The 87,829-nt window shown below is 52.1% G+C and carries 97 protein-coding genes, 5 tRNA genes and 1 pseudogene; 93 read left to right on the top strand and 10 right to left on the bottom strand.

What is annotated here, in order from left to right:
• From OR1_RS22870 to OR1_RS16135, 29 genes and pseudogenes are all read left to right on the top strand, one after another.
• A partial coding sequence (locus OR1_RS22870) for a hypothetical protein (protein WP_237754324.1) occupies positions 1 to 286 on the top strand: 286 nt, incomplete at its 5' end.
• Between the two features lie 62 nt (positions 287 to 348).
• The gene (locus OR1_RS16260) at positions 349 to 1,203 is read left to right on the top strand and encodes a glycosyltransferase family 2 protein (protein WP_272946201.1); all 855 of its coding nucleotides are present in this window, start codon (positions 349 to 351) and stop codon (positions 1,201 to 1,203) included.
• The gene (locus OR1_RS16255; RefSeq protein ID WP_052440550.1) at positions 1,200 to 2,264 is read left to right on the top strand and encodes a glycosyltransferase; all 1,065 of its coding nucleotides are present in this window, start codon (positions 1,200 to 1,202) and stop codon (positions 2,262 to 2,264) included. The genes OR1_RS16260 and OR1_RS16255 overlap by 4 nt, the downstream gene beginning before the upstream one ends.
• Positions 2,265 to 2,279: 15 nt before the next feature.
• Positions 2,280 to 3,071 carry a glycosyltransferase family A protein gene (locus OR1_RS16250; protein ID WP_041973033.1) on the top strand — a complete coding sequence of 264 codons (792 nt, stop codon included), beginning with the start codon at positions 2,280 to 2,282 and terminating at the stop codon, positions 3,069 to 3,071.
• Between the two features lie 162 nt (positions 3,072 to 3,233).
• Positions 3,234 to 4,355, top strand: coding sequence for a non-hydrolyzing UDP-N-acetylglucosamine 2-epimerase (gene wecB, locus OR1_RS16245; RefSeq protein ID WP_041973030.1), 1,122 nt, complete (start codon positions 3,234 to 3,236; stop codon positions 4,353 to 4,355).
• A gap of 257 nt (positions 4,356 to 4,612) precedes the next feature.
• Complete coding sequence (locus OR1_RS16240; RefSeq protein WP_041973027.1) at positions 4,613 to 5,467, top strand: glycosyltransferase; 855 nt, start codon at positions 4,613 to 4,615, stop codon at positions 5,465 to 5,467.
• Positions 5,468 to 5,571: 104 nt separating this feature from the next.
• A complete protein-coding gene (locus OR1_RS16235) occupies positions 5,572 to 6,306 on the top strand; it encodes a glycosyltransferase family 2 protein (RefSeq protein ID WP_041973024.1) in 735 nt (244 codons plus the stop codon).
• Positions 6,303 to 7,331, top strand: coding sequence for a glycosyltransferase family 2 protein (locus OR1_RS16230; protein ID WP_041973021.1), 1,029 nt, complete (start codon positions 6,303 to 6,305; stop codon positions 7,329 to 7,331). Before OR1_RS16235 ends, OR1_RS16230 begins: the two co-directional genes overlap by 4 nt.
• A 31-nt stretch (positions 7,332 to 7,362) precedes the next feature.
• Positions 7,363 to 8,427: a DUF2304 family protein gene (locus OR1_RS16225; RefSeq protein ID WP_082002997.1), complete on the top strand. Its 1,065-nt coding sequence runs from the start codon at positions 7,363 to 7,365 to the stop codon at positions 8,425 to 8,427.
• An 89-nt stretch (positions 8,428 to 8,516) separates the two neighbouring features.
• A complete protein-coding gene (gene rfbF, locus OR1_RS16220) occupies positions 8,517 to 9,290 on the top strand; it encodes a glucose-1-phosphate cytidylyltransferase (RefSeq protein WP_041973018.1) in 774 nt (257 codons plus the stop codon).
• Positions 9,291 to 9,328: 38 nt separating this feature from the next.
• A complete protein-coding gene (gene rfbG / locus OR1_RS16215; protein WP_041973056.1) occupies positions 9,329 to 10,408 on the top strand; it encodes a CDP-glucose 4,6-dehydratase in 1,080 nt (359 codons plus the stop codon).
• Positions 10,401 to 11,747, top strand: coding sequence for a lipopolysaccharide biosynthesis protein RfbH (gene rfbH / locus OR1_RS16210; RefSeq protein ID WP_202812062.1), 1,347 nt, complete (start codon positions 10,401 to 10,403; stop codon positions 11,745 to 11,747). Before rfbG ends, rfbH begins: the two co-directional genes overlap by 8 nt.
• Positions 11,748 to 11,832: 85 nt before the next feature.
• Positions 11,833 to 12,585 (top strand): transketolase, encoded by a 753-nt coding sequence (locus OR1_RS16205; protein ID WP_041973052.1) that lies wholly within the window; start codon positions 11,833 to 11,835, stop codon positions 12,583 to 12,585.
• A complete protein-coding gene (locus OR1_RS16200; RefSeq protein WP_041973013.1) occupies positions 12,582 to 13,499 on the top strand; it encodes a transketolase family protein in 918 nt (305 codons plus the stop codon). Before OR1_RS16205 ends, OR1_RS16200 begins: the two co-directional genes overlap by 4 nt.
• A complete protein-coding gene (locus tag OR1_RS16195) occupies positions 13,496 to 14,425 on the top strand; it encodes an NAD(P)-dependent oxidoreductase (RefSeq protein WP_041973011.1) in 930 nt (309 codons plus the stop codon). Before OR1_RS16200 ends, OR1_RS16195 begins: the two co-directional genes overlap by 4 nt.
• A gap of 71 nt (positions 14,426 to 14,496) precedes the next feature.
• Positions 14,497 to 15,390 carry a hypothetical protein gene (locus OR1_RS16190; RefSeq protein WP_041973008.1) on the top strand — a complete coding sequence of 298 codons (894 nt, stop codon included), beginning with the start codon at positions 14,497 to 14,499 and terminating at the stop codon, positions 15,388 to 15,390.
• Positions 15,391 to 15,635: 245 nt separating this feature from the next.
• On the top strand, positions 15,636 to 16,535 hold the full coding sequence (locus OR1_RS16185) for a hypothetical protein (RefSeq protein WP_152609938.1): 900 nt from the start codon (positions 15,636 to 15,638) through the stop codon (positions 16,533 to 16,535).
• A 47-nt stretch (positions 16,536 to 16,582) separates the two neighbouring features.
• Positions 16,583 to 17,149, top strand: a complete 567-nt coding sequence (gene rfbC, locus OR1_RS16180) for a dTDP-4-dehydrorhamnose 3,5-epimerase (RefSeq protein ID WP_041973001.1) — start codon at positions 16,583 to 16,585, stop codon at positions 17,147 to 17,149.
• Complete coding sequence (locus OR1_RS16175) at positions 17,139 to 18,068, top strand: NAD(P)-dependent oxidoreductase (RefSeq protein ID WP_041972998.1); 930 nt, start codon at positions 17,139 to 17,141, stop codon at positions 18,066 to 18,068. Before rfbC ends, OR1_RS16175 begins: the two co-directional genes overlap by 11 nt.
• Positions 18,069 to 18,074: 6 nt before the next feature.
• Complete coding sequence (locus OR1_RS16170; protein ID WP_041972995.1) at positions 18,075 to 19,658, top strand: hypothetical protein; 1,584 nt, start codon at positions 18,075 to 18,077, stop codon at positions 19,656 to 19,658.
• The gene (locus tag OR1_RS16165) at positions 19,651 to 20,610 is read left to right on the top strand and encodes a glycosyltransferase (RefSeq protein WP_041972993.1); all 960 of its coding nucleotides are present in this window, start codon (positions 19,651 to 19,653) and stop codon (positions 20,608 to 20,610) included. Before OR1_RS16170 ends, OR1_RS16165 begins: the two co-directional genes overlap by 8 nt.
• Positions 20,607 to 21,425, top strand: coding sequence for a glycosyltransferase family 2 protein (locus tag OR1_RS16160; RefSeq protein WP_041972990.1), 819 nt, complete (start codon positions 20,607 to 20,609; stop codon positions 21,423 to 21,425). Before OR1_RS16165 ends, OR1_RS16160 begins: the two co-directional genes overlap by 4 nt.
• Positions 21,426 to 21,450: 25 nt before the next feature.
• Entirely contained in the window at positions 21,451 to 22,266 is an 816-nt protein-coding gene (locus OR1_RS16155; RefSeq protein ID WP_052440541.1) for a glycosyltransferase family 2 protein, read from the top strand.
• Between the two features lie 7 nt (positions 22,267 to 22,273).
• Complete coding sequence (locus OR1_RS16150) at positions 22,274 to 23,350, top strand: glycosyltransferase family 4 protein (RefSeq protein ID WP_041972988.1); 1,077 nt, start codon at positions 22,274 to 22,276, stop codon at positions 23,348 to 23,350.
• A gap of 63 nt (positions 23,351 to 23,413) precedes the next feature.
• A pseudogene (locus OR1_RS22865) lies at positions 23,414 to 23,863 on the top strand (glycosyltransferase); the annotation flags it as partial.
• A gap of 52 nt (positions 23,864 to 23,915) precedes the next feature.
• Positions 23,916 to 24,545 (top strand): glycosyltransferase, encoded by a 630-nt coding sequence (locus OR1_RS22860; protein ID WP_370543367.1) that lies wholly within the window; start codon positions 23,916 to 23,918, stop codon positions 24,543 to 24,545.
• The gene (locus OR1_RS23105) at positions 24,546 to 25,046 is read left to right on the top strand and encodes a hypothetical protein (RefSeq protein ID WP_305047298.1); all 501 of its coding nucleotides are present in this window, start codon (positions 24,546 to 24,548) and stop codon (positions 25,044 to 25,046) included. It begins immediately after the preceding gene.
• Between the two features lie 58 nt (positions 25,047 to 25,104).
• Positions 25,105 to 26,976, top strand: coding sequence for a YfhO family protein (locus OR1_RS16140; protein ID WP_305047297.1), 1,872 nt, complete (start codon positions 25,105 to 25,107; stop codon positions 26,974 to 26,976).
• Complete coding sequence (locus OR1_RS16135) at positions 26,963 to 27,697, top strand: tRNA1(Val) (adenine(37)-N6)-methyltransferase (protein ID WP_041972986.1); 735 nt, start codon at positions 26,963 to 26,965, stop codon at positions 27,695 to 27,697. The genes OR1_RS16140 and OR1_RS16135 overlap by 14 nt, the downstream gene beginning before the upstream one ends.
• Here the strand turns inward: OR1_RS16135 and OR1_RS16130 are convergent.
• Together OR1_RS16130 and OR1_RS16125 are read right to left on the bottom strand one after the other, a co-directional pair.
• Positions 27,694 to 28,185 carry a DUF721 domain-containing protein gene (locus OR1_RS16130; protein ID WP_237754321.1) on the bottom strand — a complete coding sequence of 164 codons (492 nt, stop codon included), beginning with the start codon at positions 28,183 to 28,185 and terminating at the stop codon, positions 27,694 to 27,696. The genes OR1_RS16135 and OR1_RS16130 overlap by 4 nt on opposite strands.
• Positions 28,178 to 28,435: a hypothetical protein gene (locus OR1_RS16125; RefSeq protein ID WP_041972984.1), complete on the bottom strand. Its 258-nt coding sequence runs from the start codon at positions 28,433 to 28,435 to the stop codon at positions 28,178 to 28,180. The genes OR1_RS16130 and OR1_RS16125 overlap by 8 nt, the downstream gene beginning before the upstream one ends.
• 86 nt (positions 28,436 to 28,521) lie before the next feature.
• Between OR1_RS16125 and OR1_RS16120 the strand changes: the two genes are divergently transcribed.
• Positions 28,522 to 28,770, top strand: coding sequence for a DUF3343 domain-containing protein (locus OR1_RS16120; protein ID WP_041972982.1), 249 nt, complete (start codon positions 28,522 to 28,524; stop codon positions 28,768 to 28,770).
• Between the two features lie 181 nt (positions 28,771 to 28,951).
• Here OR1_RS16120 and OR1_RS16115 read toward each other — a convergent pair whose 3' ends face one another.
• The 3 genes from OR1_RS16115 to OR1_RS16105 are packed head-to-tail and all read right to left on the bottom strand — an operon-like array spanning position 28,952 to position 34,326.
• Positions 28,952 to 30,079 carry an ABC transporter permease gene (locus tag OR1_RS16115; RefSeq protein ID WP_041972980.1) on the bottom strand — a complete coding sequence of 376 codons (1,128 nt, stop codon included), beginning with the start codon at positions 30,077 to 30,079 and terminating at the stop codon, positions 28,952 to 28,954.
• Positions 30,079 to 31,212 (bottom strand): ABC transporter permease, encoded by a 1,134-nt coding sequence (locus OR1_RS16110; protein WP_041972978.1) that lies wholly within the window; start codon positions 31,210 to 31,212, stop codon positions 30,079 to 30,081. The genes OR1_RS16115 and OR1_RS16110 overlap by 1 nt, the downstream gene beginning before the upstream one ends.
• Positions 31,213 to 34,326 (bottom strand): DUF748 domain-containing protein, encoded by a 3,114-nt coding sequence (locus OR1_RS16105; RefSeq protein ID WP_237754326.1) that lies wholly within the window; start codon positions 34,324 to 34,326, stop codon positions 31,213 to 31,215.
• Between OR1_RS16105 and OR1_RS21040 the strand changes: the two genes are divergently transcribed.
• Complete coding sequence (locus OR1_RS21040) at positions 34,259 to 34,774, top strand: hypothetical protein (protein ID WP_152609937.1); 516 nt, start codon at positions 34,259 to 34,261, stop codon at positions 34,772 to 34,774. The genes OR1_RS16105 and OR1_RS21040 overlap by 68 nt on opposite strands.
• Positions 34,775 to 34,806: 32 nt before the next feature.
• Here OR1_RS21040 and OR1_RS23325 read toward each other — a convergent pair whose 3' ends face one another.
• The gene (locus OR1_RS23325; RefSeq protein ID WP_041972976.1) at positions 34,807 to 36,735 is read right to left on the bottom strand and encodes an ATP-binding cassette domain-containing protein; all 1,929 of its coding nucleotides are present in this window, start codon (positions 36,733 to 36,735) and stop codon (positions 34,807 to 34,809) included.
• Positions 36,732 to 37,724: an efflux RND transporter periplasmic adaptor subunit gene (locus OR1_RS16095; protein ID WP_041972974.1), complete on the bottom strand. Its 993-nt coding sequence runs from the start codon at positions 37,722 to 37,724 to the stop codon at positions 36,732 to 36,734. The genes OR1_RS23325 and OR1_RS16095 overlap by 4 nt, the downstream gene beginning before the upstream one ends.
• A 153-nt stretch (positions 37,725 to 37,877) precedes the next feature.
• On the opposite strand from OR1_RS16095, the gene leuB reads away from it, so the two are divergent.
• The 57 genes from leuB to rplQ all read left to right on the top strand — a co-directional run bounded on the left by leuB (position 37,878) and on the right by rplQ (position 79,358).
• On the top strand, positions 37,878 to 38,966 hold the full coding sequence (leuB, locus tag OR1_RS16090) for a 3-isopropylmalate dehydrogenase (protein WP_041972972.1): 1,089 nt from the start codon (positions 37,878 to 37,880) through the stop codon (positions 38,964 to 38,966).
• A gap of 41 nt (positions 38,967 to 39,007) precedes the next feature.
• Positions 39,008 to 40,111, top strand: a complete 1,104-nt coding sequence (gene asd / locus OR1_RS16085; protein ID WP_041972970.1) for an aspartate-semialdehyde dehydrogenase — start codon at positions 39,008 to 39,010, stop codon at positions 40,109 to 40,111.
• A gap of 90 nt (positions 40,112 to 40,201) precedes the next feature.
• Positions 40,202 to 41,221, top strand: coding sequence for an aspartate-semialdehyde dehydrogenase (locus OR1_RS16080; protein WP_041972968.1), 1,020 nt, complete (start codon positions 40,202 to 40,204; stop codon positions 41,219 to 41,221).
• Between the two features lie 7 nt (positions 41,222 to 41,228).
• Complete coding sequence (gene truA, locus OR1_RS16075; RefSeq protein WP_041972966.1) at positions 41,229 to 41,993, top strand: tRNA pseudouridine(38-40) synthase TruA; 765 nt, start codon at positions 41,229 to 41,231, stop codon at positions 41,991 to 41,993.
• 66 nt (positions 41,994 to 42,059) lie between these two features.
• Positions 42,060 to 42,488, top strand: coding sequence for a 50S ribosomal protein L13 (rplM, locus tag OR1_RS16070; RefSeq protein ID WP_041972965.1), 429 nt, complete (start codon positions 42,060 to 42,062; stop codon positions 42,486 to 42,488).
• Between the two features lie 28 nt (positions 42,489 to 42,516).
• Positions 42,517 to 42,909 carry a 30S ribosomal protein S9 gene (gene rpsI, locus OR1_RS16065; RefSeq protein ID WP_041973042.1) on the top strand — a complete coding sequence of 131 codons (393 nt, stop codon included), beginning with the start codon at positions 42,517 to 42,519 and terminating at the stop codon, positions 42,907 to 42,909.
• A gap of 90 nt (positions 42,910 to 42,999) precedes the next feature.
• Complete coding sequence (argC, locus tag OR1_RS16060) at positions 43,000 to 44,040, top strand: N-acetyl-gamma-glutamyl-phosphate reductase (RefSeq protein ID WP_041972963.1); 1,041 nt, start codon at positions 43,000 to 43,002, stop codon at positions 44,038 to 44,040.
• A 2-nt stretch (positions 44,041 to 44,042) separates the two neighbouring features.
• On the top strand, positions 44,043 to 45,890 hold the full coding sequence (locus OR1_RS16055) for a YgiQ family radical SAM protein (protein WP_082002995.1): 1,848 nt from the start codon (positions 44,043 to 44,045) through the stop codon (positions 45,888 to 45,890).
• An 85-nt stretch (positions 45,891 to 45,975) separates the two neighbouring features.
• A tRNA-Thr gene (locus OR1_RS16050) sits at positions 45,976 to 46,051 on the top strand.
• A gap of 35 nt (positions 46,052 to 46,086) precedes the next feature.
• A tRNA-Tyr gene (locus OR1_RS16045) sits at positions 46,087 to 46,172 on the top strand.
• A gap of 109 nt (positions 46,173 to 46,281) precedes the next feature.
• A tRNA-Gly gene (locus OR1_RS16040) sits at positions 46,282 to 46,358 on the top strand.
• Positions 46,359 to 46,370: 12 nt separating this feature from the next.
• Positions 46,371 to 46,446: transfer RNA gene (locus OR1_RS16035), tRNA-Thr, on the top strand.
• Positions 46,447 to 46,513: 67 nt separating this feature from the next.
• Entirely contained in the window at positions 46,514 to 47,704 is a 1,191-nt protein-coding gene (gene tuf / locus OR1_RS16030; RefSeq protein ID WP_041972962.1) for an elongation factor Tu, read from the top strand.
• Between the two features lie 62 nt (positions 47,705 to 47,766).
• Positions 47,767 to 47,916 carry a 50S ribosomal protein L33 gene (gene rpmG / locus OR1_RS16025; RefSeq protein WP_041972961.1) on the top strand — a complete coding sequence of 50 codons (150 nt, stop codon included), beginning with the start codon at positions 47,767 to 47,769 and terminating at the stop codon, positions 47,914 to 47,916.
• Between the two features lie 24 nt (positions 47,917 to 47,940).
• Positions 47,941 to 48,017, top strand: a tRNA-Trp gene (locus OR1_RS16020).
• 28 nt (positions 48,018 to 48,045) lie between these two features.
• Positions 48,046 to 48,231 (top strand): preprotein translocase subunit SecE, encoded by a 186-nt coding sequence (secE, locus tag OR1_RS16015; protein WP_041972959.1) that lies wholly within the window; start codon positions 48,046 to 48,048, stop codon positions 48,229 to 48,231.
• A gap of 15 nt (positions 48,232 to 48,246) precedes the next feature.
• Positions 48,247 to 48,774 carry a transcription termination/antitermination protein NusG gene (gene nusG, locus OR1_RS16010; protein WP_041972958.1) on the top strand — a complete coding sequence of 176 codons (528 nt, stop codon included), beginning with the start codon at positions 48,247 to 48,249 and terminating at the stop codon, positions 48,772 to 48,774.
• Positions 48,775 to 48,833: 59 nt separating this feature from the next.
• Positions 48,834 to 49,256 (top strand): 50S ribosomal protein L11, encoded by a 423-nt coding sequence (rplK, locus tag OR1_RS16005; RefSeq protein ID WP_041972957.1) that lies wholly within the window; start codon positions 48,834 to 48,836, stop codon positions 49,254 to 49,256.
• Positions 49,257 to 49,277: 21 nt separating this feature from the next.
• Positions 49,278 to 49,979, top strand: a complete 702-nt coding sequence (gene rplA, locus OR1_RS16000; RefSeq protein WP_041972956.1) for a 50S ribosomal protein L1 — start codon at positions 49,278 to 49,280, stop codon at positions 49,977 to 49,979.
• Positions 49,980 to 50,148: 169 nt separating this feature from the next.
• The gene (gene rplJ / locus OR1_RS15995; protein WP_041972955.1) at positions 50,149 to 50,673 is read left to right on the top strand and encodes a 50S ribosomal protein L10; all 525 of its coding nucleotides are present in this window, start codon (positions 50,149 to 50,151) and stop codon (positions 50,671 to 50,673) included.
• A 35-nt stretch (positions 50,674 to 50,708) separates the two neighbouring features.
• Positions 50,709 to 51,086 carry a 50S ribosomal protein L7/L12 gene (gene rplL / locus OR1_RS15990; RefSeq protein WP_041972954.1) on the top strand — a complete coding sequence of 126 codons (378 nt, stop codon included), beginning with the start codon at positions 50,709 to 50,711 and terminating at the stop codon, positions 51,084 to 51,086.
• Between the two features lie 172 nt (positions 51,087 to 51,258).
• Positions 51,259 to 55,371: a DNA-directed RNA polymerase subunit beta gene (rpoB, locus tag OR1_RS15985; RefSeq protein ID WP_041972953.1), complete on the top strand. Its 4,113-nt coding sequence runs from the start codon at positions 51,259 to 51,261 to the stop codon at positions 55,369 to 55,371.
• Between the two features lie 74 nt (positions 55,372 to 55,445).
• Positions 55,446 to 59,720: a DNA-directed RNA polymerase subunit beta' gene (gene rpoC, locus OR1_RS15980; RefSeq protein WP_041972952.1), complete on the top strand. Its 4,275-nt coding sequence runs from the start codon at positions 55,446 to 55,448 to the stop codon at positions 59,718 to 59,720.
• Between the two features lie 432 nt (positions 59,721 to 60,152).
• The gene (rpsL, locus tag OR1_RS15975; protein ID WP_041972951.1) at positions 60,153 to 60,524 is read left to right on the top strand and encodes a 30S ribosomal protein S12; all 372 of its coding nucleotides are present in this window, start codon (positions 60,153 to 60,155) and stop codon (positions 60,522 to 60,524) included.
• Between the two features lie 35 nt (positions 60,525 to 60,559).
• Positions 60,560 to 61,030 carry a 30S ribosomal protein S7 gene (rpsG, locus tag OR1_RS15970; RefSeq protein WP_041972950.1) on the top strand — a complete coding sequence of 157 codons (471 nt, stop codon included), beginning with the start codon at positions 60,560 to 60,562 and terminating at the stop codon, positions 61,028 to 61,030.
• 32 nt (positions 61,031 to 61,062) lie between these two features.
• Positions 61,063 to 63,141, top strand: coding sequence for an elongation factor G (fusA, locus tag OR1_RS15965; protein ID WP_041972949.1), 2,079 nt, complete (start codon positions 61,063 to 61,065; stop codon positions 63,139 to 63,141).
• A gap of 27 nt (positions 63,142 to 63,168) precedes the next feature.
• The gene (gene tuf / locus OR1_RS15960; protein ID WP_041972947.1) at positions 63,169 to 64,359 is read left to right on the top strand and encodes an elongation factor Tu; all 1,191 of its coding nucleotides are present in this window, start codon (positions 63,169 to 63,171) and stop codon (positions 64,357 to 64,359) included.
• A 16-nt stretch (positions 64,360 to 64,375) separates the two neighbouring features.
• Positions 64,376 to 64,684 (top strand): 30S ribosomal protein S10, encoded by a 309-nt coding sequence (gene rpsJ / locus OR1_RS15955; protein ID WP_041972945.1) that lies wholly within the window; start codon positions 64,376 to 64,378, stop codon positions 64,682 to 64,684.
• A 28-nt stretch (positions 64,685 to 64,712) separates the two neighbouring features.
• Entirely contained in the window at positions 64,713 to 65,342 is a 630-nt protein-coding gene (gene rplC / locus OR1_RS15950; RefSeq protein ID WP_041972943.1) for a 50S ribosomal protein L3, read from the top strand.
• 29 nt (positions 65,343 to 65,371) lie between these two features.
• On the top strand, positions 65,372 to 66,001 hold the full coding sequence (rplD, locus tag OR1_RS15945) for a 50S ribosomal protein L4 (protein WP_041972941.1): 630 nt from the start codon (positions 65,372 to 65,374) through the stop codon (positions 65,999 to 66,001).
• On the top strand, positions 65,998 to 66,282 hold the full coding sequence (locus tag OR1_RS15940; protein ID WP_041972939.1) for a 50S ribosomal protein L23: 285 nt from the start codon (positions 65,998 to 66,000) through the stop codon (positions 66,280 to 66,282). The genes rplD and OR1_RS15940 overlap by 4 nt, the downstream gene beginning before the upstream one ends.
• Before the next feature lie 24 nt (positions 66,283 to 66,306).
• Positions 66,307 to 67,131, top strand: coding sequence for a 50S ribosomal protein L2 (rplB, locus tag OR1_RS15935; RefSeq protein ID WP_041972938.1), 825 nt, complete (start codon positions 66,307 to 66,309; stop codon positions 67,129 to 67,131).
• Between the two features lie 21 nt (positions 67,132 to 67,152).
• Positions 67,153 to 67,434 (top strand): 30S ribosomal protein S19, encoded by a 282-nt coding sequence (gene rpsS / locus OR1_RS15930; RefSeq protein WP_041972937.1) that lies wholly within the window; start codon positions 67,153 to 67,155, stop codon positions 67,432 to 67,434.
• Positions 67,435 to 67,452: 18 nt separating this feature from the next.
• A complete protein-coding gene (gene rplV / locus OR1_RS15925; RefSeq protein WP_041972936.1) occupies positions 67,453 to 67,788 on the top strand; it encodes a 50S ribosomal protein L22 in 336 nt (111 codons plus the stop codon).
• 22 nt (positions 67,789 to 67,810) lie between these two features.
• Positions 67,811 to 68,440: a 30S ribosomal protein S3 gene (rpsC, locus tag OR1_RS15920; protein ID WP_041972934.1), complete on the top strand. Its 630-nt coding sequence runs from the start codon at positions 67,811 to 67,813 to the stop codon at positions 68,438 to 68,440.
• Positions 68,441 to 68,470: 30 nt separating this feature from the next.
• On the top strand, positions 68,471 to 68,893 hold the full coding sequence (gene rplP, locus OR1_RS15915) for a 50S ribosomal protein L16 (protein ID WP_041972932.1): 423 nt from the start codon (positions 68,471 to 68,473) through the stop codon (positions 68,891 to 68,893).
• Positions 68,883 to 69,080, top strand: a complete 198-nt coding sequence (gene rpmC / locus OR1_RS15910; RefSeq protein WP_041972930.1) for a 50S ribosomal protein L29 — start codon at positions 68,883 to 68,885, stop codon at positions 69,078 to 69,080. The genes rplP and rpmC overlap by 11 nt, the downstream gene beginning before the upstream one ends.
• A 2-nt stretch (positions 69,081 to 69,082) precedes the next feature.
• Positions 69,083 to 69,340 carry a 30S ribosomal protein S17 gene (rpsQ, locus tag OR1_RS15905; protein ID WP_041972928.1) on the top strand — a complete coding sequence of 86 codons (258 nt, stop codon included), beginning with the start codon at positions 69,083 to 69,085 and terminating at the stop codon, positions 69,338 to 69,340.
• A gap of 15 nt (positions 69,341 to 69,355) precedes the next feature.
• Positions 69,356 to 69,724: a 50S ribosomal protein L14 gene (gene rplN / locus OR1_RS15900; RefSeq protein WP_041972925.1), complete on the top strand. Its 369-nt coding sequence runs from the start codon at positions 69,356 to 69,358 to the stop codon at positions 69,722 to 69,724.
• Between the two features lie 11 nt (positions 69,725 to 69,735).
• Positions 69,736 to 70,062, top strand: coding sequence for a 50S ribosomal protein L24 (gene rplX, locus OR1_RS15895; RefSeq protein WP_041972924.1), 327 nt, complete (start codon positions 69,736 to 69,738; stop codon positions 70,060 to 70,062).
• Positions 70,063 to 70,076: 14 nt separating this feature from the next.
• Positions 70,077 to 70,616, top strand: coding sequence for a 50S ribosomal protein L5 (rplE, locus tag OR1_RS15890; RefSeq protein ID WP_041972922.1), 540 nt, complete (start codon positions 70,077 to 70,079; stop codon positions 70,614 to 70,616).
• A gap of 18 nt (positions 70,617 to 70,634) precedes the next feature.
• Entirely contained in the window at positions 70,635 to 70,820 is a 186-nt protein-coding gene (locus OR1_RS21760; RefSeq protein WP_082002994.1) for a type Z 30S ribosomal protein S14, read from the top strand.
• Between the two features lie 33 nt (positions 70,821 to 70,853).
• Positions 70,854 to 71,252 (top strand): 30S ribosomal protein S8, encoded by a 399-nt coding sequence (rpsH, locus tag OR1_RS15885; protein ID WP_041972921.1) that lies wholly within the window; start codon positions 70,854 to 70,856, stop codon positions 71,250 to 71,252.
• A 21-nt stretch (positions 71,253 to 71,273) separates the two neighbouring features.
• Positions 71,274 to 71,813, top strand: coding sequence for a 50S ribosomal protein L6 (gene rplF / locus OR1_RS15880; RefSeq protein ID WP_041972919.1), 540 nt, complete (start codon positions 71,274 to 71,276; stop codon positions 71,811 to 71,813).
• A gap of 17 nt (positions 71,814 to 71,830) precedes the next feature.
• Positions 71,831 to 72,199 (top strand): 50S ribosomal protein L18, encoded by a 369-nt coding sequence (gene rplR / locus OR1_RS15875; RefSeq protein ID WP_041972918.1) that lies wholly within the window; start codon positions 71,831 to 71,833, stop codon positions 72,197 to 72,199.
• 20 nt (positions 72,200 to 72,219) lie between these two features.
• Positions 72,220 to 72,708: a 30S ribosomal protein S5 gene (gene rpsE / locus OR1_RS15870; RefSeq protein WP_041972916.1), complete on the top strand. Its 489-nt coding sequence runs from the start codon at positions 72,220 to 72,222 to the stop codon at positions 72,706 to 72,708.
• Positions 72,709 to 72,733: 25 nt separating this feature from the next.
• Positions 72,734 to 72,913, top strand: a complete 180-nt coding sequence (rpmD, locus tag OR1_RS15865) for a 50S ribosomal protein L30 (protein WP_041972914.1) — start codon at positions 72,734 to 72,736, stop codon at positions 72,911 to 72,913.
• Positions 72,914 to 72,931: 18 nt separating this feature from the next.
• The gene (gene rplO, locus OR1_RS15860) at positions 72,932 to 73,378 is read left to right on the top strand and encodes a 50S ribosomal protein L15 (protein WP_041972912.1); all 447 of its coding nucleotides are present in this window, start codon (positions 72,932 to 72,934) and stop codon (positions 73,376 to 73,378) included.
• Positions 73,375 to 74,682 (top strand): preprotein translocase subunit SecY, encoded by a 1,308-nt coding sequence (gene secY / locus OR1_RS15855; RefSeq protein ID WP_041972911.1) that lies wholly within the window; start codon positions 73,375 to 73,377, stop codon positions 74,680 to 74,682. Before rplO ends, secY begins: the two co-directional genes overlap by 4 nt.
• 15 nt (positions 74,683 to 74,697) lie before the next feature.
• Positions 74,698 to 75,348, top strand: a complete 651-nt coding sequence (locus OR1_RS15850; RefSeq protein WP_041972910.1) for an adenylate kinase — start codon at positions 74,698 to 74,700, stop codon at positions 75,346 to 75,348.
• Positions 75,345 to 76,094 carry a type I methionyl aminopeptidase gene (gene map / locus OR1_RS15845; RefSeq protein ID WP_041972909.1) on the top strand — a complete coding sequence of 250 codons (750 nt, stop codon included), beginning with the start codon at positions 75,345 to 75,347 and terminating at the stop codon, positions 76,092 to 76,094. Before OR1_RS15850 ends, map begins: the two co-directional genes overlap by 4 nt.
• A gap of 25 nt (positions 76,095 to 76,119) precedes the next feature.
• Positions 76,120 to 76,233 (top strand): 50S ribosomal protein L36, encoded by a 114-nt coding sequence (gene rpmJ, locus OR1_RS21755; RefSeq protein WP_082002993.1) that lies wholly within the window; start codon positions 76,120 to 76,122, stop codon positions 76,231 to 76,233.
• A 32-nt stretch (positions 76,234 to 76,265) separates the two neighbouring features.
• The gene (rpsM, locus tag OR1_RS15840) at positions 76,266 to 76,634 is read left to right on the top strand and encodes a 30S ribosomal protein S13 (RefSeq protein WP_041972907.1); all 369 of its coding nucleotides are present in this window, start codon (positions 76,266 to 76,268) and stop codon (positions 76,632 to 76,634) included.
• A 24-nt stretch (positions 76,635 to 76,658) separates the two neighbouring features.
• Entirely contained in the window at positions 76,659 to 77,054 is a 396-nt protein-coding gene (gene rpsK, locus OR1_RS15835) for a 30S ribosomal protein S11 (protein WP_041972905.1), read from the top strand.
• 29 nt (positions 77,055 to 77,083) lie between these two features.
• Entirely contained in the window at positions 77,084 to 77,710 is a 627-nt protein-coding gene (gene rpsD, locus OR1_RS15830; RefSeq protein ID WP_041972903.1) for a 30S ribosomal protein S4, read from the top strand.
• 29 nt (positions 77,711 to 77,739) lie between these two features.
• Positions 77,740 to 78,762: a DNA-directed RNA polymerase subunit alpha gene (locus tag OR1_RS15825; RefSeq protein ID WP_041972901.1), complete on the top strand. Its 1,023-nt coding sequence runs from the start codon at positions 77,740 to 77,742 to the stop codon at positions 78,760 to 78,762.
• Between the two features lie 38 nt (positions 78,763 to 78,800).
• On the top strand, positions 78,801 to 79,358 hold the full coding sequence (gene rplQ, locus OR1_RS15820; RefSeq protein ID WP_041972898.1) for a 50S ribosomal protein L17: 558 nt from the start codon (positions 78,801 to 78,803) through the stop codon (positions 79,356 to 79,358).
• A 78-nt stretch (positions 79,359 to 79,436) separates the two neighbouring features.
• Here rplQ and mazG read toward each other — a convergent pair whose 3' ends face one another.
• Together mazG and tgt are read right to left on the bottom strand one after the other, a co-directional pair.
• Positions 79,437 to 80,228, bottom strand: a complete 792-nt coding sequence (mazG, locus tag OR1_RS15815) for a nucleoside triphosphate pyrophosphohydrolase (RefSeq protein ID WP_041972896.1) — start codon at positions 80,226 to 80,228, stop codon at positions 79,437 to 79,439.
• Positions 80,215 to 81,372 (bottom strand): tRNA guanosine(34) transglycosylase Tgt, encoded by a 1,158-nt coding sequence (tgt, locus tag OR1_RS15810; protein WP_041972894.1) that lies wholly within the window; start codon positions 81,370 to 81,372, stop codon positions 80,215 to 80,217. Before tgt ends, mazG begins: the two co-directional genes overlap by 14 nt.
• A gap of 354 nt (positions 81,373 to 81,726) precedes the next feature.
• On the opposite strand from tgt, the gene OR1_RS15805 reads away from it, so the two are divergent.
• The 4 genes from OR1_RS15805 (at position 81,727) to cas6 (ending at position 85,995) form a co-directional block, all read left to right on the top strand.
• Positions 81,727 to 82,392, top strand: a complete 666-nt coding sequence (locus OR1_RS15805; RefSeq protein ID WP_041972892.1) for a succinate dehydrogenase cytochrome b subunit — start codon at positions 81,727 to 81,729, stop codon at positions 82,390 to 82,392.
• Between the two features lie 13 nt (positions 82,393 to 82,405).
• Positions 82,406 to 84,322 (top strand): fumarate reductase/succinate dehydrogenase flavoprotein subunit, encoded by a 1,917-nt coding sequence (locus tag OR1_RS15800; protein WP_041972890.1) that lies wholly within the window; start codon positions 82,406 to 82,408, stop codon positions 84,320 to 84,322.
• Entirely contained in the window at positions 84,322 to 85,080 is a 759-nt protein-coding gene (locus tag OR1_RS15795; protein WP_041972888.1) for a succinate dehydrogenase/fumarate reductase iron-sulfur subunit, read from the top strand. The genes OR1_RS15800 and OR1_RS15795 overlap by 1 nt, the downstream gene beginning before the upstream one ends.
• Before the next feature lie 69 nt (positions 85,081 to 85,149).
• On the top strand, positions 85,150 to 85,995 hold the full coding sequence (gene cas6 / locus OR1_RS15790) for a CRISPR system precrRNA processing endoribonuclease RAMP protein Cas6 (protein WP_041972887.1): 846 nt from the start codon (positions 85,150 to 85,152) through the stop codon (positions 85,993 to 85,995).
• Between the two features lie 13 nt (positions 85,996 to 86,008).
• Here the strand turns inward: cas6 and OR1_RS22520 are convergent, their stop codons facing one another.
• Positions 86,009 to 86,167 carry a hypothetical protein gene (locus OR1_RS22520; RefSeq protein WP_152609936.1) on the bottom strand — a complete coding sequence of 53 codons (159 nt, stop codon included), beginning with the start codon at positions 86,165 to 86,167 and terminating at the stop codon, positions 86,009 to 86,011.
• A gap of 119 nt (positions 86,168 to 86,286) precedes the next feature.
• On the opposite strand from OR1_RS22520, the gene malQ reads away from it, so the two are divergent.
• Positions 86,287 to 87,774, top strand: coding sequence for a 4-alpha-glucanotransferase (gene malQ / locus OR1_RS15785; RefSeq protein WP_041972886.1), 1,488 nt, complete (start codon positions 86,287 to 86,289; stop codon positions 87,772 to 87,774).
• Positions 87,775 to 87,829: the final 55 nt, after the last annotated feature.

Genomic DNA, 87,829 nt, shown 5'->3' with positions numbered 1-87,829 from the left:
AGATGGATTGCGTGTCGCCAATTCGGCTCGTGAAACAATAGTATCGGCGATAGAATCAGGTAAATGCAATGGGAAATCAATATTCATAGTCGCTAAGGATCGATATGTAAAAGACTGGTATTTTCAAGGCAACAAATTTTTCAGGTTTTATACCGGCGAAAATGGGATAAATATTTCCTATGCGAACTCGTATTCCGATTTACCTGCAAATATTAAGTCTTATGGTGACTACGTCGTTTTTGTCTTAGACGAGTCAACAAGAAAATTTTCTACTTTGATTTTATAGGGCCTTATCTTTAGTTGTTGAAATCATCAAGGTCTAAAATATCACAAAAATGGTATCAAGTAGTGTCAATTTGCGTTTCAGTTATATATTTAACAAAAAATGGGGGTAACCTGTTTGAAGAATCTATGAAAACAGTGTTATCTCAACGAGTTTCTTTTGGATTTGAAGTGATTGCGGTGGATTCAGGATCTACTGACGGAACACTTGATTTATTGAGAAACCTTCCTGCCCGACTGTATCAAATCCCCTCTAACGAATTCAATTTCGGACTTACCCGCGACTATGGGTTCGAGTTGGCACAAGGCGAATTTGTAGTTGCGATTTCTCAAGATGCAGTACCCGTTGGGGATGATTGGCTGGAAAATCTGATCGAGCCGTTTGCCGATCCGTCAGTTGCTATTGTTCAGGGAGCCGATACTATGCCTCATGATCGCAGGCTGTTTTATTGGGATAAAATCAGCTTCTTTTACTATACCAGGGACTGTGCAAGGTGGAGACGCCAGTATGACAATATTGGGGTCTCATTTACTTCATGTGCAGTTCGCAAAAGCGTGTGGGAGCAGAACCGGCTTGGACGAGTTGAGATGAGCGAAGATAAGGTATTTCAGAAGAAGGTTGTTGAAAAAGGCTTCAAGGTGGTCTTTCAGCATAAAGCCAAGGACTACCATTCGCATTTATACACAGTGTCAAGCTTGGCAAAAAGATCAGAAAACGAAGGCATAGGATGGAGACAAGTGGGGATAAACTACTCTCTAATGGATATGATGCTTGATATGTTTAATGTTAAAGCGATATTACTTACTTTTATTGGTATTGCTACGTTTAATATTTTCAGTTTATCAGAGTTGCTGTTCCCAGTCATCAGGCCAATATTCTTGTTCAAAGGTAATAAATTCACTAGGTCGTATGTGCAGTGATTAAGCAGTTATTCAAAGATATAAAAATATCAGTTCTCATGCCAGTTTATAACGGCGCACAGTATCTTAAGTGCGCCATTGAAAGCATTCTGAACCAAACACTTACCGATTTAGAATTCATCATTATAAACGATGGTTCTACTGATGACAGCGTAAATATCATCAAGTCTTATACTGATCCTCGCATCAGACTTGTTCATAACGAAACCAACCTTGGTCTGATTGCATCACTTAATAAAGGTATTGAGCAGGCAAAGGGCGAATATATTGCTCGTATGGACTGTGACGATATCAGCTTGCCGGAACGTTTGTCGAAGCAGGCAGCCTTTTTGGATAGACACCCTGAAGTCGGTATCTGCGGTACATGGTTTAGGTCTATTGGTGATGAATCAGGCTTAGTCTGTAGATTCCCCACTGACCCGGATTTATTCAGATCCGAACTTCTGTTCGACTCAGTAATCGGCCATCCTTCGGTAATGTTTCGTAGAAAACTTTTCCAGGATGGCAACCTATATTACGATCCGGCATTCAGACATGCGGAAGATTTTGAGCTGTGGTCCAGAGCTGTTGATCATTGTGAAGTTTGCAGTCTTCCGGAAATGCTTGTGCTCTATAGATATCATTCCTCTCAGGTTTCTCAGCAACGGGCAGATGAGCAGAAAGCTACCGCGGGCAAGGTGCGATTGGCGCAGATTAGAAGGCTCGGGATTGAACCTTCAGAAGATGAGTTATTACTGCATCAGTCATTTGGTTCTTTAACACATCAAGATAATCCCTCTTTCTTTGTTGGTGCAGGTGCTTGGCTCAATAAGCTCAAGAAAGCAAATGATTCACAGAAAATTTACCCCGAACCGCAGTTTTCCTACGTTCTTTGTGAGCGATGGTTTCGTTTATGTTTAAGGTCAATAATACAGGGACAGTGGACTTGGCGGATATTTTCTCCCCCCAAAGCTGTCGTAAACGCCTGGACCGGTCTGAGTTATACGTTTAAATTTACTTATCAGCATCTGTTCGATTATGTGTCGAAAATGGTATATCAATGCAAAAGATCTCATTACTGAAGCTGTTGGGGTTTTATGCCTAAGGTGACTGTAGTCATACCCTGCTTTAATCAGGGAGCATATGTGGATGAAGCGGTAGATTCCGTTCTTAACCAAACGTTGCAGGATATTGAAATAATTATTGTCAATGATGGTTCGACTGACAAGTCAACCAATGCACTTCTCGACGCTTACAGCAAGCCGAATACTAAAGTGATATCAATCAAGAATCAGGGACCTGGCGTTGCTCGAAATATCGGCATAAGTGCGGCAGCAGGAGAATATATATTCCCTCTCGATGCTGACGATAAGATTGCCCCGACTTCACTTGAAAAAGCGGTCGTAATCCTTGATGAGAAGCCAGAAGTCGGGATAGTCTGCTCTCTTGTGGATTTTTTCGGAGCAAAGAGAGGCCGGTTTGTTGTTTCTGATTTTTCAGAAAGAGATTTGCTCTTGGCAAATCACATCTGTGCTTCGGCAATGTTCAGAAAAAGTGATTGGGAGCATACCGGTGGTTATAATGTAAATATGAAATTCGGTTGGGAGGATTGGGATTTTTGGCTCTCATTGATAGAGTTGGGGCGGTCCGTACACAGAATACCTGAAGTGCTTTTTTATTATCGGGTGAAAAATAGTTCAAGAACCACGAACCTTACTGACGAAAAACAACAGGCAATGTATCGGCAACTTTTTGAGAATCATCGACAGCTTTACTCCGAAAATATTGACCATTTGTTTGCTGCTGTCGAGAAATATCGAAGCAGTTGGGAATACCACTTGAAAACTCGGTTGAGATATTATTTTAGGTACCTGAAAAGCTGGATATAGTAAGAGCTTATCCTAAATAATGGCTACTTTTTCTGAAAGCTATTATGGCTGCTGCCGTCTGTAATAACGCTTCATAGGTTTCGGTGAGCTTTTCGTACCTCGCCAGTACTTTTGGCCCAAGTGGCGTGACCCTATTGATCATTTCTGAATATGAGGGAATAGATGAAAAAAGTTTTGATAACCTTCGGAACCCGGCCAGAGGCCATAAAAATGGCCCCGGTTGTTGCCGCACTCAAAGCAATTTCTTTATTTGAAACCAGCGTTTGTGTAACCGCTCAGCACCGCCAGATGCTTGATCATGTGTTGGAACTGTTTGGCATTGTACCTGATTTCGACTTGGATTTGATGAAACCGGGGCAGGATCTTACCGATATCACCAGCAATGTTCTTCTAGGTATGCGCCAGGTATTGCGACAGTGGCGTCCCGACTATGTTCTGGTGCATGGCGACACCACGACTACCTTTGCTGCTGCTCTTGCATCATATTATGAAAAGATTCCAGTCTGTCATGTCGAGGCAGGCTTGCGAACCGGTAATATCTATTCACCATGGCCGGAAGAGATGAACCGAAAACTCGCCGGTGCAATCACTACAATTCATTTTGCTCCTACGGAAAAGGCAAGACAAAACTTGCTGCATGAGAACGTTCCTTTAGAGCGAATCCATGTAACAGGCAACACTGTGATTGATGCGCTGCTTGAAGTAGCGAACCGTTTGAGGCTCGACAAGACCCTGACAACAAAGTTTGCTGATAAATTCTCGTTTCTGGATACTTCTCGTCGGCTGATTCTTGTTACCGGTCACAGAAGGGAAAATTTCGGTGAAGGTTTTGAACGGATATGTAGGGCTCTTACAACCATTGCCGAGCGCGAAGATGTAGAGATTGTCTACCCAGTCCATCTGAACCCCAACGTACAGGAGCCGGTCAAGCGTATTCTTGGCAACAATCAGCGGATTCATCTTATTGAACCTCTTGATTATCTTCCTTTTGTCTACCTTATGGACCGTTCGTACATAATAATCACAGATTCCGGCGGTGTGCAGGAAGAGGCGCCCTCGCTGGGCAAGCCTGTACTGGTAATGCGAGACACCACTGAGCGGCCAGAGGCGGTTGATGCCGGGACGGTCAAGCTTGTCGGAACGAATGAAGATGCAATTGTTCGCGAGGCTTTGCTGCTGCTCGATGATCCCAATGAGTATCAAGGCATGTCTCGCGCCCACAACCCATACGGTGACGGCCATGCATGCAGCCGCATCGCTGCATTTCTCCTTCAACGTTGCTGAAAACAGCGGAGTTGATTGAATGCCTGCAACTACAGACCAGCGCATTTTAAAGAGATACTGGGGTATCCTTACCCCAAAAGAACGAAAGTTAACGCAAGTATATTCACGGATAAAGGACCACGGCTTTTTCATGGAGCGATACTATCGGTGCAAATGCGGCTTTTTTTATGCCAGCTCTTTGATGAATATCCGGTTGCTCCTGTTTCGGTGACGGCTGTGTAGCGTATAAGACTTGTTGGATAGTGAAAGGAGCAGATTTGCAGAAAAGTCTGGACGAGATTCTTGCGGTACTCGTAGTTTACCAGCGTGATATTACTTCCGCGGATTCCGTTGCATCTTTGAGCCGTTCGCTGACTACGTCTGGGTTCTCTCTTGACTTGTTCATTCATGACAACAGTCCTTTTGTGCAATCAGTTGATAATTCCTTCAAGTCTTTGAAGATCATCTACCATCACGATCCGACCAACCCCGGAGTTGCCGGAGCATACAATGCCGGTGCCAGGTTCGCACGGGAAAGCGGTAAGAAATGGCTGCTGCTCCTGGATCAGGATACGTCTTTCCCGGTGAATGCCCTGGATGTTTACGCGCAAGCGGTGGCCGACAATGCCGCAATTGAAATGTTCGCACCCCGACTGGTATCGCACGGGCGCATATTCTCGCCTTGCGGGTATTGCGCGGGGATCGGATATCACCTCGGCCGGGTTGAATCTGGATTGATGAGCCTGCAGGGGCGAGGAATCCTTAACAGCGGGATGCTCGTAAGAGTGGATGCTTTTGACGCGGTCGGCGGCTTTGACGAGCGGATACCGCTGGATTTTGCCGATCACGACTTCTGCCGGCGTTTTGCCGATAAATTCCCGGCGGTGTTCATCCTTGATCTGGATTGCGGGCACGGTTTCTCGGACCGGGAAGAGGCGCCGTTGGAAGCAGCCCTTGCCCGGTTTGCCTTCTTCTGCCGCGGCGCACGCTACAGCATGAGGTCTTTCCCTGATATCGTCACTCACTTTGTTGCTGCCTCGATCCGTTGCGTGGTCCTTTCGACACGTTATCGAACATGGCGATTTATCCCAGTGATGTTGCGGGAGTTGTTTGCTTTTGATCAATCCGGGTGATATTGTATGCGAGTTTTGTGGGCAGGCGACAACTCTCATCCGTAAGGTTCCGAATTCTGGCAGGATCTTTTCCCAATAACCGTAAGGAAGAGTGATTTGGTGAGATGAAACTATCCGTCTGCATGGCGACCCGGAACGGCGAACGGTTCATCGGAGAGCAACTGGCATCTATCCTCAGCCAGCTTGGTCCGGATGACGAGTTGATAATTTCCGACGATTCATCCACCGACCGGACTGTGGCGATTATTCGCGATTTTGCCGACCCTCGCCTGCGGCTGCTTGAAGGGGGTGCCTTTTACAGCCCGATTTTCAATTTCGAGAACGCCCTGCGGCACGCAACGGGCGGTATCATTGCCCTGTCGGATCAGGATGATATCTGGCTGCCGAACAAGGTCGCCGTAATCCGTACACTGTTCAATAATCGTCCCGGGGCCATATACCTGGTGGTCATGGATGGCACTGTGATAGACGAGACCGGCAGGGAGATTGCGCCTTCGATTTTCGGCTGCATGAGACGGTCGGGACCGGGGGTGGCAAGGAACATCTTCGACAACAGCTACATCGGTTGCAGCATGGCCTTTTCGCGGGAGCTCCTGGACATTGCCCTGCCATTTCCCCGCAAAATCCCGATGCATGACGTCTGGCTGGGGATTCTGGCGGAGATCTTCGGCACAACGGTTTTTGTGCCGGAGAAGGCCGTCTGCTACCGCAAGCATGGGGCAAGCATGACCGACTTCGGTATCCGTTTCATCCCCTGGACCCAAATAAAGCGGCGCTGGTTTCTTTCGTGGTATCTCTTTGTCAGGTGGGTTTCCGTAACAACAAGGCAGGGCCATTGATCCCGCGAGTCTCGATAATAATCGTCAACTGGAACGGCAGGCACCACCTGGCGGAATGCCTTGACAGCATTAGCGTGCAGACATTCCGGGGGGTCGAGGTGGTGCTGGTGGATAACGGCTCGACCGATGGTTCCGTTTCTTTTGTGCGCGAGCGTTACCCCTGGGTCAAGTTGGTGGGACTCTCCGAAAACACTGGGTTTGCAACCGGGAATAACCGAGGCTTGGAGCAGTCTGTCGGGGAGTACCTAGTTACGCTCAACAACGATACCAAAGCTGAACCGAATTGGCTGGCAGAGCTCGTTGCCGTTGCCGATGCCCATCCCGGTGTCGGTATGGTGGGTTGTCGCATCTGCTCCTTCGCTGACCCGGATATCGTTGATTCCCTCGGGTTCGGCATCTGTCGCGACGGCATGTCCCGGGGATTGTTCCGGCGCCGGCGTTATTCCCTGCTCAACATGGGGTCGGTGGAGGAAATCCTGGTACCGAGTGCCTGCGCGGCGCTCTATCGTCGGGCCATGATTGACGAGATCGGTTTTTTCGACGATGATTTCTTCGCGTATGCCGAGGATACCGACCTCGGACTGCGCGGACGGTTTGCAGGGTGGGGCGCTCTGCTTGCGACCCAGGCTGTTGTGTTACACAAGTATTCTCGCACCGGCGGCGCATTTTCGCCGCTCAAGATCTTTCTGGTGGAACGGAACCACTACTGGGTGGCAATGAAAAACTTTCCGCTTTCTTGTCTGCTGCTGGTGCCGGCATATACGTTACTCCGATACCTGGCCCAGCTGCGGCTCGTTTTAACCGGTTCCGGGTCGGGCGGGGAGTTTAGGGCCAGCGGTTCATCGGCCGCCATTGCCGTTGCCCTGGTCCGCGGAATATGGCATGCCCTGGCCGGTATGCCACGGGTAATGGCGAAAAGGGCACGGATCATGAATAAACGCAGGCTGACGCCCGGCGAAATGGCCGATCTCATTCGGAGATACCGGCTTTCCTTTCGCGAACTCCTGGACGATTCCGGTGATTGAGCAAAAACATCAACCGATTGCACGGTGATCAATGTACTTTGAGAAGATACAAGCAGTTTCGCTGCTGTTCAGCCTGGTAATCTTTACGTTCATCTTCGGGCTGGTTCAGAAAAGGAGGGTCAAGGAAGAGTATTCCATCCTCTGGTTTCTGATGAGCATCTTCTTCATCTACCTGTCGCTGGACAAGCATGCGATCGACCGGTTCGGTGACCTGTTCGGCGTGGCATACAAGCCGAGCATCCTGATGCTTTTTACCACGGCATTTACCTTCCTGGTCCTGATCCATGTCTCTATAGTCATCACCAAGCTGTCTGACCAGAACAAGGAATTGATCCAGGAGCTGGCCCTGGGCAATCTGATCAACAGCTCTTCCCGAACCGAACAGGCCGAAATCCTGGTAATAGTCCCGGCCTATAACGAAGAGGCCAGCATTGCCGAGGTGATTGCCGATCTGCGCAGCCTGCAGCTTCCTCTGGATATCCTGGTGGTGAACGACGGCTCTATCGACCGTACCAGTGCCGTTGCCCGCTCCCAAGGGGTCAAGGTGCTCGATCTTCCCAAGAATCTCGGGATCGGCGGCGCCGTGCAGACCGGTTTCAAATATGCCGACCGGCTTGATTATTCCGTTGCAGTCCAGTTTGACGGTGATGGCCAGCATATAGCCGCCGAGATCCCAAAGCTACTGGCAACGAAGAGAGATAACAACGCCAATGTCGTCATCGGTTCCCGTTTCATGGGGTGGAGCGAGGGGTATCGCTCCACTTTTGTCCGGCGGTTCGGAATTCACCTGTTCGATGCCGTTAATTCCATTCTCATCGGCCAGAGGGTTACCGACAATACCTCCGGTTTCCGGGCCTACGACAGCCGGGCCATTTCTTTTCTCGCCAGGCATTACCCGGTGGATTATCCGGAACCGGAAGCGGTAATCCTCTTGGGGAAAAACGGCTTCAGGCTTGCCGAGTCTTCGATCAGTATGCGGGAGCGCCAGGGTGGGACCTCCTCCATCAGCGGTCTGCGTGGCATCTATTACATGGTAAAGGTATTGCTGGCCATAGTGATGACGGCTATTCGCAAGCCGGTGATAGAAACCGACTGACCTCCTTCTTGCCAATAACGGCAAAAAAGTGCACAATGCCGATTTCTGATAGCTATAATCGGACATAAATTCAGATTATTGGAGCCGCTATGAAAGTCGTCATCCTGGCCGGAGGTTTCGGCACACGCATCAGCGAGGAGTCGCATCTCAAACCAAAGCCAATGATTGAGATCGGCGGCCGGCCGATTCTCTGGCATATCATGAAGATCTATTCGAGTTACGGATTCAACGACTTTGTTATCTGCCTCGGCTACAAGGCGTACAGTATCAAGGAGTATTTTGCCCATTACTTCCTCCACGAGGCAGATGTCACCTTTGACTTTCGCTCCGAAAACCAGCGGATCGTCCATAGCCATACCGCCGAGCCGTGGCAGGTGACTCTGGTGGATACCGGCCTGGAGACCATGACCGGCGGCAGGGTAAAGCGGGTCGCCCCGTATCTGGATAACCAGCCGTTCATGCTTACCTATGGTGACGGGGTCGGAAACGTTAATATCCGGGAACTGGTAGCCTATCACACCCGGAGCGGCAAGCTGGCCACGGTCACCACTACCCAGCCGAGCGGCAAGTTCGGCGCCCTGAACCTCTCGGACGACGATCAGGTGCTCAGCTTCCAGGAGAAGCCGAAAGGAGACGGACACTGGATCAATGCCGGTTTCTTCGTTATGCAGCCCGAGGTCCTCGGATATCTGGGTGACGACTCCACTGTGCTTGAAAAAGAGCCTCTGGAGCGCCTTGCAGCCGGAGGAGAACTGGTGGCGTTCAAACACCATGGTTTCTGGCAGCCGATGGACACCCTGCGGGACAAGAACCATCTTGAGGAACTCTGGAAGGATGGAACTGCCCCCTGGAAGCTGTGGTGAATGTCAGTGAAGAGTCAACTGTGAAGGTGAAAGAACCGATGGCTGTTAAGGAATTCTGGCAAGGCAAAAAAGTCTTTCTTACCGGGCATACCGGTTTCAAAGGGTCGTGGCTATCGATTTGGCTCCACTCACTCGGCGCAAAGGTGACCGGCTATGCCCTTGACCCGCCGACCGATCCGAGCCTGTTCGACATGGCCGGCGTCAGTGAGTTGCTGACCTCGGTAATCGCCGATGTGCGGGACCTGGACCGGCTAAAGGCTGCGATGATCGCAGCCACCCCGGATATTGTCATTCACATGGCAGCACAACCTCTGGTGCGGGATTCGTACAAGATCCCGGTTGAGACCTATGCCATAAACGTCATGGGAACTGTGCACCTGCTGGAGGCGGTGAGAAGCTGCCCGAGCGTGCGTGCGGTTGTCAATGTCACTACGGACAAGGTGTACGAAAACCGGGAATGGGTCTGGGGTTACCGGGAAGAAGAGCCTTTCGGCGGCTACGATCCCTATTCCAACAGCAAGGGGTGCTCTGAGCTGGTAACAGCTGCCTATCGCTCGTCTTACTTCAATCCGGCCGAATATCACCGTCATGGGGTGGCAGTGGCATCGGCTCGGGCCGGCAACGTGATCGGCGGCGGCGACTGGGCCGGCGACCGGCTGATACCCGACATTGTCCGTGCCATTATGGCAGGGGAGAAGGTCCTTATCCGCAACCCCCATGCAATCCGACCGTGGCAGCATGTGCTGGAACCGCTCTCTGGATATTTGCTGCTGGCGCAACGACTGTTCGAGAACAGTGTGGCCTATGCCGAGGGGTGGAACTTCGGACCGGCCGACGACGACGCCAGACCGGTGGAGTGGGTTGTGCGGGAACTCTGCTCCAAGTGGGGGAACGGTGCCGGATATCTGATCGACGACGGCGAACACCCGCACGAGGCCAGCTATCTCAAGCTCGACTGCTCCAAGGCGCGTATGAGGCTCGGCTGGAGACCGCGCTGGGATCTGGCAACGGCATTGGACCGGATAGTTGCCTGGACAAAAGAGTATATTGGCGGCAACGACCTGCGTGAAACCTGCCGGCTGCAGATCATTGAATATGGGAGAGGATTTGATGAGTGATAACGCCAAGCGCGATGCGGAGCTTCGCAGTAAAACCATAGCTGCGGCGGTAGAATATTATCGATTCAAGCATCAATCTGATAAAGGTTTCGAACCCGGCGACCGGGTTTCCTATGCCGGCCGGGTATTCGACGAACGGGAGATTGCCGCACTGGTTGATTCTTCTCTGGATTTCTGGCTCACCACCGGTCGTTATGCCGAGCGGTTCGAACATGAATTTGCCCAGTTTCTGGGGGTGCAGCATTGCTCGCTGACCAACTCCGGCTCATCGGCAAACCTGCTGGCGTTTATGGCCCTTACCTCGCCGAAGCTCGGCGAGCGGAGGATCAAGCCGGGCGACGAAGTGATCACGGTTGCCGCGGGCTTTCCGACCACGGTGGCGCCGATTATCCAGTATGGCGCCGTACCGGTCTTTGTCGATGTGACTTTTCCCACCTACAACATTGATGTCAATCAGCTCGATGCCGCCATGTCACCCCTCACCAAGGCGGTAATGGTGGCTCACACCCTGGGCAACCCCTTCGATCTTGCTGCGGTAAAGGCGTTTTGCGACCGGAACGGGCTCTGGCTGATCGAGGACAACTGCGATGCGCTCGGCTCCCGTTACCGCTATAAGGACAAATGGCAGTTTACCGGGGCTATCGGCCATATCGGGACTTCAAGCTTCTACCCGCCCCATCATATGACCATGGGTGAGGGTGGGGCGGTCTACACCAATGATCTGCAGCTCCGGAGGCTCGTCGAATCTTTTCGGGACTGGGGCCGCGACTGCTGGTGCCCGTCAGGCCGCGACAACACCTGCGGCAATCGCTTCGGCCAGCAGTTCGGCGAACTGCCGTTCGGCTACGACCATAAATATGTCTACTCGCACTTCGGCTACAACCTGAAAGTTACCGACATGCAGGCAGCCATCGGTTGTGCCCAGCTGGAAAAACTGCCCGGTTTCATCGAGGCCCGCAAACGTAACTGGCAGATCCTGCGCCACGGGCTTGACCGCTATGCTGATCGGTTTTTACTCCCTGAGCCGACTGAAAACTCCGACCCCTCCTGGTTCGGATTCCTGTTGACTATCCGGGAATCTGCCGGCTTTGGGCGTGACCGGTTGGTAAATCACCTGGAGAGCAAGGGGATTCAGACGCGGATGCTCTTTGCCGGGAACCTTACCAAACACCCCTGTTTCGATGAAATGAGAAAAAGCGGCCACGGATACCGGATAGTCGGCGAGCTGGCAAATACCGATCGGATCATGCGCGACACTTTCTGGATTGGTGTATACCCGGGCATGACGGAGAGTATGCTGGAGTACATGATTGCAACAATATGCGATTTCCTGCAGTAGCGGACCGGCATGACACTATCTGCCAAGGGGGCTGAGACAGAATTTGAACCGTGAACTTATAGCCATAAAAAAATCGATACTCCACATGACCCACTATTCTCACTCGTCTCATGTCGGAAGCTGCCTGTCCATTGCGGAAATATTGTACACGCTTTACTTCAGGACCTTGCGGATCGATCCTCTTTCCCCGCTGAATGAAGACCGTGACCGATTCATCCTCAGCAAGGGGCACGGGAGCGCCGCGCTTTATGCGACCCTGGCGGAGAAGGGGTTTTTCCCGAAAGAGTATCTTGACCGCTTTTACATTGATGCCGGCATGCTTCCCGGGCACCTGGACAAAGATGCAGTCCCTGGGGTCGAGGTTTCAAGCGGTTCTCTGGGGCATGGGCTTTCTATCGGGCTCGGGATGGCCATTGCCAACCGGCAGAGCGGCAATCCCGGCCGAATCTTCGTGGTGCTGGGGGATGGAGAGTGCAACGAGGGATCGGTCTGGGAGGCGATAATGCTGGCCGCAACCCTCAAGCTGGCCAACCTGACGGCCATCGTTGATTTCAACAAACTCCAGAGCTTCGGCAGGACCAACGAGGTGATCGACCAGCACAACATGTCGACCCGGTGGCGCGACTTCGGCTGGGATGCCCATGATGTTGACGGTCATGATCCTGATGCCATGGAACGGCTTTTCAACGCCCCCCAGGACCGGCCAAAGGTTCTCATCGCCCATACCGTCAAGGGAAAAGGGGTGTCGTTCATGGAAGACCGGCTTGAATGGCATTACAAGTCTCCCAATGACGATCAATACCGGCAGGCCCTGGAAGAGCTTGGGGGTGACGCATGAGGAGCACTTTCGTTGATTGTCTGATCCGGCGGGCCAGGATTGATGAGCGGATCTTCCTCGTTACTCCTGATGTCGGGTTTTCTGTGCTGGAAAAGTTTGCCGACGAGTTCCCCGACCGGTATCTGAACGTTGGCATCGCCGAGCAGAACGCCATTGGCGTTGCGGCCGGATTGGCTCTCTCCGGCCGGCGACCGTATGTGTACAGCATGGTGCCGTTTGTGACCATGCGGTGCTTTGAACAGGTGCGTGTCGATGTTGCCTACATGCAGACCAATGTCAGGCTGGTCGGGATCGGCGGCGGTTTGACCTATGGCCCGGCCGGGACAACTCACCATGCCATAGAGGATATCGCCTTGATGCGTGCCTTGCCCAACATGACGGTTTGTGCACCCGGCGATCCGGTCGAGGCCCGGACCTTGATCGAGGAGAGCTTTGACCATGAAGGTCCGATCTACTTCAGACTGGGCAGAAACGGGGAGCCTGTTCTCTACGATACCGGAGTGAAAATCGAGATCGGCAGGGCAGTAACAATCACTGAAGGTGACGATTTTGCGCTGATCGCCACCGGCAATATGCTCGAACTCGGGAAAAAGGTTGCACATGCCATGCAGGAGAAGGGGAAAAATGGAACCCTGCTCTCCATGCATACGATCAAGCCGTTCGATACCGAGGCTGTTCTCGGCCTGATCGACAAAGGCTTGCCGATCGTGACCCTTGAGGAACACAACGTTATCGGTGGACTCGGCAGTGCCGTGGCCGACGTAATCGCGGCGAGCGGCAAGGCGACGAGGTTTCGCAAGGTCGGTATCCCGGATGTCTACACCCACTCTGTGGGGAGCCAGGAGTATCTCAAGCGCGAGTTTGGTCTTGACCTGAACTCCATCGTCTCAATTGTCGAAGGAGTGTGCCGGTGAAGGCGGTTCGGGTAGCAATCCTGGGCGCAACCAGTCATATCGCCAAGGGGCTTATTGCGTCGTGGGTAACTGATTCAAGCCGGAAGCTTCTTTTGTACGCCCGGTCGCCGGAGCGGGTCTCTGAGTTCCTTTCGATAATCGAATCTGACAGGTATCCGGTTTTCCCCATGGCTGCGTTCGGGCTCGAGCCGGTTGACGTGGTCGTCAATTGCGTCGGTATCGGCGATCCGGGGCGGCTGAAGAACGATGTTGCCGCGATATTCTCCGTAACCGAGTATTGGGACAGCAAGGTGCTGGAATACCTGAAAGCGAACCCGGCAGCGCTTTACCTGAATTTCAGCAGCGGCGCAGTGTATGGCGGGGATTTCACCCGCCCGGCCAACGAGATGACCCAGGCGACTTTCCCCGTCAACGCCCTGGCGCCGTCAGACTACTACGGCATCGCGAAGCTTCATGCCGAGGCGCGGCATCGGGCCGCGTCCGGCCTGAATATTGTTGACCTGAGAGTGTTCAGTTATTTCAGCCGCTTTGTCGATCTCTCGACCAGGTTCCTCTTGACCGATGTTGCCAAGGCCCTCAAAGCCGGCGAGGAAATGCAGACCATTTCGGCTAATATCGTTCGAGACTATATCCATATAGAAGATCTGACGGCTTTGATCGATCTGTGCATTTCCCGCCGCAGGTTGAATGCGGTGTACGATGTTTACAGCCTGAAACCTGTGACTAAGTTCGAAATGCTGGAAGCCTTTGCCGAGCGCTTTGACCTCAAGTACCGGGTCGTGGCAATGGAAACCGTCAATGCCACAGGCCACAAGGAATTTTATTTCTCCGAGAACCACCGTGCCGCCGAGCTGGGCTATCAACCCGCTCATTCCTCGCTTGAAAGTCTGTGTCTTGAAATGAAATCCCTGCTGACAATTGAGTAGGACCGGCCCGATATTAGTGGTTGGGCCTGAGTTAACGGTTCAATGTAATCAGAGCCCGGGAACTGTATGTGATGAGCAATAAACTGGATCGTTCGGATACATGTAAATATATTGCCGCAGAGCTGTCGCTGATTACCTCGACAGTGATAATAGTCCTATTGCTGTCGGCAATGGCAAAATTCCTTAACCCGGTTGTTGATGTCAGTCGAATCCATGAAATTATCGCAGTGCCGGACAACAATTACCTGAAACCCGAACCTCTTGAGCGGATACTTTTTTTGACCGGGGTTTTTGTCTGGCCGATATTGTTGTTCCTTGCCTATAATGCCGCCGGAGTGGTTTTGGACCGGTTGGGCCTGACAGCGGTATTGGCAGAGAAGACTGACGCGATACTGAAGATATTGATCGGTGCGGCGACTGCTTTGCTGCTTTGGCTGGATCTGGACAAAACGGATTACTATATTCTGGAGAAAAGCATTGCCGATAATTCCCCGGTTTCATGGGGGGTAATCGCCATGTTGACGGCGCTGTCGATAATCATCGCATCCTCAGAGAGAAACAAGGTCAACAGATTCGTCTTCAACGTATTATCTGTCCTGGTCTCTATTGCCGCTCCCGCAATAATCCTCGGCATAGTGGTTTTCGCTCTTTACGATTTAAACATAATAGCCCATACGAGCAATCATGTAGAGCACCTGAATGCGGTGCTTCATGCCGTAGCGCAGGTTTTCAACGGCAAGGAACTGCTGGTCGATCTGAACCACCAGTACGGCATGTACCCCCACTTTCTCGAGCCGGTATTCAAGGTTACCGGGTTATCAATGCTCAGTTTCACGGCTGTCATGGGTGTGATGACCGGCGTGGCACTCTGGCTGCTTTACCGTTTTATGAGAGAGATTTCCGGGAATTCGGTTATTGCGGGTTACGGATTCAGCGCACTGGTCTATTACGGGTACTTTTTTTAAGGATCAATTTTAATTTTGATCAATATTTCCAGTATCATCCTGTCAGGTTTTTCTTCCCGGCCGTTTCAATCTGCCTCGCGTACCAATATTTCAAATCAGGCAGCAAGATAGTGTATTATTTAACTTTTCTGCTGTGCTCGATTGCGGTTTACTGGAATCTGGATACCGGGGGCGTTGCGCTTGCATCATGGCTGCTTGCACTGTTGTACAGAGATTTTTCCGCACGAAACCATAAAGGGATGTTGATGCGCGTATGGCACGCCGTTGCCGTTTTTGGTGCCTTTACTGTGGCATTCAATCTCTATCTTTATTTCAGATATGGCAATCTCCCCGATTATGCCTCGTTCATTGATTATCAGAAGATCTTTTACCGTTACGGCTATGCCATGCTGCCAATGAAGCTGTTCGGGCCATGGAACCTTGTCATCGGTGTGTATCTGGCCGGGATTTTATACTCAATTGCGGCGATGACCGGCCGGAATGGCGAGAGTTCTCTACAAGGGACAACGGTTTTTCATCTCTCTATTCTGGGAACCGGCCTTTTTGCCTATTACCAAGGGAGAAGCCACGACTTGAACCTGGCCATGGCGTGTTACCCCGCTGTCATTATTTTAACGATCTTTGCCGGTATCCTGTCGGCAGATGTAAATTCCTCGAACCGCAGATTTGGGAAGATAGCTTTCTGTGGCCTGATGACGTTTTTTCTTTTTTGTTCAGCGAGCCTGATCAAGAATGTCCCGGCCATGGCTGCCGATACTGCGGTGCGGCTCCGACTCGCAATAAACGGCGATGTCACGCCGACAGTGTCACGAGCGGCCTTTGTAAGGCAGTACACCCGGAAAGGAGCGGAAGTCTTGATCCTCTCCAGCCTTTCCGGGGTTTATTACATGGTTTCCGGGACAACCTGCCCGGTAAAAGTTCCGGGTCCGACGGAACTTTTCCTGAAAGAGGACTATAGTAAAATTTTCGAGTATATTAACAGTGACCGATGTACGTATCTGATTTACGATATCAAGTATATACACAGCAATCCATATAAAGAAGATGTTGCCAAAACTGTTGAAGAAAACTTTGACATTGCCGGGGCATCTGCCGACGGGGCATTGTTTTTTCTTGTGAAGCGTCCCCGCCCGAGTGGTGCGTAAGGTCGCAGCCATCGGGTGCCGATCCGGTCTGCCGAGGAGTTGCACGTATGAAGTTTGTTGAACTCTCCATACCCGGATGCTATGAGATTGTGCCGACGATCTTTCGCGATCTTCGGGGCAGTTTTGTGAAGACCTTTCACCAGGGGCTTTTTGAGGCCCAAGGGCTGGCCACCGAATTTGCGGAGGAGTTCTACTCTCTGTCTTATCGCAATGTGGTGCGGGGGCTTCATTTCCAGGTTCCTCCCAAGGATCTGACGAAAGTCGTCTATGCCCTGGTCGGGGAAGCGATGGACGTGCTGGTGGATCTCAGGAAAGGCTCGCCGATGTTCGGCAGGTATGCCGTTTGTGAGCTTGATGCCGCAAAGGCGAATATGGTGTATATCCCATCCGGTGTCGCTCACGGGTTTTATGCCAGATCGGAGCAGGTGCTGATGGTGTACAAGGTTTCGGCGGTCTACTCTCCGGAGCACGACAGCGGCATCCGCTGGGATTCTCTCGATATCCCGTGGCCTTGCAATGAACCGATCATCTCGGATCGCGACCGGAATCTAGTTCCGTTTGAAAGTTTCGAATCCCCATTCAGCTTCTGTGCAGGGGGCGTGGATGGCCGGTAGCGGCAACCATAGAATCCTGTTGACCGGTGCTACCGGTTTTGTCGGCTGCCACCTTGCCCGAAGTTTGGTAGCAGACAATGCCGATCTCCATGTAATCGTTCGAGAGGGATCAGAGATCAGCCGCCTTGGCCAGATTCGCGACCGGATCACGCTGCATTTCCATGATGGGACCACGGAAGGGATGGCGGGCATTGTGGCGGACGCTGCCCCGAAACTGGTGTTTCACCTGGCGTCCCTGTTTCTCTCCGAGCACCGTATTGAAGATGTTGAACGGCTGGTTAGCAGCAATATACTGTTCTCTTCCCAGCTGTTGGAAGCGATGGCCCGAGCGGATGTCCGGTTGCTGGTTAACACCGGCACCTCATGGCAACACTACGAGGGCAAGAGTTACTCGCCGGTCAACCTCTATGCGGCAACCAAACAGGCTTTCGAGGCAATAATCCAGTATTACGTTGAGACTGCAGGGATCAGAGTTGTCACGCTCAAGCTGTTCGACACATACGGCCCTGACGACTGGCGTCCCAAGCTGTTCAAGCTGTTACGGAATATTGTCGAAAGCGGCGCTCCCCTGGCAATGTCTCCCGGGGAACAATTGCTTGACCTGGTTTACATTGATGATGCCACAGCAGCATTCGTTGTTGCGGCCGATCGTCTGTTATCCGGAACGGTGAACGACCATGAACGTTATGCTGTTTCTTCCGGATCACCCCTAAGGCTGCGCGAAATCGTGGCGGCATTCGGTAAGGTTCTGGGGAGCGAGATCCCGATCCAATGGGGAGGCCGGCCATATCGGACTCGCGAGGTGATGGCGACCTGGAAGGGACCGGTTCTGCCCGGATGGGCGCCGAAAGTGTCTCTTGCCGAAGGACTGCAGCGGATGGTTGCATACTCATCTTCGAGCAAACAGGAAAGGGGCTGAATCCCCTTGTCAAAACGGATCATCTTCGGGGTATCGGCCTCGTGGCTACGTTTCGTCCTGGTCACACTGATTGGGCTGCTGCAGACACCGCTGCTGTTCAGATATCTCCCCCCGGCAGAGCTGGGGCTATGGTATCTTTTTTACACCATAGCCGCATTCCTTGCTTTGTCCGATCTCGGGTTGCCATCGGCGTTCGGTCGCGCGGTTTCATACGTATGGGGCGCTACCCGCAATAATTTGAACAAGTCGGAAGATAAAGTCCCTGCTTTTTACCGGCAGACACCTCTCGAAGATCTTTATCTGTCGGCGCTTCTCGCCAGCCTGATCATGGCTGTTGCCGTTGCGGTTGCCGGTTTTCCGTTTGCGTATATATACCTAACATTGGTCACTGCCGACCATGCCTTGATGGATCGCGCGGCATGGGCCTTGTTGTTTTTCCTCGGTGGGGTTATCGGCAATCTTCTGGCTGCAATTCCCAATGCCTGTTTGAGCGGCATGGGGGATGTGGGGTGGGACAATCTCTCCAGAACTGTCATGCAGCTGGTGGGATTCCTCCTGATTGTTCTGTTGTTGCCGCTCTTTCCGGACATAAGGCTGATGTCACTGATTTTCCTTGCCCAGGGGGTGGTCTCATTTGTGGGGGGGCACGCGCTGTTGGTCTGGCGCCACAAACTCCCCCCATTCTTCGGGGGGAGTGTCAATTATCCGGTTGTGCGACGGATGTACGCCGAATCGTTTCCGGTGCTGGTGACCAGGCTCGGGGTATGGCTGGTCCTGGAGTCTAGCCTGATGATCGCGGGATATGTCATGGGGGCTGGAAAAGTCCCTGATTTCGCAGCACTGCGGCAGGTTGTCATGATGGGAATGAGCATCCCGACCTCGATCCCGATTGCCCTGGCACCATATGCCGCAGCTGCCTATTCGGAGGGGGATCTCCAAAAGGTTCGCTATTATTATCGGAAAGCGGTAAGGTTTTCGCTTCTCCTGGCAGGACTCTGGGCTGCAGGTTTGCTGGTCTGGGGGCCGAAGGTAATGGATCTCTGGCTCGGGAGGGGGCACTTTGTCGGCTATAGTGTGCTGATCCCCATGGTATTGGCCTGCTTTCTGGACCTTCACCAAAGCGCCCACGGCTTTTTCGTCTGGAGTGCCGGCAGGTGGCCCTTCATGAAGTCATCAATGGCAGCGGGGGGGCTAAATATAGTTCTGGCCTATTGGGGGTGCAGATACTACGGTTTTGCCGGTCTCGCTTGGGGGACAATGGTCGCACAGCTGGCAACCAACAACTGGTACGGAGTATACTATACCGTTCGCCATCTTGGGACGGCTCTTTCCGACTATCTCATGCGGGTTTTTCTCCCGGCGCTCTGCTTCCTGGCGCTCCTCATCGTGGGGGGAATTTTTATCCGTATGGGGGTTGAGCAGGCACTGCCGGCGTCCGGGATGACCGAATTCTCCAAAAGTATGTTGTTTCTTGAGGTCGGAGCAGGGGTAGTCCTCACAATAATTTTGGCAATACTGATCGGTTGGTTTGCGCTCTCGGCAGAAGACCGGTGCGAACTCAAAGGCATGTTCAGGCGGCGCAATGGCTGACGGAAAGCCGGATAAAGATTCTAATCAAACATCTGCTCCTCAACCGCTGCTTTCGGTTCTGATTCCGACCTGGAACCGGGTCGAACCGGTTGCCGCCGCGGTTGCAAGCGTGGGGACCGGTTCCGGAAATCTCGAAATAGTAGTTGTTGATAACGCATCCGATCCGGCGATATACAGTGAACTGCAAAAGCGGTTTACCGGGGTTCCTCATGTCAGATTATTCCGGAATGAGCAAAATATCGGCATGGTCAGGAACTGGAACCGCTGTATGGAGCTTAGCCGCGGGACCTGGCTGGGGTTGCTCTGCTCGGATGACCGTTACCGGGTCGGGGGAAGCGCCCGAATCCTTGAACTACTGGGAAATACGACCGACCCGGCGTTGATCGTTCAGGATCCAACGATCATGGACGAGATCAAGCGTTGCCCGGCCGGTAACGCCACTGTAAGAGAACTGAGGCTGCCGATAGCATCTGGCAATTTTTGGCACCGAGAGGTGGTCGAGGCCCTCGGTCCTTTTGACGAACGGTTTGAATACAGTGCAGATGCCGAGTACTGGTACCGCATTGCCAGCTATTTCCCGGTGTATAAGGTACGCGAACCGTTTGCCTTTTATGAACAGCATGAAACCAATTACATGTGGCAGACCTGGCGGAAGGCGGATTTCCTGGACCAGACTGCCCTGCTGGCGCGTACTGTTGCCGGACATATGTTCCGCGACGATCCGGAAAGAGAACGTCTTATCTCTGCTGAAGAGGACAATCGCGTTTGGAGCACCCTGACGACAATAATCGAGAACAGCTTTCTGCATAAAGATCGTGGCGACATCTTTGCCCGTTATTTCAGCGAGGCGTTCCGGAGGGCCGGGAGTGTTTCCCGCAAAAGGGAACTGTTCATGAAGCTGCTTTACGCGGCCAAGCACCGGCTTGATGCCGCCAAGGGGGGGCGAAGATGAAGGACCGGATCACCTTTCTGATTTTTACCTATAACGAGGCGCGCCGGATCGAATATATCCTCCGTTGTTTCCTTCCATACGGGAATGTGGTTGTTATGGACAATCACAGCACGGACAATACGGTCGAAATCGTGGAGCGGATGGGGGGCACGGTCTATCAGCACGATCATCCCGGCTATGTCGAAGAAGAGTCGGTGGCGGCCAATGCCCTTTCCAAGGTCAAGACCGACTGGGTATACTGGGGGTATGCCGACGAACTGTTGCCGAAAACCGTGTTGACAAAGATGCAGGAGGTGGTGGTCGAAGGGCGTTACACCATGGTGCGGATGCCGCGCAAGAACCTGCATTACGGCGTTGAGAAGTTGAACTTCGATTCCGGTGGGGCCTATCCGCGGTTTTTCCGCAAGGAAGTGATGGACTTCGCTGGAACCGAGATCCACCACTTCGGCAGGTTTGTCGGCAAGGAGGAGGACGCCCTGACTCTGCCGGTCTGTGACGGGTATTCGGTCTACCACTGCAGTACGTACAACCTGCAGAAGTTCGAGATCGCCCACAGCAAGTATTCGGACATAGAGGCGCTCCGGGGGAGTTTCTCCCCGGTACGGATTTTCACCGAGCCGGTGAAGTGGTTTATCAAGTGGTATTTCCTGCGTGGCGCGTGGAAAAGCGGCTGGGCCGGATTCATAATGGTCATGCAGTATGTATTCTTTTTCTTCAATCTCCAGGCCAAGAGATGGGAGCGGGAGAACGGTATCACTCTCGAATCAATCGAAGAGAACTACGACCGGGTCAAGGAGCGGCTGCTGCGCGAATGACTGCCCTCTGGCTGCTGAGGAAACTGTGAAAATCTCGGTTGTCACCATAACCTATAACAGCAGGGAGTTTCTGGAAGAAACGATTGCGAGCGTGCTCGTCCAGGGATATCCGGAGCTGGAATACCTGATCGTCGATGGCGGTTCCACGGACGGCACCCTGGATATCGTCAATCGGTACGCAGTGATGCATCCCTGGATCAAGTGGATCTCCGAGCCGGATAGAGGTATCGCCGACGCCATGAACAAGGGGATCAGGCTGGCAACCGGCGATGTCGTTGCCCACCTGCATGCCGACGATGCCTATCTGGACGGTACGCTTGCCGAGGTTTGCCGGGCGTTTGCCGCCAATCCAGGCGCCCGATGGGCGACCGGCAGGATCAGGTGCGTGAATACCGCAGGCGAAAGGCTTTATGATACGGAATTGAAGCGGTCATATAACCTTTCCGATATCCTTTACGGCAATATTATCAGCCACCCGGCCACATTTGTCAGGCGATCGGTGTTTGACGAGGTGGGGCTGTTCGACCCGGAACTGCGCTATTCAATGGATTACGACCTCTGGCTCAGGATTGCCGCGCTGGAGCCCCCGATCCTTATCGACAAGGTTCTGGCAAAGTTCCGGGTTCATCCGAATTCACTCTCTTCGGCGAATATCCTTGCGGCAATGGCTGAAGAGCATGCGATCCGGCAACGAAACTGGGGAGTGCTCTCAAGCAGGGCCAGGCTGGCCGCCGAGTTGCGCTACCACCGGGAAACTATGCTCATCAGGCTTGGTCTGAACAATTTCCGCAAGAGATTCATGCAGAGGCTGACCGGTGTTTTGCAATCTTCCGACCAGTGAGAGCCTTATGACACGAAAACCGCTCAAGGTTCTCTTTGTGATTCACGATGCCCGGCGCGGCGGAGTCCAGTCGGTCATGCTGCGCGTGATCTCGGCCCTGGACCGGCGGCGCGTGGAGCCGACGGTGCTGTTCCCTTTTGACGGTCCATGCGCTGCGGAGCTGAGACGCCTGGGGGTTCATGTGGTTGCCGCAGGTGAGCAGTCCCCGTTTATCTGGAGATTCAAGCGGTTCACGATGATTCCGAGGCTGTTGAAACTCGCCGGACAGGCGGACATTGTGCATCTGAACAGCACCAAACTGGCTCTGCCAGCCATTGCGGCGAGCATGGCCGGAGTGCGGACGATCTATCATCTCCATGAGCTCCCCGGAAGGATAGGCCCGATCCTCAGTTCTGCCATTGGCCGTGCCGACTGCGCGGCGTTCTGCTCCAACACCTGTGCCGGCCATTTTGCCGCGGTCGCCGCACGGAAAAGGGCGGTACTCGTGAATGCGGTGCCCATGCCGTCTGTTGCTGCCCGGCCGAAGCCTGGGGTGCCGAAAATAGTCATGTTGGGGAGCATCAACCGCGCTAAGGGGCAGGATCTGCTGCTGGACGCCTTCCCCCTGGTTCGCAGCACTGCCGAACTGCATTTCTACGGCAATGTCGGGCTATCCGCCCGTCGTTATGCCCGGGCTCTGAAGGAGCGCGCAATTGACAAGGGAATCGGTGACCGGGTCTTTTTTCATTCGCCGACCGATGATGTCCCCGGAGTCCTTGCCGAAACCACTCTTCTGGTGCATACTTCGCGACAGGAGTCTTTCGGCATGGTCCTGGTCGAGGCAATGGCAGCTGGAATACCGGTGATCGCCAACGACTTGGGAGGAATGAGGGAAGTGGTTGCCGACGGGGTATCCGGTTATCTGCTTGCCCCCGGAGATATTGCGCTGCTGGCGGAGAAGATTGACTTTCTCCTGGCCGACCCGGAATTGCGGGGGCGAATGGGTATGGCAGGGCGGGATCGCGTTCGGGAAAAATTCGATATCGCGACCCGGATCGAGGACTATCACAAGCTTTATGAGGAGTTGGCTTCAGGTGGAGCGTAACGGGTGAAGATTGTCTTTCTCGCACCGTTCGGGATCAGACCCAAGGGGACCCTGATCGCCCGGATGCTGCCGCTGGCGGACGAGCTGCAGCGGCTCGGCCACACGATAACCATCGTTGCGCCGCCATATACCAATCCGGAGGATTCCGGAAAGGTTGAGACCGTCCGTGGGGTCAAGATCCGGAATGTCAAACTCTGCGGGAGCGGGGCTGCTGCTGCGCCAAAGCTTGCCTGGCGGATGTACCGGGCCGCACTCGCCGAGCAGCCGGACTTGGTCCACCTGTTCAAACCCAAGGGTTACGGCGGCCTGGCTGCCATGCTTATCACCGGTTTTCGCAGCATGGGGGTCCGCCAACCCCCGCTGTTGGTGGATATGGATGACTGGGAAGGGCGGGGCGGGATGAACGACCTGCACCCCTATTCGCGCAGCGAAAAGGCGCTGTTCCAGTTCCAGGAAGACCGGATCCCTTTGCAGGCCAAAGGGGTGACCGTAGCAAGCAGGGCTCTGCAGGCCAAGGCCTGGGGGATGGGGATTCCGGCCGAACGGGTGCTTTACCTGCCGAACTGTGTGGAGGATATCCCCCCGGGGGGATGGCACGGCCGTCAGGGAGCGTCTCGGGATTCCAACAACTGCGCCGGTGCTGCTGCTCTATACCCGATTTTTCGAGTTCAGCCAGGACAAACTGCATTTTCTCTTTGCCGAGATCCACCGCCGGGTGCCGGGGGTGCGCTTTCTGGTCGTCGGCAAGGGACGCCACAACGAAGAGGAGCTGCTGCTGGCAAAGGGGGGAGAATTCGGGTTTGCTTCCGCCCTGGTCATGGGGGGGTGGCTTGAGCCTGCGGATATCCCCTCATATTTGGCTGCGGGGGATGTTGCCATTTACCCGTTCAGCGACAACCTGATCAACCGATCCAAATGCCCGGCCAAGCTCACCGAGATCCTGCGGGCAGGCGTGGCGGTGGTGGCCGACTCAGTCGGGCAACTCGCCGAGTACATCAAGCCAGGGGTATCGGGTGTTCTGTGCCACCCCGACGACTGGCAGGAGATGGCGGACCGGACCGTGGAACTGCTCCTGGAACCGGGGCTTCGGCAGCGGCTTGGAGCTTCGGGACGTGTGCACCTGCTGGAAAAATTCGCCTGGAAGGGCTACGCTGAAAAACTCAATGCATTTTACGAAGGGTGTTGGAACAGATAAATGACCGAGCGCAAAAAAGATCTGCTGACTATTGCTGCCCTGCTGGGGGTGCTGGTCGCCTTTTTCAGCAAGATCCTCTTTACTACCAAGATTATCCGGGCACCGGACATCATCAACGAATTCTACTGGGGGGTGGTTGAGTCCAAGCGGATGTCGCTTGGCGAACTGCTCGATTTCGGTCAGGTCAAGGCGGCCTGGGATATTTACCTCAACAGCGGCTTTACCAGCGAAGGTGCCTATGCCGCCGTACATCTTCTGATTCACCAGAAACTGTTTTTTTACTTCATGCCGGCCCCGGAAAGCGTGGCCTGGTTGATCGTGCTGAACCTTTTTCTGGGCGGCACCGGGCTGTTTCTTTACTGCCGGGCCATTGGAACCAGCCGGAAGTCCGCTTTCCTGGCCGGGCTTATCTTTGCAGTGGCCCCGGAAAATGCCTCGCTGATCAATGCCGGCCATGTCATGAAGATCGCCACCATCTCGCTGGCGCCATGGGCATTTTAGTTTTTTTGAGCTTGCATTCCGGAAAAGAAGACTGATTTTTTACCTCTCTACCGGACTGGTGCTCGCGCTGCAGTTCTTCAACTCCCACTGGCAGATCGCCTATTACACCTGCCTCGGCATAGCGGTATACGGCGTGCTTCGTCTCGCGGCAACCATTGTTACTCGGGAGGAACAGCACACGGGCCGGCTCTTGCGCCTGATCGGCGGCTGCCTGGTCGCGGCACTGTTTTTCCTCTCCACGGTCTCGATCAGTCTTATTCCCATAACCCAGTGGTCCAAGGACACCAACCGCGGCGTGCAAAGTGGGTCAAACCAGGGTAAGGGCGGGTTGGCCCGCGAAGAGGCGATGATGTGGTCGCTGCCGCCGGAAGAACTGGGCGCATTCGTAATCCCGGGATTCTTCGGGCTGTCGCGGCAGGAAGGGGGGGAGAACCCGACCAATATCCGTTCCTACTACTGGGGCCGGATGGTATTCACGCAGACGGTCAGTTACATGGGGTTGCTACCATGGCTGCTGGTGCCGTTACCGCTCATCTTCCGGCGCGACCGTTATACCTGGATCGCTTTGGCCGCAATTGCCGGCAGCCTGTTCTTTTCCATGGGGCAGTATACCCCTTTCTACAATTTCCTTTATGACCACTTCCCCGGAATCAACCGGTTCCGGGTCCCCAAGATGATGATGTTCATGACGGTGATGGGGTTGGGGGTAATGGCGGCCCGCGGCCTAGATCTGTTGCTCGATGCCGAAATCCGGGCAAGAAAGGCTTTCAGGCGATATCTTGCCGGCATTATCGCGCTTCCCGTCGTACTGCTCCTGATGTTGGCAAGCCAGATGGCAGCGCAACCGCAATGGCTGGGGATCTTACAGAATTTGATCTCCGAGCCGAACCGCTATGAGCAGGGGCCGCAGTTGTTGGCACAGCGCTGGGGCAACCTGGTTTTCGAGACCGGTTTTGCCGCCGGCCTCGCCTCTCTGCTGGCGCTGGTCTGGGTTGCCTTTGCCCGCTCCTGGATCGGCCACCGAACAGCGCTGTTTCTGCTGTTCGCCCTGTTTCTTGCCGATGTCTGGAGGATCGACGACAAGTTCACCTTCCTGATCAAGGTGCCGAAGCAGACCCGCGGCGAGCGGACGCCGGTAATCGATTTCCTGGCCAAAATGCCTAAGGAGTATCGCGTCCTGCCGATGGACGGCACCGATCCGATGCAGTACGTTACCAACAAGATTCCGGTGTTCTTCACCTCCAATGCCGTTCAGAGTACGCGGTGGCAGGAGTTTCTGGATGTGTTTTCGCTCAATTCGGCCATGCCCGATATCATGAACATCAAATACCTGATCCAGGCCCCGGCAGACTATCAGGCACAGCGCGGCTCTTTAGCTAACAGGTTTGAGCCGGTTTTCACCTCGCCTGATGGCGGGCATGTCATTCTGGAAAACCGGTATGTGCTCCCCAAAGCGTGGCTGGTGCCGTCCGTGGTGCTTTCTCCTGAGCCGGGGCAGTTGCTGGGCATGCTCCAGAGCCCTGGTTTTGATCCGCGGCGGATTGCCCTGGTCGAATCGGCGCCGCCGATACCGCTTCCCTCTCCGGCCGAGGCGCCTTTTCCGGTTCCGGGCGCGGTGCAGATCGACCGTTACGAGGGCGAGCATGTCTCCATGAATGTATCCACCCAGGTGAATTCAATCCTGGTGATGGGGGACAAGTACTACCGCGCCTGGAAGGCAACGGACAACGGCAAGGCCACTGAGATCTACCCGGTGGACCGCGTCTTGCGCGGGGTTTACCTGACCCCCGGCAATCACAGGATCGAGTTTGTTTTCGCCCCCTGGTCGTTCCGGGTCGGTAGCAGTCTCACCTATGCCTCCTTTGCCTTGTATGCAGTGGTTCTGGGGTGGGAGTGGCGACGCAGGCGCACGGGTTATGCCCAAGTGTGAGGAGACGGTTGATGAATTGCGTCGCTACGGCTTGACGCTCAAGCAGCCCAGGGACGGCTACCGGTATTCACTCGATCCCGTGCTGTTATGCGCCTTTGCCGGGGAACGGGCCAGGGGCAAGTCTGTAGTCGACCTCGGCAGCGGCTGCGCTATAATGCCGTTGCTGCTGACCGCTCATTACGGAGCGAAAAGCGCGGTCGGGGTAGAGTTTCAGCCTTCAATGGCACAGCTTGGCGAGCGGAACGTTGCGATGAATGGTCTTGAGTCTGCGGTGCGTGTTGTTGCTGACGACATTCTCAACCTGCGCAGCCGGTTCCCGGTTTCCTCGTTCGATCTGGTGTTGTCCAATCCGCCGTTTCGCAGCCCCTTTACCGGCAAGACCAGTCCTAAGGCCGGGCGCGACGCCGGCCGGCATGAAACCACCGCTGGGCTCAATGAATTTCTCTCTGTTGCCAAATATCTCGTTAGGCCTGGTGGCAGCATCTTTTTCGTCTATCACCCTTCACGGCTGCAGGAGTTCATGGTTGCTGCCGGGGAGCTGAAGCTGGCTGTGGCAAGGCTCAGGATGGTGCACGGCACGGTCGGCGCCGGAGCAAGGATCTTTCTGGTCGAGCTGAAAAAAGGGCGGAAGTGCGATCTTGCTGTTGAGCCGCCTCTGGTGATATACCGTGGTGACGGGAGCTACGATGACGAGGCGGAACAGATACTGGGGGAGTTTTAATCCTTCCGGTTGGACAGGTGCAGCGAGTAGAGCGCGGCCAGCGTATTGCGGAGTTCCGGGTCAGCCAGCTCCTCGGTGGCCTTGGCAACAGTCTCCAGCTCCTCGGGGGTCAATGGCCGCGGCTTCTTTTTGGGGAGAGGTCTTCTGACGGCATCATCGGGGTCTTTCCTCAATGTGCCGGCCTTAAGGTAAATATCTTTGACCAGCTCTTCGCCGGTCGCCTCATTGAGTTTTTCGCGGATCTGGCTCTTCATGAAGTTGAGCTGCTGCAGCCAGGGGGCGCTGGAGACCACGATGGTAAGCACGCCGTTGCGGATTGCGACCGGTTTGGCTCGGGATGCTATCTGGGCGCCAACCGCACTGTTCCAGACTTCCCAGATGGCACCCTCCTTGAGGCGGTTTTCTGCCGGGGTGCCGCTGAAGAGCGTGGCAAGCAGTTGGGAAACGGCTACCGGCCGTTTCATCTTGGGGCGGGACGGTTTAGCCACTGCGCTTGAATCTCCGGTTGATCCGGCCGCCGATCAGCTGCCCGGCGACTGCCGCGCCGAGGGTAATCGGGATGAAGTGCCAGCTGAAGCCGGACTTGATCCTGAGAAAGATGATCACCGGGATCGAGATGTGGACGTAGAAATACCAGGCAAAGGTGAATTTCTCGCAGTTCTGCCGCAGGTAGCCGAACGGCAGGTTAATGAGCAAGGCCAGCAGCGTTACCCCGAGCAGTTTTAAGGCGGAATCCATGAACAACCTCTTTCCGCACATACTAAGCTGTTTGCAGATATTTTGTCAATGAATCGGGGTACGCTGCACGGAAATGGAGGCGGATTTTGGTAGCTGATGGCGATTATGTGGTTGTGTTCCAGTCGATCCACCGGGTAATGAAGGCGGAGAAGCTCCTCAAGGGGAAAGGGCTGGCGGTGCTCCTCATCCCGGCGCCAAGGTCGATAACCTCTGACTGCGGCCTGGCGCTGCGTTACGGTGCGGATATCCGGGAGTCGGTGGAGCAGGCGCTCACCGAGGCCTCGCTGCTGCCTGAAGACCGGTATGTCAAAGATGGGGAGTACAAAAGAATATAGCGAAAACTATATGGCACAGCAGAATGCTCCAGCTGCAAGGCGTAGCGTATGTTGAGGAGTGAGTCGTAGCCGTAGGCTACGTCGCAAGGACGTGTAATTGCGGAGCAATTACCGGCGCGTGAGCAACGCGGACGCGCTAAAGACAATCTGACCAGCAGCAGGTGGACTTTTTCCTGCGCCATTACCCCACGGTCTTCCTGAACCGCGCCACCGCGGTCAGCAGCACGGCCAGCCCCAGTACGGCCAGCGCCGCCATTTCCTTCCAGAGGATCTCCATCCCCACCCCTTTGAGAAAAATCGCCCTTAAGATTACCATGAACCAGCGGAGCGGGTTGAACAGGGTGACATACTGGATCGATTCCGGCATGTTTTCGATGGGGAAGGCAAAGCCGGAGAGGAGCATTCCCGGGAAGATCACGAAGAAGGCGGTCATCAACGCCTGTTGCTGGGTGCTGCTGATGGTGGAGATCAGCAGCCCGGCGCCCAGTGAGCTCATCAGAAACAGGCCGGTGGCGGCGGCGAGCAGGCCCAGGTTACCGCGGATCGGAATGTCGAACCAGTGGACCGCGACCGCGGCCACGATTGCAACGTTCGCGTAACCCATCAGGATGAACGGCAGGGTCTTACCGATGATGAATTCGCTCCGGGTAATCGGTGTAACCACCACCTGCTCGATGGTCCCCATCTCCTTTTCCCGAACCACTGCCATGCTCGACAGCACCATGGTCACTACCATCACCAGCATGGCGATAACAGCTGGGATGAAGTAGACGCGGCTCTCCAGGTTCGGGTTGAACCAGGCGCGCGACTGGAGCACCACCCCGGCGGGGGGATACCCCGCTCCCTCCCTGGCACCCCTTGAAGAGAGCAATTCAGAGTTGTACGCGGCGATGATCGCAGAGGCATAGCTCAGGACAATCCCGGCAGAGTTGGCGTCGCTGCCGTCGAGAACCAACGCCAGGGGCGCCTCCCCTTTGCCCTGAACGCTCCCGCCGAAACCGGCGTCAAAGACCATGACTCCCCGCGCATCACCCCGGTCGAGCAGCTCGGTCATCCGTTGCTCGTCGGCTATACGCTCGACGGTCCGGAAATAGCCGGACCTGGTGAACCTTTCCACAATCTCGCGGCTTTCCACGCTGTTGTCACGGTCGAGGATCGCCAGCCGGCTGTTCCTGACATCGGTGTTGACCGCATAGCCAAAAACGACCACCTGAAAGACCGGGATCACGAAGATGACGAAGCGGGTCCGCTTGTCCCGCAGCACCTGGATGAACTCCTTTATCAGCATTGCTTTGAGGCGTTCGAACATTATTCTATCTTCTTCCTGAACTTCTTCACTGCCAGCCCTAGCACTACCACGCTGAAGATCGCCAGCACTAAGGTTTGAAGCCAGATCTCGCCAACGCCGGAATCCTTCAGGTAAATGCCGCGGAGGATATGCACGAAATGCCTGGCCGTGATGATGTTGGTGAAAATCTGGATCGGCTTGGGCATGTTGTCGATCGGAAAGATGAACCCGGACAGGAGAAAGGCCGGAAGCATGGTGGCCACCAGGGCGAACTGGCTCGCCAGCAGCTGGCTCTTGGCAATGATGCTGATCAGCACCCCCAGCGCCAGGGCGCCGACCAGGAATACCAGCGCCAGGGAGAACAGCAGGAATAGATTCCCCCGCAACGGCACGCCGAAAAAGTAATATCCCACGACCACGCAGAGCACCAGGTCCAGCACACCGATGGCGATGTAAGGCGCCAGTTTGCCGGCAATGATCTCCCCCCCGGTCAGAGGGGTGGCGATCAGCTGCTCCATGGTGCCGGTTTCCCATTCCCTGGCCACGGTGAGCGAGGTGAGCAGGGCAGCGATGACCATCATGATGACCGCTATCAGGCCGGGAAAGATGAAATGCCTGGACACCAGATCGGTGTTGAACCAGGCCCGCGGCCGCAGATCAACCGGCGCTGCCTTGGGGGAAGAGCCGTGGCTGCCGGCCTTGGTGATGATGATCTCCGAGGAAAACTGGCGTGTTACCCCTTCGGCGTAGGCAAGGACAATGGTGGCGCTGTTGGCGTCGCTGCCGTCAAGGATGGCCTGTACCGCGGTCTCCTTGTTCTGGCCCATGGTCCGGGCAAAGTCGGGCGGGATGATGACGGCAATGATGGCGCGCCCGGTATCAATGGCCCGCTCGATGTCGCGATAGGAGGCGGAGTCCTCCACCAGGCTGAAGTAGCGGGACGCGGCGAACCGCGAGACGAAGTCGCGGCTCTGCGGACTGTTGCTCTGGTCCCAGATTGTGATCCGCGCCTTTTCGATGTCCAGGTTCAGGGCATAGCCGAACAGAAACAGCATCAGCATCGGGATGGCGATCCCCATGATGAGGCTGCGCGGGTCGCGCAGCAGGTGCAGCGACTCCTTCCAGGCTACCGCCCTGATCCGGTACGGTTTCATTTATTTCACCACAACGCCGAATTCGACGCGGCTCGGGCTCTGCTCTTTCTTCTCGGGGAGTTTGGACGGGTCGTCCTGCTTCAGGAAGAGCCGCTCCCTGGGTATTTCTCCCTTGTCGCGCAGAAAGCCCTGCACGGCAACGGCCCGCTCGGCCGCCAGGGCCTGCAGCTCCTTGTCTCCGGCCGGGAGATGGGTAAGGATCAGCTTCTTCATCTCATCATCGGGCAGATCCTTGAGCATGCCGATGGCGTTGCGCGGTTTCGGAAAATCCTCCTTCCGGTAGACCGCTTTCAGGTAGACCGGGTACTCGGCCGGGGTGACGCTGACCGTCTCGGGACTGTCCTCGGGCCGGTTCTGCTTTGACTTGACCATGGCCAGAAATTTTTCGTTGTGTATCCGGCGGGTCAACTGCAGCTGGCGGTAACCTTCCGGGTCGCGTTGCCGGTCAAGATACCCGGAAATCTCCAGCGAGACCGCCGGCCGGTCTTTGAGCGCCTTGACCAGCTTGGCCAGCTTCTCCTGCTCGTTCGGCGGGACAACCGCCGAGCCGGGGGCAAAGCTGACGGAGCTGAAGTCCTCGTTGCTGCCGAACATCGACGACAGCAGCGAGAATGGTGAGGTGGCGGCCTTGACCAGCAGGTTCTTCAGCATCTGGAAGGCGACCTTCCAGACGCTGAATTTCGGGTCATCGGTACGGCCGGAGACCGGCAGATTGAGATGGATCTCCCCCTTGCCATCCTTGAGCAGGGCCACGGCCAGACGGACCGGCAGATTGGTCGCCTTGTCGCTCTCAATCTTGCGGCCAAAGGTGAACTGGTCGATGAACACCTTGTTCTCGGCGGAGAGCGCCTTGTTCTCGATCTTGTACTTCAGGTCGAGGAACAGCTTCCCCTTGTCGATGCTGTATCCCAGGTAGGTTCCGGAATAAGGGGTGACCGGCGACAGCTCGATGTCGGTGAATGCCGCGGTAAGGTCCATGAACAGGTCGCCGCGTAGCGGGTTGAGGGTGCCGCTGATCTTTAGCGGGGAGCGGTTCTCCAGAACGCCGCGCAGATCAACGGTGGCAAAGCGGCTTGATTCGGACGAGAGCCCGCTGACCCGGCCGCCGAGGTTGAAGAACGTGGAGGCAAAGCCGCCGGGGAGTTTGCGGTCGATGAATGCCAGGGTACCGTCCTGGATGGTAATGGTATCGATTGCCACCGGTGGCGCTGTGTTTGCCGCTGCTGCCGGGGCTGGCGCCGGTACGGCTGCCTGCGGCACCGCTTCTTTGGGGGCCTTGCCGATCTGCTGGAGGTTAAGGGTGCCGTCCTTGTTGACGATAACCCGGGCAAACGGTGAGGTGAGGGCAATGTCCCTGATCGCCAGGGAGAACGGCTCCAGGGTGCCGCGGATATTGTCGATCTGCAGGCTCTCCCATTTCAGCAGCTCTTCCGACTCGATCGTATCGAGGCTGTAGAAGGAGCGGACCCCAAGGCTGCCAGTGTAGCTCCCGGCAATCTTGTTCCCTTTTTTCGCCAGGTCGAGGTGCAGCCGGGTGTCAACCGTGCCTCCGGCGATGAAGATCCCCATATCGTCGGGGTAGTACGGGTCGAAGTCGCGTAGCGGGATCTGCGACAACTTCACCTCCCCTTTCAACCGGAACGGGTCGGGTATTGCGGTGCCGCTGGCTGCGATCTTCGCTTTCGTGCTGCCGAAACCGGCCGTCAGGGTGAACGGTATCGGTCCGAAGACGGGTCCGGCGATGTTTTTTGCCCCGGCGCTGATCCCTTTCAGGGTAAAGGTCGGCGCCGGCTGAAAGCCGTGGTCAACAAACGAGGCATCGACCCCCTTTATCACCACATCCCGCACAATGTAGCGGAACGGCTTCTCGTCAGGTTTGGCTTTGTTGGCTGTTGTGGGAGCAGTATTCGAGGTTGTGGCCGGCTTCCTCAGCAGTTGGAGCGGAGACAGGGTGCCGTCGCTCTCCTTGCTGACTGAGACGCTGCCGCGCTGGAGGCTGACTGAGGCGATATCTGCCTGCCGTTCCTTGAGGTCGATGCCGGTTCCGGCAACAGTCAGTCTTTTCAGCGCCAGTTTATCCGTCGGGCCGAACGGCACCAGCAGGTCGGTGACGCTCAGCGTGGTATCGCTAAGCTTGAGTCCTGACTCGTCACTGTAGGCCAGGATGCTCTCCAGCGCGGCAGATCCGGATATCGGCGCCGTGAGCAGTTCGCTCAGGTAGGGGTAGTACCGCTTTAACTGCACTGCAGCGAGCTTCAGCTTTGCTTCGGCCGCAACAGGTGCAGCGCTGAATGTACCGGTGGCCGACAGTTGCTCTTTGGCGTCGGTGGTGCAATTGATCTGCCACTGGGCCGTCTTTTGGGGCGCGGTGCTGAAATTCCTGACCTCAAGGGAGATGTCCTGCAGGGTCGTGGCAAATCCCCCTTGGGGCTGGCTATCACGGAGATGAAGCGTGCTGTTGGTCAGCGCAAACCCAGCCAGTGTGATCAACGGCAAAGGTGCCGGTTTATTCTCTTTGGGTTTATCCGTGGCAGGAGGGGCCGGTGTTCCTGCCGATGCGCCGGGGAACAGCCGGCTGAAATTCCAGCTCCCCTGCCGGTCGCGGTTGATATGTGCCTCCAGCCCGTCCAGCTGTATCTGGCCGATGTCTGCCTGTTTACTGAATGCCCCGAACCTGTTGATTGTGGCGTTTGCCCGGTTGAGCGCCAGCAGCGGCGCGCCCTGTCGTTCGGTGAAGGCCAGTCCCGCCAGGTCAACCTTGCCGGCAATGTTCAGTTCCGGTTTTTCCTTTGCGCCGATCCGGTAGGCCAGTTCCAGATTTGTGGAAAGGGTGCCGCCTTGCATGGCAAAACCGGGGTCGAACGGGAGGTACGCCAGATAGGGCGGCAGGTTCAAATTGTCCAGTTTCAGGGTCATGGCCGTTTCCAGCGATTTGGCCAGCGGCTTGAGTTTGCCGTTCAGCCTGAGCGGGGCGCCGTTGATGATCGCACCAAAGTGGGGGGTGACGTACTTGTCGGCCATGTACGGGATGTTGCTGACGAACGGAATGGCCAGGTCGAGGTTGCGCACGGTGTGTCTGGACGGTTGCCGGGCGGCCCGGTCGTCGAAGTCGATGCTGCCGTTGTCGATCCGGATGTTGTTGAGCGTAAAAAAGAGTTTCCCCCTTGCTCTTCGGCTGTTTCCTGATCCGTTCGACGATATCGGAGAAGTTGTAGTTATTGTCGCTAATTCGCACCAGCGAGAGCTGGGGCCTGACCAGGGTCATCTCGCCGACAACCGGGGCGCGGCGGATGATGGATGCCGTGGAGACCCGGACATTCAGGCTGCTGAAGGAGGCAAAAATCGCCTTTCCATCGGCCTCTTTCATCCGGAACCCGTCGATTCTGGCGCTCAGGGTAAATGGGTTGATCGAGACCCGGTCTATGGCTGCCTGGCGGCCGGTGGAGCGATTGATCTCTTCAACAGCCTTTCCCCTCACTATTCCCGGCAGGACGAAGATGATGAAGAGCAGCAGCAGGGCTGCACTGCAGGCCATGGCAATAAGCAGTTTGCGTCGTCGTGACATATAGCCTCCATAGCCATTTTATCCCTGTTTCAGATGATTGCACGCTTATCCGCTGGGGTTTTGGTCTTTCTCTCCCCGGCTTCGATGAGGGATACGAACAGGTCCTCCAGCGAGGGGATTACGCGCCGGAGCGTTACCTGGCCAGCCAGTGCCGAGCCCTGCAAACTGTTTTCCGTGGCTTCCTGGTCTGCGGTGACCAGATGCGCGCCGCGCCCGTAAAGCGCTGCGTGCCGGACCGCCGGCAACTGCTCCAGCTGCGAAAGGATATCCTGCGGCCTGTCACAGGAGACCTCCAGAACAGTTTCTGCCATCTGCTCCCGCTTCAGCTGTTGCGGGGTGCCGAGGGCAACCATCTCCCCCTGGTGGATCATGGCAAGGCGGTCGCAATACTCGGCCTCGTCCATGTAGTGGGTGGTGACGAACACTGTCACCCCTTCCGCTGCAAGGCTCCTGATGAGGCGCCAGAACGCGCGGCGGCTGAGCGGGTCCACTCCGGCGGTCGGCTCGTCGAGAAAGATGACCGGCGGTTCGTGGAGCAGGGCACAGCCAAGGGCCAGCCGCTGCTTCCAGCCACCGGACAGCTCTCCGGCAATCGCAGTGCGCCGCTGTTCCAGTCCGGCCATCTTTATGGCCCAGTCGCCCCGTTCCGTCAGCTTTTTTCCGCCAAGGCGGTAGATGCCGCCATAAAAGGCGATGTTCTCCTCCACGGTCAGCTCTTCGTAAAGCGAGAACTTCTGGCTCATGTAGCCGATCCGTTTCTTGATCTCTTCCTGGCCGGTCCGGATGTCGCACCCGGCCACGCTGCCGCTACCCGATGTCGGTTCCAGGATGCCGCAGAGCATCCTGATGGTGGTCGATTTGCCGGCTCCGTTCGGCCCCAGGAAGCCGAAGATTTCGCCATGCTCGACTTCAAGGTCGATCCCCTTGACGGCGACGAAATCGTCGAAACGCCGGGTCAGGCCGGTTACGGACACCGCCTTTGGTCCGAGCTCACGGCTATGGTCGATGGCAACGCTCACCCGGTTGTCAACTGCCGGGCTCTCCCGGTCGCTGACCATGGCAACGAAGATATCCTCCAGGGAGGGTTCGACCTCGCTAATCGAGTAGACCTCCAGTTGCGCATTGGTCAGGAGCTGTCGTATGGCCGCTGTCATCGGTTCCGGATCAGCGGTAGAGAGGTGAATCCGGTCGCCGAAGAGCATCACCGCCGCTTCCGGAAAGGCGGTACGCAGCAGCCGGTCGGCTGTTTTGGGGCTGGCGGCGACCACTTCCAGGATCTTTTCCTGCGCCAGGTTGCGCAGGTCGCCCGGGGTGTCGCAGGCAAGGAGTTTCCCGTTATGGATCAGCCCGACGCGGTGACAGCGGTCGGCCTCGTCGAGATAAGCGGTTGCGACGAAGATGGTGACCCCTTCGTCCAGGAGCGCATAGAGCAGCCGCCAGAATTCGCGGCGAGATACCGGATCGACCCCGTTGGTCGGTTCGTCGAGAAACAGGATCTTCGGGGTATGGATCAGGGCGCAGGCCAGCCCGAGTTTCTGCTTCATGCCGCCGGAAAGGTTGCCGGCCTTGCGTTGGCGGAATGCGGCCAGGTTTGTCGCCTGAAGAAGCCGCTCGATGTTGGCGTTTTGTTCGCCTTTGCTCAGGCCGAAGATATCGGCGTAAAATTTAATGTTCTCCCCTACGGTTAGATCGGGATACAGCCCGAATCGCTGGCTCATGTAGCCGATCTCGCCCCGAATGGCATCAAGGCTCGAACATGGGCGGCCCAGGACGGTCGCAACGCCTGATGTGGCATCCAGAACCCCGGCAAGCATCCTGATGGTGGTGGTCTTGCCGGCGCCGTCGGAACCGACCAGGCCGAACAGTTCCCCAGTCTTGACCTGCAGGGTAAGTCCGTCAACCGCAGTGACTGCGCCGAACCGCTTCGACAGTTCTTCCGCTGCCAGGACAGGCGTCATTTACCCTGAATTCCCGTCTCTATGACAGCGTCAGCCGGCATTCCAGGTTTCAGCTCCAGCTTTGGGTTGGGGAGGGTGATCTTTATCCGGTAGACGAGCTTGACCCGCTCTTTTTCGGTCTGGACGTTTTTCGGGGTGAACTCGGCCTGGGGGGAGATGAAGGTGATTTTCCCCTCATAGGCCTTGCCCGGCCAGGTATCTGACGTCACCCGGACCGGCTGCCCGACCTTGACCCTGCCGAGCTCGGTCTCGGGAATATATGCCTTGAGCCAGACCTCGTCCAGCTTGCCGACGGTTATGACCGGCGCACCAGGAGCCAACATCTCTCCCGGTTCGGCATGCTTGGCCAGCACCAGACCATCGGCCGGAGATGCTACGGATGTATCGGCAAGCCTGGTTTCGGCCAGCGCCAGCACGGCAGTGGCCGCATCGACCCGCGCCCGCGCCTGGGTTACCGCATCCGGCCTGGGGCCGATCCGCAGCAGTTTCAACCGCTCTTCCGCCTCCCTGACCGCCGCTGCCGAGCTGTCGCGACCGGCGCGGGCAGTGTCCAGCTCCTTGAGCGGAATTACTTCGCGCTTGAAAAGCGCCTCTGCCCGGGTAAACTCCTTGGCCATCCGGTCGGCCTCAGCCTTCATACGCGCCAGCACCGCTTCCGCCTGGGTTATCTCCTCCTTGCGGCTCCCGGCAACGAGATCGGCCAGCGCTGCCCGGCTTGCCTTTGCCTCGGACAAGCGGGCGTTCTTCTCGTCGGTGAATTCGTCGGTGTTCAGGAGCGCCACCGGTTGGCCGGTTTTGACGACATACCCTTCGTCAACCAGCCGCTTGGCGAGGCGACCCGCGACCTTGAATGAAACCTGGATCGTGGTCGCCTCGATACTCCCCGAGACCTTGAGGCCGGTTGCTGCCACGGGCGCCCGGCGGATGGCGGTTATAGCCAGCACTGCAGCAATGGCGATGACTGCAGCGATAATGATCAGCTTCTTCATCTCAATCCTCCATGTCACCAGTTTACCAACAGATGGAGCTGCTGCAGTATTTTTTTCCGGTGACCGGCGAATAAGGTTTTTTAGATTGACAATGTCGCCGGCAGGCCCGTAAAATCACCGTTTAATTTCATCTTTTCCTAAAATGGAGGGGGCATGGGCAAGACATTCAAGGTTGCAGTTCTTCCTGGTGACGGTATTGGCCCGGAGGTCATGGCCGAGGCACTCAGGGTGCTGGATGCGGTGGAAAGCAAATATGCGGTAAAATTCGAGCGAACCCATGCCAACGTGGGTGGCGCCGGTATCGATCTTGAGGGGAAGGCGCTGCCGGAGACCACGGTCAATATCTGTAAGGCGTCGGATGCGATCCTGTTCGGCTCGGTTGGCGGCCCGAAATGGGAGAGCCTGCCGCCGGACGAGCAGCCGGAGCGCGGTGCGCTGCTGCCGCTGCGCAAGATCTTCGGGCTTTACGCCAACCTGCGGCCGGCCATCATCTTTCCGTCGCTGACCGGCGCCTCTTCATTGAAGGAAGAGGTAATTGCCGGCGGGTTCAATGTGCTGGTCATTCGCGAACTGACCGGCGGCATCTATTTCTCGCAGCCGAAAGGTATCGAAGGTGTCGGGCGCGACCGGGTGGGAGTGGACACCATGCGTTACAGCGTGCCCGAGATCGAGCGGATCACCCATGTCGCCTTCCAGGCGGCACGCAAGCGGGGCAAGAAGGTTTGTTCCATTGACAAGGCCAACGTGCTCTCTTCGTCTGTTCTGTGGCGCGACGTTGTCATCGGTATCGCCAAGGAGTACCCGGACGTGGAACTTACCCACATGTATGTCGATAATGCCGCCATGCAGCTGGTCAAGTGGCCGAAGCAGTTCGACGTCATCCTGTGCGAGAACATGTTCGGCGACATCCTTTCCGACGAAGCCGCCATGCTGACCGGTTCACTGGGGATGCTCCCCTCTGCCTCCCTGGCAGAAGGGACCTTCGGCATGTACGAGCCGTCAGGCGGCTCTGCGCCAGATATCGCCGGGCAGGGAATCGCCAATCCGATCGCCCAGATCCTCTCCATGGGGATGATGCTCAAGTTCTCCTTCGCTATGGTGGATGCAGCCGATGCCATCGATAATGCCGTGGCCAAGGTGCTGGATCAGGGATTTCGTACAAGGGACATTTACCAGAAGAAGGACGGAGAAAAACTCGTCAATACAAAAGAGATGGGCGCCGCCATTATCGCTGCCCTTTAACTTTTCAGAGCAATTAACTCTTCGCAAAGGAGCGTATAGATATGAAAGTCGGAATGGTCGGTTGGCGCGGCATGGTGGGGTCGGTCCTCATGCAGCGGATGCAGGAGGAGAACGATTTCAGCCTCGGCTTCGAGCCGGTGTTTTTTACCACTTCGCAGGCGGGACAGCCTGCGCCGATGGGCGGGGGCACCCTCAAAAAGGCAGACGATATTGAAGAGCTGAAAAAGCTCGACATCATCATCACCTGCCAGGGGGGCGACTACACCAAGGCGGTCCATCCGGAGCTGCGCAAGCAGGGGTGGAACGGCTACTGGATCGATGCGGCATCCACCCTGCGGATGGAAGACAATGCCGTGATCATCCTCGATCCGGTCAACCGCAACGTTATCGATGCCGCCTTGGCCAAAGGGCAGAAGGATTTCATCGGCGGCAACTGCACCGTAAGCCTGATGCTGATGGGGCTTGGCGGCCTGTTCCGCGCCGGACTGGTGGAGTGGCTTTCATCCATGACCTACCAGGCGGCATCTGGCGCCGGAGCGCCGAACATGCGCGAACTGCTGTCGCAAATGGGCGTGCTGCAGGGTGTTGTTGCCGAGGAGCTGAAGAATCCCGGTTCCGCCATCCTAGAGATCGACAAGAAGGTGACTGCCACACTGCGCGACGGTTCCATGCCGATGAAGGAGTTCGGCGGCTTCCCTCTGGCAGGCAACGTTCTCCCCTGGATCGACCGCGAGGTGGAGGATGGCCAGAGCCGCGAGGAGTGGAAAGGGTTCAGCGAGACCAACAAGATCCTAGGCACTACCAGCCCGATCCCGGTGGACGGCATCTGCGTCCGGGTCGGCGCCATGCGCTGCCACAGCCAGGGGATTACCATGAAGCTGACCAAGGACCTGCCGTTGGCCGATATCGAGCAGATCATCGCCAACGACAACCAGTGGGTCAAACTGATCCCCAACACCAAGGCCGATACCCTCGCCGGGCTCACCCCGGCGGCTGTTTCCGGCCTGCTCACCGTGCCGGTCGGCCGGGTACGCAAGATGAAGATGGGGCCGCAGTATGTTCAGGCGTTTACCTGCGGCGACCAGCTACTGTGGGGTGCCGCAGAGCCGCTGAGAAGGATGCTCAGGATTCTGATGGAGAAGTAAAAGTAGTTCTAGCCGATAGGAAGTTGCATGAAATGTCGCCCCTTTCACGGGGCGCTTTTCTTTTTTGTCTGGATAAATGGAGATAACTGCATGAGTAAATTGTGGAATGTAGCAATAGTCGGCGCCACTGGCGCTGTTGGCGCCCAGATGATCGAGTGCCTGGAGGAGCGGGAGTTCCCGGTGGGAGAGATCAAGTTCCTGGCCAGCAGCCGGAGCGTGGGGGAAATCCTGGAATTCAGGGGGAAGCCGGTGCTGGTGGAAGAGTTGAAACTCGATTCGTTCAGCGGAATCGATATCGCGCTCTTTTCCGCCGGAGGAGATCGCTCCAGGGAGTTCTGCCCCGCTGCCGCAGCTGCCGGAGCGGTCTGCATCGACAACTCGTCTGCCTGGCGGATGGACCCGGATGTGCCGCTGGTAGTGCCTGAGGTGAATCCGAATGCTATTGCCGGATACACGAAAAAAGGGATCATCGCCAACCCCAACTGCTCGACGATCCAGATGGTGGTTGCCCTGAAACCGCTTCACGATGCCGCAACCATCAAAAGGATTATCGTATCGACCTACCAGGCGGTATCCGGGACCGGGAAAAAGGCGATTGACGAGCTGCGGAAGCAGGTTGGGGAGCTGCTTAATGCCCGTCCGGTAAACTGCAGTGTCTATCCGCACCAGATTGCCTTCAACTGTATCCCGCAGATCGATGTCTTCGAGGAGAACGGCTATACCAGGGAAGAGCTGAAGATGGTGAATGAGACCCGGAAGATCATGGCAGCGGATATCCGGGTTACGGCGACAACTGTCAGGGTGCCGGTATTTTACGGCCATGCCGAGTCCGTGAATATCGAGACGGTAAAGAAGTTGAGCGTAGACGATGCAAGAAAACTGCTGAAAAAGGCGCCGGGCGTTAAACTGGTGGATGACCCGGCAAAAGGGATCTATCCGATGCCGATGAGCACCGCTGGTCAGGACCTTGTCTACGTGGGTAGAATAAGGGAAGACGAGTCGACGGACAACGGCCTCAATCTGTGGGTTGTTGCGGACAATATCCGAAAGGGTGCTGCCACCAATGCCGTGCAGATAGCGGAGATCCTGGTGCAGAAGTATCTCAAGTAGCCATTAGATGCGCAACATCCTCCTGACAATCGAATACGACGGCACCAACTATGCGGGGTGGCAGGTGCAGCCAAACGGCATCGCCATCCAGCAGGTTGTGGAGACCGCCTTGGCAAGCCTGCTCAAGGAGACGGTGCGGTTGCATTCCTCGGGGAGGACCGATGCCGGGGTGCATGCCTTGGCCATGCCGGCGAGTTTTACGACGACCAGGACCATTCCCCTCAAGGCGTTCACCGCCGGTCTGAACTCCTTTCTCCCTCCTGATATCGCAGTCAGGGAGGCGATCGAAGTCACTCCGGAGTTTCATCCCCGCAGGGAGGCAACGGAAAAGCATTACCGCTATTCGATCCATGTTTCTCCAAACCGCGCACCGCTCGCGCGTTTGTACTCCTGGCATCTGCGCGGGCCTCTTGATATTGACGCCATGAAGAGAGGGGCGGCATATTTTGCGGGAGAGCATGACTTTGCCGCGTTCCGCGCGACCGGGTGTGCGGCAAAGACTACGGTAAGGGTAGTGAATTCCGTGACCATATCCGCGGACGGAGAGTTGCTGCTGATCGATGTCCAGGGAGTCGGTTTTCTGCGGAACATGGTGAGGATAATGGCCGGAACCCTCGTGGAGATCGGTCTTGGCCGGCGCAGCCCGGAGTCGGTGCGCGAATTACTGTTGAGTCCGGCCCGTTCGGCTGCAGGGGCGACTGCTCCGGCCCATGGACTCACTCTGGTCCGAGTCAGTTTCGGGTGTTTTAATCATTTAGAGAAAAATCCTTGACATAAAGAGCGAATTGATTTATCAATCATCTTTCTTGGAAGACTATTAGACGTATGTGAGGGTTCGATGAAGACGTTTTTGCCAAACAGTGAAGAGGTAAATCGGGACTGGTACCTGTTCGACGCCGACAACCAGGTGCTCGGAAGGATTGCTACCCAGATTGCGAATATACTTCGCGGGAAAAATAAGCCGACTTTTACGCCGAGCGTTGATACCGGCGATTTCGTGATCGTGGTCAACGCCGAGAAGATTCTTCTCACGGGCGCAAAGTATGACGACAAGATCTACTACAGCCACTCCGGTTTCCCCGGCGGCATCAAGTCGATCAGTGCGGGCAAGCTCCTTCAGAAAAAGCCGGAGGACGTTATCCGCAAGGCGGTAAAGGGGATGCTCCCGAAAAACAAGCTGGCTCGCCACATGCTCAGCAAGCTGAAGATTTACGCAGGCACAGAGCATCCGCACAAGGCGCAGCAGCCCAAGACCGTTCAGCTTTGATTAATTCAGTTCAGGAGATAGTACAATGATGGCAGCAAATACTTATTACGGAACAGGGAAAAGAAAGTCCTCTATCGCCAGGGTCTGGATGAAGCCTGGTACCGGGACAATTACGGTCAACAGCAAGTCGCTTGACGACTACTTTGGTCGTGAGACTTCCAAGATGGTGGTCCGTCAGCCCTTGGAACTGGTGGAAAAGGTCGGCATCTTCGATATTAATGTCACTGTCAGCGGTGGCGGCGACTCGGGCCAGGCCGGTGCGATCAAGCACGGGATTACCAAGGCGTTGCTTGAGGCCGATGCGGAACTCCGCGGCACCCTCAAGAAGGCAGGGTTTATTACTCGCGATGCCAGGGTCAAGGAGCGGAAAAAGTACGGCAAGAAAGCAGCCCGCGCCAGCTTCCAGTTCTCCAAGCGTTAATACCGGGCGTATATTGGTTAATGCAGGGGATATCCGTCCGGATATCCCCTTTTTGCTTTGGAGTTGCACCATTGCACGAAAGGGGACGTTATGTTGAATGTTGCCGTAGTTGGTGCCAGCGGTTACACCGGGGTGGAACTGCTCAGGATTCTGCATTGCCATCCTGAATCTGCCGTAACCTGCGTAACCTCGGAACAGAGCGCCGGGAAGCGGATTTCCGACATATTTCCGTCTCTACACGGCCGGTGTGACCTGGTACTTGAGAATCTTGAACCGGTCCGGATTGCCGAGAAGGCTGATCTTATATTCACCGCCCTCCCCCATAAGGCTGCGATGGAGGTCGTGCCGACCTTTCTGAAGCTGAAAAAGAAGGTGATCGATTTGTCGGCCGATTATCGCCTCCATGATGCGGCGGTATATGGTGAGTGGTATGAGCCGCATATGAATCCGGAACTGCTGGCTAAAGCGGTTTACGGGCTTCCGGAAATCAGGCGCGCTAAAATTGCCAAATCGCGGTTGGTTGCCAATCCGGGCTGTTACCCGACCAGTGTCACCTTGGGACTGGCGCCGCTCCTCAGCCACGGGCTTATCGACATTAATACCATAATTGCCGATGCAAAATCCGGAGTAAGCGGTGCCGGCCGGAGTGCCAAAGTTGACAACCTTTACTGCGAAGTGAACGACGGGTTCAAGGCCTACGGCGTCGGCGGAACCCACCGGCATATCCCTGAGATAGAGCAGGAGCTTTCGGAATTGGCAGGCAAGCCGGTGGTCATATCGTTCACACCGCATCTGGTGCCGATGGACAGAGGGATCCTTGCCACAATCTACGCAACGTTAAGGCAGAAAAAGACAACAGGGGATCTTGTCAGGCTTTACAACGACTTCTATAAGGGGGAAGGGTTTGTCCGGGTGCTGCCGGAAGGCCAATTCCCATCGACTGCATATGTGAAGGGGAGCAATTTCTGTGACATCGGTTTGACTGTCGATCAGCGGACCGGCCGGGTTATCGTTGTCTCGGCAATCGATAATCTGGTAAAGGGGGCATCAGGTCAGGCGGTCCAGAACATGAACATTGTCTGCGGCTTCCCGGAAAACCTGGGATTGGAAGGGCTGGGGCTGTTTCCGTAAATATGTTTCTGCCCGTCACCAGAGCTGAGGTCTTAATTCGCGGCTGGCATGAGCTTGATATCGTCTTTGTAACCGGAGACGCCTACATCGACCATCCGGCCTTCGGGGTCCCTCTATTGGCACGGTGGCTGGAGTCACACGGTTTTCGAGTTGGTATTCTTGCGCAACCGGACTGGAAGGACCCTGAAGCGTTCAAGGCGTTGGGTAAACCACGCCTCTTTTTTGCCGTTGCTGCGGGTGCCATGGATTCCATGGTCGCCCATTATACTCCGGAAAAACGTCTTCGTCGCGACGATGCCTATACCCCCGGGAACCGTCATGGTGCCCGCCCCAATCGTGCCACCATTGTCTATACTTCCTGCTGCAAGGCTGCCTATAAGGATGTGCCGGTTGTCATCGGTGGTATCGAGGCCAGTCTCCGCCGTTTTGCCCATTACGATTTCTGGGACGACAAGGTGCGCCGGTCCATCCTGTTTGACAGCAAAGCCGACCTGCTGATTTACGGCATGGGAGAGCGGTCGTTGCTCGAACTGGCGCAGCGGGTGCAAAAAGGCGAGCCAATAGGCTGCATTACGGATATCAGAGGGACTGCCTTTGCTGCCGCAGAATTGCCGGCCGATGCCGAGCAGCTGGCTGCCTGCGAAGTGGTGCAGGCGGATCGGCAGGCATACGCCCAAGCTTACCGGGTCATGTCCGAGTCGCAGAACCCTTTTTCATTGAGAAGGCTGGGGCAGAGACACGGGAGCCGTTTTCTGGTCTGCAATCCGCCGCCTATGCCTCTCACAACGGCTGAACTGGATACGGTCTATTCATTGCCTTTTACCCGTGTGCCGCATTCCGGCTATACCGAACCGATACCTGCCTGGGAGCAGATCAAGTCATCGGTAACGACTCATCGCGGCTGTTATGGCGGTTGTTCTTTTTGTGCCATCACCCTGCACCAGGGGCGGGTTATTCAGAGCCGCAGCATTGCCTCCATAACCGCAGAGGTGAAGGCAATGGGGGATGCGCCGTGGTTCAAGGGGATTGTCAGCGATCTGGGCGGCCCTACTGCAAATATGTACGGATCAAGCTGCAGTGCGCCCGATGCGGGGGCTTCATGCAGGCGCCTGAGCTGTCTGCATCCGAAAGTATGTCCTCAGTTGAAGGTTGCCGACAAGATTGCCGCCGAGATGCTCCGGGTGGTAAAGCGGCTGCCACTGGTCAGGCATGTGACGGTCACCTCAGGAATCAGATACGATCTTCTGCTCTGCCAACCCGAGTATTTCCGGGAACTGGTCGCTCATCATGTGGGAGGGTTACTGAAGGTTGCCCCGGAGCATTGCTGCGACAAGGTATTGCGTTTGATGAGAAAGCCGGCTCCTGAGCTGTTCGAGGATTTCCTCGCCCGGTTTAGATCTGAGTGCGCCAGACTGGGCAAGCGTTATGGGGTTGTTCCGTATCTCATGTCCGGGCACCCCGGAACCACTCTTTCCGACATGGTGGATCTCGGGCTTTTTCTCCGCAGTAACCGGTTGAAGGTTGAGCAAGTCCAACAGTTTACCCCGACACCGGGAACCCTTGCCACAGCCATGTATTATACCGGGATTGACCCGTTTTCCGGCGCGCCTGTCTATGTGGCCCGCAAGGATCGGGAAAAACAGCTGCAGAAATCCCTGCTGCTTGCTCACCTGCCTGCAGAGCTGAAAAAGGTGAAGGCTGCTCTTTCGGCCTGCAACAGGGAGGACGCAGCCAGGGCCTTAATTCCTGCTCAGATGCGGGAAAGTGTGCCAGTAAAGGGGTCAGGGGTTTTTAACAGTACTGTGGCGCCGGACAAGAAAAAGAATAAAATAAAAAAAATCAGAAAATAGCTTGACAACTTCTCCTCGTTTCGACTATATAACAAACTTCTGTCCGCCAATTGCAGTTTTTTTGGCTCAAGCTTGGTGGGATTTTGCTGGCGTAGCTCAATTGGCAGAGCAGCTGACTTGTAATCAGCAGGTTGCGGGTTCGAGTCCCATCGCCAGCTCCAGTTAGAATTAATAGCAGTATAGGGCCTGTCTTTTTGGAGGGATTCCCGAGTGGCCAAAGGGAACAGACTGTAAATCTGTCGTCGGACGACTTCGGAGGTTCGAATCCTCCTCCCTCCACCATAAACTCTGCAGAAGTCAGATGACTGAAGTAATCCCAGGAGGCCGCAGGCCGCATATACTGGCTTTGCTTACGTCAGCTGCCTTCACAAAGCTTCATAGGCCGGATTAGGCGGGAGTAGCTCAGTTGGCTAGAGCATCAGCCTTCCAAGCTGAGGGTCGCGGGTTCGAGTCCCGTTTCCCGCTCCAAGATCTGTGCAAGCCCACATAGCTCAGGAGGTAGAGCACTTCCTTGGTAAGGAAGAGGTCTCCGGTTCGAGTCCGGATGTGGGCTCCATTTTTTACAAACAAACCATTAGAGAAGAGATTCTCTGAAACTTAGGCTATTTAGATCGGAGGATGCCATGGCAAAGGCAAAATTTGAGAGGACGAAACCGCATGTAAACATAGGGACGATCGGTCATGTAGACCACGGCAAGACGACCCTGACAGCGGCAATCACGAAAGTTCTGGCAGGCAAAGGTCAGGCCGAGTTCAAGGCATTTGATCAGATCGACAACGCCCCGGAAGAGCGTGAGCGCGGCATCACCATCGCCACCGCTCACGTAGAGTACGAAACCGATAAGCGTCACTATGCCCACGTTGACTGCCCTGGTCACGCCGACTACGTAAAGAACATGATTACCGGCGCCGCACAGATGGACGGTGCAATCCTTGTTGTTTCCGCAGCAGACGGCCCCATGCCCCAGACCCGCGAGCATATCCTGCTTGCCCGTCAGGTAGGTGTGCCTTACATAGTAGTCTACCTCAACAAGGCAGACATGGTAGATGATGCCGAGCTTCTCGAACTCGTCGAGCTTGAGATCCGCGAACTGCTCTCCAGCTACGACTTCCCCGGTGACGATGTACCCATCATCAAAGGGTCCGCCCTTCAGGCACTCAACGGTGAAAAAGGTGAGCTCGCAGAGCCTTCCATCTTTGCCCTCATGGACGCCGTAGACAGCTACATTCCCGAGCCTGAGCGCGCCATTGACAAGCCGTTCCTCATGCCGGTAGAAGACGTCTTCTCCATCTCCGGTCGTGGTACAGTAGCCACCGGCAGGGTAGAGCGCGGTATCGTCAAGGTTGGTGAAGAAGTCGAGATCGTTGGAATCAAGACCACTGCCAAGACCACCGTCACCGGCGTGGAAATGTTCCGCAAACTGCTCGACGAAGGGCGTGCCGGCGACAACATCGGCGCACTGCTTCGTGGTGTCAAGCGCGAAGACATCGAGCGCGGCCAGGTGCTTGCCAAGCCGGGCTCCATTACTCCGCACACCAAATTCAAGGCAGAGGCATACATCCTGACCAAAGAAGAAGGTGGCCGCCATACCCCGTTCTTCAACGGCTACCGTCCCCAGTTCTACTTCAGGACCACCGACGTAACCGGGATAGTTGATCTTGCCGCCGGAACCGAAATGGTTATGCCTGGCGATAACGTAGCCGTAACCATCAACCTGATCACCCCGATCGCCATGGACGAAGGTCTTCGCTTCGCAATCCGTGAAGGCGGCCGTACCGTAGGCGCTGGCGTAGTTAGCTCGATTATCGAATAATACTGCAGGGCGAGCGGGGAGAATTTTCTCCCCGCATCCCCTTTTGTGAAGGGATTCAAGAGATGAGAGATATCATCACACTCTCCTGCACCGAGTGCAAGCAGAGAAATTACACTACAACCAAAAACAAAAAAACGACTCCGGAAAAACTTGAGTTCAGCAAATACTGCCGCTTCTGCCGCAAGCATACTCCTCATAAAGAAACCAAGTAGTACGCGGTTCTGTTTTTGCCTTGCAGGCCAGTAGCTCTAACGGCTAGAGCGCCGGTCTCCAAAACCGGATGTTGGGGGTTCGAATCCCTCCTGGCCTGCCACTTTCAGTTCATGCGAATGGAGTAACCCGTGCTTTCAAATGCAAAAAACTTTTTTGAAGAAGTAAAAGGTGAACTTGAGAAGGTTACTTGGCCGGCCCGAAAGGAAACAATCGCTACGACGTGGGTGGTCGTTGCCATAATCTTGATAATTTCCCTGTACCTTGGTGCCTGTGATGTTGTTCTTGCCAAGCTTATGCGCCTGATACTGGCCTAAAGGAACGAGCTGTCTATGCCGCTAAAATGGTACGGTGTTCATACATATTCCGGTTTCGAGAATCGTGTCAAGCTCTCGCTTCAAGAGCGGATCAAAAATCTCGGGCTAGAGGAATCTTTTGGTGAAATCCTTATCCCGTCTGAAACTGTCGTTGAGTTGAAGAAGGGTGAAAAAAGAACGTCTACTCGCAAGTTTTTTCCGGGTTATATCCTGGTGAACATGGAGCTTAATGATGAAACCTGGCACGCGGTAAAGGAAACCGCTAGGGTGACAGGATTCGTCGGTGGTAATAATCCGATGGTGATACCAGAGGAAGAAGTGCAGAAGATTACCCGGCGGATGGAAGAAGGCGCGGAAAAACCCCGTCCGAAAGTTGAGTTCGAGGTTGGTGAAACCGTACGGGTGGTAGATGGACCCTTTCTTAACTTTTCCGGCGTTGTGGAAGACGTCAAGCCGGATAAGGCCAAGCTGCGCGTAATGGTGAGTATCTTTGGCAGGGCTACACCTGTTGAACTGGAGTTTATGCAGGTCGAGAAACAGTAGAAGCCGCCTGCCTCATTTTTGGCACACTGAAGCAGGAGATGAATAATAAGGAGTAGATCATGGCAAAAAAAATTACCGGATATATCAAACTGCAAATTCCTGCCGGCAAAGCAAACCCGTCACCTCCGATCGGACCGGCGCTGGGTCAGCATGGCGTCAACATAATGGAGTTTTGCAAGGCGTTTAACGCAAAGACTCAGGGGGACGAAGGCACTATCACTCCGGTTGTGATAACCGTATACGCTGATCGTTCGTTCAGCTTTATTACCAAGACCCCTCCGGCTCCTGTCTTGATTAAAAAGGCTCTCGGACTTGCCAGCGGTTCCAGCGTTCCCAACAAGAACAAGGTAGGCAAGCTTACCAAGGCCCAGGTCGAAGAGATTGCCAAGAAGAAAATGCCTGATTTGAATGCAGCAAGTCTCGAAGCTGCAATGCGCACAATAGAAGGTACCGCCCGCAGTATGGGCGTTGACATTGTCTAAAGAATGAGAGGGTGAATCGCAATGCCTACCAAAGCCAAAAAACATAAAGCAGCGCTTGCCGCTGTTGATCGCGCAAAAAATTATCTTCTCAAAGAGGGTGTTGAGCTTCTGAAAAATACCTCTTATGCCAAATTTGATGAAACTGTAGATTTGGCGGTACGTCTTGGTGTTGACCCGCGTCATGCCGACCAGATGGTCAGGGGAGCAGTAGTTCTCCCGAATGGCTTGGGGAAGACTGTTCGCGTACTGGTCTTTGCCAAGGGCGAGAAGGAAAAGGAAGCCAGGGATGCTGGCGCCGATTATGTCGGTGCCGAAGATCTCGTTGCCAAGATCCAGGAGGGTTGGTTCGATTTCGATACTGCAATCGCGACCCCGGATATGATGGGTATTGTCGGCAAGATCGGTAAGTTGCTCGGCCCCCGAGGTCTTATGCCTAACCCCAAGGTCGGCACGGTCACCTTTGACGTCGGGCGTGCGGTTAGCGAGTCCAAGTCGGGTAAGGTTGAATTCCGGGTTGAGAAGGCCGGGATTATCCATGCACCGGTGGGCAAAGTCTCCTTTGATGCCGTTAAGCTTCAGGAGAACATCCTTGCTCTGCTGGATGCCTTGATGAAGGCGAAGCCTTCTGCAGCAAAAGGGACCTATGTTAAAAAGATCAGCCTTTCGACTACGATGGGACCTGGTTTACGCATAGACGCAGCTGATGTTGCATCGCAACTGTAAATAAATATTGTTTTCATGCCAAAGTCAGAGACAGCTGGTGTCGGGTCCATTCGACTTAAATGATGGTCAGCCAGCCGAGACTTGGAAGAATGAAGCTGCAATAGCAGTAACTTCTTGACTTTGGCAAGGGTCCGGAAGACCCTTAACCCCAAAGAAAGGAGGAAGGCGCTTGAATAAGGAAAGTAAAAAACAGGTTGTCGCCGAACTTCATGACAAGCTTGACCGTGCAAAAGCTGTTTTTCTGGCTGACTTTCGCGGCCTGGATGTCGGCAAGGTCACTGAGCTCAGAAATGAGCTTCGCAAGGCTGAAGTAGAGTATAAAGTTGTTAAAAACACTCTTCTTGAACTGGCAGTTCGCGACACAGACAAGCTGTCATTGAATGAGCACTTTGCCGGGCCTACTGCCGTAGCCATGAGCTACTCTGACCCGGTAGCAGCAGCAAAGGTTCTCTCTCGCTTTGATAAGGATCAGCAGATCCCCTTTAAGCTCAAAGGTGGCGTTCTGTCTGGGAAATCCATTTCAGTTGCCGATATACAGGCACTTGCCGATCTGCCCAGCAGAGAGGTTCTCTTGGCGAAGATGCTCGGATCGATGAATGCGCCGGCAACCAACTTCGTTGGCGTGCTTGCTGCTGTTCCGGGAAGTTTTGTCCGCGCACTCAATGCAATCCGCATTCAAAAAGAAGGCAATTAACTTATTAAAAATCAAACGATGGAGGAAATATAGCGATGGCTATTACCAAAGACGACGTAATTAAGTTTATCGAGAGCATGACCGTTCTTGAACTGGCTGAAATGGTAAAAGAACTTGAAGAAAAATTCGGCGTTTCCGCCGCTGCTCCGGTTGCTGTAGCTGCTGCTGCCCCGGCTGCCGCTGCCGAGGCAGCTGAAGAAAAGACCGAATTTGACGTAATCCTCAAGGCTGCCGGCGCCAACAAGATCAACGTCATTAAAGTTGTGCGCGCTCTTACCAGCCTTGGTCTGAAAGAAGCGAAGGACCTTGTTGACGGTGCTCCTCAGCCTGTCAAGACCGGCGTTTCCAAGGACGAAGCTGAAGAAGCCAAGAAGCAGCTCGTTGAAGCTGGCGCTGAAGTGGAAGTTAAATAACTGTCGTCCATATTGTTGAGCATTAGCCAAGGTCGCTCCAGGCGGCCTTGGCTGTTCTATTTTGTTGGCGGGCTTGTGCTTCGTGACGCCAACTACTTGAAATTGCTTGATTCAGGTAGTCAGCCAAGAGTGTTTGACGCTTTTGGAGCCTAGCAACAAAGGAGACCCCTTAATGGCGTATTCTATCGCGAATAACCCCCTTCTTCGCAAAAACTTCGCAAAAATAAAGAAAATTATCGACATACCCAACCTGATTGACATCCAAAAAAATTCATATAAGCGGTTCCTGCAACTTGAAGTGCCAATTGATGCAAGAAAAAACTTTGGCCTTGAGGCAGTGTTCCGCAGCGTGTTCCCGATCAGGGACTTCAGTGAAACTGCTTCTCTCGAATATGTGTCATATTCCCTAGGAACGCCAAAGTACGATGTGGAGGAATGTCATCAGAGAGGGATGACATTTGCGGCTCCGATGAAAGTGAAGGTCAGGCTCGTTGTCTGGGACGTCAACAAGGACAGCAACGCCAGATCAATCCGGGACATAAAGGAGCAGGAGGTTTATTTCGGCGAAATACCCCTCATGACCGATAATGGCACCTTTATCATTAACGGTACCGAGCGGGTTATCGTCAGCCAGCTCCATCGTTCACCAGGCGTATTTTACGATCATGACAAAGGAAAAACACACTCAAGCGGGAAGGTGCTCTATTCGGCTCGCGTGATCCCGTACCGCGGGTCATGGCTCGACTTCGAGTTTGATCATAAAGATATTCTTTACGTTAGGATCGACCGTCGGCGCAAGATGCCGGCAACCGTTCTTCTTAAGGCACTTGGTTATACGACTGAAGAGCTGCTGAATTATTATTACCGTAGCGAATCAATCGTTGTTAGTGGCGAAAGGCTTGCAAAGGCTGCTGATCCAGAGCTTTTGATTAATCAAAAGGCCACTAGCGATATTGTCGACGCCAAGAGTGGCGAGGTTCTTCTCAAAGCTAATCGGAAATTTACCAAAGCAGCGATCAGGAAGATGGAAGAGCACGAGATTTCCCAGATCCCGATTTCTGAGGAAGAGGTCATTGGCCGTTTTTCGTGCCATGACATCGTCGACCCTTCTACCGGCGAGATACTGATTGAATGTAACGAAGAGATCACCCAGTCGAAGCTGATAGAGCTTCGCGCCCGTGGCATAGAGACTTTCCAGGTGTTGTTCATTGACGGAACTCATGCGACCTCCTCTTTCCGGGACACCATCATCATTGACAAGATTTCGACGACTGATGATGCCTTGATTGAGATTTATCGCAGACTGCGCCCGGGCGATCCTCCTACGATTAAGAGTGCTGTGGCGCTTTTCGGCAATCTGTTCTTCAATCCGGAGCGCTATGACCTCTCTGCAGTCGGCCGGCTCAAACTCAATCACAAACTGGGTCTCACCACCCCGCTTGATTGCCAGGTGCTTACCAAAGAGGATGTGCTTGAGGTAGTCCGGTACCTGATTGACCTGAAGAACGGCAAAGGGAATATCGATGATATCGATCATCTCGGGAATCGTCGCGTTCGTGCTGTCGGTGAACTGCTGGAGAACCAGTACCGCATCGGACTGGTCAGGATGGAACGGGCAATTAAAGAGAGGATGAGTCTGCAGGAGGTCGAGAACCTCATGCCGCACGATCTCATTAACTCCAAGCCGGTATCTGCAGTTGTGAAGGAGTTTTTCGGCTCCTCCCAGCTGTCGCAGTTTATGGACCAGACCAACCCGCTTTCCGAGGTTACTCACAAGCGGCGTCTGTCGGCCCTGGGACCTGGGGGCCTGACCCGTGAACGTGCTGGCTTCGAGGTTCGAGACGTTCATCCGACCCACTACGGTCGAGTCTGTCCGATTGAAACCCCGGAAGGACCGAACATCGGTCTTATCGCCTCGCTTTCCACTTATGCACGGATCAATGAACATGGTTTCGTTGAGACTCCGTACCGGATAGTAAAGGAAGGCAAGGTTACCAACGAAGTCCGCTTCTTCTCCGCCTTGGAAGAAGAAGGTCATGCCATTGCCCAGGCAAATGCCGAGATGGATAAGGACGGTCGTTTTGAGGCCGACTATGTATCGGCCAGAAAATCCGGCGAGTTTGTCCTGGTGGGACGCGATGAGATCGAGTTGATGGACGTGGCTCCAATGCAGCTGGTTTCCGTTGCCGCATCACTGATCCCGTTCCTTGAGAACGACGACGCCAACCGGGCCTTGATGGGATCCAACATGCAGCGCCAGGCGGTTCCGTTGCTGCGTGCCGATTCGCCGCTCGTCGGTACCGGCATGGAGCGGGTTGTTGCGCGTGATTCCGGTGTTTCGGTTGTTGCCCGCCACAACGGCGTTGTCGAGTCGGTCGATGCTTCCAGGATCGTTGTCAAGATCGATGACGATGAATTCGATGAGATGGGCACCGGCGTTGACATTTACAACCTGATCAAGTTTGCCCGATCCAATCAGAACACCTGCATCAACCAGCGTCCGGTGGTCAAGGTCGGAGATCATGTCAAGCGAAGCGACGTAATTGCTGACGGACCTTCTACAGACATGGGAGAGTTGGCTCTCGGCCAGAATATTGTAGTCGCGTTCATGCCGTGGGGTGGTTACAATTTCGAGGACTCCATTCTTATCTCGGAAAAGCTGGTCAAGGATGACCGTTATACCTCGATTCATATTGAAGAGTTCGAGTGTGTTGCCCGGGACACCAAGCTGGGCAAGGAAGAGATCACTGCCGATATACCGAACCTTGGCGAGGAGACTCTCAAGGACCTGGATGAATCAGGGATTATTCGTATCGGTGCTGAGGTCAAGCCGGGAGACATCCTGGTCGGCAAGATCACCCCAAAAGGTGAAACTCAGCTGTCTCCGGAAGAAAAACTTTTGCGCGCAATTTTCGGAGAAAAGGCCGGCGATGTCAGGGACACATCACTTCGCGTTCCGCCAGGCGTGGAAGGCACGGTTATCGGGGCCAAGATCTTCTCCCGTAAAGGCTCTGACAAGGATGCCAGAACAGAGATCATTGAACGGGCCGAGGAGGAGAAGCTCCGCAAGGATGAACAGGACGAAATTCGTATCATTCGTGATTCCGCACTCGGGAAACTCAAAAGGCTTCTCGTAGGCAGGACATCGGCAGTCAAGATAGAGGGAAAAGATGGCAAGATTCTGCTTGCCAAGGACAAGAAGATCACCGATGAGCTGCTCGGAACCATTCCGCTCGAAAGGTGGGATGAGATATCAGTCAGCGATGGCGACGATGTCGAAGACAAGGTATCGCAACTCCTGTCGAATCTTTATCAGAAGATCGATTTGATCAGGTACGTTTTTGACGATAAGATCCAGAAGCTGAAGCGTGGCGATGACCTCCCTCCGGGCGTCATCAAGATGGTAAAGGTTTATATTGCCATCAAGCGCAAGCTGCAGGTCGGTGACAAGATGGCAGGGCGTCACGGTAACAAGGGTGTCGTTTCCCGAATCCTTCCGGAAGAGGATATGCCATATATGGAAGATGGCCGTCCGGTCGAGGTCGTTTTGAACCCCCTCGGCGTTCCTTCACGTATGAACGTGGGACAGATTCTGGAAACCCATCTTGGGTGGGCCGCTAAAGGGATCGGTTGGAAAATAGAAGAGCTGCTGGAAAAGAACTCTCCTGCCGAGGCCATAAAGAAGGCAATCAAGGATGTCTACACCGACAAGGACATGAACAAGTTCATCGATTCACTGGAAGAAGATGAACTGCACAATGTCGCGAAAAGATTGAAGCGCGGCGTGCCGATGGCATCATCGGTTTTTGAGGGCGCCACTGAAGAGAATATCCAGGGAATGCTCAAGAAAGCCGGCTTCGATAGCTCTGCCCAGGTTACTCTGTATGACGGCAAAACCGGAGACTCGTTCAAGCATAAGGTCACGGTTGGCGTTATGTATGTCCTTAAGCTCCATCACTTGGTCGATGACAAGATTCACGCCCGGTCAATCGGTCCGTACAGCCTTGTTACCCAACAGCCTCTCGGCGGTAAGGCGCAATTCGGCGGCCAGCGTCTGGGGGAAATGGAAGTCTGGGCCATGGAGGCTTACGGGGCAGCCTATGCACTTCAGGAGTTCCTTACTGTCAAGTCTGACGACGTGGCAGGCCGAACCCGGATGTACGAGGCTATTGTCAAGGGTAAACATACCCTTGAGCCTGGATTGCCGGAGTCATTTAACGTTTTGATCAAGGAGCTTCAGTCCCTTTGTCTGGACGTTGAACTGCTCGAGAACGAAGACGAGTGATCTGCCTGAATATACTGACGCGCTACGACCGCGTCGTCTGCAGGATAAACTCCTCACTATAAGGAGGCTTTACATTGGACGATCTCTTTAATTTTTTTGATAAACCGAAGGACCCTTTGCACTTTTCGGCAATACGGATATCCATCTCTTCTCCCGAGAAGATCCGCGAGCGGTCTTTTGGAGAGGTAAAGAAGCCGGAAACCATCAATTACCGGACATTCAAGCCGGAACGTGACGGTCTTTTCTGCGCGAAAATATTCGGTCCGACAAAGGACTACGAATGCAACTGCGGTAAGTATAAAAGGATGAAGCATCGCGGGATTGTCTGCGAGAAGTGTGGCGTCGAGGTTATCCCGTCAAAGGTAAGACGCGAACGTTTGGGCCACATTGACCTTGCCACACCGGTTGCTCACATCTGGTTCCTGAAGTCGCTTCCTTCAAGGATCGGTAACCTGCTGGACATGACCTTGAAAGACCTCGAAAGAGTTCTTTACTTTGAGGCATATGTTGTTATCGATCCGGGCACCACAACGCTTTCTTTTGGCGATGTAATGTCAGAGGACCAATACCAAAAGGCCTTTGATGACCTTGGCAACAGCTTTACTGCCGGAATGGGAGCTGCTGCCATTCGGGATTGCCTGAGATCTCTCGATCTCGATGGCCTTGCTGATAGCCTCAGACTGGAAATGCAGGAGGCCAACAGCGAGGCAAAACGGAAAAAGGTGGCCAAAAGACTCAAGGTTGTGGAAGCGTTCAAGGTTTCCGGCAACCGTCCGGAATGGATGATCCTTGAGTGTATCCCGGTTCTTCCTCCGGAGTTGCGGCCGTTGGTGCCTCTGGATGGCGGGCGTTTTGCCACTTCGGACCTTAACGATCTTTACCGTCGGGTTATTAACCGTAACAACCGTCTCAAGCGCCTGATGGAGCTGCAGGCTCCGGAGGTGATCATAAGAAACGAAAAGCGGATGTTGCAGGAAGCTGTTGATGCCCTTTTCGATAACGGTCGCCGTGGCCGTGCGATTGCTGGCCCCAACAAGCGCCCCCTTAAGTCACTGTCTGATATGCTCAAAGGGAAGTCGGGTCGTTTCCGGCAGAACCTTCTCGGTACGCGAGTCGACTATTCCGGACGTTCGGTTATTGTTGTCGGCCCGGAATTGAAGCTTCACCAGTGCGGCTTGCCGAAGAAAATGGCTTTGGAGCTGTTTAAGCCCTTTATTTACAATAAATTGGAAGAGCGCGGCTATGTTACAACAATAAAGAGTGCAAAGAAGATGGTTGAAAAGGAGCGTCCAGAGGTCTGGGACGTTCTCGAGGAGGTCATCAAGGAGCACCCTGTATTGCTTAACCGCGCTCCGACTCTGCACCGGCTTGGCATCCAGGCATTCGAGCCTGTTTTGATCGAAGGGAAGGCGATTCAGCTGCATCCGCTGGTTTGTACTGCCTTTAACGCCGACTTTGACGGCGACCAGATGGCTGTCCATCTCCCGCTTTCCATTGAAAGCCAGGTTGAAGCCCGCGTCCTCATGATGTCCACCAACAACATCCTCTCACCGGCCCATGGTAAGCCGATTATTGTTCCATCACAGGACATGGTTCTGGGAACGTATCATATGACCAGGGACAAGGAGTTCGAGAGGGTTCTGGACGAAAACGGTAAACCGAAAATCGATAAGAAGACCGGAAACGAAGTATGGCAGCGAGTAAAGGGCTTTGGGAAGATTTTCTCCTCTCCGGCAGAGGTTCGTATCGCTTTTGATGCCGGCGAAGTAGACTTGCAGGCTCCGATCGAAGTCAGAATGAAGAACCTGATTGCCAGCGATGATAAGCCCGAGCGGATAAAAACAACAGTCGGGCGCGTGATTCTCAGGGATATCCTTCCGGCAGCGGTGCCGTTCAGCACAATAAACAAGACCATGTCCAAGAAGGAACTGTCCAACCTTGTTGACGTCTGTTACCGTCTTGCCGGAAACAAAGAAACGGTAATTCTTGCTGACCGCCTCAAGGAAATCGGTTTCCGTTACTCGACATTGGCCGGTATTTCCATCTGCATTAACGACATGCAGATCCCTGAAGGCAAGTATGCAATTATTGACAGAGCCTCTGAAGAGGTTAAAGAAATCCAGAACCAGTATACCGAAGGTCTTATTACCGACGGCGAGCGCTACAACAAGGTAATCGACATCTGGGCAAAGGCGACGGAAGATATTGCCAAGGAGATGCTGGACAATATATCAAAGGAAACGGTTTTCTCCCCGGACGACGGGAAGGAACTGAAAATCACTTCTTTCAATGCCATTCACATGATGGCGGATTCGGGAGCCCGAGGTTCAGCGCAGCAGATCAGGCAGCTTGCCGGGATGAGGGGGCTTATGGCCAAGCCTTCCGGTGAAATCATTGAAACCCCGATTACGGCAAACTTCCGCGAAGGGTTGACGGTTCTACAGTACTTCATCTCGACTCACGGGGCCAGAAAGGGTCTTGCCGATACCGCTCTAAAAACCGCGAACTCGGGATACCTGACCCGTCGGCTTGTCGACGTTGCCCAAGATGCAATAATCACCGAACCTGATTGCGGCACTATCGATGGCCTTATGGTTTCTGCTCTTATCGAAGGTGGCGAAATCATCGAGCATATAGGGGATAGAATCCTCGGACGAGTTGCACTCGAAGACATTCTTGACCCCGTTACCGGCGAGGTACTTGTCGCAAGTGGTACTGAGATTGATGAAGGGCTGGTTAAGAAGATCGAAGATGCGGGGCTTGAGCGGGTTAAGATACGCTCTGTGCTCACCTGCGAAAGCCGCCGCGGCATTTGCGCCATGTGCTACGGCCGGGATCTTGCCCGTGGCCATCTGGTAAATATGGGCGAAGCTGTCGGTGTTATTGCGGCTCAGTCCATTGGCGAGCCGGGTACCCAGCTGACAATGAGAACCTTCCATATCGGCGGGACTGCATCCCGTCGTGCTGAACAGACCTCTCTCGAAGCCAGGACAGAAGGTCGGGTCAAGTATATCAATATCAACTCGGTTGTTAACGAAGAGCGTGACGGTGACGTCGTCATTAAGAACAATATAGTAATGAACCGAAACGGCGAAATTGCCGTGGTTGATGAGACCGGACGCGAGAGAGAACGATACTCGGTAGTTTATGGCGCAAAGATCAAACTTAAGCAGGACGAAATGGTCAAACCCGGCCAAACGCTTGCCGAATGGGACCCTTACACGATGCCAATTCTTACTGAAGTTGCCGGTAAGATAAAATTCGGTGACATCGTCGAAGGCGTTACAATGGAAGAGCAGGTCGACGAAGTAACAGGTCTTTCCAGAAAGGTCATCATCGAGTCGCGTGACGCCGACAAGAGGCCTCGTATCACGATTAAAGATGAAACCGGCAAGACGGCAAAGGTCGGCGAAAGCACCATGGGGCGTTATTTCCTTCCTCAGGGAGCAAATATTTCGGTCCAGGACGAGTCTTTTGTCAATGCCGGTGATGTCATTGCCAAGATCCCTCGCGAGACCACCAAGACCAAGGATATCACCGGTGGTCTGCCTCGGGTTGCCGAGCTGTTTGAGGCACGAAAGCCAAAGGATTTCGCAGTGATTTCTGAAATCGACGGGGTCGTGTCTTTCGGCAAGGACGCCAAAGGGAAGAGAAAGGTTGTTGTCCGGCCCGATATTGGCGAGGAAAAGGAATATCTCATCCCGAAGGGCAAGCATATAAGCGTCCATGAAGGCGACCACGTAAGGGCCGGCGAGCCGCTTATGGATGGCTCCTCCAACCCACACGATATTCTAAGGGTGCTTGGCCTTAAGGAACTTGCCAAATACCTGGTGGACGAGGTTCAGGAAGTGTACCGACTCCAGGGCGTTAAGATAAACGATAAGCATATCGAGACAATAGTTCGGCAGATGTTGCGCCGCGTAAGGGTTAAGGATGCTGGCGATACCACCATGCTGGTAGACGATCAGCTGGAAAGATTCGTGTTTGAGGAGGAGAACGAAAGGGTGCTTGATAAGGGGGGCAGGCCTGCAATTGCAGAACCTTTACTCTTGGGCATTACAAAGGCTTCCTTGTCGACCGAGTCATTCATATCTGCTGCGTCGTTCCAGGAAACCACAAAGGTACTTACTCAGGCAGCAATTGAAGGCAAGGTTGACAGCTTGCGCGGGCTTAAAGAGAACGTAATTATGGGCCGTTTGATACCGGCGGGGACTGGTCTTGCGCGCTATCGTCATCTAAAGATGCAATTGGACGAGCCTGAAGGGCTACCGGAAATGCCTATACCTGCGGCAGTCATCGTTGACGAAATCGATGATATTGATGATGAAGACGATTCCGTAGAAGAATAGATTGTCTCTTATCTTGCTGTATCACTTTGCTCTGGCGCACTGCTACATGTGGTGCGCCAGACTTTTTTTTGCTGCTAACAAGAAAAAAACATTGACAGCCAGGCGGTAATGAATTATATAAATCCGTCTTTAAGATAATAAACGCCGCGAACCGCTATTTAGTATTACGTAAATAGCATTGAATGGAGATGCCGGTAGTAATTCCGGCCCTACACCTATTCCATTCTCCCACCGATTAATTCGTTCGCGGTGAGTGTGCAGCTCTGGAAAAGTCCATTGGTTGGAATTGTCCGCGCATTGCGGCGGATCAAAGTAATTTTTTCTGCTTTTTGGATAAAAAGAATTGACATTGCTTGATGGAATCTGTTAGGTTGTCGATTCGCTTCTTTGCGGAAGCGTTGGGATCAATATTGTTGGGAGATCGAGTAAATTATGCCGACGATTAATCAGCTGATTCGAATTGGAAGGGCGAGTAAAAAAGACAAGTCCACTGCTCCGGCGCTTAAGTGTTGTCCGCAAAAGCGTGGGGTTTGTACTAGGGTTTATACGACGACCCCGAAGAAGCCGAACTCTGCGTTGCGGAAGGTTGCAAGGGTTCGTCTTACAAATGGGATAGAGGTGACTTCTTATATTCCGGGGGTCGGCCATAACCTTCAGGAGCACTCGGTTGTTCTGATAAGGGGTGGTAGGGTTAAGGACCTTCCGGGTGTGCGTTATCATATTGTGCGTGGAACCCTGGATTCGGTTGGGGTAAAAGACAGGAAAAAGAGTCGATCCAAGTACGGGGCAAAAAGGCCTAAATAAAAGCTGTTTTATTTAGAACTATTCGAGAGGTTTGTATGCCAAGAAGAAGAGAAGTGGCTAAGCGCGTTATTTTGCCGGATCCGAAGTATAATGACCGGACTGTTGCCAAGTTCGTTAATATTATAATGAGTGATGGGAAGAAAAGTACGGCTGAGCGTGCGTTGTACGCAGCTCTTGATCTGGTGGCTCAGCGTGCGAATGAAGATGCGCTAAAGGTTCTCAAGAAGGCGCTTGACAATGTCAAGCCGACCTTGGAAGTCAAGTCGAGAAGAGTTGGCGGGTCCACATATCAGGTGCCAGTTGAGGTAAGGACTGATCGCCGGAATTCTCTCGCGATGCGCTGGCTTGCTCGTTATGCAAACGCAAGGTCTGAAAAGACGGCAACGGACAAGCTGGCTGGTGAGATTCTCGATGCCTATAACAACCGCGGGGCTGCGGTGAAGAAGCGTGAAGACACTCACAAGATGGCGGAAGCCAACAGGGCATTTGCGCACTACCGCTGGTAGTTTATATATAGCAGAGATTTTGGAGGAATTTCGTGGCACGTTTGGTATCACTTGAAAATACACGCAATATCGGCATTATGGCCCATATTGATGCTGGAAAAACCACAACAACTGAGCGAATACTCTATTATACCGGGGTTTCTCATAAGATTGGCGAAGTGCATGATGGTACTGCAACCATGGATTGGATGGAGCAGGAGCAGGAGAGGGGTATTACTATTACCTCTGCAGCTACGACCTGTACTTGGGACGATCATCGCATCAATATAATCGACACGCCTGGTCATGTTGACTTCACTATTGAGGTAGAGCGCTCGTTGAGGGTGCTTGACGGGTCGGTAGCGGTATTTTGTTCTGTTGGTGGTGTTGAGCCGCAGTCTGAGACGGTATGGCGTCAGGCCGATAAATACAGGGTTCCGCGTATAGCTTTTATTAACAAGATGGACCGTGTGGGTGCGGACTTTTTCCGTGGCATTAACATGATAAAGGACCGGCTCAAGGCTAACCCGGTTCCGATTCAGCTTCCGATTGGTTCAGAAGATACTTTCAAGGGTATTGTTGATCTTGTTAGAATGAAAGCAATCGTTTGGGATGAGGAGTCTCTGGGTGCAAGCTTTCACGAAGAGGAGCTTACGGGCGATCTGCTCGATCTGGCTCAGGAATATCGTGAGAAGCTTGTTGAGGAGGTTTCAAGCCATGATGATGTTCTTATGGAAAAATATCTCGGTGGTGAAGAGCTTACCATTGATGAAATAAAGGCTGCAATCCGTAAGTCGACTATCGATATTAAGATATGCCCTGTTATCTGCGGGTCATCATTTAAGAATAAAGGCGTTCAGCCACTCCTTGACGCGGTTGTGGATTACCTCCCGTCTCCTTTGGATATCCCTGCAATCAAGGGCATTGATGCTGACACTGAGGCAGAAATCGAGCGTAATGCCTCTGATGCCGAACCGTTTGCAGCTCTTGCGTTCAAGATTATGACCGACCCGTTCGTTGGCCAGCTTTGTTTCTTCCGTGTGTATTCCGGCACCCTTTCATCTGGTTCATATATATATAATTCGACTAAAGGGAAAAAAGAGCGAATCGGCCGTATCTTGAAAATGCATGCGAATAAGCGTGAAGAGATCAAGGAAGTGTATGCCGGCGATATTGCCGCAGCAGTCGGTCTGAAGTATACGACTACTGGCGATACTCTTTGCCCTGAAGATCATGCCGTAATTCTTGAGTCGATCGAATTCCCTGAGCCGGTTATTCATATTGCAATTGAGCCAAAGACTAAGGCTGATCAGGATAAACTCGGTGCAAGTCTGGCTAAGCTTGCTAGTGAAGATCCCTCCTTCCGAATCAAGACTGACGAGGAAACTGGTCAGACAATCATTTCCGGGATGGGTGAATTGCATCTTGAGATTATTGTTGACCGTCTCATGCGCGAGTTCAAGGTTGAGGCTAGCGTTGGCAAGCCTCAAGTTGCTTACCGTGAAACCATAAGCAAGAAAGTCAAAGTAGAGGGCAAGTTTGTAAGGCAGTCTGGTGGTCGCGGTCAGTATGGCCATGTATGGCTTGAAGTTGAGCCGCAGGAACCGGGTAAGGGTTATGAATTTGTTGACGCTATCAAGGGCGGTGTCGTGCCGCGCGAATATATTCCTGCCGTTGACAAGGGTATTCAGGAGGCCACCGAGAGTGGCGTGATGGCCGGATTTCCTGTTGTCGATGTCAAGGTAACCCTTATTGATGGTTCATACCATGAAGTTGACTCTTCGGAGATGGCATTCAAGATTGCCGGCTCCATGGGTTTCAAGGAAGGGTGCCAAAAGGCGTCACCTGTCCTTCTTGAGCCGATTATGTCTGTTGAGGTCGTTGTTCCGGAAGAATACATGGGTGAAGTCATTGGTGACCTGAACTCAAGACGTGGCAGGATTATGGGCATGGAGAGCCGTGCCGGTGCTCAAGTTGTCGCAGCAATGGTTCCCTTGGCACAGATGTTTGGTTATGCAACCGACGTACGCTCTGCAACGCAGGGCCGTGCAACATATACGATGACGTTTGATCACTATGAGCAGGTTCCTAAATCTGTTTCAGAAGAAATAGTCGCAAAAGTTAAGGGATAACATCCTTTATTAAGGAGGGACTCGGTTATGGCAAAGGCAAAATTTGAGAGGAATAAGCCGCACGTAAACATAGGGACGATCGGTCACGTAGACCACGGCAAGACGACCCTGACAGCGGCAATCACGAAAGTTCTGGCAGGCAAAGGTCAGGCCGAGTTCAAGGCATTCGATCAGATCGACAACGCCCCGGAAGAGCGTGAGCGCGGCATCACCATCGCCACCGCTCACGTAGAGTACGAAACCGATAAGCGTCACTATGCCCACGTTGACTGCCCTGGTCACGCCGACTACGTAAAGAACATGATCACCGGCGCTGCACAGATGGACGGTGCAATCCTTGTTGTTTCCGCGGCAGACGGCCCCATGCCCCAGACCCGCGAGCATATCCTGCTTGCCCGTCAGGTAGGTGTGCCTTACATAGTAGTCTACCTCAACAAGGCAGACATGGTAGATGATGCCGAGCTTCTCGAACTCGTCGAGCTTGAGATCCGCGAACTGCTCTCCAGCTACGACTTCCCCGGTGACGATGTACCCATCATCAAAGGGTCCGCCCTTCAGGCACTCAACGGTGAAAAAGGTGAGCTCGCAGAGTCTTCCATCTTTGCCCTCATGGACGCCGTAGACAGCTACATTCCCGAGCCTGAGCGCGCCATTGACAAGCCGTTCCTTATGCCGGTAGAAGACGTCTTCTCCATCTCCGGTCGTGGTACAGTAGCCACCGGCAGGGTAGAACGCGGTATCGTCAAGGTTGGTGAAGAAGTCGAGATCGTTGGAATCAAGACCACTGCCAAGACCACCGTCACCGGCGTGGAAATGTTCCGCAAACTGCTCGACGAAGGGCGTGCCGGCGACAACATCGGCGCACTGCTTCGTGGTGTCAAGCGCGAAGACATCGAGCGCGGCCAGGTGCTTGCCAAGCCGGGCTCCATTACTCCGCACACCAAATTCAAGGCAGAGGCATACATCCTGACCAAAGAAGAAGGTGGCCGCCATACCCCGTTCTTCAACGGGTACCGGCCCCAGTTCTACTTCAGGACCACCGACGTAACCGGGATAGTTGATCTTGCCGCCGGAACCGAAATGGTTATGCCTGGCGATAACGTAGCCGTAACCATCAACCTGATCACCCCGATCGCCATGGACGAAGGTCTTCGCTTCGCAATCCGTGAAGGCGGCCGTACCGTAGGCGCTGGCGTAGTTAGCTCGATTATCGAATAAGCAAGAAGAGGAAACAATGCAAAGTCAGAAAATTAGAATACGTCTCAAGGCATATGACCACAAGCTTCTTGACCAATCTGTCGGTGAAATCGTTGATACAGCGAAAAGGACAGGTGCTCGTGTTGCAGGTCCAATTCCGCTGCCGACGGTAATCAACAAGTATTGTGTTCTTCGTGGGCCACATGTCGACAAAAAGTCCCGTGAGCAGTTTGAGATAAGGACGCACAAGAGGTTGATTGACATCCTTGATCCTACTCAGCAAACAGTTGATGCGCTTATGAAGCTAGATTTGTCTGCAGGCGTTGATGTTGAAATAAAGTTATAAGTACGTTGCAAGGATAGGAAGCTTTGCTATGAAAAATGGACTTGTAGGTAAGAAGCTAGGAATGACGCAGATTTTTGCCGAAGACGGCCGGAGAATTCCGGTGACCGTCGTTGAAGCAGGACCCTGCATTGTCATACAAAAGAAGACGGTCGAGAAAGACGGCTATGCGTCCATCCAGGTCGGTTTTAATAGCAGCGAAGCTGCTAAAGCCACGAAGCCTCTGGTTGGACACTGCAAGGCTGCAGGTAAGGGAGTGTTTACCCACCTTCGCGAGTTTCGTGTTGATAACGTGGACCAGTATAATGTCGGGGATCAGATTGGCGTTGATCAGTTTGAGGTCGGCGATTATGTTGATGTTACTGGGACGAGCATTGGTAAGGGTTTTCAAGGGGTGATTAAGCGGTGGGGGTTTAAAGGCGGGCGATCCTCGCACGGCTCCAGATTCCATCGTGCTCCTGGCTCGATCGGATGTTCGGCAACCCCTTCCCGAGTATTTAAGAATAAAAAGATGCCGGGCCAACTCGGCAATTCACGAGTGACTATTCAGAGGCTTCAAGTTGTCAGGGTCGATTCTTCGGAGAATATTCTCTTGATTAAAGGTGCAGTCCCTGGCGCAACTAATGGTCTGGTTATATTAAAGCCAAGCGTTAAGGCTTAAGCTATCAAGCATTATTCTGGAGATCCGGTATGGCAACAATTGCAGTGTACGATCTGGAACATAATAAGATTAGCGATATTGAGCTAAGCGATGAAGTCTTTAATGCTGAGGTAAAAGAATATCTCATTCATGAAGCAGTAAAGATTCAGCTTGCCAACAGAAGGGCCGGTACAGTAGCAACAAAAAACCGCTCTGAAGTGTCAGGCGGTGGTAAAAAGCCGTTTCGGCAAAAAGGTACAGGTAACGCTCGTCAAGGATGTTCGCGTGCACCACAGTACCCAGGCGGTGGAGTTGCTTTTGGCCCGCAACCCAAGATCTACAATCTTTCCATGAACAAGAAGGCGCGTAAAGCGGCACTCCGCTCAGCATTGTCACTTGTATACAAGAACAACAGGCTGACTGTCATGGATTCATACAATCTGGGTGAAATCTCTACCAAAAAATTCGCTAATGTATTAAGCAAGTTTGATTTAAACAAGGCACTTCTTGTGGTAGACGGGGATATTAACAATCGCGAAATTGAACTGTCTGCAAGAAATGTTAAAGATATCAAGGTTCTGCGTGCAGACGGGCTGAATATTTTCGATATCATGAAGTATAAGAACGTAATCCTTAGTCGTGAAGCAGTGGCAAAGGTTGAAGGAGCGTTGCAGTCATGAATATTTATGACGTAATAAAGAAACCGCTAGTTACTGAGAAATCAACAATTGCGAAAGATACCAACAATGTTGTAGCTTTTGTTGTGGATCGCGACGCAAATAAGATTGAAATCAAGACAGCGGCTGAGAAACTGTTTAACGTTCGAGTTGATTCCGTCAGGACCTCAACTGTTGCCGGGAAACTAAAGCGTTCCGGTAAGACGATTGGTAAGCGCTCAAACTGGAAAAAAGCATATGTTACCCTCCAAGAGGGAAGCAATATCGATTTCTTTGAAATTTAATCCGTTTATCGTGGAGCTGTAACGATGGGAATCAAAAGCTATAAACCAACATCGGCAGGACGCAGGCACCAGACCTGCTCCACCTTCGAAGAGATAACCTGCACTACCCCGGAGAAGTCACTTCTGGAGACTCTCAGGAAAACGGGCGGTCGCAATAGTTATGGTCGTATCACCTCAAGGCACATTGGTGGTGGACATAAACAAAAGTACAGAATCATTGACTTTAGGCGTGATAAGATCGATATCCCGGCAAAAGTAACTACCATCGAATACGATCCAAACAGAAGTGCCAGGATTGCTTTGCTTAACTACGTCGATGGTGAGAAACGCTACATTCTGGCACCGCTTGATTTGAAAGTAGGCGACACTGTTATTTCAAGCATCAATGCTGATATCAAACCCGGTAACACGTTGCCGCTCAAGGCGATTCCTCTCGGCACTATCATTCATAATATTGAATTGAAGATAGGAAAAGGTGGCCAGCTTGCTAGAAGTGCCGGCACGTTTGCCCAGTTAATGGCAAAAGAGGGGAAATATGCTCAAATAAAGCTCCCCTCTGGTGAAGTGCGAATGGTTCTGGTTGATTGCACTGCGACAATCGGTCAGGTCGGAAACATAGATCATGAGAATGTTAATATCGGGAAGGCCGGACGTTCACGCTGGCTTGGACGTCGCCCAAAAGTACGTGGTGTTGCCATGAACCCGGTAGATCATCCTCATGGTGGTGGTGAAGGTAGAACGTCAGGTGGCAGGCATCCTGTTACACCATGGGGTATTCCGACCAAGGGATACAAAACCAGAACAAACAAAACGTCTTCTCGTTTTATAGTTAAGCCGCGCACCAAATAAATTTGTTTTGAGGATAACCAGATGGCTCGTTCAATAAAAAAAGGTCCTTTTGTAGATAAACATGTGGTCGAGAAGGCTCAGGCTGAAGGATCAAACTCGAAAAAAGTCATTAAGACCTGGTCGAGGCGATCTACTATCATTCCCGATTTTATAGGGCTGACTTTCGCTGTACATAACGGGAAAAAATTCATACCTGTTTTTGTGACGGAAAATATGGTTGGTCACAAATTGGGAGAATTTGCACCTACAAGAACTTTTCATGGTCACGCAGCAGATAAGAAAAGTAAGTTGAAGAAGAAGTAAACAGTAAAGGAGTTTAGCATGGAAGCGCGTGCCAAATTATATTCAATCAGGATGTCTCCGCGTAAATCTCGTCTGGTAGCGGACATGGTTCGTGGAAAATCGGTTCAGAATGCATTGACAATACTCAAGTTTTCACCGCAGCCTTCTGCGAAGGTGATTGCCAAGCTTCTTTCGTCTGCCGTAGCCAATGCGGAACAAAAGGGTGTATCTGATGTCGATAAGCTTTTTGTAAAAACCATTTGCATTGACGGTGGCTCTGTATTGAAGCGATTCCTCCCTAGAGCAATGGGGCGGGCAAGTAAGATAAGAAAACCGACCAGCCACATTTCTGTGGTTCTGGCTGACACGAAATAACCATAGACGGTGGAGGTGTAGTTTGGGACAGAAAGTCAATCCGGTCAGTTTCAGGCTGGGGGTAATCAAGACTTGGGATTCGCGCTGGTACGCCAGTGCCGATTATGCAAAGCTCTTACATGAAGATCTCAAGCTTCGGACCTTTTTAAAAAAGCGGCTTTATAATTCAGGTGTTTCGAAAATTGAGATCGAGCGCGCTGCAAACAAGGCGAAGATCAATATTTTCACTGCCAGGCCTGGTTTGATTATTGGTAAGAAGGGGTCTGAAGTTGAAACTCTGAAGAAAGATCTTGCCAAGCTCACAGACACTGAGATCTATTTAAATATACAGGAAGTTAGAAAACCTGAACTGGATGCTCAGCTTGTTGCAGAGAATGTCGCTATGCAACTTGAAAGAAGAATTGCTTTCAGACGCGCGATGAAGAAGAGTGTAACATCTGCGTTGAAGTTCGGTGCTAAGGGTATAAGGATAACCTGTTCAGGCCGTTTGGGCGGCGCAGAGATGTCGCGAACTGAATGGTATCGTGAGGGACGGGTCCCGCTCCATACACTCCGCGCTGATATAGATTATGGTTTTGCAGAGGCCAAGACAACTTACGGAATAATTGGGGTCAAGGTTCTTATTTTCAAGGGTGAAGTTCTTCCCGGATAATTGAAAAGAATTGGATGAGGAGTTGTTGCGATGTTAATGCCCAAAAGAGTTAAACATAGAAAGCAAATGAAGGGGCGAATGACCGGGGCTGCCGGTAGAGGTGCGGTTATTTCCTTCGGTGAATACGGGCTTCAAGCTACTGAATGTTGCTGGCTTGATTCTCGGCAGATAGAAGCTGCTCGTATAGCAATGACTAGATATATTAAGAGGGGCGGTAAAATCTGGATCAGAGTGTTTCCAGATAAACCCTTAACTGCAAAGCCTGCAGAGACTCGTATGGGTAAAGGAAAAGGCTCCCCAGATTCATGGGTGTGCGTAATTAAGCCTGGGAGAATTCTCTACGAAATGGAAGGCGTTTCTGAAGAAATTGCTAGAGAGGCGTTCAGATTGGCAGCACATAAGCTTTCCGTACCTACGAAATTTGTCGCCAGGGAGGAAGCAAATGAAGGTTAGTGAACTTAGAACGTTAGAAGTTAATGAACTTATAGCAAAAGACAAGGAGCTGAATAAGGAGCTCTTTAATCTAAGCTTTCAACTCCATACTGGTCGGCTGGAAAACACTGCAAAATTAGCTGCGCTTAGGAAAGATATAGCGCGGGTGAAGACATTGATCCGTGAAACCAGGGTAGAGAGAGGGTAACAATGAATCAGCGCGGCAATAGGAAGACTCAGGTTGGCATCGTTGTTAGCGATAAAATGGATAAGACTGTAGTTGTTAAAGTCGATAGGATGGTTAAGCATCCTGTATATAGTAAATATATTCGGCGCACTGAGAAATATAAAGCGCATGATGAACTCAATAACTGTAAGGTTGGCGATCGTGTGGTTATCGTTGAGTCGAGACCATTAAGTAAAGATAAGTGCTGGAAGGTACGCCAGATTATTTCATCGGTTCAGTAGGATAGGAGTTCGTTCATGATACAGATGCAAACAATTCTCGATGTGGCAGACAACTCAGGGGCAAAAAAGCTCTTTTGCATAAAAGTGCTCGGCGGCTCGAAACGGAAATACGCACGGGTTGGAGACATTATCGTTGCTTCGGTAAAAGAAGCTCTCCCTAATTCGAAAGTAAAAAAGGGAGATGTGGTCAAGGTTGTTGTCGTGCGTACAGCGAAAGAGATCGGCCGACTTGATGGATCATACATTCGCTTTGATGGGAATTCCGGTGTGGTAATCAACAATCAGAAGGAACCGATCGGAACGCGAATTTTTGGACCTGTTGCCCGTGAGCTCAGAGCAAAGAAATTCATGAAAATCATTTCGTTGGCCCCTGAGGTTCTGTAAGGAGAGATACGATGTTATCCAGTAAGTTGCATGTAAAAAAAGGCGATACAGTTATGGTCATCGCTGGCAAAGATAAGAGTAAAACCGGAAAGATACAAAAGATTGTTCCGAAAAAAGACGGTGTCCTTGTTGAAGGGCTCAATATTGTTAAACGGCATTCCCGCGCCCGTGGAAGTGAAGCTGGGGGCATTATTGAGAAAGAGGCTCCCATAAATATATCAAATGTTATGCTTTTCTGTAGTAGCTGCAAAAAGCCTGTAAGGACCAAGGCTAAAATGCTTGAAGACGGTAAAAAGGCTCGCGTATGTGTAAAATGCGGCGAGTCCTTTGATAAATAGGACGGAGGAGTACAATGGCTAGGCTTAAAGAGCTTTATGATAAAGAGATCATTCCCAAATTAATGACTGAAATGAAGTATAAGTCAGTAATGGAAGTCCCTAAGCTCGAGAAGATCGTGATTAATATGGGGCTTGGGGAAGCAATACAGAATGTAAAGATTCTTGATTCAGCAGTAGACGAGCTTGCGCAGATCAGCGGACAGAAAGCAGTTATTACGAAAGCGAAAAAATCGATAGCCTCTTTCAAACTTCGTCAGGGGATGCCAATTGGTTGCATGGTAACACTCCGCAAGGATCGTATGTACGAATTTCTGGATCGGCTGTTGAATATATCTCTTGCTCGTGTCAGGGATTTTAAAGGTTTATCCCCTAAAGCTTTTGATGGTATGGGTAATTACTCATTGGGAATCAAAGAGCAGCTTATCTTTCCTGAAATTAATTATGACAAGATAGATAAGATTAAGGGACTTAATATAACAATTGTAACAACGGCACGAACCGACGAAGAGGGAAGGTCACTGCTCAAGTTATTGGGAATGCCGTTCAGGAACTAATAAGTTTGGAGGATTCGCGTGGCAAAGAAATCCATGATGATCAAGGCTCAAAGGCCTAAGAAATTCCAAGTGCGTGAGTATAACCGTTGTCCTATTTGTGGTCGTCCGCGAGCATATTACCGTAAATTTGACATGTGTAGAATTTGCCTTCGTAAGTATGCATCGAATGGTCAGATTCCTGGTGTAATAAAGTCGAGCTGGTAACAACAATCAGAACGTATTAGAGGAGTACAATCGATGTCCATGACTGACCCTATTGCAGATTTGCTGACTAGAATCAGGAACGGCAACCTAGCCAAATTGCAGAAGGTTGACATTCCTTCATCAAACCTGAAGGTTAGCATAGTAAATGTTCTGCGTGCCGAGGGCTTTATAAAAAATTATAAAGTGATTGCAGACCAGAAACAGGGTACTTTAAGAGTCTACTTAAAGTATATCGATGAAAAAGATGCTGTAATCAGTGAAATTAAACGCGTCAGCAAACCGGGTAGCCGGCGTTATGTAAAGCATGACGATATTCCGGTTATTAAGAATGGGCTCGGAATTGCGGTATTGTCCACTTCAAAGGGAATAATTACTGATAAAACGGCCCGCGAAACAGGTATTGGTGGCGAGCTGATTTGCACGGTTTGGTAATTTTTTTAAGGGGTACTGAGTATGTCGAGAATAGGTAAATTACCTGTAGAATTGCCTAAAGGTGTCAAGGTTAATCTCTCTGACGCAACTATAACTGTTGATGGGCCAAAGGGCTCGTTATCAAGACAGGTTATGGAAGGTGTTTCTCTAGATATAAATGAAAGCGCAATTGTCGTCACCAGAATTGATGACACTAATAAGTGTCGGGCTGCACATGGTTTGACAAGAACCTTAATTAACAACATGGTAATTGGTGTAACAAAGGGTTTTGAACGGGCTTTGGAGATAAATGGTGTTGGTTACCGTGCGGAATCCAAAGGCAACATCCTGAATCTAAGCCTTGGATACTCACATCCAATTAATTTCGAACTGCCAGCAGGTATCTCAGTTGATGTTGACAAGATGACAAAACTTCTTGTCAAGGGAATCGACAAGGAGCTAGTTGGGCAGACTGCTGCAAAAATCAGATCATTCAGAGGACCTGAACCATATAAAGGTAAGGGAATCAAGTATGCGGATGAGACTATTTTGCGTAAAGCCGGCAAAACCGGTAAAAAATAGAACATGAGGAGATCGCCGTGAGCTCTCTTGCGGAAAAGAAACAAGCTAGAATTAAGCGTAAAACCCGAGTCAGGAAGAAAATATCTGGTAATAGTGACCGGCCACGTTTGAATGTATTCAGAAGCGCACGTCATATTTATGCACAGATAATTGATGATGCATCTGGAAATACCATTGTTTCGGCTTCAACCCTACTTGATGCTGTCGGTACAGGTCTTAAGTATACAGGCAATATTGAAGCTGCTTCTAAAGTCGGTGCTGAGATAGCTCGTCGGGCACTTGAAAAGAACATCAATACAGTTGTATTTGATCGTAGCGGGTTCTTGTATCACGGAAGAGTTAAAGCTCTTGCTGATGCTGCCAGAGAAAACGGTTTGTCCTTTTAGGATTTTCAAGGAGGTTGCAATTGTTGAAGCTTAATTCGAATGAACTAACACTTACTGATCGAGTTGTACATATTAACAGGGTTGCCAAGGTCGTTAAGGGCGGAAGAAGATTCAGCTTCTCGGCTTTGGTGGTCGTTGGCGACGGTAATGGCTGTGTTGGGTATGGTCTCGGAAAGGCGAATGAAGTTCCTGAGGCAATCCGCAAGGGTGTTGAGCAGGCAAAGAAAAGTCTGATCAAGATTCCGATAGTTGAAGGACAAACCATACCTTATGAAATTGAAGGCCATTTTGGTGCCGGTAAGGTCTTGATGATGCCTGCGTCTGCAGGTACCGGAGTTATTGCAGGCGGCGCAGCCAGGGCAGTATTTGAATCAGCAGGCATTCATAACATTCTTGCCAAATGCCTTGGTTCCAATAATGCACACAATGTTGTAAAAGCGGCGTTTGAAGGTTTAAAGCGGTTGAGAAGCCCTGAAGAAATTATGCAGAGAAGGGGCATGGCTGATTAAGGTTTCGTCTGATAAGGAGTAGATAATGTCACAACAACTTAAAATCACACTTGTACGAAGTCATATAGGGAAGCTGCCAGCACAAAGAGCAATTTTAAATGGAATGGGCCTTAATCGTCTCTCTAAGACCGTGGAGTTATGTGATACTCCCGAGATAAGAGGGATGATTAGAAAAGTTGCCCATCTTATTAAAGTTGAAGAGTAAGCCAGAGAGGTTATATCAATGCAATTGAATTCTATAAAGCCAGCCCTAGGGGCGACAAAAAATCGGAAACGAATTGGCAGAGGACCTGGTTCTGGTCATGGGAAGACTGCGACCAAAGGTCATAAGGGGCAAAAGGCCAGGAGCGGTGGCAGCATAAAGGCCGGTTTCGAAGGGGGCCAAATGCCGATGCAACGGCGACTCCCCAAAAGAGGTTTTAACCCCTTAAACCGCATCGAGTACGCGCATGTTAATGTTGGGAAATTGAATGATTTTGATGCTAATTCAATAGTTGATATTGAGGCTCTTATCAGGTCTGGTTTGATCAGTAATACCAAATGTGGCGTAAAGATACTTGCTGATGGGAACTTGACAAAGCCTCTTACTGTAAAAGCAAATAAATTTAGTGGCTCTGCAAAAGAGAAAATACTCGCTGCGGGTGGATCCGCTGAGGAGATTATTTCTTGATAGAAGCATTTCAAAATATATTCAAGATCCCTGAGCTTAAGAAGAGAGTACTGTTTTCACTGGCAATGTTGGCTGTATATCGTGTTGGATGTCATATTCCAACGCCAGGAATTGATAGTATCGCGTTATCTCACTTCTTCAAACAAGCTCAAGGAACTCTGCTGGGGCTATTTGACATGTTTTCAGGTGGGGCATTAGAACGGTTAACTGTTTTTGCCCTGGGGATCATGCCTTATATATCCTCTTCTATCATTTTTCAACTGTTGCAAGTAGTAGTTCCGGCCATTGAAAAACTCTCTAAAGAGGGTGAGGCCGGGCGAAAAAAGATTATTCAGTATACACGGTACGGTACAGTAGTCCTTAGTGTCGTTCAGGGGCTTGGAATTAGTATAGGTTTGGAAAGCATGCGGGGTCCCGCTGGTGAGCTTGTAGTGCCTGCTCCAGGATGGTCATTCCGGATAATGACGGTAATCACATTAACTGCCGGCACTGCTTTTATTATGTGGCTCGGTGAGCAGATGTCTGAAAAAGGGATTGGGAACGGGATATCGCTTATTATATTTGCTGGTATCGTAGCCCGAATCCCGACTGCAATATTGAACAGTATGAGACTTATCAAGAGTGGCCAATTATCTCTTTTTGTCTTACTTATTGTTGTTGCCGTAATGTTTTTTGTAATTGCTGCCATTGTTTTTGTTGAGCGCGGCCAAAGGCGATTACCAATCCATTATGCAAAGCGGGTTGTCGGATTAAAGACCTTTAGTGCACAAACATCGCATTTACCGCTAAAAGTAAACATGGCAGGAGTAATCCCTCCAATCTTTGCATCATCGATTATTATGTTTCCTGCAACAATTGGCAATTTTATTAATATCCCTTGGGTCCAGTCTGCTGCAAAGAGCCTTGCTCCTGGGAATTTAGTTTATAATATCTTTTTCGTTGCTTTTATAATCTTTTTTTGCTATTTCTACACGGCTGTCACTTTTAACCCAATTGATGTTGCTGAAAATGTGAAGCGGCATGGTGGTTACATACCAGGTGTGCGTCCTGGAAAAGAGACGTCTGACTATATTGATAAAGTTCTAACCAAGCTTACATTTGCCGGTGCAATTTATATATCAATTGTTTGTGTATTGCCTTCCATTTTGATCGGAAAGTTCAATCTCCCATTTTACTTCGGAGGTACGGCCCTGTTAATTGCCGTAGGGGTTGGAATGGATACCGTCGCCCAGATTGAGTCTCACTTGATAACGAGAAGTTATGAGGGTTTTATGAAGGGTGTCAAGATTAAGGGAAGGCGATAGGCTGGATAAAAGCTCATGAACTTAATACTCTTGGGCCCCCCAGGTGCTGGGAAGGGTACTCAAGCTAAAATCCTAACCAAGAAGTACGATATTCCTCAGATATCAACTGGTGATATATTGCGTAACGCTGTAAAGCAGGCAACCCCTATGGGGTTGAAGGCAAAGGCGTTTATGGATGCAGGTGCATTGGTCCCGGATGAGGTTGTGGTTGGAATTGTCAGCGAGCGGATTGTTGAGGCTGATTGTCGTAATGGCTTTATTCTTGATGGGTTCCCTAGGACAGTTTCTCAGGCAGACGCGCTGAGTGCAATGCTTGCAGCTAATGGGAACAAGATCGATCATGTAATCTCAATTACAGTGAACAAGAATGATCTCTTAAGGCGGATTACCGGAAGGCGTACTTGTCGGAGCTGTGGTAAGGGTTATCATCTTGAATTTGATCCGCCGAAGACTGCTGGTGTTTGTGATGAGTGTTCCGGGGTATTGTTTCAAAGAGAAGATGATTGTGAGGATACAATGCGTAAGCGTCTTGACGTTTACGAGCAACAAACAGCTCCTCTGGTAGAATATTATAGCAATGCTGGTTTGCTGCGAAGCTTGCCTGGTGATGAGGCAATAGATGTCATCCAGTCAATGATCGTTTCAATCCTTAAGAGGGATGCGTGATTATTCTCAAGTCTCCGCAGGAGATAGAGAGAATGAGAAGGCCATGCAGGATTGTTGCTGAGGTTCTTGAGGTTGTTAAAGAATCAGTTCGTCCTGGCATAACAACAGCTGCACTTGACAGAATTGCCGAGAGAGAGGCCCTCATAAGGGGTGCGACGCCGGCTTTTAAAGGCTATTGCGGGTATAGAAACTCTCTTTGTTGTTCTGTAAACGAACAGGTAGTTCATGGTATTCCTGGTAAGCGCGAACTTGTTGAAGGGGATATTGTTAGTTTAGATTTTGGCGTTCTGTGTGACAGTTTTTACGGTGACGCAGCCATCACATTGCCTGTTGGCAAGGTGGATGCCAAAGGTCAAAATTTGATCTCTGTTACCGAGCAGTCACTATATGCTGCGATAAATTTTGCAGTTCCTGGACAGCGTCTTTCTGATATATCACATGCTGTTCAAGAATATGTCGAGTCAAGAGGGTATAGCGTTGTAAGAGATTTTGTCGGACATGGAATCGGCAGGTCTCTACATGAAAATCCGCAGATTCCCAATTATGGCCAGCCTGGGAAAGGGCCTAAATTGAAAGCAGGCATGGTTCTGGCGATTGAGCCGATGATAAATGCGAATGGCTTTGAGGTTAAGGTTCTAGGGGATGGTTGGACCGCAGTGACTTGCGATGGTGGGCTCTCCGCTCACTTTGAGCATACCGTGGCAATAACAGATAGCGGTCCCGAAATTCTGACTAAGTGTGTTTAGAGATATAGATCTGAAAGGATTTGTGATGAAAGTTCGAGCGTCTGTAAAACGTATTTGTGACAAGTGTAAAATAGTTAAACGCAAAGGTGTTGTTCGTGTTATTTGCGACACACCAAAGCATTCTCAGCGTCAGGGATAAGTGGTTTAGAGTCAAGCGAGGAGGAGTATAAATTGGCACGAATTTCGGGAATTGACCTTCCAAAAAGTAAACGGATTGAGATTGCGCTGACCTACATCTATGGTATTGGTCGCTCTTCAGCGCAGCAGATACTCTCAGAGACCGGCGTAGATTTCAATACGCGCACGGATAAACTGACAGAAGCAGAAGTTGCCAGAATTCGTGAGTATATCGATAAGAATCTCAAGGTAGAGGGCGATTTGCGACGTGATGTGTCAATGGATATAAAGCGTTTGATGGATCTTGGGTGCTACCGCGGTCTTAGGCATAGAAAAGGATTGCCAGTGCGCGGCCAAAGGACAAAAACAAACGCACGCACACGTAAAGGTCCTGCGCGGACAGTCGCTGGTAAGAAGAAATAGTGACCTATTTGATCTGGAGGAACAATGGCAAGCCCTGCTAAACGCGTAGTAAAGAAGAAGAAGGAAAAGAAAAACATACCTAATGGGGTTGCTCACATACAAGCAACTTTCAATAATACGATGATCACCATCACAGACCCGGTTGGGAATGTGGTTGCTTGGTCGACATCAGGATGCAAAGGGTTCAAGGGCTCCAGGAAGAGCACTCCTTTTGCTGCTCAGGTAGCGGCAGAAGATTGTGCTAAAAAAGCTCAGGAACACGGAATGCGCTCTTTAGAAGTATATGTGAAAGGTCCTGGGTCAGGTCGGGAATCTGCTTTAAGGGCATTGCAGGCAGCTGGCCTGCATGTAAGTTTTATCAAGGATGTAACTCCAATACCCCATAATGGATGCCGTCCTCCAAAGCGGAGAAGGGTATAAACATAGTAAATTTGCTAAGGAGGTTTTGATTGGCTAGATATACTGGACCATCCTGCCGGCTGTGCAGGAGGCAAAATATGGAATTATTTCTTAAGGGCGAGCGTTGTTACACTGATAAGTGTGCAATAAAGAGGAGGAATTATCCTCCTGGTCAGCACGGTCAGGGCAGGGCTAAGGTGTCTGATTATGGCGTTCAGCTCCGGGAAAAGCAGAAGGTCCGCCGAATATACGGAATTTTGGAAAAACAGTTCCGAACATATTTTGATAAGGCTGATAGGATGAAGGGGGTAACTGGCGAAAACCTTCTGATCCTTTTAGAGCGTAGACTTGATAACCTCGTTTACCGTTTAGGTTTTGCCTCGTCGAGAATTGAAGCTCGACAGCTTGTTAAGCATGGTCATTTTTTGCTTAATGGCAGAAAAGTAAATATACCGTCTATGCTTATTAAGGCCGGTGATGTAATTGAACTGAAAGAAAAGAGCAGGAAAATAGCTCGTATTAACGATTCTCTGGACGGTGTTGTCCGTCGTGGAATTCCTCAGTGGCTAGAACTTGAAAAGGATGCATTTAAAGGTGTACTCAAATCTCTGCCTGTTAGAGAAGACATCACAATGCCTATCCAAGAGCAGCTGATTGTTGAACTCTACTCCAAGTAACGGCTAAGAGACATTCACCGGAGGAATACATGTACAAGAATTGGCGTGATCTGATACGCCCAAAGAAGATACAGGTAGAATCGGAAACGCTTTCAGATACCTATGGGAAATTCTTTGCTGAACCTTTTGAGCGCGGTTTTGGTACCACTCTAGGCAATTCTTTAAGAAGAGTTCTCCTCTCATCATTGCAAGGAGCTGCTATAACATCTGTAAAGATCAAGGGCGTTCTTCATGAATTCTCAGCAATACCAGGTGTTACAGAGGATGTAACCGACATTATTCTGAACCTAAAAGGTGTTCGTCTTAGAATGCATGGCACTGAGTCTCGCATTATAAGAATTATCCATAAGGGTGAAGGGATTATAAAGGCCGGTGACATTATTACAGACTCCAATGTGGAGGTTCTAAATAAGGATCATCATATAGCCGTTTGTTCGAAAGATGCTAATCTTGAAATAGAAATGCTCGTGAAAATGGGCAAAGGCTATATTCCTGCTGACCGTAATAGGGATGAAAAAGCGCCGGTAGGGACAATTCCTATCGATTCTATTTTTTCACCGATTATTAAAGTAAACTTTCAGGTTACCAACGCTCGTGTAGGCCAAATAACTGATTATGATAAATTGACGCTTGAAATTTGGACTGATGGCAGTGTAAAGCCAGACGATGCCATTGCCTATGCCGCTAAGATTATCAAAGATCAATTGTCTATTTTTATTAATTTTGATGAAGACGTTGAGCATCCTGAAGAAATTGAACCTGAAGAAGATACCGATAAAATCAACGAGAATCTTTACCGTTCTGTGGACGAGCTTGAACTTTCAGTCAGGTCGGCTAATTGTCTTAAAAATGCCGGAATTAAGTTGATTGGGGAGCTGGTAATACGTACTGAGGCGGAAATGCTCAAGACACAAAATTTTGGCAGAAAGTCTCTTAATGAAATTAAGGATGTTTTGGCCGATATGGGGTTGTCTCTCGGCATGAAGCTGGAAAATTTCCCTGATGAAGAAGTAATGAGAAGATTGCGCGGCGAACGAAAAGACGAGGAATAACTCGCCCCGGTCGGTGATATAGAAAGGAATCAGTTGTCATGCGTCACGCTAAGGCAGGAAGAAGACTTGGAAGAACAACGAGCCACCGTATCGCGATGTTTCGTAACATGGTAACATCGTTCTTTCAGCACGAGAAAATTACGACAACAGATGCAAAGGCTAAGGAACTTAGGCCGATTGCAGAGAAAATGATTACTCTTGGCAAGCGGGGAGACCTGCACGCAGTTCGCCAGGCAGCCGCCTATATTCGTGATAAAAAGGTAGTAACTAAACTTTTTGAATCTATAGGACCTCGTTACAAGGAGCGTAATGGCGGGTATACTCGGATAATCAAGCTGGGAATAAGGCCTGGTGATAATGCCGATATCGCTATTTTGGAGCTTGTCGAGGAGCAGGTAGAGGCAAAACCTGCTAAGAAGGCTGCACCGAAGAAGTCCGCCAAAGCTGTTACAGCTAAGGTTGCTGAGCCCATAGCTGCGCCGGTTGTTGCCGCTTCGGTAGCAGAGGTGGCTGCTGAGCCTGCGGCTGAAGTCGTTGCTGATGTGCAGACTACGGTAACAGATCCTGCTGAACAGTGTGAGGCTAAAGAAGACTAAAGTCCCTTCGAGTAGATATTCAAAAGGGCCATTGACTGTTCAATGGCCCTTTTTTTTAATAAAATTAGAGTCCGGCGGTTATACCGCTGATTCCTTCTCTGACTTCTTTGCCTCCTGCCAAAGTAGTTCCATCTCTTGCAGATTTGACTGTCGTGGGGTCGAGCCCCGCTTGAGCAACGATTCCTCTATAAAATTGAAGCGAACAATAAATCTGTGAATTGTTTTCCGCAAGGCATCTTCGGGGTCTATTGACAGAAACCGGCCGAGATTGACTACAGCAAATAACAGGTCACCCAACTCTTCTTCAATTCGCCTGGTATTGCCCGCAGCCATGGTTTCCTCTAGCTCTGCCAGCTCCTCTCTTATTTTATCCAGCACTTGATCGTGAGTTTCCCAATCAAAGCCAACCCGTGAGGCCTTTTCTGTAATCTTATGAGCTTTCAGAATAGCTGGAAGATGTGGAGGTACGCCTGAAAGGGCTGATTTCCGCTGTTCGCCTTTTTCATGCCTTTTAATCTTCTCCCAATTCTCAATCTGCTCTTCACTGGTAGAAATTTGCTGATCACTGAAGACGTGCGGATGTCGGCGGATGAGTTTTTCGCAGAGAGAATTGATGATGTCGGAGATATCGAAAGCGTTTCGTTCTTCTGCAATTGTGGCATGGAAAATTGGTTGTAAGAGGAGGTCTCCAAGCTCCTCAACAAGGTGGCTATCGTTGCCCGAATCAATGGCCTCTATTACTTCGTAACACTCTTCAATCAGATATCTCTTAAGGGAATCATGGGTCTGCTCTGCATCCCATGGACAGCCACCCGGTGCCCGTAGTTTCCTCATAAGTAGAACTAACTGTTCGAAATTATGGCTTGGCATGTTTAGACTCTTTCTTCTCCCCGGATTGGTATTCAGTAAGAAAAGCTTGCTTAAACTCCGCAAAAAGACCTTTAGTTATTGCTTCTCGAATCATAGCCATCATACCGAGATAGAAATGAACGTTGTGGATGCTTGCAAGAATGGCCGAAAGAACCTCATTGGCGTTATAGAGGTGATGCAGATAGGCCCGTGTGAAATTCTTGCAGGTGTAGCAGTCGCAACTTGGATCGACAGGGTAGAAGTCACGACGAAAATTCTTGTTGGTGAGCCGTATCTTGCCACGACGGGTAAAAAGTGTCGCACTGCGGGCATATCTGGTCGGGATTACACAGTCGAACATATCCATTCCTCGTTCGACGCTTTCAAGAATGTCTTCCGGAAGTCCGACTCCCATGAGATAGCGTGGTTTGTTCTCCGGTAAAAATGGAGCGGTCATGGCAACAACCTGCTTCAGGAGTTCAAGCCCCTCTCCTACAGAAACGCCCCCAATTGCATAGCCTGGGAAGTTCATGTCAACCAACTCCTTGGCGCACATCTCTCTAAGGTCCGGGTAGATGCTCCCTTGAACAATACCGAACAGGGCCTGATCACTGCGGGTCTGGGCTTTACGGCAGGCTTCAGCCCAGCGAATGGTCTTGCGAGTAGAACGGCTTGCATATTGCCGATCACAGGGATAGGGGATGCACTCATCAAATGCCATTATAATATCTGCCCCTAGTGCCTCCTGGATTGATATCGCCTTTGCCGGGTCAAGAAATACCTCCTCACCGGTTATTTCGTGCTTGAAATATGCCCCATCATCTGTGATTCGTTTGTTCGGAAGCGAGAAGACCTGAAATCCGCCTGAATCTGTAAGGATTGGGCCGTCCCAAGCCATGAATTTGTGGAGTCCTCCGGCTTTTTGGACCAGATTTTCGCCCGGTCTGAGATGAAGGTGGTAGGTGTTACTGAGTATGATCTGGGCGCCGGCATCCTTCACCTGTTGAGGGCACATGGCTTTCATCGCAGCGTGGGTCCCGACCGGCATGAATATAGGCGTCTCGATAACGCCATGTGGTGTTGTAAGTCTGCCGCGACGGGCAGAAGTGGTGTTATCCTTGGCTAATAATGAAAAACTGAAGTTTGCATTTTCTGAAGGTTGCATGTTTTCTCGCTTTTATTGTGCTGTTTTATGAGCAGCTGAATAGTAACTTCTAGCAAAAAGGGTGACAAAAAGCAACCGACCGTCTGGAGCCGGTTTGATTGGTTTTTTTGTTGCTTTTTAGTGAAACGATGTTTAGTATACAGTATACAATAAACATATTAATCAATGCTAATATAATGCAAATGAGCAATAAGTGCGCGTAAAGGGGGATAAGATGTGTACAATCAACGAATGGCGGGCACCTCCTTGGGGAAGGAGTGAGGTGTGAAGCTACGGTTTTGGGTCATTCAACTGTACGGACCTATGTAAATTAAAGCAGATTAGACAGAAAACACAGGAAAAAAGGAAACCACTATGCAGATACTTACAACATCTATTGGCAGAAAGATACTGATGGCGATTACCGGTCAGCTGATGGTCCTGTTCGTTGTCGTACATCTGCTGGGTAACTCCTCGATATTCGTAGGAGCAGACGGGATCAATGCCTATGCCAAGCATCTTCACGATCTTGGACCGCTGGTGTGGATATTTCGCCTTGTAATGCTGAGCTTCATTGCAATCCACGGAATATATGGAATCCAACTCACTCTTGAAAACAACGCAGCAACCCCGCAGGCGTATGCTGTTAAGAATCTTAGCAAGGCAACGCTTTCAAGCAATAACATGATATGGACTGGCCTTCTCATTCTTCTGTTCATCGTGTACCATCTCCTCCAGTTCACTGTCCGTGTAACTCCGGACATTGTCCAGGGCGTCGATGCTCTCGGTCGCTATGACGTATTCAACATGGTTGTTACGAGTTTCAAAAATGGTGGTATTGCAGCACTTTATGTGGCAGCAATGATTGTCCTGTTTCTTCATCTCAATCATGGCATCCAGAGCTTTTTTCAGACCATGGGCTGGAACAACGACAAGACACTGCCAGTTATCAGCAAACTGGGCAAGGTTGTGGCCGTTGTTTTCCTCATAGGATACAGCTCCATTCCCGTTTTCATCCTTACCGGCATTCTGAGCAAATAATAGGGGGTTCATAGTGATACTCGACGGAAAATGTCCAACCGGACCAATCGAAAAATCGTGGGACAAGCACCGCTTCGACCTGAAGTTGGTGAACCCCGCTAACAAACGTAAATACAACATAATCATGGTCGGGACCGGCCTTGCCGGTGGCGCTGCCGCAGCGTCTCTTGGTGAACTCGGCTATAATGTGCAGGCGTTCTGCTATCAGGACAGCCCTCGCCGTGCACACTCCATTGCTGCACAGGGTGGTATCAATGCCGCCAAGAACTATCCCAGTGACGGCGACTCGATTCTGCGCCTGATGTATGACACGATTAAGGGCGGTGATTTCCGCGCCCGTGAGGCCGACGTATGGCGTCTCTCGCAGGTGTCCAACAACATAATCGACCAGTGTGTTGCTCAAGGCGTTCCATTTGCTCGTGACTATGCCGGTTATCTTGACAACCGTTCATTCGGCGGTGCCCAGGTTTCTCGTACATTCTACTCAAGAGGGCTAACAGGACAGCAGTTGTTGCTGGGCGCCTACTCAGCACTTTCGCGCCAGATCAAGGCCGGGACCGTTAAGATGTACACTCGCCGAGAGATGCTGGATCTGGTCGTTGTTGACGGTGTAGCTCGCGGTATCACGGTACGTAACATGGTGACGGGTGAAATTGAGTGCTATGCTGCCGATGCTGTTTGTCTTGCTTCTGGTGGTTATGTAAACGTTTTCTACCTGTCAACAAACGCCAAAGGGTGCTCGGTAACAGCAAATTGGAGTGCTGCAAAGAAAGGCGCCTTCTTTGCCAACCCCTGTTACACCCAAATCCACCCGACTTGCATCCCACAAGCAGGCGAGTACCAGTCCAAGCTGACGCTTATGTCTGAGTCGTTGCGTAACGATGGCCGAATCTGGGTTCCCAAGAAAAAAGAAGACTGCGGCAAGCATCCCAGTGAAGTTGCTGAAGAAGATCGTGACTATTACCTAGAGCGTAAGTACCCCTCCTTCGGTAACCTTGCTCCCCGGGACATTTCCTCCCGTTCAGCCAAAGAGGCCTGCGATGATGGCCGCGGTGTCGGACCTGGCGGTCGTGGTGTCTACCTTGATTTCGACGAATCCATCAGGCGTCTCAGCGAAAACACCATTCGCGAGCGTTACGGCAACCTGTTTGAGATGTATGAGAAGATCACTGACGAAAATGCCTATAAGAGGCCAATGCGTATCTATCCTGCACCGCACTATGCCATGGGTGGTCTCTGGGTTGACTATAACCTGATGAGCAACATCCCTGGCCTGTTCGTGCTTGGTGAAGCAAACTTCTCAGTACACGGAGCTAATCGGTTAGGTGCATCTGCTCTTATGCAGGGACTTTCCGACGGTTACTTCGTAATTCCCTACACCATTGGCGGGTATCTGGTCACTGTCAAGCCTGGTGCTGTCAAAACCGATAATGCCGAATTCAAAAAATCTGTTGAGGATGTCAAGGCCAGAACCAATAAATTCCTCGGAATTAACGGCAAAAAGACAGTTACCGAGTTTCATCGTGAACTCGGCAAGGTTATGTGGAACAACGTTGGTATGGCCCGCTCCAAGGAAAGCCTTACAGAGGCGCTTAAGGTTATTCCCCAGATTCGCGAAGAATTCTGGAAAAATGTCAAGGTCACTGGCTCCGGAGCCGAACTCAACCAGCAGCTCGAAAATGCTGGTCGGGTGGCAGACTTCCTCGAATTTGGCGAACTGTTGACTCGCGATGCGCTTCATCGTGAAGAGTCGTGCGGCGGTCACTTCCGGGTTGAGCATCAGCTCGAGGATGGAGAAGCCAAACGCAATGACGCCGACTTCTCCTATGTTGGGGCATGGGAATTCAAGGGTAACGACAAGGAGCCGGAACTGCATAAGGAACCCCTGAAATTCGAGACTATTCATCTCGCTGTAAGGAGTTACAAATAATGAGCGATCACAAGACAATGACATTGACACTGATCGTGTGGCGTCAGAAAAGTGCCAACGATCCCGGAAAGTTTGAGACATACACCGCCAAGAACATCACCGAACACCACTCCTTTCTCGAGATGCTCGACTGCGTCAACGAAGATTTGATTGCTGCCGGCAAGGAACCGATCGTGTTTGACCACGATTGCCGCGAAGGGATCTGCGGTATGTGCTCACAGGTTATTAACGGTGCACCACATGGCGGGCAGGAGCGTACTACAGTCTGCCAGCTGCACATGCGCAAATTCAAGGACGGCGATACAATTTACATTGAGCCGTGGAGGGCAAAGGCATTCCCGATTCTGAAAGACCTTGTCGTTGATCGTGCTGCGCTCGACACGATCATTCAGGCTGGCGGTTATACATCCTGTCATACTGGTGGTGTGCCAGACGGCAATGCAGTCCTGATTCCTAAGCCGATAGCTGAAGAAGCCACAGATGCCGCCGAATGCATCGGGTGCGGCGCCTGCGTAGCCGGCTGTCCCAACAGCGCAGCAATGCTTTTCACAGGTGCCAAGGTTTCACAGCTTGCTCTGCTCCCTCAGGGAAGGCCAGAGGCTGCCGCGCGTGTCACCAATATGGTTAATGCGATGAAAGAGTGCGGATTTGGTAACTGCACGAACCATTACGAGTGTCAGGCTTCATGCCCCAAGGGGATAGACGTGAAGTTTATCGCCAGAATGAATCGCGAATATCTGAAATCTCTGTTCAGCTAGATTTTATTGCACTAAAGTTGTTTCTTGGGGGCAGGGAGATATCCCTGCCCCGTTTTTCATCCAGGATCCATGTTTAATTTTGCCAAACTGTTATTTAAAGTTGAAATTTCGGATAGTACCGATGGGTATCTGCTTTTCAGGATTAAAAACCATTTTCCGAAGGCGTTTGTTGACGCATCTGCACTGACCGGCGATCGCAACGCCGTTGAAGTAGTTTTTGCCCAGGCCCTTGCTACAGACCCTGCAGCACTCAGGCGTTTCCAAAAACCTCCTCTGCCCTTTGCTTTTCATATCCCGCAGATTCCCGCGTTTAAAAATCACGAGTTCAATTGTTCAATAGTGCTGTCAATCGTCGGCTCGGCCATTAATCATCTCTCAACATTTATCGTTGCTGTGAAACTGGCTGTAAGCGAGCTTTCGTCTGAATGTTCTATAAGGATGTCAGTGACACATTGCTTTGCTGTTACCAACGGGGGAGAACTGGCAGAGATCACCCCTGAAGGAGATGGCCTTGTTTTGATGTCAGGCGAAGAAAATATTGTAGCGATAAATCCATTGAAGCTGGAACTTATGACGCCATTAAGGCTGATCCGGCAGGGGCACGTAATACAGAGTCTGTCATTCTCCATCTTTGCCTGTTCAATCATGAGGCGTGTTTCATCGTTGGCATATTATTATGGTGGGGCTGAATTGGATTTCAATTATAAATGGTTGTCTGAGATCAGCACCCTAGCCAGAGTGGAGAATGCCAATATATCTTTTGGCAAATGGCCCAACTTGGGAGTCGGAATTCTTGGCAGTTTGGAGTTTAACGACGTCCATCCGGATCTTTACCAGTTTTTGCGGATGGGTGAGGAGTTTAACTTGGGTAAAAATGCTGCTTTTGGGAACGGGGAGTTCCGAATGATCATTTAAGAAGGTTTGCTGCTCAGTAGATCAGAATATATCCGTGGTCCTGAGCAATCTTCGATATCTCCAGAGTGTCTCTGATGATATAGCTTTTCCCCTCCAGGGTGAAAGTCAGTGTACCGTTGCCATTATCGACGGTACTTGCGATAAGTGTTTCAAAGAGTGCGGTTTTCACCATTGCAGTCCCCTCCTTTAAGGTCTTTAAATATCATGTTTGGCCATTTCCGTAAAGCAACTACTGATTGAATCTGAGCGCAGATGTGCCATACTTAATGCCATTCTTCTGCAGGAGACATTATGGCACATGAACGAGCAAGCGGCATTCTCTTACATCCTACTTCGCTGCCGGGATCTGGCGGTATCGGATCATTTGGCGCTGAAGCAAGAATATTTGTTGATCTCCTCCATGCATCCGGGCAAAGGCTTTGGCAGGTATTGCCACTTGGTCCGACTGGTTACGGGAATTCCCCTTATTCCTGCTATTCGGCATTTGCCGGCAATCCCCTCTTGATAAACCTTGAGACTATTGCCGAGGAAGGCGACTTGCTCTTCGCCGAACTCAGCAGTTTGCTGCCGGGTGATAGAGTGGACTTTGACAGGGTCAAAGAGCATAAGTTGCCCTTACTGAAACTTGCAGCAGGGCGATTTTTTGAGGGGGAAAACCTTGAGAGGAAAAAGGAGTTCTGGCATTTCTGCGATACAACTTTCTGGCTTCACGATTACGCCCTCTTTATGGCCTGTAAAGAGCATTTCAGAGGCAAATCCTGGAACAGTTGGCCGTCGGAGCTTGCTCGACGCTCCCTGGATACAGCGGCTCTGTATTCTAAAAAACTTGGGGCTGTTGTAGGAGAACAAAAATACATCCAATGGCAGTTTTTCAAGCAGTGGCACAGCTTAAAGGCCTATGCCAATGCCAGAGAAGTGCGGATTATTGGAGATGCCCCGATTTTCGTTGCCTATGACTCTGCCGACGTTTGGTGCAATCAATACCTGTTTCAGCTTGACGAGCATGGCAAGCCTACGGTGGTGGCCGGAGTCCCGCCGGACTATTTCAGTAAAACAGGCCAGCGGTGGGGCAACCCACTTTATAACTGGAAGCATTTAGCTGAAGACGGATTCGGCTGGTGGGTGGCAAGGCTCAAGAGCGACGCAGGGCTCTATGATTTGGTGCGTATCGATCATTTCCGCGGATTCGAATCTTTCTGGGAGATTCCGGCCAAGGAAAAGACTGCCGTAAAAGGCCGATGGGTTGCAGCGCCTGGAGAAGGCCTGTTCAAGGCGCTTTGTGATTCATTTGATTCGCTGCCTCTAATTGCAGAGGACTTGGGGGTGATCACTCCGGAGGTGGAGAGGCTGCGAGACTGTTTCGGGCTGCCGGGCATGAAAGTGCTGCAGTTTGCCTTTGATGGCGGCCCCGGGAATTCCTATCTGCCTCATAACCATCGGCGCAACTGTGTCGTGTATACCGGCACCCATGACAACGACACAACAGTGGGCTGGTTTTCAGGACTCTCTTCGGGGCAGAAGAGTCATGTATGTCATTACTTGCGCTGTAAGCCAGAAGAGGTTGTCTGGGAGATGATACGTGCGGCCATGTCATCTGTGGCAAGATATGCCGTTCTTCCTTTGCAGGATCTGTATGGTCTTGATTCTGGCGCTCGCATGAATGTCCCTGGAAAGGCAAACGGCAACTGGAGTTGGCGTGTTGGCGCCCAAGGATTTACTGATACTATGTTTGTCAGGCTTAGCGACATGAGTAAACAGTACAATCGAGTACCGGGGTAACGGTATGAAAGTAGGTTGGTTTTGTAGGTAATCAGGATTAGGCACGAACAGAGGC

The organism is Geobacter sp. OR-1 (assembly GCF_000813145.1).
GTDB lineage: Bacteria > Desulfobacterota > Desulfuromonadia > Geobacterales > DSM-12255 > Geoanaerobacter.
The sequence above is the reverse complement of the archived record's forward strand: the minus strand, read 5'-3'. Positions and strand labels throughout refer to the sequence as shown.

Excerpts from the sequence above, each read along its gene's own strand:
- rplL (WP_041972954.1), top strand. The coding sequence starts at position 50,709 with ATGGCTATTACCAAAGACGACGTAATTAAGTTTATCGAGAGCATGACC.
- OR1_RS23325 (WP_041972976.1), bottom strand. The coding sequence starts at position 36,735 with ATGACGCCTGTCCTGGCAGCGGAAGAACTGTCGAAGCGGTTCGGCGCA.
- rplK (WP_041972957.1), top strand. The coding sequence starts at position 48,834 with ATGGCAAAAAAAATTACCGGATATATCAAACTGCAAATTCCTGCCGGC.
- rfbH (WP_202812062.1), top strand. The coding sequence starts at position 10,401 with ATGAGTGATAACGCCAAGCGCGATGCGGAGCTTCGCAGTAAAACCATA.
- OR1_RS16080 (WP_041972968.1), top strand. The coding sequence starts at position 40,202 with ATGAGTAAATTGTGGAATGTAGCAATAGTCGGCGCCACTGGCGCTGTT.
- OR1_RS16160 (WP_041972990.1), top strand. The coding sequence starts at position 20,607 with ATGAAGGACCGGATCACCTTTCTGATTTTTACCTATAACGAGGCGCGC.
- rfbF (WP_041973018.1), top strand. The coding sequence starts at position 8,517 with ATGAAAGTCGTCATCCTGGCCGGAGGTTTCGGCACACGCATCAGCGAG.
- nusG (WP_041972958.1), top strand. The coding sequence starts at position 48,247 with ATGCCGCTAAAATGGTACGGTGTTCATACATATTCCGGTTTCGAGAAT.
- rpoB (WP_041972953.1), top strand. The coding sequence starts at position 51,259 with ATGGCGTATTCTATCGCGAATAACCCCCTTCTTCGCAAAAACTTCGCA.
- tuf (WP_041972947.1), top strand. The coding sequence starts at position 63,169 with ATGGCAAAGGCAAAATTTGAGAGGAATAAGCCGCACGTAAACATAGGG.
- OR1_RS16205 (WP_041973052.1), top strand. The coding sequence starts at position 11,833 with ATGACCCACTATTCTCACTCGTCTCATGTCGGAAGCTGCCTGTCCATT.
- OR1_RS16135 (WP_041972986.1), top strand. The coding sequence starts at position 26,963 with ATGCCCAAGTGTGAGGAGACGGTTGATGAATTGCGTCGCTACGGCTTG.
- cas6 (WP_041972887.1), top strand. The coding sequence starts at position 85,150 with ATGTTTAATTTTGCCAAACTGTTATTTAAAGTTGAAATTTCGGATAGT.
- rpsS (WP_041972937.1), top strand. The coding sequence starts at position 67,153 with ATGGCTCGTTCAATAAAAAAAGGTCCTTTTGTAGATAAACATGTGGTC.
- OR1_RS16225 (WP_082002997.1), top strand. The coding sequence starts at position 7,363 with ATGTACTTTGAGAAGATACAAGCAGTTTCGCTGCTGTTCAGCCTGGTA.
- rpsG (WP_041972950.1), top strand. The coding sequence starts at position 60,560 with ATGCCAAGAAGAAGAGAAGTGGCTAAGCGCGTTATTTTGCCGGATCCG.
- rplE (WP_041972922.1), top strand. The coding sequence starts at position 70,077 with ATGGCTAGGCTTAAAGAGCTTTATGATAAAGAGATCATTCCCAAATTA.
- OR1_RS16115 (WP_041972980.1), bottom strand. The coding sequence starts at position 30,079 with ATGTTCGAACGCCTCAAAGCAATGCTGATAAAGGAGTTCATCCAGGTG.
- rplD (WP_041972941.1), top strand. The coding sequence starts at position 65,372 with ATGGCAACAATTGCAGTGTACGATCTGGAACATAATAAGATTAGCGAT.
- leuB (WP_041972972.1), top strand. The coding sequence starts at position 37,878 with ATGGGCAAGACATTCAAGGTTGCAGTTCTTCCTGGTGACGGTATTGGC.
- OR1_RS16055 (WP_082002995.1), top strand. The coding sequence starts at position 44,043 with ATGTTTCTGCCCGTCACCAGAGCTGAGGTCTTAATTCGCGGCTGGCAT.
- rplC (WP_041972943.1), top strand. The coding sequence starts at position 64,713 with ATGAAAAATGGACTTGTAGGTAAGAAGCTAGGAATGACGCAGATTTTT.
- wecB (WP_041973030.1), top strand. The coding sequence starts at position 3,234 with ATGAAAAAAGTTTTGATAACCTTCGGAACCCGGCCAGAGGCCATAAAA.
- rplP (WP_041972932.1), top strand. The coding sequence starts at position 68,471 with ATGTTAATGCCCAAAAGAGTTAAACATAGAAAGCAAATGAAGGGGCGA.
- OR1_RS16235 (WP_041973024.1), top strand. The coding sequence starts at position 5,572 with ATGAAACTATCCGTCTGCATGGCGACCCGGAACGGCGAACGGTTCATC.
- malQ (WP_041972886.1), top strand. The coding sequence starts at position 86,287 with ATGGCACATGAACGAGCAAGCGGCATTCTCTTACATCCTACTTCGCTG.
- rpmD (WP_041972914.1), top strand. The coding sequence starts at position 72,734 with ATGTCACAACAACTTAAAATCACACTTGTACGAAGTCATATAGGGAAG.
- argC (WP_041972963.1), top strand. The coding sequence starts at position 43,000 with ATGTTGAATGTTGCCGTAGTTGGTGCCAGCGGTTACACCGGGGTGGAA.
- tgt (WP_041972894.1), bottom strand. The coding sequence starts at position 81,372 with ATGCAACCTTCAGAAAATGCAAACTTCAGTTTTTCATTATTAGCCAAG.
- rplV (WP_041972936.1), top strand. The coding sequence starts at position 67,453 with ATGGAAGCGCGTGCCAAATTATATTCAATCAGGATGTCTCCGCGTAAA.
- rpsL (WP_041972951.1), top strand. The coding sequence starts at position 60,153 with ATGCCGACGATTAATCAGCTGATTCGAATTGGAAGGGCGAGTAAAAAA.
- rfbG (WP_041973056.1), top strand. The coding sequence starts at position 9,329 with ATGGCTGTTAAGGAATTCTGGCAAGGCAAAAAAGTCTTTCTTACCGGG.
- OR1_RS16165 (WP_041972993.1), top strand. The coding sequence starts at position 19,651 with ATGGCTGACGGAAAGCCGGATAAAGATTCTAATCAAACATCTGCTCCT.
- rpmC (WP_041972930.1), top strand. The coding sequence starts at position 68,883 with ATGAAGGTTAGTGAACTTAGAACGTTAGAAGTTAATGAACTTATAGCA.
- rpsH (WP_041972921.1), top strand. The coding sequence starts at position 70,854 with ATGTCCATGACTGACCCTATTGCAGATTTGCTGACTAGAATCAGGAAC.
- rfbC (WP_041973001.1), top strand. The coding sequence starts at position 16,583 with ATGAAGTTTGTTGAACTCTCCATACCCGGATGCTATGAGATTGTGCCG.
- OR1_RS16110 (WP_041972978.1), bottom strand. The coding sequence starts at position 31,212 with ATGAAACCGTACCGGATCAGGGCGGTAGCCTGGAAGGAGTCGCTGCAC.
- rplO (WP_041972912.1), top strand. The coding sequence starts at position 72,932 with ATGCAATTGAATTCTATAAAGCCAGCCCTAGGGGCGACAAAAAATCGG.
- rplF (WP_041972919.1), top strand. The coding sequence starts at position 71,274 with ATGTCGAGAATAGGTAAATTACCTGTAGAATTGCCTAAAGGTGTCAAG.
- rplN (WP_041972925.1), top strand. The coding sequence starts at position 69,356 with ATGATACAGATGCAAACAATTCTCGATGTGGCAGACAACTCAGGGGCA.
- OR1_RS15940 (WP_041972939.1), top strand. The coding sequence starts at position 65,998 with ATGAATATTTATGACGTAATAAAGAAACCGCTAGTTACTGAGAAATCA.
- rpsJ (WP_041972945.1), top strand. The coding sequence starts at position 64,376 with ATGCAAAGTCAGAAAATTAGAATACGTCTCAAGGCATATGACCACAAG.
- tuf (WP_041972962.1), top strand. The coding sequence starts at position 46,514 with ATGGCAAAGGCAAAATTTGAGAGGACGAAACCGCATGTAAACATAGGG.
- OR1_RS15825 (WP_041972901.1), top strand. The coding sequence starts at position 77,740 with ATGTACAAGAATTGGCGTGATCTGATACGCCCAAAGAAGATACAGGTA.
- rpmJ (WP_082002993.1), top strand. The coding sequence starts at position 76,120 with ATGAAAGTTCGAGCGTCTGTAAAACGTATTTGTGACAAGTGTAAAATA.
- rpsK (WP_041972905.1), top strand. The coding sequence starts at position 76,659 with ATGGCAAGCCCTGCTAAACGCGTAGTAAAGAAGAAGAAGGAAAAGAAA.
- OR1_RS16095 (WP_041972974.1), bottom strand. The coding sequence starts at position 37,724 with ATGAAGAAGCTGATCATTATCGCTGCAGTCATCGCCATTGCTGCAGTG.
- rpsQ (WP_041972928.1), top strand. The coding sequence starts at position 69,083 with ATGAATCAGCGCGGCAATAGGAAGACTCAGGTTGGCATCGTTGTTAGC.
- OR1_RS15850 (WP_041972910.1), top strand. The coding sequence starts at position 74,698 with ATGAACTTAATACTCTTGGGCCCCCCAGGTGCTGGGAAGGGTACTCAA.
- rplX (WP_041972924.1), top strand. The coding sequence starts at position 69,736 with ATGTTATCCAGTAAGTTGCATGTAAAAAAAGGCGATACAGTTATGGTC.
- rplQ (WP_041972898.1), top strand. The coding sequence starts at position 78,801 with ATGCGTCACGCTAAGGCAGGAAGAAGACTTGGAAGAACAACGAGCCAC.
- OR1_RS15805 (WP_041972892.1), top strand. The coding sequence starts at position 81,727 with ATGCAGATACTTACAACATCTATTGGCAGAAAGATACTGATGGCGATT.
- OR1_RS16190 (WP_041973008.1), top strand. The coding sequence starts at position 14,497 with ATGAGCAATAAACTGGATCGTTCGGATACATGTAAATATATTGCCGCA.
- rplM (WP_041972965.1), top strand. The coding sequence starts at position 42,060 with ATGAAGACGTTTTTGCCAAACAGTGAAGAGGTAAATCGGGACTGGTAC.
- OR1_RS16200 (WP_041973013.1), top strand. The coding sequence starts at position 12,582 with ATGAGGAGCACTTTCGTTGATTGTCTGATCCGGCGGGCCAGGATTGAT.
- OR1_RS22520 (WP_152609936.1), bottom strand. The coding sequence starts at position 86,167 with ATGGTGAAAACCGCACTCTTTGAAACACTTATCGCAAGTACCGTCGAT.
- OR1_RS16150 (WP_041972988.1), top strand. The coding sequence starts at position 22,274 with ATGACACGAAAACCGCTCAAGGTTCTCTTTGTGATTCACGATGCCCGG.
- rplA (WP_041972956.1), top strand. The coding sequence starts at position 49,278 with ATGCCTACCAAAGCCAAAAAACATAAAGCAGCGCTTGCCGCTGTTGAT.
- OR1_RS23105 (WP_305047298.1), top strand. The coding sequence starts at position 24,546 with ATGACCGAGCGCAAAAAAGATCTGCTGACTATTGCTGCCCTGCTGGGG.
- OR1_RS16185 (WP_152609938.1), top strand. The coding sequence starts at position 15,636 with ATGCGCGTATGGCACGCCGTTGCCGTTTTTGGTGCCTTTACTGTGGCA.
- OR1_RS16250 (WP_041973033.1), top strand. The coding sequence starts at position 2,280 with ATGCCTAAGGTGACTGTAGTCATACCCTGCTTTAATCAGGGAGCATAT.
- rpsI (WP_041973042.1), top strand. The coding sequence starts at position 42,517 with ATGGCAGCAAATACTTATTACGGAACAGGGAAAAGAAAGTCCTCTATC.
- OR1_RS16175 (WP_041972998.1), top strand. The coding sequence starts at position 17,139 with ATGGCCGGTAGCGGCAACCATAGAATCCTGTTGACCGGTGCTACCGGT.
- truA (WP_041972966.1), top strand. The coding sequence starts at position 41,229 with ATGCGCAACATCCTCCTGACAATCGAATACGACGGCACCAACTATGCG.
- mazG (WP_041972896.1), bottom strand. The coding sequence starts at position 80,228 with ATGCCAAGCCATAATTTCGAACAGTTAGTTCTACTTATGAGGAAACTA.
- OR1_RS21040 (WP_152609937.1), top strand. The coding sequence starts at position 34,259 with ATGGCCAGGTCGAGGTTGCGCACGGTGTGTCTGGACGGTTGCCGGGCG.
- asd (WP_041972970.1), top strand. The coding sequence starts at position 39,008 with ATGAAAGTCGGAATGGTCGGTTGGCGCGGCATGGTGGGGTCGGTCCTC.
- OR1_RS15795 (WP_041972888.1), top strand. The coding sequence starts at position 84,322 with ATGAGCGATCACAAGACAATGACATTGACACTGATCGTGTGGCGTCAG.
- OR1_RS16125 (WP_041972984.1), bottom strand. The coding sequence starts at position 28,435 with ATGGATTCCGCCTTAAAACTGCTCGGGGTAACGCTGCTGGCCTTGCTC.
- rpmG (WP_041972961.1), top strand. The coding sequence starts at position 47,767 with ATGAGAGATATCATCACACTCTCCTGCACCGAGTGCAAGCAGAGAAAT.
- rplB (WP_041972938.1), top strand. The coding sequence starts at position 66,307 with ATGGGAATCAAAAGCTATAAACCAACATCGGCAGGACGCAGGCACCAG.